Below are 115343 nucleotides of genomic sequence, written 5' to 3'. Positions count from 1 at the left end.
CGCTTGTTCAGCAGGCCGTTGTCTGCTTCATTTTTGATAGGCGGGTTGGGCTGTTTCTGCTGCATCTGCTCGTTAAAACCGCCACCCTGAATCATAAAGCCCGGGATCACGCGGTGGAACGTGGTGTTGTTATAAAAACCACTGTTCACGTAGTCGAGGAAGTTTTTCACCGAAACAGGGGCTTTCTGGCTATCCAGCTCCAGCTCAATATTCCCCGCAGAGGTAGTCAGCAGGACGTGGGGGTCTCCTTTAGCTGCCAGCGCAGCAGGGGAAACGGCAGAAAGAGCAAACACAGCTGCGACAGCCGCCAGTGTTGATTTGAGCATGAGAATTCCTTAACAAAGCGCAGTATAAAAAGCGAATGGCTTGATTCTAAAGAGCAGTATGAACCCAGACCAGTCTTTTACCTAATTTTACCAAATTGAAACAATTATTACCGCGCAAACGATTGTTCACCCCACAACGTAATGTGATCTGCATCACGTTAAAACCTGCAATTGTGCTCAAAATTTTCTGAAAAGATTTAATTAGATCACTTTCGCGACTAAAATCTGCCCGCTCAAACGCAGTCATTGCGTTTTTCTTTACTTTTAACAGGCCAGACATGACTAACAGCAATCGCATCAAGCTCACATGGATCAGCTTCTTCTCTTACGCCCTGACCGGCGCGTTGGTGATCGTCACCGGGATGGTGATGGGAAATATCGCAGACTACTTCCAGCTGCCCGTTTCCAGCATGAGTAACACCTTCACCTTCCTGAACGCGGGGATCCTGATCTCTATTTTCCTTAATGCCTGGCTGATGGAAATCGTGCCGCTGAAAACGCAGCTGCGTTTCGGCTTCGTGCTGATGGTTGCCGCCGTGGCGGGCCTGATGCTGAGCCACAGCATCGCCCTCTTCTCTGCCGCCATGTTCGTGCTGGGCCTGGTGAGCGGGATCACCATGTCGATCGGTACATTCCTGATTACGCACATGTATGAAGGCCGCCAGCGCGGCGCGCGTCTGCTGTTCACCGACTCCTTCTTCAGCATGGCCGGGATGATTTTCCCGATGGTCGCCGCGTATCTTCTGGCGCGCAGCATTGAGTGGTACTGGGTGTACGCCTGCATTGGTCTGGTTTATGTCGCGATCTTTGTTCTCACCTTCGGCTGCGAGTTCCCGGTGCTGGGCAAAAAAGCGCAGACTACGTCCGAGCCGGTTGCGAAAGAAAAATGGGGTATCGGCGTACTGTTCCTCTCCATCGCCGCGCTGTGTTACATCCTCGGTCAGCTGGGCTTTATCTCCTGGGTTCCTGAATACGCGAAAGGTCTGGGCATGAGCCTGAACGACGCGGGTAAACTGGTGAGCGATTTCTGGATGTCTTACATGTTCGGCATGTGGGCGTTTAGCTTTATCCTGCGCTTCTTCGACCTGCAACGGATCCTGACCGTTCTGGCGGGTCTGGCGACCGTGCTGATGTATCTGTTCATCAACGGTTCCCCGGAGCATATGCCGTGGTTCATCCTGACCCTGGGCTTCTTCTCCAGTGCGATTTACACCTCGATCATCACCCTTGGCTCTCTTCAGACCAAAGTGGCCTCGCCAAAGCTGGTGAACTCCGTGCTGACCTGCGGCACCATCGGCACCATGCTGACCTTCGTGGTCACGGGCCCGATTGTTGCGCACAGCGGCCCGCTGGCGGCGCTGCATACCGCTAACGGTCTGTACGCCGTGGTGTTCATCATGTGCTTCGTGCTGGGCTTTGTGACCCGTCACCGTCAACACAACCCGGCAACAGCTACCCACTAATCGCCATAACCCCTTTGCGTACTGCAAAGGGGGTTTTCCCCTGCTCACCCGCCCTGCCCGCCGATGGGTAAAAAACCCCACTATATTTGTGCAAAAAATAAGCAAGCACAAAAATCAAACAATATCCGTCACTTATAAAAATCCTGACAAATCATAGATATACCCACTAAGGGGTAGGTGAAGGCGTATTTGATTTGCATCAATAAGTGCCCCTGCTGAATCGTTAAGGTAGGCAGTAATAGAAAAGAAATCGAGGCAAAAATGAGCAAAGTCAGACTCGCTATCATCGGTAACGGCATGGTCGGCCACCGCTTTATTGAGGATCTTCTCGATAAAGCCGATGCTGAGCAGTTCGATATTACCGTGTTCTGTGAAGAACCCCGCAAGGCGTACGACCGTGTGCACTTGTCTTCCTACTTCTCTCACCATACCGCCGAAGAGCTCTCTCTGGTGCGTGAAGGGTTCTACGAGAAGCATGGCGTAAAAGTGCTGGTGGGCGAACGCGCTATCACCATCAACCGTCAGGAGAAAGTGATCCACTCCAGCGCCGGACGTACGGTTTTTTACGATAAGCTGATCATGGCGACGGGCTCGTATCCGTGGATCCCGCCTATTAAAGGGTCGGAAACCCAGGATTGCTTCGTTTACCGTACCATTGAAGACCTCAACGCCATTGAATCCTGCGCACGTCGAAGCAAACGCGGCGCGGTTGTCGGCGGTGGTCTGCTGGGTCTGGAAGCGGCAGGCGCACTGAAAAACCTCGGCGTTGAAACCCACGTCATCGAATTTGCCCCGATGCTGATGGCGGAACAGCTGGACCATATGGGTGGCGACCAGCTACGCCGTAAAATCGAAAGCATGGGCGTGAAGGTTCACACCAGCAAGAACACCAAAGAGATCGTGCAGGAAGGCACCGAAGCGCGTAAAACCATGCGCTTTGCCGACGGCAGCGAGCTGGAAGTGGATTTCATCGTCTTCTCCACCGGTATTCGCCCGCGCGACAAGCTGGCCACCCAGTGCGGTCTGGCCGTTGCGCAGCGCGGCGGGATCATGATCAACGATACCTGCCAGACCTCCGATCCGGATATCTACGCCATCGGCGAATGCGCCAGCTGGAATAACCGCGTATACGGTCTGGTTGCACCAGGGTACAAAATGGCGCAGGTCGCCGTTGACCATATCCTCGGCAGCGAAAACGCCTTCACCGGCGCAGACATGAGCGCCAAGCTGAAACTGCTGGGCGTGGACGTGGGCGGTATTGGTGATGCGCATGGCCGCACCCCGAACTCCCGCAGCTATGTTTATCTGGACGAAAGCAAAGAAGTCTACAAACGTCTCATCGTCAGCCCGGACAACAAAACCCTGCTCGGGGCGGTGCTGGTGGGTGATACCAGCGACTTCGGTAACCTGCTCCAGCTGGTGCTGAACGCCATTGAGCTGCCGGAGAACCCGGACGCGCTAATCCTCCCGGCGCACGCCTCCAGCGGTAAGCCGTCCATCGGCGTGGATAAACTGCCGGACAGCGCGCAGATTTGCTCCTGCTTCGACGTGACCAAAGGCATGCTGATCTCCGCCATTAACAAAGGCTGCCACACCGTTGCGGCGCTGAAGGCGGAAACCAAAGCCGGGACCGGCTGCGGCGGCTGTATTCCTCTGGTCACTCAGGTGCTGAACGCCGAGCTGGCAAAACAGGGCATTGAAGTGAACAACAACCTGTGCGAGCACTTCGCTTACTCTCGCCAGGAGCTGTATCACTTAATCCGCGTGGAAGGCATTAAGTCCTTCGACGAACTGCTGGAGAAACACGGCCAGGGCTATGGCTGTGAAGTATGTAAGCCTACCGTCGGTTCCCTGCTGGCGTCCTGCTGGAACGAATATGTGCTCAAACCAGAACACACTCCGCTTCAGGACACCAACGATAACTTCCTGGCCAATATTCAGAAAGACGGGACTTACTCGGTGATCCCGCGTTCTGCCGGAGGGGAGATTACCCCGGAAGGGCTGGTCGCCGTGGGCCGTATCGCCCGTGAGTTTAACCTGTACACCAAAATCACCGGCTCCCAGCGTATCGGCCTGTTCGGTGCGCAGAAAGATGACCTGCCGGAAATCTGGCGTCAGCTGATTGAAGCGGGCTTTGAAACCGGTCACGCGTACGCCAAGGCGCTGCGCATGGCGAAAACCTGCGTCGGCAGCACCTGGTGCCGCTACGGCGTGGGCGACAGCGTGGGCTTCGGCGTAGAGCTGGAAAATCGCTACAAAGGCATCCGTACGCCGCACAAAATGAAGTTCGGCGTGTCAGGATGTACCCGTGAATGTGCGGAAGCCCAGGGGAAAGACGTGGGTATCATCGCCACCGAGAAAGGCTGGAACCTGTACGTGTGCGGTAACGGCGGGATGAAACCTCGCCACGCGGATCTGCTGGCCGCCGATCTCGATCGCGATACGCTGATCAAATACCTCGACCGCTTCATGATGTTCTACATTCGTACCGCCGATAAGCTGACCCGTACCGCGTCCTGGCTGGATAATCTCGAAGGCGGCATCGACTACCTGAAGTCGGTCATTATCGACGACAAGCTGGGTCTGAATGAACAGCTGGAATCCGAGATGACTCGCCTGCGCGAGGCGGTGATCTGCGAGTGGACCGAAACCGTGAACACGCCAGCGGCGCAGACGCGCTTCAAACACTTTATCAACAGCACCCAGCGCGACCCGAACGTGCAGGTGGTGCCGGAGCGCGAACAGCACCGTCCAGCGACCCCGTATGAACGTATTCCGGTGATGCTGGTGGAGGAAAACGCATGAGCCAGTGGGTAAACATCTGCAACATTAACGACATTCTGCCAGCAACCGGCGTCTGTGCCCTGCTGGGCAACGAGCAGGTGGCGATTTTCCGCCCTCGCCACGATGAACAGGTCTATGCCATCAGCAATATCGACCCGTTCTTCGAGGCCAGCGTGCTCTCCCGCGGTCTGATTGCGGAGCACCAGGGCGAGCTGTGGGTTGCCAGCCCGCTGAAAAAGCAGCGCTTCCGCTTAACCGACGGACTCTGCATGGAAGATGAAAGCTTCTCGGTCAAACACTACGACGTCCGCGTGAAGGACGGCGAGGTGCAGCTGAAAGCGTAACCTCTCGCCTTTTCAATAGGAAAGGCTTATGACCCCTTATGGGTAACGGCAGGAAAAACCGTATGTTCTGTACGATTCCTGCTGTTATCCTGACGTCAATTCTTCCCCCGCCATGAATGCTGTGAGGTAACGTCGTGGATCACCTGCCGATTTTTTGTCAATTACGCAACCGCGACTGCCTGCTCGTGGGCGGCGGCGATGTGGCTGAACGCAAGGCACGCCTGCTGTTAGAGGCGGGTGCCCGGCTGACCGTCAACGCCCTCACTTTTGCCCCACAGTTTGACGTCTGGGCGCAAGAAGGGATGCTCACCCAGGTGCAGGGCGAATTTGATGAATCCCTGCTGGATACCTGCTGGCTGACCATCGCCGCAACGGATAACGATGACGTTAACCAGCGCGTCAGCGACGCCTGCGAAGCGCGCCGCATCTTCTGTAACGTGGTGGATGCGCCGAAAGAGGCGAGCTTTATCATGCCGTCGATTATTGACCGTTCACCGCTGATGATTGCGGTGTCGTCCGGCGGGCGCTCGCCCGTTCTTGCCCGTCTGCTGCGGGAAAAACTGGAAGCCGTGCTGCCGCAGCATCTTGGTCAGATAGCCCATTACGCCGGGCAGTTGCGTTCCCGCGTGAAGCAAACCTTCGCAACCGTGGGCGAACGCCGTCGCTTCTGGGAGAAGTTCTTTGTCAACGACAGGCTGGCGCAGTCGCTGGCCAATCAGGACACCAAAGCCGTTGAAGAGACGACCGAGCAACTCCTCTCTGAACCGCTGGATCATCGCGGTGAAGTGGTGCTGGTGGGCGCTGGCCCCGGCGATGCGGGCCTGCTGACGCTGAAGGGTCTCCAGCAGATCCAGCAGGCGGACATCGTGGTGTATGACCGTCTGGTCTCTGATGACATCATGAATCTGGTGCGCCGGGATGCTGACCGCGTGTTCGTCGGCAAACGGGCAGGTTATCACTGCGTACCGCAGGAGGAGATCAACCAGATCCTGCTGCGGGAAGCGCAAAAAGGTAAGCGCGTGGTGCGCCTGAAAGGGGGCGATCCGTTTATCTTTGGTCGCGGCGGCGAGGAGCTGGAAACCCTGTGCAACGCGGGTATTCCGTTCTCCGTGGTGCCGGGCATTACGGCGGCGTCCGGCTGTTCTGCCTATTCCGGCATTCCGTTAACCCATCGCGACTATGCCCAGAGCGTGCGCCTGGTGACGGGCCACCTGAAAACCGGCAGCGAACTGGACTGGCATAATCTGGCCGCTGAAAAGCAGACGCTGGTGTTCTATATGGGGCTAAATCAGGCAGCCACGATTCAGGCGAAACTGCTGGAGCACGGCATGGAAGCAGATATGCCGGTCGCACTGGTGGAAAACGGCACCGCCATTACGCAGCGCGTGGTCGATGGCGTGCTGACGCAGCTGGGCGAGCTGGCGCAGCAGGTTGAAAGCCCGGCGCTGATCGTGGTGGGTCGCGTGGTAGCCCTGCGCGAAAAACTGAACTGGTTCTCCAGCCACTAACGCATAATCTCTCCCGGGAGTAGTCTTTAAGCGGACTACTCCCTTCTTACCTCAGTCGATAACATACCGCCCGCATAATGGAACTTTTCCATTTATTCCCTCGTGTTACATCCAATTTTCGATTTTTTGACAAGGAATGCGTATGTTCAAACTGGCAAAAGCTGCCGTACTGGTCGGCCTGTTATCAACTCTGACGGCCTGCACCGGTCACGTTCAAAATACTAAAAATAATTGCAGCTACGATTACCTGCTTCACCCGGCGATCTCCATTTCGAAGATCATCGGCGGTTGCGGCCCGGCGGCACAGCAGTAAGCGTTTTTCAGGCGTAAAAAAACCGGGGATGTCCCGGTTTTTTTGTTTCGTCAGTTTTGTCGGGTGGTGGCTCCGCCTTACCCGACCTGCAAAGTCCCGTAGGCCGGGTAAGCGTTAGCGCCACCCGGCAAAGCGGCTTAAGGTTTCGCCACAAACCCAATCGCGTCGTACACCGCTTTCAGGGTTTCGGAGGCGCGCGCGCTGGCTTTTTCCGCGCCCTCTTTCATCACTTTTTGCAGGAAAGCTTCGTCGTTACGGTAACGGTGATAGCGCTCCTGCAACTCGGTCAGCATGCCGGAAACGGCGTCTGCCACTTCGCCTTTCAGGTGGCCGTACATCTTGCCTTCAAAGTGCTTTTCCAGCTCAGGAATGCTCTGTCCGGTCACACCGGAGAGAATGTCCAGCAGGTTTGACACGCCCGCTTTGTTCTGCACGTCGTAGCGCACCACTGGCGGCTCGTCGGAGTCGGTCACCGCACGCTTGAGCTTTTTCACCACCGATTTCGGATCTTCCAGCAGGCCGATAACGTTGTTGCGGTTATCGTCAGACTTGGACATCTTTTTGGTCGGCTCCAGCAGCGACATCACGCGCGCACCGGATTTCGGAATAAACGGCTCAGGCACTTTGAACACGTCACCGTAAAGCGCATTGAAGCGCTGGGCAATATCGCGGCTCAGCTCCAGGTGCTGCTTCTGGTCTTCACCCACCGGCACCTGGTTGGTCTGGTACAGCAGAATGTCGGCCGCCATCAGCACCGGATAGTCAAACAGACCGGCGTTGATGTTTTCAGAGTAGCGGGCAGACTTATCCTTGAACTGGGTCATGCGGCTCAGCTCGCCGAAATAGGTGTAGCAGTTCAGCGCCCAGCCCAGCTGCGCGTGCTCTGGCACGTGAGACTGAACGAAAATGGTGCTCTTCTCTGGATCGATACCGCACGCCAGGTACAGCGCCAGCGTATCAAGTGTTGCTTTGCGCAGCTTCTCGGGATCCTGACGCGCGGTGATAGCATGCAAATCCACGATGCAGTAAATGCAGTGGTAGTCATCCTGCATGCTCACCCACTGACGTAACGCACCCATGTAGTTACCAATGGTCAGTTCACCTGAAGGCTGTGCGCCACTAAAAACGATGGGCTTAGTCATTATTCAATTCCTGATGTTCACTGTGCGAGAGCCCGAGTGCGGGCAACAAATCTTTGAAGTGGTCGAACACAACGTCCGGCTCACTCAGCGTAATGGCTTCACCATAGTTGTAGCCGTAGGTCAACCCAACCGACGGGCAACCTGCCGCTCTGGCAGCCAGAATATCATTGCGGGAATCCCCGACAAAGAGCAGCTCCGCAGGCGCTAAGGATAATTTTCCTGCCACCAGCAATAGCGGTTCCGGATGCGGCTTTTTATTCTGCACGTCATCGCCGCCCACAATTACGGAGAAGTATTTCGCGATATCCAGCGCTTCCAGCAGAGGCGCAACGAACGGTGTCGGCTTGTTAGTCACCAGTCCCAGCGGGATGCCTTTGGCATGTAGCGCGCTCAGCGTTTCAGCGACATCCGGGAACAGGAAGCTACCCTCTTCGACGGTCTCTTCGTAGAAACGGTCGAACAGTTTGCGCAGAATACGCTGCTGCTCATCCTGGGGAATATCCGCGTGGTCAACACTCGGTTTACCTTGCGCGGAACGCTGAGAGGCACGCTCCTGACGAGCCCAGGTCAGCGCGCGCTCCATCAGCACGTCTGCACCGTTACCAATCCACGTCACCACGCGCTCTTCGCCTGCAACGGGGAGTTCAAGGGCATACAGCGCCTGATCGACGGCGCGGGTTAATCCTGGCGCGCTGTCGACCAGCGTGCCGTCGAGGTCAAATGCTACACCCCGAATAGCCTGCAATTTATCCATGACTTACCTTCGCCAGTTCACGGCGCATTTCATCAATGACTTTTTTGTAATCCGGTTGATCGAAGATGGCGGAGCCTGCGACGAACATATCCGCCCCTGCCGCCGCAATCTCACCGATGTTATTGACCTTCACGCCGCCGTCCACTTCCAGACGAATATCATAGCCAGACTCATCGATACGGCGGCGCACTTCACGCAGTTTGTCGAGGGTCTGAGGGATAAATGACTGACCACCAAAGCCCGGGTTGACGGACATCAGCAGGATCACGTCCAGCTTGTCCATCACGTAGTCGAGATAGCTCAGCGGGGTCGCCGGGTTAAAGACCAGTCCCGCCTTACAGCCGTTCTCTTTGATCAGCTGTAGCGTGCGGTCAACGTGTTCGGAGGCTTCCGGGTGGAAAGTGATGATACTGGCACCCGCCGCGGCGAAATCAGGCACGATGCGGTCAACCGGTTTCACCATCAGATGCACGTCAATGGGCGCGGTGATCCCGTAGTTACGCAGCGCTTTAAGCACCATCGGACCGATGGTCAGGTTGGGAACGTAGTGGTTATCCATAACGTCGAAATGGACGACATCCGCGCCAGCCGCGAGAGCTTTGGCAGTGTCTTCACCCAGGCGGGCAAAATCGGCCGACAGAATTGAGGGGGCAATCAAAAACTGTTTCATCCGCATCTCCTTGAAATGTGTTTACCGGCGGGCAAAGGCTCAGGGTCGATAAAGCGCCAGAAGTTCGTCCACCTTTTTACGTGTGCCGCCGTTGCTGCTAATGCTACGCCGCACTTTTACCTGAAAATGCTTCGCGGCTTTGTACCATTCGCGCGTATCAGGCGTGTCGTGATTCGAAATTAACACCGGAATTCTTTTGCTGACCAGCTTTTCCGCCATCTCAGCCAGACGAGCCTGCTCGGCCGGGCTGAAGCTATTGGTGTGGTAGGCGGTGAAATTTGCCGTGGCAGACAGTGGCGCGTAAGGCGGGTCGCAGTAGACCACCGAGTTTACGCCCGCCAGATCCATGCACTCTTCATAGGAGAGACAGTAGAACTCGGCATTCTGCGCTTTTTCAGCAAAGTGATACAGCTCGTCCTGTGGGAAGTAGGGACGCTTATAGCGGCCAAACGGCACGTTAAACTCGCCACGCAGATTATACCGGCACAGACCGTTGTAACCATGGCGGTTGAGATAAAGAAACAACAGCGCGCGACGGAACGGATCCTGGCTTTGATTAAACTCAGCGCGGAACTGATAGTAGACGTCCGGGTTGTTGTTCTCTGGCGTAAACAGCTTCCGCGCCTCTTCCACATACTCATCGGTACGCAGTTTGACGATGTTATAGAGGCTGATAAGGTCGCTGTTGATATCCGCCAGGATATAACGAGAAAAATCGGTATTCAGGAACACCGATCCAGCACCAACGAAGGGCTCGATAAGACACTCGCCTTTCGGCAGGTGCTTTTTAATATCGTCGAGCAGGGGGTATTTCCCCCCTGCCCATTTCAGAAAAGCGCGATTTTTTTTCATGCTGACTAACTGATTACACCTTCTCCGGCTGTGGAGAAAGCTCCGACAGCATCCTGCGCTTTAAACATTACTTCAGATCGGCCTGCACCTGATGAATCGGCTTCGCCCACGGGTTTTTCGCCTGCACGTCGGCTGGCAGCGTGGAAACGGCACGTTTTGCTTCATCTTTGGAAGCATAAATACCACTCACCAGCACATACCACGGTTGACCGTTACGGGTCGTCTGATAAACCACGTAGTTTTTCAGATTCGATTTCTTCGCCCAGGCGTTGAGGTTGTCATAGTTAGACGAACTGCTCAGCTGAAGGGTGTAGTTGCTGGAAGAGGCCGACTGCAAAGAACCCACGTTGCCCGTCGTTTTACCTGATGCAGCGCCCGTTTTGGCTGCGGGAGCCGCAGGTGTTGTTGCAGAAGGTGTTGTTGCAGCAGGCGCGGTTGTGGTCGCCGTTGCTTTCGGTGCAGTGGTTGCCGCAGGCGTTGGCGCTTTAACCGGCTGGCTCACAGCAGGTTTGGTCTGCGCTGGCGCTTTCGTTTCTGGCGCTTTTGCCACGGTTTGCGGTTTCGTCTCACGCTTCGGCTCAATCACAGCCTGCTTACGCTCCTGGCGTGGCGCAGTCTGCGTCTGGCGCGGTTTGGTTTCCGTTGTCGCCGTTTGCTGCTGGGCATTGCTGCCATGAACTGGCGCAACGGTGGCTGGTTCAGTTGGCAGCGTGGAGTTCACCACGGCAGCGTTAACCTGCTCCTGATTCTGCGGCTGCATCAGCGCATTGTTCAGATCGCCCTGAACTTCAACACGCTGCTGACCTTCAGGCGTCGCAGGCGCCTGGCCCTGAGTCGGGGTCGCAGAGACAGGCGGCAGAGAGATATCCTGGCCAGCGCTGGTGTTACCTGCGGTCTGCTCTGCGGAAGTGGTGCCCGGCGCAGGCTGAGCGCCATTCGCCTGGTTGCTCGCATCGTTACCAGACAGGTCAATGCTCTTCTCGGCAGACGCCGTCTGCTCGGTAGAATTGGTAGAAGGTGCTTTTAGCGCGGACCCAATGCCGACAATCAGCAAGACCAGCACCAGAACGCCAAGGCCCATCATAATGTACTGACGGGAGGCCGGTTTTGCCGCTACCGCTTTTTTACGTTTGCGCGGACGACGTTCAACAGGCTGTTCATCCATTAACTCTTCTTCGGATTCATACTCCTCGTCTTCTCGCTCATTTCGCGCGTTACGGCTACGCGAAGGGCGACGATCGTCTGCATCCAGTTCGACATCGTCAAAATTGATCTGCGGCTCGTTATCACGTTCTGAAGATTGACGAGAACGACCAGTACGACGATCGCTGGGATCGGGTTTCAGCTCGTCTTCTGGTTTGAATTCATCCATTTAACACCCCACTCAAAGGCTTCTGCCAACGACTCTGCATTTACCTGAAGCTAAAACGACCACCTGTTACAGCGGTCTGACCTTTCTAGTTGTTACGCCTGCTGACAATCAGCAATAGCGCCAAGTACGACTTCGTGCGGCACTCCGCCGCGCACTTCACTTTTCCCTATTGCAAGCGGGAGTACCAGACGCATCTCACCTGCCAATACTTTTTTATCGCGCATCATGTGGGGAAGGTACGCCTGCGCAGACATTTCCTGCGGACCACTCACCGGCAAGCCAGCACGTTTAAGCAACGCGATGATACGTGCTGTCTCTTCCGGCCTGAACTGCCCCAGACGTTCAGAGGCTCGCGCCGCCATAACCATTCCGGCAGCGACAGCTTCACCGTGAAGCCAGTTACCGTAGCCCATTTCGGCTTCGATCGCATGACCAAACGTATGCCCCAGATTCAGTAAAGCACGTAAGCCGGTTTCACGCTCATCTGCGGCAACGACTTCTGCTTTCAGCTCACAACAACGGCGAATACAGTAGGCCATTGCCTGCCCGTCGAGGCGCAGCAGCGCATCCATATTCTCTTCCAGCCAGGTGAAGAATTCCCCGTCAAGAATAATGCCGTATTTGATCACTTCTGCAAGGCCGGACGCCAGTTCGCGCGCTGGCAAGGTTTTCAGACAGTCGAGATCCACCACCACCGAGGCAGGCTGGTAGAACGCGCCAATCATGTTTTTGCCGAGCGGATGGTTAACCGCCGTTTTACCGCCCACAGAAGAATCGACCTGTGAGAGCAACGTGGTTGGAATTTGAATAAAGCGCACGCCGCGCTGATAGCTGGCGGCTGCAAAACCGGTCAGATCGCCCACAACGCCGCCGCCCAGGGCAAGCAGTGTTGTATCACGACCGTGCGGTTTTTGCAGAAGTGCGGTAAAGACGGTATCCAGTACCGTCAGGCTTTTGTACTGCTCGCCATCGGGCAGAATCACACTGTCGACCTTCACGCCCGCCTGCTCAAGCAGGTGACGTACACGGTCGAGATAAAGCGGAGCCAGCGTCTCGTTGGTGACCAGCATCGCCTGATCACCCGCTTTCAGTGGTAAGAAGGAAGCTGGGTCGTTAAACAAACCAGCCGCGATGGTGATAGGGTAACTACGTTCCCCGAGAGTAACTGTAATCCTCTCCATGACGCGACATCCACCTTAAATGCTTTTACCCGCAGGCGAGTGTATATAAAGCCAGAATCAGTTGCTTTCCAGCATATGAATAATCTGGTTTGCAACCACTTTAGCGCTTTGATCGTCAGTACGAATGGTCACATCAGCAATCTCTTCGTACAGAGGATTGCGTTCATCGGCCAAAGCTTCCAGAACTTCACGTGGCGGTGTTTCAACCTGCAACAACGGGCGCTTTTTATCACGCTGCGTGCGTGCCAGCTGTTTTTCGATGGTCGTCTCAAGATAGACCACTACGCCACGGGCGGAGAGACGGTTGCGGGTTTCGCGAGATTTTACAGAGCCGCCGCCAGTTGCCAGCACAATGCCCTGTTTTTCCGTGAGTTCGTTGATCACTTTTTCTTCTCGGTCACGGAAACCTTCTTCGCCTTCTACGTCGAAGACCCAGCCCACATCCGCTCCGGTTCGTTTCTCAATCTCTTGATCAGAATCGTAAAATTCCATATTGAGTTGTTGAGCTAACTGACGCCCAATAGTGCTTTTGCCGGCACCCATAGGCCCAACCAGAAAGATATTGCGTTTCTCTGCCATTTTTTCGGTACTACTAAGACTATTCGTTAATGGTAATCCCCGCTGCGCAGACACCCGGCGTAGCAGGACATGAACTGAAACCTCATTTGCAATAGAGCGAGAGTCAGACGAAAAATTATCTCAATACTCCGGCTTGTTTGGCAACTGATTAAATCACCGTTCCCGGCGCATAAGGAAATAAGACGTAAGTCCAACTCAAATCGGTACTCCTTGTATGCTAATTCATGCCCCACGTCAAACATCTGCAACAAACTGAATGCAAAATCATTGCGGGGATCGTTACCCATTAATGAATACTGACCAGACGTGGCGTGATAAACACCACTAACTCGCGCCGTTCGTTATCTTTTCCGTCATGGCGGAACAGCTGACCCAGCCACGGAATGTTGCCCAGCACGGGCACGCTGTCGCGTCCGGTTTTATTCTTTTGCGAAAAGATCCCGCCCAGCGCGAGCGTTTCCCCACTTTTTACCTCTACCTGCGTTTCGATCTCCTGCTTATCGATCGCCAGCGTTTCGCCGTCTGCCTGTTGCAGCACCTGGCCGGGCATATTTTCACTGATATGCAGTTTCAGGCGCACGCGACCGCCTGGCAGGACCACCGGCGTGACCTCCATGCCTAATACCGCCTCTTTAAATTCAACGGACGTCGCCCCGCTCTCGCCGCTGGAAACCTGATACGGAATTTCGCTGCCCTGCTTGATGCTGGCCGGCTGCATGTGCGATGCCAGCAGCCGCGGGCTGGCGATGATATCCACCTGCTGCTTTTGCTCAAGCGCCGACAACTCAAGATCCAGCATCCTGCCGTTGATGCGCCCGATGTTAAACCCTGCGTGGGTGGTTGCACTGGCCACCGACAGGTCCGCCCCCAGCGTCGTGACCTGACCCACCTTACCGGCCTCCGTTGCGTCAGCGAGGTTCCATTTCACCCCCAGTTCACGCAGGCTTTTTTCACTGATGGTCACAATCTGCGCCGCCAGTTCCACCTGCTCGACGGGCAGATCCATCTGCACAGCCCAGCGCTGGAGCATATCCACCACCGTCTGGTTATCCCTGACCAGGAAACGGTTGGTGCGCTTGTCGACGGAGAGACTGCCTTTCGGGCTTAAGAGCTTTTCTGCCGCTTTTTGCAATTCGGCAGCATCCGCATAAGCAAACGGAATGCTGTGAGAGTGCAGCGGGGCGTCAAGCAGACGCTGGGCCCGCTCCTGCTCTTTACGCGTCTGTTGCTCCCGTTGCCAGGCCGCCGTATGCACATAAAAAATGCCGCCCTCTTCCCGCAATACCAGCCCGGTGCTGTTCACTACCGTCTGAAGCGCCTGTCTCCAGGGCACCCGCGTTAAATTCAGCGAAAGCGAACCGCTGACATCCGGCGACACCACCAGATTGCGATCCTCCTGCGCCACCAGCGCCTGTAATATCTGCACCACCGGGACATCATCCACCAGCAGGGTGACCGGTTTTGGCGTCGCGGCCCACAGGGGCTGGCTGAGTGCCGCCAGTAACAGCCCTATCCTTATCTTCACTTTTTTTCGTTCCTTCTCGTTGCCATGTCCATCGCTTCGGCTCGCACATGTCGCCGACATCAACGGTCAGTTGTTGTTTATCTATCGCGCTCACCCGCCAGCCTGTCGGTAACCGCACCTGCGTTTTTACCCGGTACCAACGCTTCTGCCCGTCCTGCATAAGGCCGATATCCCTGCTGCCGCTGACTACCCCCTGATACCGCCACTGGCTGAGCTGCCCGGCTGCGCAACGCTCTTCCGGCACAGAGAAGGGATCCCGCATCCCGGTCAGGAAAAGCGGAGAAAGCAGGATCAGCAAACGGGCTTTACTGCGCATGACCGATCTCCAGTTGCAGGCTGAGGCGTAACTGTTTGCCCTGTGGGGTGATGGAAAACGCCCTCACCCGCGCGTTCTCAAGCGCCAGCCGGGAAAAGAGCGCCGGGACCGCGCCCCAGGAGGCATCCAGCGCCAGCTCTCCCCCACTCTGCTGCGGCTTCCAGTACACCAGCCTTGCGCCCTCACGCTGAAAAGCCAGGGGAGAAAAGGGCTGCGAGGGCGTCACTTGCGTAACCACTGCTCGCCGTCCGGCCTCTGGCCACAGCGAGGCGTTGATTCGCTTCGCACTGATGGCCTGCGCCTGAATATCGGTGTAGCGCAGAGCTGCGGGCCTGAGCAGCAGTCCCCAAATTGCCCACGCAACAAGCCCCGATGCGATCAACCAGCAAAGGACGCGCCGGGAAGGACGTGCATCAGTCCAGCGTTGATACCAGATACCCACGGGCTACCTCCGGCTATGCAGTTGAAAAGAGAACATCCATCGCCCCTGGCTATCCTGTTGCATTTCGCCTGCCGGTCCGGGGTTAAATCCCGTCACCCTTTTCAGTGCATCGGTCATGGCGGTGAGCGCTGGCAGTGAGGTGGTATAGCCGGTCAGGGTCAGCGAGGGTGGCTGATAACGCAGCGCCGTTAGCCACGCCTGCCGGGGCATTGCGCTGGCAAGGGACTCCAGCGCAGGTTGCCAGGCCGGATCAAACGGCAGCGAAGGGGTTTTCTGCCCCGCTGACTGCGGCTGACGGGCTCTCAATACTTTCTGTACCGCACGTGTCCCCGCCAGTTCGCTCTGCAACGCCTGCAATGCGAGAGTCTGCGTCGCCCGCAGGCTGATACTCCCCGCCAGCATCACCAGCCATGAGCCAGCAAACAGCAGCCCCCAGAAACGCAGGCGCTGATTACGTTGCTGCCGACGCCAGGGTAAAAGATTGGGCATGCTCATTACGGCGCCTCGCTCATGGCCAGCGCCAGGGCGACGGTGTAATCAGCACCGCATTCCGGCAGCGGCGGCTGGCACAGCGTCACCGCTTCCCAGGGATCGCGGGCAGCATCAAACACGGCGATATCAGAAGGAGAAAGCGCAAGCAGCGCCGCCAGTTCATTCACCGTCGCCGCTTCTGTGGTGTAGCGCCGCCCCCACTGGTGACGCATCGCCCATAGCCACTGGTGTTGATCTCTCCAGGCGACGCACCGGGCGGGGGCAACAGCAGAGAGAAGATTAGCCAGCGCGCCGGCATCCGGGGCGATTGCTGCCAGACGCAAACGCAGCGCGTTCGCCAGCGTCAACAGGGTATCGACCTCTCTGTTTTGCGCTGCGGTAACCTGAAAAGTGTTGCTGAACGTATCCTGCGCGTAGTCAAAGCAGAGCGTATCGGCGGGCATCTCCAGCTCACGCGCTAATGCGGCGCCTACCCAGGTGAGCTGTTCGCTGTCACGCAAGGTAACGGATGGACGGGGCAACGCGCGTTGCAGAACGCGCGTCGCCGGAAATGAGAGAAATACCCGGTGCGAGTGCGGCAATGTTTTCCGCCAGCCACGTAATGCGTTAACCAGCTGTTCTGGCTTAAGTATTTTGCCTTCCCCGATAACGCCGTCCGACAGCGGTACCGCCCACCAGCGCCGTAAACGCCAACCGGCCCGCTCTCTGGTCAGCGCTACCGCAACCACCTTATCCTGTTGAATATGAACGCCTGTTTGCCACGTTTTAAAAGCCATGCTTCACGATCTCCTTATCGCCCGTCGGAGTGACGGCTATATCAATGAATCAGGCTTGCCTTTATACTACCGCGCGATTGTTTAGAAACTGCCCAGGCTAAACCAAATGGGAAATCTCCGGTGAAGTTCGTAAAGTATTTATTGATCCTTGCAGTCTGTTGCATTCTGCTGGGAGCAGGCTCGATTATTGGTTTGTACAAATATGTCGAGCCGCAACTCCCTGATGTCGCCACGCTTCGTGATGTGCGGCTTCAGATCCCTATGCAGGTCTATAGCGCCGATGGTGAACTGATGGCGCAATACGGCGAGAAACGTCGTATCCCTCTGACCTTAAATCAAATTCCACCCGTGATGGTGAAGGCTTTTATCGCCACCGAGGACAGCCGATTTTACGAGCACCACGGTGTCGATCCGGTCGGTATTTTCCGTGCGGCAAGCGTGGCGCTGTTCTCCGGTCATGCCTCTCAGGGGGCAAGTACCATTACCCAGCAGCTGGCGCGTAACTTCTTCCTCAGCCCGGAAAAGACGCTGATGCGTAAGATCAAAGAGGTGTTCCTCGCGATCCGCATTGAGCAACTGCTGAGCAAAGACGAGATCCTTGAGCTTTACCTCAACAAGATCTATCTGGGCTACCGCGCCTATGGCGTAGGGGCTGCGGCTCAGGTCTATTTTGGTAAGCCGATCGATCAGCTCACGCTGAGCGAAATGGCGACTATTGCCGGCCTGCCAAAAGCGCCATCCACGTTTAACCCGCTCTACTCGCTGGACCGCGCCACCGCGCGCCGTAACGTGGTGCTGTCGCGTATGTTGAGCGAAGGCTATATCAGCCAGTCTGAGTACGATAAGGCGCGCAGCGACGTTATTGACGCCAATTACCATGCGCCGGAAATCGCCTTCTCTGCACCGTATCTTACTGAAATGGTTCGCCAGGAGATGGTGAGTCGCTACGGTGATAAAGCGTATGAAGATGGTTATCGCGTCTATACCACCGTGACCCGCAAGGTGCAGCAGGCTGCCCAGCAGGCGGTGCGTAATAACGTGATGGATTACGATATGCGTCACGGCTATCGCGGCCCGTCCAACGTGCTGTGGAAAGTGGGTGAAGGCGCATGGGACAGTAAAAAAATCACGGATTCCCTGAAAGCACTGCCGACCTATGGCCCGCTGCGTCCGGCGGTCGTCACCCAGGCCGATCCACAGGAAGCAGTGGCGATGATGGCCGATGGCACATCCGTTTCGCTGCGCATGGAGGGTGTCCGCTGGGCGCGTCCATACCGTTCTGACACCCTTCAGGGGCCTACGCCACGTAAAGTGACCGATGTCGTACAAACCGGACAACAAATCTGGGTGCGTCAGGTCGGTGATGCCTGGTGGCTGGCGCAGGTGCCGGACGTAAACTCTGCGCTGGTCTCCATCAATCCGCAGAACGGCGCCGTGATGGCGCTGGTTGGCGGGTTCGATTTCAACCAGAGCAAATTTAACCGCGCGACCCAGGCGCTGCGTCAGGTTGGTTCGAACATCAAACCGTTCCTGTATACCGCGGCGATGGATAAGGGGCTGACTCTCGCCAGCATTCTCAACGACGTGCCAATTTCCCGCTGGGACGCCGGTGCGGGCTCTGACTGGCAGCCGAAGAACTCTCCGGCGCAATACGCTGGCCCTATCCGTCTGCGCCAGGGCCTTGGCCAGTCGAAGAACGTGGTCATGGTTCGCGCGATGCGTGCGATGGGCGTGGATTATGCGGCAGAGTATCTGCAACGCTTTGGCTTCCCGGCGCAAAACATCGTTCATACTGAATCTCTGGCGCTCGGCTCCGCGTCCTTTACGCCGCTCCAGGTTGCGCGTGGCTACTCGGTGATGGCGAACGGCGGCTTCCTGGTCGATCCGTATTTCATCAGCAAAATCGAGAACGATCAGGGCGGCGTACTGTTTGAAGCGAAACCGAAAATTGCCTGCCCTGAATGCGATATTCCGGTGATTTACGGCGACACGCCAAAATCCAATGTCCTGGAAAACAAGGATATGGAAGATGTGGCGATCTCTCAGGAACGTCAGAATCTGGCGGTGCCGCAGCCTCAGCTGGAACAGGCCAATCAGGCGCTGGTCGCCCAGAGTGGCGCGCAGGAGTATGCCCCGCACGTGATCAGCACGCCGCTGTCGTTCCTGATTAAGAGCGCACTGAACACCAACATCTTTGGTGAACCGGGCTGGCAAGGCACCGGCTGGCGAGCGGGCCGCGATTTGCAGCGCCACGACATCGGCGGCAAAACCGGGACAACCAACAGTTCAAAAGATGCCTGGTTCTCAGGTTATGGCCCGGGGGTTGTCACCTCCGTCTGGATTGGTTTTGACGATCACCGCCGCGATCTGGGGCGCACGACCGCCTCTGGCGCGATTAAAGATCAGATTTCCGGTTACGAAGGCGGCGCGAAGAGTGCGCAACCTGCCTGGGATGCATACATGAAGGCCGTTCTCGAGGGCGTACCAGAGCAGCCGCTAACGCCTCCACCGGGCGTGGTGACGGTGAATATCGACCGCAGTACCGGACAGCTCGCGAATGGCGGTAACAGCCGTGCCGAGTATTTCATCGAGGGCACTCAGCCAACCACGCAGGCAGTGCATGAGGTGGGTACGGAATTGATTGATAACGGCGAAACGCACGAGCTGTTCTGACGCCAACAAAAAAGCCGGGTGGCGACTACGCCTGACCCGGCCTACAACGTCAATGCAAAACGGCAACCTTCGGTTGCCGTTTTTAATGGTGGCGCTACAAACGTCCCTGTCCCTTCAGCCACTCCCGCACCAGGAACAGTGCGCTCACGTTGCGCGCCTCGTTAAAGTCAGGATCTTCCAGCAAATCCATCAGATGAGCCAGCGGCCAGCGAACCTGCGGCAGCGGTTCCGGCTCGTCTCCTTCCAGCGATTCAGGATAGAGATCTTCCGCGACAACGATGTTCATTTTGCTGGAGAAATAGGACGGTGCCATGCTCAGCTTTTTCAGGAACGTCAGCTCTTTCGCGCCAAAACCGACCTCTTCTTTCAGCTCCCGGTTTGCCGCTTCAAACACCGTTTCACCCGGGTCGATCAGTCCTTTGGAGAAGCCCAGCTCGTAGGATTCTGTGCCCACGGCGTATTCACGAATGAGGATCAGGTGCTCGTCGACGATGGGCACAATCATCACCGCTTCACGCGAGGAGGGGCGCATACGCTCATAAACACGACGCACACCGTTGCTGAACTCCAGATCCACGCTTTCGACATTAAACAGACGCGATTTCGCGACGGTTTCAACATTCAGAATGGTGGGCTTTTGTAAGGGTTTGGTCATCTTGACGGGTCTTTGCTGGGTGAACTGGCTTTATTGTGCGATACGCCGCACGGTTTCGGCAATGTCAATTGCTCTTTATTTACATTTATGCAACGTAACTGTAGGCGATTCTCATTTCAAAACAAATGTCAAGAGGTTGAAATGTTTCCAGGAATTTGCTGATATCGCGCCGGAACAGGCTTTGTTATCATTACCGGTCAATGGGATGCGCGTCAACATGCTCAAGTTAGACTCCATACTTGCCGATAGCCGACCACAGAATCTCATTCATTGTACAAAAGGTGCGACTGACAACACCTGTAAGAAGATAAGTAAGATGGGGAAAGCATGAGCACCATTTTGATTTTTCTCGCTGCTGTGCTGGCCTGCGCGTCGATTGCGGTGTGGGTATTCAGGCGCCGCGTACATCGCCGTTATCGGCTGCCCTTTTTGAACGCGTTCGCCGGGGCAAACACGCGCAAGCTTTCGCCAGAGGAACGCAGCACCGTTGAGCAGTATCTCGACACGCTGAACCGATCCCGGCTTTCGCCTGGCCCTACCGGTGCCAGCGCCGCCCCCGTATCGCTCAACCTTAACGCCCAAAGCGACACCGTTCTGTGCGTAACGCGCTCCATTACCCGCTACGGTATTACAACCGACGATCCCAACAAGTGGCGTTACTATCTCGACTCTGTTGAAGTGCACCTGCCTCCCTTCTGGGAGCAGTATATTAACGACGAAAACAGCGTCGAGCTCATCCATACCGATACGCTGCCGCTGGTTATCTCCCTCAATGGTCATACACTGAGCGAATATGTTCAGGAAGCGCCACGCTTTGCGCTGGAACGCGCAAGCGGAACGCAGGCCTCTATTCGCGGTGAAGAGACTGAGCAGATCGAACTGCTGAACATCCGCCAGGAAACGCATGAAGAGTACGTCCTGAGCCGCCCGGATGGCATTCGCGAAGCGGTGCTGATTGTCGCCTCGTTCCTGCTCTTTTTCATCTGCCTGCTGACGCCGGACGTGTTTGTTCCGTGGCTCGCGGGTGGCGCAGTACTGCTTCTGGCCGCCGGGCTGTGGGGCATATTTGCTCCGCCGGCAAAAACGTCATTACGCGAAATTCACTGCCTGCGCGGAACCCCAAAACGCTGGGGACTGTTCGGTGAGAACGATCAGGAACATATCAACAATATCTCGCTCGGGATCATCGATCTTATCTATCCGCGCCACTGGCAGCCGTGGATTGCGCAGGACCTTGGCCACAAAACGGATATTGATATCTATCTCGACCGCCACGTTGTACGCCAGGGGCGCTACTTATCCCTGCACGACGAAGTGAAAAACTTCCCGCTTCAGCACTGGCTCCGCAGCGCGGTGATTGCCGGTGGCGCCGCGTTAATCTTCGTCATGCTGCTGCTCTTCGTGCCGCTGGATATGCCGATTAAATTTACCCTGTCGTGGATCAAAGGGGCGCAAACTGTGGAAGCCACCAGCGTACAGCAGCTCGAAGAAGCGGGTGTACGCGTGGGAGATACGTTGCGCCTCAAAGGCACCGGGATGTGTAATATCCACACGCCGGGCGCCTGGAACACGCGCCAGAACTCGCCGTTCGCGCCGTTCGACTGCTCTCAGATCATCTGGAATGACGCCTCTCCGCTGCCGCTGCCGGAATCGGATGTGGTCAACAAGGCCACTGCGCTCACCCAGACGATTAATCGCCAGCTCCATCCAAAACCGGATGATGATTCTCGCGTCAGCCCTGCCCTGCGTTCGGCTATTCAGAAGTCGGGCATGGTACTGCTGGATGACTTTGGCGAAATCGTCCTGAAAACAGAGGATCTCTGTTCCGCCCAGGATGACTGTATCCGGCTCAAGAACGCGCTGGTCAACCTCGGCAACAGCAAAGACTGGGACGCGCTGGTGAAACGCGCCGAAGCGGGACGCCTGGACGGTGTGAACGTGCTTCTGCGTCCGGTCAGCGCCGAGTCGCTGGATAACCTGGTGGCGACCTCTACCGCCCCCTTCGTGATGCGTGAAACCACCCGTGCTGCCCAGGCGCTTAACAGCCCGGCGCCCGGCGGTTTTGTGATTGCCAGCGATGAAGGCAGCGACCTGGTGGATCAACCTTATCCGCAGGTTTCGCTGTATGACTATCCTGCCCAGGAGCAGTGGAGCGAATTCCAGCGTCTGGCGCAGATGCTGATGCAGACGCCATTCAGCGCGGAAGGGATCGTCACCACCCTCTTTACCGACGCCAACGGCACGCGTCATATTGGCCTGCACCGTATGCCGGATAGCGCTGGCCTGTGGCGCTATATAGGGACATCCCTGCTGCTGATTGCAATGCTGGCGTGCATTGTCTGGAACGGTTATCAGGCCGTACGCCGCTATCAGCGTTCCCGCACGCGGCTGGCAGAAATCCAGGCCTACTACGAAAATTGCCTGAACCCGAAACTGATCTCCTCTTCCGAGAGCCTGATCGGATAACGTCCCTGCGCGACAAGTTGTGCTACCCTGTCGCGCACGTTTCTTCTGGCTGGAGTTCCCCCTTATGCATCTTAATATCGACTGGCAGGCGGTCGATACCGTCCTGCTTGATATGGACGGCACGCTGCTTGATCTCGCCTTTGATAACTATTTCTGGCAAAAGCTGGTCCCGGAAACATACGGTGAACAGCAGGGGATCTCCCCGGCGGAAGCGCAGGAATTCATTCGTTCGCAATATAGCGCGGTGCAGCATACGCTAAACTGGTACTGTCTTGACTACTGGAGCGAGCGACTCGGTTTGGATATTTGTGCCATGACCACCGCCCAGGGCGCACGCGCCGTACTGCGCGACGATACGGTCCCGTTCCTGGATGCGCTGAAAGCCTGCGGTAAGCGCCGCATTTTGCTGACGAATGCGCATCCCCATAACCTGGCCGTGAAGCTGGAACATACCGGTCTTGCTTCACACCTTGATTTATTGCTTTCCACCCACACATTTGGTTATCCGAAAGAGGATCAGCGGTTGTGGCATGCCGTGGTGGAAGAGACCGGTTTACAGCCGGAACGCACGCTGTTTATTGACGACAGCGAGCCGATTCTGGATTCTGCGGCCGCTTTTGGCATTCGCTATTGTCTGGGCGTGACTAATCCGGATTCCGGCCTGGCTGAAAAAAGCTATCTGCGACATCCGGGGCTGAACGACTATCGCCGGATGATCCCCTCACTCACCGTGAAGGAGACGCCATGAAAGAAAAACCCGCTGATGGGGTAAGACTGGATAAATGGCTGTGGGCCGCCCGTTTTTACAAAACGCGCGCCCTTGCCCGTGAAATGGTTGATGGCGGAAAGGTGCATTACAACGGTCAGCGCAGCAAACCGAGCAAGCTGGTTGAACTGAATGCCACGCTAACGCTTCGCCAGGGCAACGATGAGAAAACGGTGGTGGTGAAAGCCATTACCGAGCAGCGGCGGCCCGCAACCGAAGCCGTTTTGCTGTATGAAGAGACGGCCGAAAGCATAGAGAAGCGCGAGAAAACCGCGCTGGCGCGCAAGATGAATGCGCTGACCATGCCTCACCCGGACCGGCGACCGGATAAAAAAGAGCGCCGCGATCTGATGAAATTTAAACACGGTGAGAGCGAGTAACCCTCACCTGCACGAGAGATGAAAATGGCCCAACACGACCAATTACACCGCTATCTGTTTGAACAATTCGCCGTGCGCGGCGAGCTGGTCACCGTATCCGAAACCTGGAAACAGATTCTGGAAAACCACAACTACCCGCTGCCGGTGAAAACCCTGTTGGGCGAACTGCTGGTTGCCACCAGCCTGCTGACCGCCACGCTGAAGTTCGCTGGCGATATTACCGTTCAGTTGCAGGGTGATGGCCCGATGTCGCTGGCGGTGATCAACGGCAATAACCAGCAGCAGATGCGCGGCGTGGCGCGCGTTCAGGGCGATATCCCTGAAAATGCGGATCTGAAAACGCTGGTCGGAAATGGCTACCTGGTTATCACGATCTCGCCTGAAGAGGGTGAGCGCTATCAGGGCGTTGTCGGTCTGGAAGGCGACACGCTTGCCGCCTGCCTGGAAGATTACTTCATGCGTTCCGAACAGCTGCCAACCCGCCTGTTCATCCGCACCGGTGAAGTGGATGGTCAGCCTGCTGCCGGTGGTATGCTGCTTCAGGTTCTGCCTGCGCAGGATGCACAGACCAATGATTTCGAGCATCTGGCAACGCTGACGGAAACCATCAAAGCGGAAGAGTTGTTCACCCTGTCGGCGACCGACGTGCTGTGGCGTCTGTACCACGAAGAAGAAGTGACGGTTTACGATCCGCAGGATGTGGAATTTAAGTGCACCTGCTCTCGCGAGCGTTGTGCTGGCGCCCTGAAAACGCTGCCGGATGAAGAGATCGACAGCATCATGGCGGAAGACGGTGAGATCGATATGCACTGTGATTACTGCGGTACGCACTACGTGTTCAATTCCATGGATATCGCGGAGATCCGCAATAACGCCTCTCCGGCGGACCCGCAGGTTCACTAAGCTCTGAGCCTGTTGCCCGGCGGCGCTATGCTTGCACGGGCCTACAATGAATTGTGCAATTTTTTGATATGATTGCTAGTTGTAGGCCGGGTAAGCGTAGCGCCACCCGGCAAGAAAAAGCACTAACGCCACTGCGCATTATTGTAACTGTCGTAGCTCATATCGACACGCTCCCCAAAAATCTCAATATCCGCCCAGGGCTTCACGACAGATTTCACTTTCCTCTGCCTTAATGCGCGGTCAAGTTCTTCTCTGGTCAACGCCTCCGGCATTTTCCACGCGTCCCCGGCGATCCTCCAGCCCGTGTTGGTTTGTGTGTAAGCCACGATCCTGCGATCGGTAAATTGAAATAGCACGGCTTCCGGCTTGCCGTCGCTGTTAAGATCCAGCGGAATGAGTAAACAGTTTCTCTGGGCGCTATCGCAGCTCTCAAAGCGATACTGATTGCTGAGCATGGCTCGCCACAATGCCTTATCTGGACGGGCCATTCCCGGTGCGAGCTGGATCTGTTTTTCCAGCATCGCGGCGGTCATCTTACCTGCTCCGCCAGCGTTCCCGGAGAGAAGTCCATTTATTTCACGCTGGCGTTTTGGGTTTGAGATAAACTGTGGATCATTTTGCAGCATTTGCATCGCCTCTCGCCCCTTTCGTCCGGTATTGCTGAGCATATACAGGCTTACCTGGTCTGCGTTTATTCTGCCATCCTGATAACGCGCCATATGGCTTTCAACGCTGATACGCCAGGGATCAAGCACCGGTGTATAGACCAACACCAGGAAGATCAGCGCCAGTAATCCGGTAGCCGGAGTGATATGAGCCTGGAGCCTTTGTGGATCCCGACGGTAAAAAAGTACGCTAAGACAGAATCCTACCGTCCAGACCAGCGCCACTATCGTAATCAGCACACCGTACAGACGCTCCGGTGACCAGCCATACTGTGCGATGCGCAGCCAGAGCGCCCAGCCCGCCAGGACGGGATACGCAGGAGCGATAATCACGGCAAGATGAATCATTCCTCGCAGGGGAGAGAAGTAAGGCAGCTTTTGACGTTGTGGGTGCCATACGACAGTCACCAGCAATAACAGCAACAGCGCCAGCGTCGTCAGTAAGCCCGCAGCCGAGATCCGTGCTGAAACAGCCTCTAAGCCAACGAAGGGCAATATGCCTATAAAGAGCAGCGCCAGCGCAGCCATCAGTGGAAGCAAACCTGTCGCGATAAGCGTAAGGAGATTTTGCAATGCCAGAATCAGCCGAACCTGCATACGCGCAAGTACTGCCGCGCTGGCTGAAACCACGCCAATCGCCACTGAAATAAACCAGTCAGAATTAAAGAAAAGCCGATCAAAAAAAGAGATGCCAATGAGTTTAAAAAGCTCAGCCCAGAGGAAAAGCACCAGCCAGAACAGCCCATTCGAGACAAAAACAAGAAGAAATGTCAGCGCGTTATGCCAGTTTTTATCGTTGAAATCGCGGTAGAAAGCGTCCGTCGGTGCGGTCTCAAGGCGTCACTGAAGCCATGGCAACAGGAGAAGCGTCATCAGGAGCAGATGAAAACCGAAAAGGAGCACCGCATTTCTGGTATCCCAGTTGTCCAGCCCCGCAACGCTCCACTTAAGCCAGCCGCCCATCCCCGCGACTGCCGCGCCAATTATCCCGAGTGACAGCCACAAAAATGGCTTTCTGAATGACGTCATGGCAAGCGACAACGTGGTTGTCATTACCACGGTGGCAGGTACTACACACATCAGCCACAGCGTATCCGATGGCAATTTTGCGTACTCGATATACCACGTGATTACATAGCAAATTACGCCCTGTAAAGCCCCCGCCAGCACGACGGCTACGCGCGTTGAAGGGGATAACGCCTCACGGTTTTCCATTTCTCATCCCTTGTTCATGAAAAATCTATTGTCTCATCAAAGCAAAACTCTGGCCCCCACCTCAAACTCTGAAAATAGCTGACCCAAGAGACCTGAATCGTTTTCCCAATGTAACCCTTACGTAATTTTCTTACATGTATGCGATTACATTCACATTCTTCTGGATAAATTCACCAGAGATTAACCTTTTAAGAACATTTTCCCCATCCAAAAAGCGATTCCTGCGATAATCTGCCCGCCCTGTGACTGGAGTCGCAGCGTTTTCCGTTAGTAAGGGTTTTGACCAGATACGTAAATCTATGAGCCCCGTCGCGGTTAACATCCCCAGAAAAACCCTACAATTTCAGGCAGTACATATTGGCTAAGGAGCAGTGATATGCGTGTTAATGGTTTAACCCCGCAAGATCTCAAGGCTTATGGTATTCACGACGTCCAGGAAGTGGTCTACAACCCCGATTACGATACGCTGTATCAGGAAGAGCTCAATCCGGCACTGGAAGGATACGAGCGCGGTGTGTTGACGAACCTGGGTGCTATCGCCGTCGATACGGGTATTTTTACCGGTCGTTCGCCTAAAGATAAGTATATCGTCCGAGACGACACCACCCGCGATACGCTGTGGTGGGCTGATAAGGGCAAAGGGAAGAACGATAACAAACCGCTCTCCCCGGAAACCTGGCAGCATCTGAAAGGACTTGTCACCCATCAGCTTTCCGGCAAGCGTCTGTTTATTATTGATGCGTTCTGCGGCGCTAACGCCGACACCCGTCTCTCCGTACGGTTCATTACTGAAGTGGCCTGGCAGGCGCATTTCGTGAAGAACATGTTCATTCGTCCGACCGATGAAGAACTGCAAGACTTCACCCCTGACTTTATCGTGATGAACGGCGCGAAATGCACCAACCCGCAGTGGAAAGAGCAGGGTCTTAATTCCGAAAACTTTATCGCCTTCAACCTGACCGAGCGTATCCAGCTGATCGGCGGTACCTGGTACGGCGGCGAAATGAAGAAAGGGATGTTCTCGGTCATGAACTACCTGCTGCCGCTGCGCGGTATCGCCTCCATGCACTGCTCGGCGAACGTCGGGGAAAAAGGCGATGTAGCAGTGTTCTTCGGCCTTTCCGGCACCGGTAAAACAACGCTGTCCACCGATCCAAAACGTCGTCTGATTGGCGACGATGAACACGGCTGGGATGATGACGGCGTGTTTAACTTTGAAGGCGGCTGCTACGCGAAGACCATTCGCCTGTCGGAAGAGGCAGAGCCGGATATCTACCACGCGATTCGCCGCGATGCGCTGCTGGAAAACGTCACCGTGCGTGCCGATGGTTCTATCGACTTCGACGATGCCTCGAAAACGGAAAACACCCGCGTCTCTTACCCGATCTACCACATCGAGAACATCGTCAAGCCGGTATCGAAGGCGGGTCATGCCACGAAGGTGATTTTCCTGACCGCGGATGCGTTCGGCGTGCTGCCACCGGTTTCCCGCCTGACCGCCAGCCAGACGCAGTACCATTTCCTCTCCGGCTTTACCGCTAAACTGGCGGGTACCGAGCGCGGTGTGACCGAGCCAACCCCAACCTTCTCCGCCTGCTTCGGCGCGGCGTTCCTGTCGCTGCACCCAACGCAGTACGCGGAAGTGCTGGTGAAACGCATGCAGGCATCCGGCGCCCAGGCGTATCTGGTGAACACCGGCTGGAACGGGACGGGCAAACGTATCTCCATCAAAGATACACGCGCCATCATCGACGCGATTCTGGATGGTTCGCTGGATAACGCTGAGACCTTTACGCTGCCGATGTTCGATCTGGCGATCCCAACAGAGCTGCCGGGCGTGGATACGCGTATCCTGGATCCGCGTAACACCTACGGTTCACCGGAACAGTGGCGTGAGAAGGCTGAATCGCTGGCGAAACTGTTTATCGAAAACTTCGAGAAGTATACCGACACCCCGGCCGGTGCTGCGCTGGTGAGTGCGGGACCAAGGTAAAAGCAAAAAGGCAACGAAAGTTGCCTTTTTAATGTTTTCTCCCTCTCCCCGTGGGAGAGGGCCGGGGTGAGGGCATCAGGCCCCCCCTTTTTTAACTCTCTTTCACCTGCCCCCGTAAAACCGGCACCGGTAACCACGCACGAATGCTCAAACCGCCCCGCTCGCTGGTGCCAATTTCCAGCAGTCCGTTATGGTTATCAACAATACGCTGCACAATCGCCAGGCCTAAGCCGGTTCCGCTGGTGCTGCGCGCGCTGTCGCCGCGCACAAATGGCTGGAACAGGTGCTTACGCTGCTCAGGCTTGATGCCCGGGCCATCGTCTTCCACCTGGAACCAGGCGCGGTTGAGTTCCGTACCGCTGCTGACTTTGATCCAGCCGTTGCCGTACCGCGCCGCGTTGACCACCATATTCGCCACCGCGCGTTTAATGGAGAGCGGATGCATACGTACCTGAATCTCACCTGCCTGAAGGTCGGTCGCAATTTCACGTTCGTAGCCGCTTTCGGCGGCAACCACTTCGCCCAGAACCGCGTTCAGATCCGCCATCTCCATCGGCATCTCCTGCCCGGTGCGCAGGTAGTCGATAAACTGCTCGATGATGGCGTTACACTCTTCGATATCCTTGTTGATGGACTCTGCAAGATAACCATCCTGCTCGCCCATCATCTCTGTTGCCAGCCGGATACGCGTCAGCGGGGTGCGAAGGTCATGGCTGACCCCGGCCATCAGCAGCGTACGGTCGTCCGCCAGCTGTTTAACGCCTGCCGCCATGTGGTTAAACGCACGCGTTACCGAGCGCACTTCCGATGCGCCATACTCGCGCAGCGGCGGTGGGATAATACCTTTACCGACCTGCAATGCCGCATGCTCCAGGTCGACCAGCGGTCGGTTCTGGATACGAATAAACAGCCATGCGCCGCCGATGGCCAGCAGCATGATCGCCAGGGTGTATCGGAACAGCGGCGAGAAGTCGCCCTGATGAATCTCGGTGAGCGGAACACGCACCCAAATGTTGGGTGACAGCCAGGTTTTCAGCCAGACAACCGGCGAGCTTTTATTGACCTCAACGCGCACTTCCGTCGGGCCGCCAAGCTGCTGCGCCATCTGCTGACTGAGGAATTCATAGTGCTGCGCCCAGCGCAGGCCGGCATCTTCCGCCGCTTCGTTCGAGTAGAGAGAAATGCCCAGCTCACGGTAGATTTCCCGACGGAACGCCGGGGGAACAACCAACTGCGTGCCGTCCTCCAGTTGCAGTTTGTCGGTCATCAGCATACGCACTTCGTATGCCAGCACCTTATTAAACTGCTGAAGGCTCGGCAGGATTGCAAAGTTCAGCACCACCAGGTAGGTCGTCACCAGGCTGACAAACAGCAGGGTGACGATCAATAACAGCGTGCGGGCAAACGAACTTCGCGGCGAGAAGCGCATTCGCCTCATGCTTTAGAGCCGTCCGGGACAAACACGTAGCCCAGACCCCACACGGTCTGAATATAACGAGGATGCGCCGGATCTTCTTCCACCATACGGCGCAGACGAGAGATCTGCACGTCGATAGAACGCTCCATCGCGGAGTATTCACGACCACGCGCCAGGTTCATCAGCTTGTCACGGGAGAGCGGCTCACGCGGGTGACTGACCAGCGCTTTCAGCACCGCGAACTCGCCGCTGGTGAGCGGCATTGGCTCATCTTCACGGAACATTTCACGGGTGCCGAGGTTCAGCTTGAACTTACCGAATGCAATGACGGCCTCTTCCTGAGATGGCGCGCCCGGCAGCTCGTTCGCCTGACGACGCAGCACGGCGCGAATACGCGCCAGCAGTTCACGCGGGTTGAACGGCTTTGGAATGTAGTCATCAGCGCCGATCTCAAGGCCGACGATACGGTCAACTTCTTCACCCTTCGCCGTCACCATGATGATCGGCATCGGGTTGCTCTGGCTGCGCAGACGGCGGCAAATAGAGAGCCCGTCTTCGCCAGGCAGCATCAGGTCCAACACCATCAGGTGGAAGGATTCACGCGTCAGCAGACGATCCATCTGTTCCGCGTTCGCGACGCTACGAACCTGGAAGCCCTGCTCGGTCAGATAACGTTCCAGCAGCGCACGCAGGCGCATGTCGTCATCTACGACCAGAATTTTGTAGTTCTCTTGCATTGTGTGTACTCCCAAAGGTTCGGATAAGCCTGGAACAGCGTATTCTAAAAAAGTGCACGGGTTCGACCAGCAAATTCTGGTATAAATTCTAGACGAAATTGTTACAAAGCATATTTAACAGCAGCTTATCTGTTCATTTCATCACATAAATCATTATTAATCTTGTCTGTTACACTGTGCGCTACGTATTTTGCGCAAAGACAGTTAACCGGCATTAAAGGCTGCACCATGAAAACGCCTCTGATCACCCGTGAAGGGTACGAGAAACTCAAAAAAGAGATGGATTACCTGTGGCGCGAAGAGCGTCCGGAAGTGACCAAAAAAGTCACCTGGGCAGCAAGCCTGGGCGACCGCAGCGAGAATGCGGACTACCAGTACAATAAAAAGCGGCTGCGCGAAATCGATCGCCGGGTACGCTACCTGACGAAGTGCCTCGAGAATCTCAAAATTGTCGATTACTCCCCGCAGCAGGAAGGTAAAGTCTTCTTCGGCGCGTGGGTCGAAATTGAAAACGACAGCGGCGACACCCTGCGTTTTCGTATCGTCGGCTACGATGAAATTTTCGGTCGTAAGGATTACATTTCTATCGACTCACCCATGGCCCGCGCCCTGCTGAAAAAAGAGGTAGGCGATTTAGCCATTGTCCAGACGCCTGCGGGTGAAGCAAGCTGGTACGTCAACGAAATCGAGTATGTTAAATAGTCCGAGAGCGCCCTCCCCGGCTGGCATTTTTTGGTGTCAGCCCGTATAACTATCCCCCTGATTTTCGATCCACAAGATGAACTGACCATGATGAAAGAGTCGCTCTGCCGCATTATTGCGGGTGAACTTCAGGCCAGAGCCGAACAGGTAGAAGCTGCCGTTCGCCTGCTTGATGAAGGGAACACCGTGCCGTTTATTGCACGTTATCGTAAGGAAGTCACCGGCGGTCTGGATGACACGCAGCTGCGAAACCTGGAGACCCGTCTGGGCTATCTTCGCGAGCTGGAAGACCGACGTCAGGCGATCCTCAAATCTATCGGCGAGCAGGGCAAGCTGACCAGTGACCTGGAAAAAGCCATTAACGGTACCCTGAGTAAAACCGAGCTCGAAGACCTCTATCTGCCGTACAAACCGAAGCGCCGCACGCGCGGGCAAATTGCGATCGAAGCCGGCCTTGAGCCACTGGCCGATCTGCTGTGGAACGAACCGTCCCACGATCCGGAAACCGAAGCCGCCAAATTTATCGACGCCGATAAAGGCGTAGCAGACACCAAAGCCGCGCTGGACGGCGCTCGCTACATTCTGATGGAGCGCTTCGCCGAAGACGCGGCGCTGCTGGCCAAAGTGCGTGATTACCTGTGGAAGAACGCGCATATCGTCTCCACCGTGGTGTCCGGCAAAGAGGAAGAAGGCGCGAAATTCCGCGACTACTTCGATCACCACGAACCCATTTCTACCGCGCCGTCTCACCGCGCGCTGGCGATGTTCCGCGGCCGTAACGAAGGCGTGCTGCAACTCTCCCTGAATGCCGATCCACAGTTTGACGAGCCGCCAAAAGAGAGCCACTGCGAGCAGATCATTATCGACCATCTGGGCCTGCGCCTGAACAACGCCCCGGCGGACAGCTGGCGCAAAGGCGTGGTGAGCTGGACCTGGCGCATCAAGGTGCTGATGCACCTCGAAACCGAGCTGATGGGCACCGTGCGCGAGCGCGCCGAAGACGAAGCGATCAACGTCTTCGCCCGTAACCTGCACGACCTGCTGATGGCGGCGCCAGCTGGCCTGCGCGCCACCATGGGTCTCGATCCGGGTCTGCGTACCGGCGTGAAGGTGGCCGTGGTTGACGGCACCGGCAAGCTGGTTGCCACCGACACCATTTACCCGCACACCGGTCAGGCAGCGAAAGCGGCTGTCGTCGTCGCCGCGCTGTGCGAGAAGTACAACGTTGAGCTGGTTGCCATCGGTAACGGTACGGCGTCCCGAGAAACTGAACGTTTCTATCTCGACGTGCAGAAGCAGTTCCCGAAAGTGACGGCGCAGAAAGTGATCGTCAGTGAAGCGGGGGCATCTGTCTATTCCGCCTCGGAACTGGCAGCGCAGGAGTTCCCGGATCTGGACGTTTCCCTGCGCGGCGCGGTCTCTATCGCCCGTCGTTTGCAGGATCCGCTGGCGGAGCTGGTGAAGATTGACCCGAAATCCATCGGCGTGGGCCAGTATCAGCACGACGTGAGCCAGACGCAGCTGGCGCGTAAGCTGGATGCGGTAGTGGAAGACTGTGTTAACGCCGTCGGCGTGGACCTGAACACCGCTTCCGTGCCCCTGCTGACCCGCGTGGCGGGCCTGACCCGTATGATGGCGCAGAATATCGTCGCCTGGCGTGATGAAAACGGTCAGTTCCAGAACCGCCAGCAGTTGCTGAAGGTGAGCCGTCTGGGGCCAAAAGCATTTGAGCAGTGCGCGGGCTTCCTGCGCATCAACCACGGCGATAACCCGCTGGATGCCTCTACCGTTCACCCGGAAGCCTATCCGGTTGTCGAGCGTATCCTGGCCGCCACCCGGCAGGCGCTGAAAGACCTGATGGGCGATAGCAGCGCGCTGCGTAACCTGAAAGCGGTGGATTTCACCGACGAACAGTTCGGCGTGCCGACGGTCACCGACATCATCAAAGAGTTGGAAAAACCGGGCCGCGATCCGCGCCCTGAGTTTAAAACCGCGACCTTTGCTGAGGGCGTAGAAACCATGAACGACCTGCTGCCGGGCATGGTGCTGGAGGGGGCGGTAACCAACGTCACCAACTTTGGCGCGTTTGTGGATATCGGCGTGCATCAGGATGGTCTGGTGCATATCTCTTCCCTCGCCGACAAGTTCGTTGAAGATCCGCACACCGTGGTCAAAGCGGGCGACATCGTGAAGGTGAAAGTGCTGGAAGTGGATCTCCAGCGCAAGCGTATTGCCCTGACCATGCGTCTGGACGAGCAGCCGGGCGACACTAACGTGCGCCGTGGCGGTAATGGCGGTGGCCGTGAACAGCAGCGTCCGGCAGCGAAAGCCGCGAAGCCACGCGGACGTGACGCACAGCCGGCGGGCAACAGCGCGATGATGGATGCGCTGGCAGCGGCGATGGGTAAGAAACGCTAATGCTGTAAATGCCCGGTGGCGCGACGCTTACCGGGCCTACGGTTTTGTAGGCCGGGCAAACGCAGTGCCGCCCGGCAAGCAGGCCGCAGGGAATTAAAATAAATATGTTGTATCCATATTTAAACCACGAATTATCACCTCATTAACAAATAGCCCTCTTTTTATTTTCACCTCAATTTCGAAAATATTGAGCAAGGTCAAGCAGACCGCAAATTAATACGATTAACAACATCCCGTCACATTTTTATTATTGCTGATAAAAACTATTCTCATTATCATCGCAGTGTAGATTATTTAACCTATCGTGGAATCAGGCGCTATGCAATTCACTCCAGACAGTGCGTGGAAAATTATCGGTTTTACCCGTGAGATAAGCCCGGCCTATCGGCAGAAGCTCCTGTCACTGGGCATGCTACCCGGCTCATCATTCCAGGTTGTGCGCGTTGCGCCGTTGGGCGATCCAGTTCATATCGAAACCCGACGCGTTAATCTGGTTCTGCGTAAAAAAGATCTCGCATTAATTGAAATTGAATCTTTATCCCGTTAACAAGCCAGCGGTTTCAGTGAGTCTACTACAATGAAAAAATTAACTATTGGCTTAATTGGCAATCCTAATTCCGGCAAGACAACCTTATTTAATCAGTTAACTGGCGCACGCCAGCGTGTGGGAAATTGGGCAGGCGTGACGGTTGAACGCAAAGAAGGCCAGTTCACCACGACAGATAATCAGGTCACGCTGGTTGATTTACCGGGGACCTATTCCCTCACCACGATTTCATCCCAGACCTCTCTCGATGAGCAAATTGCCTGCCACTATATTCTGAGCGGCGACGCGGATCTGCTTATCAACGTGGTGGATGCCTCTAACCTCGAACGAAATCTGTATCTCACGTTACAGCTGCTGGAGCTGGGTATTCCCTGCATCGTGGCGCTTAACATGCTCGACATCGCGGAGAAGCAAAAGCTGCGCATCGACGTCGATGCCCTCTCCGCCCGTCTGGGCTGCCCGGTGGTTCCGCTGGTTTCTACCCGCGCGCGCGGCATTGACGCCCTGAAGCTGGCGATTGACCGCCACACGGGCAATGCCGACGTCGAACTGGTGCACTACGCCCAGCCGCTGCTGCGCGAAGCCGGGCAGCTGGCGCAGGAGATGGATAACAGCATGCCCGCCAGACAACGTCTGTGGCTTGGCCTGCAAATGCTGGAAGGCGATATCTACAGCCGCGCCTACGCAGGCGATGCGGCGGATAAGCTGGATGTCGCACAGGCTCGCCTTAGCGACGAGCTGGATGACCCGGCCCTGCACATTGCGGATGCGCGCTATCAGGCCATCGCCGCTATCTGTGACGTGGTCAGCAATGCATTAACCGCTGAACCCAGCCGCTTCACCGCCGCCGTGGATAAGATTGTGCTCAACCGCTTCCTCGGTTTACCGATCTTTTTACTTGTGATGTATGTGATGTTCCTGCTCGCCATTAACATCGGCGGTGCATTACAACCTATCTTTGATGGCGGCTCTGTCGCTATCTTCGTGCACGGTATTCAGTGGCTGGGCTACACCCTCCACTTCCCGGAATGGTTGACCATCTTCCTTGCGCAGGGGATCGGCGGCGGGATCAATACCGTCCTGCCGCTGGTGCCGCAGATCGGCATGATGTACCTGTTCCTCTCCTTCCTTGAGGATTCCGGTTACATGGCGCGCGCCGCCTTCGTGATGGACCGCCTGATGCAGGCGCTGGGGCTGCCGGGCAAATCCTTCGTGCCGCTGATTGTCGGCTTTGGCTGTAACGTGCCGTCAGTCATGGGCGCGCGTACGCTGGATGCCCCGCGCGAACGCCTGATGACCATCATGATGGCGCCGTTCATGTCCTGCGGCGCGCGGCTGGCGATCTTCGCGGTCTTTGCCGCGGCGTTCTTTGGTCAGGAAGGAGCGCTGGCCGTCTTCTCCCTGTATGTGCTGGGTATCGTGATGGCTATTCTCACCGGCCTGATGCTGAAGCACACCATCATGCGTGGCGAAGCGTCGCCGTTCGTGATGGAACTGCCGGTTTATCACGTTCCGCATCTGAAAAGCCTGATTATTCAGACATGGCAGCGCCTGAAGGGCTTCGTTCTGCGCGCCGGTAAGGTGATTGTGGTGGTCAGCATTTTCCTGAGCGCCCTGAACAGCTTCACCCTGAGCGGCCAGGCCGCGGACAACATTAATGACTCTGCCCTGGCCTCCGTCAGCCGGATCATTACGCCGGTCTTCAAACCGATTGGCGTTCAGGAAGACAACTGGCAGGCAACCGTGGGCCTGTTCACCGGCGCGATGGCGAAAGAGGTGGTGGTCGGCACCCTGAACACGCTTTACACCGCGGAAAACATCCAGGAAGAGGAGTTTAATCCGGCAGCGTTCAACCTCGGCGATGAACTGCTTGGCGCGGTGGAAGAAACCTGGCAGAGCCTGAAAGACACCTTCAGCCTGAGCGTACTGGCGAACCCGATTGAAGCCAGCAAAGGCGACGGCGAAATGGCGACCGGAGCAATGGGCGTGATGGGCCAGAAATTTGGCAGCGCGTCGGCGGCCTACAGCTACCTGATCTTCGTCCTGCTCTATATTCCGTGCATCTCGGTCATGGGCGCCATTGCCCGTGAGTCCAGCCGCGGCTGGATGGGCTTCTCCATCCTGTGGGGGCTGAACATTGCCTACTCGCTGGCGACCGTGTTTTATCAGGCCGTCAATTACAGCCAGCATCCGCGCTACAGCCTGGTCTGTATCCTCGCGGTGATCCTGTTTAACGTAATGGTGATTGGCCTGCTGCGCCGGGCGCGTAGCCGCGTTGACGTAAACCTGCTGGCGACGCGTAAAACCCCGACGACGTGCTGTAGTAGCCCTGCGGGCGACTGTCACTGAGGGGAAAAAAGATGGCATCGTTGATTCAGGTTCGTGACTTACTGGCGTTACAGGGACGAATGGAGGCGAAGCAGCTCAGCCTCAGCCTGCATACGCCGCAGCCGATGATCGATGCCATGCTGGAAAGGCTGGAGGCCATGGGGAAAGCCGTGCGCATTCAGGAAGAGCCGGACGGTTGTCTGTCCGGCAGTTGTAAGAGTTGTCCTGAAGGTAAAGCCTGTCTCAGGGAGTGGTGGACGCTTCGCTGATAAAACCGGACAGCGCCGAACAAAACTCAGCAGGATGAGAGATGAACGGCGCATGTGCCGCTTTGGCAACCACCATTGATTTACTCTCCGGCCACAGCGCATCCAGCAGCGGAACCACCTTGCGCGGAACCAGTCCATCCAGATAGCCATAAATACGCAGATGCGGCACCGTTAACGACGCCAGCGGCTCGCGCAGATCGGCCGTTTTCAGGATTTCCAGCCCTCCGTTCAGCACCTCAACCTCCGGCATCGGCAGAGAAAGCACCGTCTGCTTCAGCGTCCGCGCATCCTGACGGGCGGTTTCTGTTCCCATCGTCTGTAATGCCAGGAAACGCTCCACCGTCCGCTGGAAGTCTTCGCTCAGTTGATGCTGGAACCCGGCCAGCACCTCAGGTTTGATGCCCGGCCACGCCTCGCGGGCGCTGAAACAGGGTGATGAGGCAACGGTGATCAGCGCCTGGACCCGTTCAGGATGGCGCAGCGCAATCTGGCTTGCCACCAGCCCGCCCAGGCTCCAGCCGAGCCAGACGGCTTTTTGCGGCGCCGCTTCCAGAACCTGCTCCGCCATGTCGTCGAGCGTCATCGCGCCGTAGCCGTGGCTGCGGCCATAGCCCGGTAGATCCACCAGGTGTACCGTGAATTGCGAGGCCAGTTCCTCACTTATGCAACGCCACACTTCGGCGTTCAGTCCCCATCCGTGCAGCAGCACAAGATGACAATTTCCCGTCCCAACGGTCTGCCACCACAGCGTCTTCATCAGTTAACGTTCTCTTTTTTCACATGGAGGTTGCGTATGCTAACAGTGCCCGGCTTGTGCTGGCTATGCCGAATGCCACTTGCGATGAGCGCGTGGGGCGTCTGTTCCGTTTGCACGCGAGCGCTGGGTTACCTGAAGGGCTGTCCGCAATGCGGCTTGCCTGCCGTAAGCCAGACGCTCCCCTGCGGCCGTTGCCTGAAAAAAGCGCCGCCGTGGAGCGCGCTGGTGGCGGTGGATGATTACGTTTTGCCGCTGAGTCGTCTGGTTCAGACGTTTAAGTTTTCCAGCCAGACTGCACTGGCGCAGCCCCTGGCACGCCTGTTGTTACTGGCGGTATTACAGGCGCGAAGAACGCGCGGGCTGCCGCCGGTCGACACGCTTGTGAACGTGCCACTGTTTCAGCGTCGGCACTGGCGGCGGGGATACAATCAGAGCGACCTGCTGTGCCGTCCGCTCGCCCACTGGCTGGGTTGCCGGTACCCAGCCTCTGCGCTGAAACGTACTCATGCCACTGCCGTTCAGCACCGGCTCAACGCCCGGTCGCGCAAAAGGAACCTGAAAAACGCCTTTCGCCTTGAATTGCCGGTCAACGGCCTCCATATCGCGATTGTGGATGATGTCGTCACCACGGGCAGTACCGTGGCTGAACTTTCCCGACTGCTTTTGCAAAGCGGCGCCGCGTCAGTTCAGGTATGGTGTCTGTGCCGTACCTTGTAGCCCTTCTTCAATGGGCGTATGATTATACCCAGGTAATTTAGTCAACTATTAGGCCAAAGCTATGATCCGTATTTCCGATTCTGCACAAGCGCACTTTGCCAAACTGCTGGCAAATCAGGAAGAAGGGACGCAGATCCGCGTGTTTGTGATCAATCCAGGCACTCCGAATGCAGAATGTGGTGTCTCTTATTGTCCTCCGGATGCTGTGGAAGCAACTGACACTGCCCTTAAATTTGAACAGCTCACCGCGTACGTTGATGAGCTGAGCGCGCCGTATCTTGAAGATGCGGAGATTGATTTCGTCACTGACCAGCTGGGTTCTCAGCTGACGCTGAAGGCGCCAAACGCGAAGATGCGTAAAGTCTCTGACGATGCCCCGCTGATGGAGCGTGTGGAATATCTGCTGCAATCGCAGATCAACCCGCAGCTGGCCGGCCACGGGGGACGTGTTTCCCTGATGGAAATCACCGAAGATGGTCTGGCGATCCTGCAATTCGGCGGCGGCTGTAACGGCTGCTCCATGGTTGATGTAACCCTGAAAGAAGGGATCGAGAAGCAGCTGCTGAACGAATTCCCGGAACTGAAAGGCGTGCGCGATCTGACCGAGCACCAGCGCGGCGAGCACTCTTACTACTGATTCAGTACCCGTCTGTATTGCCCGGTGGCGCTGCGCTTACCGGGCCTACTTTTTCTTGCCTCCCCCTCTGTATGTTGACCTGCGTCTCATAATTTAAATTTTACCTGCCTGGGTGATTCTCAATCACATCATGTTACCCGTATCATTCTCGTGGGCACTCAACACCCTTATAACAGCCGACTAAACTTAACGTTTTCGCAGGCATCAGTATGAGTGCCGTTAACACTCTGTTCCCAGTTGGGACAACCGGAATTTGTCGTTGAAACAATGACGTTACCCATAACAATTCAAAGGCCAGGTCAATCATGCCATTAGTCATCGTCGCTATCGGTGTTGTGTTATTACTGCTCTTGATGATCCGCTTCAAAATGAACGGATTTATCGCTCTGGTTCTGGTGGCACTTGCAGTCGGTCTGATGCAGGGAATGCCGCTGGTTAAAGTTATCAGCTCCATTAAAGCCGGTGTCGGCGGTACGCTCGGCAGCCTGGCGCTGATCATGGGCTTCGGCGCCATGCTCGGTAAAATGCTCGCGGACTGCGGTGGCGCACAGCGTATTGCCACAACGCTGATCGACAAATTTGGTAAGAAGAACATTCAATGGGCGGTGGTGTTAACCGGTTTTACCGTCGGTTTCGCGCTGTTCTATGAAGTGGGCTTCGTGCTGATGCTGCCGCTGGTGTTCACCATCGCCGCTGCCGCCAACATCCCGCTGCTGTTCGTGGGTGTGCCGATGGCTGCGGCGCTGTCCGTCACCCACGGTTTCCTGCCGCCGCACCCGGGCCCAACGGCTATCGCCACCATCTTCCATGCCGATATGGGTAAAACCCTGCTGTTCGGTACGATTCTGGCGATCCCGACGGTGATTCTGGCAGGCCCGGTGTATGCGCGCTTCCTGAAAGGCATTGATAAGCCTATCCCGGAAGGGCTGTACAGCGCCAAAACCTTTACTGAAGAAGAGATGCCAGGCTTTGGCGTCAGCGTCTGGACCTCACTGGTACCGGTGATCCTGATGGCGATGCGTGCCATAGCAGAGATGGTTCTGCCGAAAGGTCACGCGTTCCTGTCCGTTGCGGAGTTCCTGGGCGACCCGGTGATGGCGACGCTGATTGCGGTCCTGATCGCCATGTTCACCTTCGGTCTTAACCGTGGCCGTTCCATGGATCAGATCAACGACACGCTGACTTCTTCCATCAAAATCATTGCCATGATGCTGCTGATCATCGGCGGTGGCGGCGCGTTCAAGCAGGTGCTGGTCGACAGCGGCGTGGATAAATACATCGCGGCCATGATGCATGAAACCAACGTCTCCCCGCTGCTGATGGCATGGTCTATTGCCGCGGTGTTGCGTATCGCGCTGGGCTCTGCGACCGTTGCGGCGATTACCGCGGGCGGTATCGTTGCGCCGCTGATTGCGACCACGGGCGTAAGCCCTGAGCTGATGGTTATTGCGGTCGGTTCCGGTAGCGTGATTTTCTCCCACGTGAACGATCCGGGCTTCTGGCTGTTCAAGGAGTACTTCAACCTGACCATCGGTGAAACCATCAAGTCCTGGTCCGCGCTGGAAACCATTATTTCGGTGTGCGGTCTGGTCGGGGTGCTGCTGTTGAATATGGTGGTTTGATGTATTAAGTCGGGTGGCGGCTATGCCTTACCCGACCTACTTAATGCACGTAGGCCCGGTAAGCGTTAGCGCCACCGGGCAATAAAAAACCCGCCACTGGCGGGTTTTTTATCACTTCTTCGCTGCTGCTTTTCGCCGTTTATCCAAATCCTTAATCAACCTGTTCACCCCGTCATCGGCAAACATCGCTTCAAGCGTTGTGGACAGCTTGCGACGCCAGTTTTTGTACTGATAGCTGGTGCCGGGGATGTTTACCGGCTCCGCCATATCAATCCAGTCTTCCGGTTGCAGACCGAGCAACGCGCTGTTGCTGTCGGCAATATAGCGCTGTAAGCCACGGTTAAGCGTTGGCGTCATCGACATCAGCGACGCCTTATGCCCGGCGCGCTTCGGCAGACAGCCATGCTTATGCAGCGCATCCAGCAACCCCTGCTTCGCCAGCTCGCGATCCTGATACAGCCCACGCAGAACCTCTTCATCCGGGTAGAGACCCAGCGTTTTGCCGAGCGTCAGGTCGCCGCTTTCCCAGTAGCCTCTGAGCGTAGGAAGATCATGCGTCGTCGCGACTGCCATTGACTGTTCAGGGTACGCTTTCGGCGCGCGGAAGGTTTTCTCATGGTCGTTTTCAAAATAGAGCACTTTGTAGGAGTAAACCCCGCTGTCGCGGAGCTTGCTGACAATTTCCATCGGCACGGTACCGAGATCTTCGCCAATCACCATGCACTGATGACGTTTACTCTCCAGCGCGAGGATTGAGAGCAGGTCGTCCACCGGATACTGCACGTACGCCCCGTGGTCAGCCGTTTCACCGTACGGGATCCACCACAGGCGCAGCACGGACATCACGTGGTCGATACGCAACGCACCGCAGTTCTTCATGTTAGCGCGCAGCAGGTCGATAAACGGCTCGTAGGCACGCGCCGCCATCACGTGCGGATCCATCGGCGGTAAGCCCCAGTTCTGACCAAGCGGGCCCAGAATATCCGGCGGCGCCCCCACAGAAGCTTTCAGGCAGTAAAGTTCACGGTCACACCAGGTTTCCGCCCCGCCTTCCGCCACGCCGACGGCCAGATCGCGATACAACCCGATCGGCATGTTATAGCCCTGGCTCACCTGCCAGCAGGCGGCAAACTGGCTGTACGCCAGCCACTGCAACCAGAGATAGAAATCCACCTCGTCGGCATGCGTCTCACAGAATGCCTTCACTTCCGGGGTATCAACGGACTGATAGGCTTCCGGCCACACCGGCCAGCCCCAGCGCATCTCGTCCTCCTGAACCTGATACGCATGCAGCGCATCAAACGCTGCCTGCCAGTAAAGGCTCTCGCCTTCCTGCATCACAAACTGGCGGAAGGCTGCCATCTGCTCGTCGTCACGCTTCGCAAAGCCCTTCCAGGCCAGACGCAGAGCCGCCATTTTCAGCGCGGTAACGGAGGCGTAATCAACCCAGTCCGCATCGCGGGCTTGTTTCAGCAGCTGTTGCGTGGTCTCAAGCTTCCACCACGCCTGCGCCTCTTTGCTGTTTTTGAAATCGTCTAACGCGTTAACGTCGATGTAAATCACGTTCAGCCAGCGACGGGAAGACGGGCTGTACGGGCTGGCGCTTTCCGGATTCGCCGGATAGAGGGCGTGGATCGGGTTGAGGCCGATGAACGCGCCGCCGCGCTCGCCCACGGATGCCAGCATCTTTTTCAGGTCGCCAAAATCGCCGATTCCCCAGTTGCTGTCGGAACGCAGGGTGTAGAGCTGCACGCAGGCACCCCACAGCTTTTTGCCTTCGAGCAGCGCCTGCGGCTCATAGCAGCGCTTTGGCGCCACGATCACCCGACAGTGAAAACGCTGGTCGTCCCGGGTGAGCGTAAGCGTGTGGTAGCCCTCCGGTAGCTTCGCCGGAAGGTTGAGGGTTTTGCCGCCGGTGGCATGGCCTTTGTGCTGATGCCCCTCTTCGGTGGTGAGCAGCCAGCTGAACTCGCCGCGCCCTTCCACCGCCAGCGGCATCTTTTTGCCCGCGGTAAAGACCTTCACGTTCGGCACCGGCGCACCCGACGCTTTCGCGTCGGTTTTGTGCATGGCATCCAGCAAACGTCTTTTGGTGTCCGCACCAATAGACTGCGGTTTGCCGTGCGCATTGATGTAACTGAGGCTAATTCCCGCCGCCTGCGCGGCACTGTCCAGACGTTTACTCTCCATCGCGCTTCCTTAGCGTTTTGCCTGCCAGATACGAGCCTGATAATCACGGATTGAGCGGTCAGAGCTGAACATACCGCAGCGCGCGGTGTTCAGGATACACGCGCGGGTCCAGGCATCCTGGTCGCGATACAGCACGTCGACCTGCTTCTGCGCTTCAACGTAAGCCGAGAAGTCAGCCATCACCAGGTACGGGTCGCCGCCCTGTTTGTCCATGCTGTGCAGCATCTGGTCAAACGCGTGCTTGTCGCCGTCGCTGTACTTCCCGCTTTCCAGCTCTTTGAGCACCGCATCCAGCACTTTATCTTTTTTACGCCATTTCACCGGGTCGTACCCTTTGGCTTTGATGGCTTTCACTTCTTCAACAGTATGGCCGAAGATAAAGATGTTCTCTTCGCCGACCTTCTCGGCGATTTCGACGTTCGCACCGTCCAGCGTGCCGACGGTCAGCGCGCCGTTCAGGGCCAGCTTCATGTTGCCGGTACCGGACGCTTCTTTACCGGCGGTAGAGATCTGCTCGGAAATATCCGCCGCCGGGATCAGCATTTCAGCCGCAGAAACGCAGTAGTCCGGCAGGAACACCACCTTCAGCTTGTCGCCCACTTTCGGATCGCTGTTGATCGCCGCCGCCACTTTATTAATGGCAAGGATAATGTTTTTCGCCAGGTAGTAGCCCGGCGCCGCTTTCGCACCGAACAGGAACACGCGCGGGACGCGGTCGGCCTGCGGGTTCTCGCGGATCTCTTTGTACAGCGCCAGAATGTGCAGCAGGTTCAGGTGCTGACGTTTGTACTCGTGCAGTCGTTTGATCTGGATATCGAAAATCGCATTCGGGTTGATCTCAATTCCGGTGCGCATTTTCACAAACTCGGCCAGACGAACCTTGTTCTCCAGCTTAATGGCGCGGTACTGCTCGCGGAACTTCGCGTTGTCGGCCTGTTTTTCCAGGTTGATGAGCTGGTCCAGGTCGTTGGCCCACTCTTTCTTCAGGGTCTTGTCCAGCAGGCCGGCCAGCAGCGGGTTGCACTGCTTAATCCAGCGACGCGGCGTGATGCCGTTGGTCACGTTATGGAATTTGGTCGGCCACAGCTGGTGGTATTCCGGGAAGAGATCTTTCACCACCAGATCCGAGTGCAGCGCGGCCACGCCGTTCACCGCAAAGCCGCTGACCACGCACATGTTCGCCATGCGCACCTGCTTGTCGTGCACCACTGCCAGCTTCGCCCAGACGGCCTTATCGCCCGGCCAGGTTTTCTCCACCAGCGTTTTGAACTGGTCGTTAATCTTGTTGATGATCTGCATATGGCGCGGCAGCAGCGTTTTCACCAGCTTCTCATCCCAGCACTCCAGCGCTTCCGGCATCAGGGTGTGGTTGGTGTAGGCGAAGGTGCGGCTGGTGATGGCCCAGGCGTCGTCCCAGCTCAGCTGATGCTCGTCGATCAGCACGCGCAGCAGTTCCGGGATGGCAATGGTCGGATGCGTGTCGTTAAGCTGAATAACTTCGAAGTCCGGCAGCTGCGCCAGCTTGCGGCCCGCCAGGTGGTGGCGACGCAGAATATCCGCCACGGAGCAGGCGCACTGGAAGTACTGCTGCATCAGACGCAGCTTTTTACCCGCCAGATGATTATCGTTCGGGTAGAGGACTTTGGTCAGCTTCTCGGCGTCGATCCCCTGCTGCTCGGCGCGCAGGAAATCACCGTCGTTGAATTTGGTCAGGTTAAACGGATGCGCGTGCTTCGCCTGCCACAGGCGCAGCGGCTGCGCCACGCCGTTACGGTAGCCGAGTACCGGCAGATCCCAGGCTTCACCGGTAATGGTGAACGCCGGTTCCCAGAGCCCCTGCTTCGTGACTTTCCCGCCAATCCCGACCTGCACATCCAGCTGCGCGTTGTGGCGGAACCACGGATAGGTATTGCGGTGCCAGTCGTCTGGCGCTTCCATCTGATGGCCGTCGGCAAATGACTGACGAAACAGGCCGTACTGATAGTTCAGGCCATAGCCAATCGCCGACTGGCCCACGGTTGCCATGGAATCCAGGAAGCAGGCTGCCAGACGTCCCAGACCGCCGTTACCCAGCGCCGGATCAATCTCTTCTTCCAGCAGATCGGTCAGGTTGATGTCGTGTTCTTTCAGCACGTCACCGACCTCCTGATACCAGCCAAGATTCAGCAGATTGTTACCCGTCAGACGGCCAATCAGGAACTCCATTGAAATGTAGTTGACGTGACGCTGGCCTTTCACGGGCTTCGTCACAGGCTGAGCGTCCAGCTGCTCTGCGAGCGCCCCGCTCACCGCCTGCCACCACTGGTGAGGCGTCATTTCGTTTGCAGCATGAAGGCCAAAACGCTGCCACTGACGTGTCAGGGCAGCCTGAAATTGAGCTTTGTTGAAAGTAGGCTGTGACATAGGGAATCGGCATCCTGTAGAGAGTAAAAACATTTAACGCTAGTGTGCCTGGCTCATTGTGCCTCTTCCTCCTCCTGTCGGGGATTAGACAGGGAGGAGTAGCGGGGATGAGCATAAAAGTGTGATCGAGGCCACTGTGTGAGTGTGCGCTTCGCGGAAAAAGCGATCCCGGAAGAGCGTCAAAGAAATGAAATGCAGTTTCGGAGGAAATTAATCATCGCTGAAATGATTACTTACGTAGAATAATATTTCCGCGCGTCGGGATTATTCAGCACCCCTATTAAGCCGATGCAACTTTCCCCGAAGTTAATTAACTTCAGCGTCATTATCTCTTTCTGAAACCAGTTTCAGCGCAACCGCGACTTATGCAGACAAGCCAGAAGCAGCGCGGCATCCAGCCATTTACGGAAAGTTCCATCGGTGATGAGAATGTTTTGTGACAGAGTGCAAATTCAGAGCCTCCAAACCCAGACATAACTTGCAATAGTTCCTCTATTGGCCGAACTTATAGATATTAATTACGAAGCGCAAAAAAAATAAATTCTCTCGTTCCCCACAGTGAAGTGAAAACTATGTTGATTCCGTCCAAATTAAGTCGCCCGGTTCGTCTTGACCATACTGTGGTCCGCGAGCGCCTGCTGGCTAAACTTTCCGGTGCGCATAATTTCCGACTGGCGCTGGTTACGAGTCCTGCGGGTTATGGAAAAACAACGCTCATTTCGCAATGGGCGGCAGGTAAAAGCGATCTTGGCTGGTACTCCCTGGATGAAGGGGATAACCAGCAGGAGCGTTTTGCCAGCTATTTAATTGCCGCGATTCAGCAGGCAACCAACGGACACTGCGTCACCAGCGAGGTGATGGTGCAAAAGCGCCAGTACGCCAGCCTGTCCTCTCTTTTCTCCCAGCTGTTTATCGAGCTGGCCGAATGGCATCGCCCGCTGTATGTGGTGATTGATGATTATCATCTGATCACCAACCCGGTTATTCACGAGTCCATGCGTTTCTTCCTGCGCCATCAGCCGGAAAACCTGACGCTGGTTGTCCTGTCGCGTAACCTTCCGCAGTTGGGCATTGCCAACCTGCGCGTGCGCGATCAGCTGCTGGAAATCGGCAGTCAGCAGCTGGCCTTTACCCATCAGGAAGCGAAGCAGTTCTTTGACTGCCGCCTGACGTCTCCGATTGAGGCGTCGGAAAGCAGCCGCCTGTGCGATGACGTTGCCGGCTGGGCCACGGCGCTTCAGCTGATTGCCCTCTCCGCGCGGCAAAACAACAGCCCGACGCATCAGTCCGCACGCCGCCTGGCGGGCATCAACGCCAGCCACCTGTCGGATTATCTGGTGGATGAGGTACTCGACAGGGTTGACCTCTCCACCCGCCATTTCCTGCTGAAAAGCTCCCTGCTGCGTTCCATGAACGATGCGCTGATCGTGCGCGTCACCGGCATTGAAAACGGGCAGCTTCAGCTCGAAGAGATTGAACGTCAGGGTCTGTTCCTGACGCGCATGGACGATCCCGGCGAATGGTTTAGCTACCATCCGCTGTTTGGCAGCTTCCTGCGCCAGCGTTGCCAGTGGGAACTGGCCGCAGAGCTGCCTGACATTCACCGCGCCGCCGCCGAAAGCTGGATGGCGCAAGGTTTTCCGAGCGAGGCTATCCACCATGCGCTGGCCGCCGGGGATGCCGGTATGCTGCGCGATATTCTGCTCAACCACGCGTGGGGACTGTTCAACCACAGTGAACTGACGCTGCTGGAAGAGTCGTTAAAAGCGCTGCCGTGGGAAAGCCTGCTGGAGAATCCGCGTCTGGTGCTGCTCCAGGCCTGGCTGATGCAGAGCCAGCATCGCTACAGCGAAGTGAACACCCTGCTGGCGCGCGCCGAGCAGGAGATGGAAAGCGAGATGGATACCACCCTGCATGGCGAATTTAACGCCCTGCGTGCGCAGGTGGCGATTAACGACGGTGACCCTGAGGAAGCCGAACGGCTGGCGATGGTCGCGCTGGATGAGCTGCCGCTGGCGAATTTTTACAGCCGTATTGTGGCCACCTCGGTACACGGCGAAGTGCTGCACTGTAAGGGCGATCTCACGCGTTCGCTTTCACTCATGCAGCAAACCGAACAGATGGCGCGCCGCCACGATGTCTGGCATTACGCCCTCTGGAGCCTGATCCAGCAAAGCGAGATTTTATTTGCTCAGGGATTCCTGCAAGCCGCCTGGGAAAACCAGGAGAAAGCGTTCCAGCTGATCCGTGAACAGCATCTGGAACAGCTGCCGATGCACGAGTTCCTGTTGCGTATTCGCGCTCAGCTGCTGTGGGCATGGTCGCGTCTGGATGAAGCAGAAAGCTGCGCCCGCCAGGGTCTGAATGTCCTTTCGAGCTTCCAGCCGCAGCAGCAGCTCCAGTGTCTGGCTCTGCTGGTGCAGTGCTCGCTGGCGCGCGGCGACCTGGATAATGCCCGCAACCATCTTAACCGCCTGGAAAACCTGCTCGGCAACGGGCAGTACCATAGCGACTGGGTATCCAACGCCGATAAGGTGCGGGTGATTTACTGGCAGATGACCGGCGATAAAAAGTCCGCCGCCAACTGGCTGCGTCATACGCCTAAACCGGAATTTGCCAATAACCACTTCCTGCAAAGCCAGTGGCGCAACATCGCTCGCGTGCAGATCCTGCTGGGTGACTTTGAGCCTGCCGAGATTGTGCTGGAAGAGTTAAACGAAAACGCCCGCAGCCTGCGCCTGATGAGCGATTTAAACCGCAACCTGCTGCTGTTAAACCAGCTTTACTGGCAGGCGGGCCGTAAAAACGATGCCCAGCGCGTACTGCTGGAAGCGTTACAGCTGGCGAACCGCACCGGGTTTATCAGCCACTTTGTGATTGAGGGTGAAGTGATGGCCCAGCAGCTGCGCCAGCTGATTCAGCTCAACACACTGCCAGAACTCGATCAGCATCGCGCCCAGCGCATTCTGCGCGAGATTAACCAGCACCACCGCCACAAGTTTGCGCACTTCGATGAGAACTTTGTTGAACGTCTGCTGAACCATCCGGAAGTGCCGGAGCTTATCCGCACCAGCCCGCTCACCCAGCGTGAATGGCAGGTGCTGGGGCTGATCTATTCCGGCTACAGCAACGAGCAGATTGCCGGTGAGCTGGCGGTGGCGGCGACCACCATCAAAACGCACATTCGCAATCTGTATCAGAAGCTGGGCGTAGCGCACCGACAGGATGCGGTGCAGCATGCGCAGCAGCTGTTGAAGATGATGGGATATGGAGTGTAATTTCTCTGCGGTCTGATGCCCTCACCCCGGCCCTCTCCCACAGGGAGAGGGAGAAAATTTTGTAGGTCGGGTAAGCGCAGCGCCACCCGACACAACCGCTAGCACAATTCCAGCTGCAAATTATTATCTTTAATCACCTGCATCACGCCCGCCGGCGGCATCACGTCGGTGTAAACCGCATCCACCATGCTGATGCTGCCCATGTTGACCATCGCGTTACGGCCAAATTTGGAGTGGTCCACCACCAGCATCACGTGACGTGAGTTTTCAATGATCGCGCGCTTGGTGCGCACCTCGTGGTAATCAAACTCCAGCAGCGAGCCGTCGCTGTCGATGCCGCTGATCCCCAGAATGCCGAAGTCGAGGCGGAACTGGGAGATGAAGTCGAGGGTCGCTTCGCCAATAATTCCGCCGTCGCGGCTGCGCAGTTCGCCGCCCGCGAGGATGATGCGGAAATCGTCTTTCTGCATCAACGTGTTGGCCACGTTCAGGTTGTTGGTCACCACGCGCAGGTTCTCGTGGTTCAGCAGCGCATGGGCGACCGCTTCCGGCGTGGTGCCGATATCAATAAACAGCGTCGCGCCGTTCGGGATCTGGCTCGCCACTTTACGGGCGATACGCTCTTTCTCTGCCGTTTGCGTCGCCTTACGGTCATGCCATGAGGTGTTCACCGAGCTGGACGGCAGTGCGGCGCCGCCGTGGTGACGCAAAATACGGTTCTGATCGGCCAGGTCGTTGAGGTCACGACGGATGGTTTGCGGGCTGACGGCAAACTGCTCCACCAGCTCTTCAGTACTGACGTATCCCTGTTTTTTTACCAGTTCGATAATGGCGTCATGACGTTGTGTTTGTTTCATGAAATATCCCTGGGAATTATGTTCGTTTTCGCGCATGGAGCGTATCGGCCAGCGCCATCGCCAGCCCGACCGCCAGGCCGGTAACGTGCGCACCATTGGCGATAGACATACCAAACAGATCAAACCATCCGGCAATAAGCCATATTAACGCAAAGGTTATTAATCCACGTTGTAAATAGATGCCACTATCCGGGTCGCGCTCGCCTCTGAGCCAGGCGTAACCCATCAGGGCGTACACCACGCCGGATAACCCGCCAAACCACGGACCGCTGAATTTGTGCTGCACGTAGCCGCTTAACAGGGCGCTGATAAGGGTGATCACAATCAGCTTGCCGCTGCCGAGCCGCTTCTCCACCGCCCCGCCGAGATACCACCACCACAGCAGGTTAAAGAGGATATGCATCACCGAGAAGTGCATCAGCGCATGCGTGAAGTAGCGCCAGACGTCAAATTGCAGGGAGGGATCGTACGGCCATGCGAGGGCAATCATCACGCTCTGGTCGCCCACCACGCTCATAATAATGAAGACGATGATGCAGGCTGCCATCAAAAGCAGCGTAAACGGTCCTGCGCGCTCGCGCAGGGTGGCGAGAAACGGAAAACGTTGATAGTGCAGGCCACTGCCGGTCTGGCCGGATTGCCAGCTTGCCGCCAGATAACGCGGGTCGCCCGGGTTTTCCAGAAAACGCGCAAGCTCGTCGTTCACGCGGCCGGCCTGGCTTTCGTCTGCCAGCCAGACATCCGTCTGTGTATGCTGCTGAATAGTCAGGATAATGCCCTGCGTCGCCATATAGTCGACAAACGCCTGGGCGACGCGCGGGTTGCTAAAAGAGGTGATCATCAACATGGGCAGCGGTCGCTTATTTCCACACAAAAGGGGACAGTATAGCGGGATCAGCGCTCAAACGCGTATTCAACTTCTGCCGGGAAATGACGATGCCAGGCATCGAAGCCGCCATCGACGCTGTACACCGCGTCGTAACCCTGCTGGAGCAGATACTGCGCCGCGCCTTTACTACTGTTGCCGTGATAGCACATCACCATCACCGGGGTATCGAAGTCGTTATCGCGCATAAACGCGCCCAGCGTGTCGTTGGTGAGATGGAACGCGCCCGGCGTGTGGCCCATCGCAAAGCTCTGCGGATCGCGGATATCCACCAGCACCGCTTGTCCCTGGTGCATCTTCTGATGGGCTTCTTCTACGTTAATACATTCAAACTGATCCATGGTGTTCTCATCTTATATTCAGGTGTGGTGCGGTTTTCCCCTCACCCTACCCTCTCCCGGAGGGAGAGGGAAACGGATCACCCTCTCCCCGTGGGAGAGGGCTGGGGTGAGGGCATCAGACCGCACCATTTTACCCCGTAGTGTACGTCCTGGCGGCGGGTAAACGCCATTATGTTATCCATATCACTCTAAATTGTTTTTTTGATGTTACCAAAAGCGCGTTCCTTTGCTATTATGAGCGATATCGAACATTTTTGAGCTTTAACGAAAGTGCATGAGGGTGTTATGGAAACCAAAGATCTGATTGTGATAGGCGGTGGCATCAACGGTGCCGGTATTGCGGTTGATGCCGCAGGACGCGGTTTATCCGTGCTGATGCTGGAAGCTAACGATCTCGCCTGCGCGACGTCGTCCGCCAGTTCCAAGCTGATCCACGGTGGCCTGCGCTACCTGGAACACTACGAATTTCGCCTGGTCAGCGAAGCGCTGGCTGAACGCGAAGTACTGCTGAAAATGGCTCCGCATCTGGCGATCCCGATGCGTTTCCGTCTGCCTCATCGCCCGCATCTGCGTCCGGCGTGGATGATCCGCATTGGTCTGTTTATGTACGATCATCTGGGTAAACGCACCAGCCTGCCGGGTTCGACAGGTTTGCGTTTTGGCTCAGAGTCGGTTCTTAAACCTGAAATCGTGCGCGGTTTCGAATATTCCGACTGCTGGGTGGACGATGCGCGTCTGGTGCTGGCTAACGCGCAGATGGTCGAGAAGAAAGGCGGCGAGGTGAAAACCCGTACCCGCGCGACCGCCGCACGCCGCGAAAACGGCCTGTGGATTGTGGAAGCGGAAGACGTGGATACCGGTGAGAAGTTTAGCTGGAAAGCGCGCGGCCTGGTGAACGCCACCGGCCCGTGGGTAAAACAGTTCTTCGATGACGGTATGCACCTGCCTTCTCCGTACGGCATCCGCCTGATCAAGGGCAGCCACATTGTGGTGCCGCGCGTGCATACCCAGAAACAGGCTTATATCCTGCAAAATGAAGACAAGCGCATTGTGTTTGTGATCCCGTGGATGGACGAGTTCTCCATCATCGGCACCACCGACGTGGAGTACAAGGGCGATCCGAAAAACGTTGAGATCGACGAGAGTGAAGTCAGCTACCTGTTGAAAGTGTACAACGCGCACTTTAAGAAACAGCTGGCGCGCGATGACGTGGTCTGGACCTACTCCGGCGTGCGTCCGCTGTGTGATGACGAGTCTGACTCACCGCAGGCCATCACCCGTGACTATACGCTTGATATTCATGACGTGGACGGTCAGGCGCCCCTGCTGTCGGTATTTGGCGGTAAGCTCACCACCTACCGTAAACTGGCGGAGCACGCGCTGGAGAAACTGGCGCCGTATTACAAAGGCATCGGCCCGGCGTGGACGAAAGGCGCCGTGCTGCCTGGCGGCGATATCGGCGATAACCGCGACGATTACGCCGCGAAGCTGCGTCGCCGCTTCCCGTTCATTACCGAAGGAATGGCGCGCCACTATGCCCGCACCTACGGCAGCAACACCGAACTGTTCCTCGGCGAGGCGAAAGAGATTGCCGATCTGGGCGAGCATTTTGGCCATGAGCTGTACGAAGCGGAACTGCGCTACCTGGTGGAACACGAGTGGGTGCGCCGTCTGGACGATGCTATCTGGCGTCGTACTAAAGAAGGGATGTGGCTGAATGCCGAGCAGCAGTCTCGCGTGGCGCAATGGTTGCAGCAGCATGCGGGAAAGCGTGAATTGTCGTTGGCGTCGTAATTGAAAAAAAGCCGGGTGGCGGCTCCGCCTTACCCGGCCTACTCGATCCCGTAGGCCCGGTAAGCGCAGCGCCACCGGGCTTTGTTTTTACAACCGCACCGGATCAATATGCCAGATATTCTCGGCATACTCTTTGATAGTCCTGTCCGACGAGAAGTATCCCATGTTGGCGATGTTATGCATCGCGGCGCTGGTCCACTTCTCCTGCTGACGGTACAGTTCGTCCACCTTATCCTGACAATCCACGTAGCTGCGGTAATCCGCCAGCACCTGATAGTGATCGCCAAAGTTAATCAGCAAGTCCACCAGATCGCGATAGCGTCCGGGCTCCTCAGGGTTAAACACGCCGGTGGCGATTTGCGTCAGCACCTGGCGTAACTCGTCATCCTCTTCATAATACTCACGCGGCGAGTAGCCCTGCTTGCGCAGCGCCTCCACCTCTTCCGCCGTATTCCCGAAAATAAAGATATTCTCCGCGCCCACATGCTCCAGCATTTCGACATTTGCGCCGTCCAGCGTGCCGATAGTCAGCGCGCCGTTCAGGGCAAACTTCATATTACTGGTGCCGGATGCTTCCGTCCCCGCCGTGGAAATCTGCTCAGAGAGATCCGCCGCCGGAATAATCAGCTGCGCCAGGCTTACGCTGTAGTTCGGGATAAACACGACCTTCAGCTTATCGCCAATGTCCGGATCGTGATTCACCACCTTCGCCACATCGTTGATGAGATGAATGATGTGCTTCGCCATGTAGTACGCGGACGCCGCCTTACCGGCAAAGATTTTCACGCGCGGCACCCACTCCGCCGTCGGGTCAGCCTTAATGCGGTTGTAGTGGGTAATAACGTGCAGGACATTCATCAGCTGACGCTTGTACTCGTGGATACGTTTGATCTGCACGTCGAACAGCGCTTTCGGGTTCGCCACCACGTTCAGATGCATCGCCAGCCAGACCGCCAGACGCTTCTTGTTCAGCAGCTTGGCTTCCCGTACCGCTTTATTCACCGTCGGGAAATCAATGTGCTGCTCCAGCTCGCTCAGCTGGCTCAAATCGGTGCGCCAGGTGCGGCCAATGTTCTCATCCAGAACGTCGGAGAGCGGCTGGTTCGCCAGCGCCAGCCAGCGGCGCGGGGTGACGCCGTTGGTCACGTTGCAGAAACGCGTCGGGAAGATCTTCGCAAAGTCCGCAAACAGGGACTGCACCATCAGGTTCGAGTGCAGCTCTGACACGCCGTTCACCTTGTGGCTGATCACCACCGCCAGCCAGGCCATGCGTACGCGACGCCCGTTGGATTCATCAATGATCGAGGCGCGGCTCAGCAGACCGGTATCGTTCGGGTACTGCTCCTGCAAGGTCTTGAGGAAGTAGTCGTTGATCTCGAAGATGATTTGCAGATGGCGCGGCAGAATTTTGCCGAGCATATCCACCGGCCACGTCTCCAGCGCTTCGCTCATCAGCGTATGGTTGGTGTACGAGAACACCTGGCAGGTTACTTCAAACGCGTCATCCCAGCTGAACTTATGCTCGTCAATCAGCAGGCGCATCAGCTCAGGGATCGACAGCACCGGATGGGTATCGTTGAGGTGAATGGCGGTTTTTTCCGCCAGATTCGCATAGGTTTTGTGCAGCTGATAGTGACGGCTAAGGATATCCTGAATCGTTGCCGAGACGAGGAAATACTCCTGACGCAGGCGCAGCTCGCGGCCTGAGTAGGTCGAGTCATCCGGATACAGGACGCGTGACACATTCTCGGAGTGGTTTTTATCTTCCACCGCCGCGAAGTAGTCACCCTGGTTGAATTTACCCAGGTTGATCTCGCTACTGGCCTGCGCGTTCCACAGGCGCAGCGTATTGGTCGCATCGGTGTCGTAGCCGGGGATGATCTGGTCATAGGCCACGGCGAGGATCTCCTCGGTTTCCACCCAGCGGGATTTTTTCCCTTCCTGCTGAATACGCCCGCCAAAACGCACCTTGTAGCGCGTGTTGTGGCGCTTGAACTCCCACGGGTTACCGTACTCCAGCCAGTAGTCTGGAGACTCTTTCTGACGACCATCCACGATATTCTGCTTGAACATACCGTAGTCGTAGCGAATACCGTAGCCGCGCCCCGGCAGCGCCAGCGTCGCCAGTGAATCGAGGAAACAGGCGGCAAGACGCCCGAGACCACCGTTACCCAGCCCCGGGTCGTTCTCTTCGTCAATCAGCTCTTCTAAATCCAGCCCCATCTCTTCCAGTGCGTTTTTGACGTCGTCATAAATCCCGAGCGATAACAGCGCATTGGAGAGGGTGCGACCAATCAGAAACTCCATCGACAGGTAATACACCTGTCGCGTCTCCTGCGAAAGCTGGGCGCGGTTGGAGCGCAGCCAGCGTTCGACCATACGGTCACGCACCGCAAACAGCGTGGCGTTCAGCCACTCATGTTTGTTGGCAATAACGGGATCTTTCCCAATGGTAAACATCAGCTTATAGGCGATGGAGTGTTTCAACGCCTCAACGCTGAGCGTGGGGGAAGAGTAGCTAAATGGAGCATTCATATCAGTAACTTCGCCTCGTTACATCAAGCGTTGATAAAGGTCGCGGTAGGACTGCGCCGCAACGTGCCAGCCAAAGTCCATGGACATCGCCTGACGTTGTACGTAACGCCACAGGGATGGACGGGACCACAAGACGAAAGCACGCCGGATCGCCCGAAGCAGCGACCAGGCATTACTGTCCTCGAAAACAAACCCGCTGGCGATACCGTCCGCCAGGTTTTCCAGGGAGCTGTCAGACACCGTATCCGCCAGCCCGCCCGTGCGGCGTACCAGCGGCAACGTGCCGTATTTCAGACCATAGAGCTGCGTCAGGCCGCAGGGCTCGAAGCGGCTCGGCACCAGAATCACGTCCGCGCCGCCCATGATGCGGTGCGAGAACGCTTCGTGATAGCCAATCTGCACGCCCACCTGCCCCGGATGTTCCGCCGCGGCCGCAAGGAAACCTTCCTGCAATACCGGGTCGCCCGCGCCGAGCAGCGCCAGCTGGCCGCCCTGCTCCAGTAATCCCGGCAGCGCTTCCAGCACCAGATCCAGCCCTTTCTGGCTGGTCAGGCGGCTGACCACCGCAAACAGCGGCACCTTGTCGTTGACCTTCAGCCCCATCGCAATCTGTAGCTGGCGCTTGTTCTCCGCTTTGTCCTCCACGGAGTCGCGACCATAGCGCGCCGCCAGCAGGAGGTCCGTTTCCGGATTCCAGATCTGTTCATCCACGCCGTTCAGAATGCCCGACAGGCGACCTTCACGGTGGCGCTGTTGCAGCAGCCCTTCCATACCGTAACCGAACTCCGGCTGGGTAATTTCCCGCGCGTAGGTTGGGCTGACCGCCGTGATGTGGTCGGCGTAGTACAGACCCGCCTTCAGGAACGAAATCTGTCCGTTAAACTCCAGTCCGTGCATGTTAAAGAACGACCATGGCAGATCGATGTCATTCATATGATGCGCGTAATACATGCCCTGATACGCCAGGTTGTGCACCGTAAACACCGATTTGGCCGGGTGCCCCTTCGCCGCCAGATACGCAGGAGCCAGCCCCGCATGCCAGTCATGCGCGTGCACCACGTTCGGACGCCAGAACGGATCCAGTCCGACGGCCATTTCCGCCCCCACCCAGCCGAGCAGGGCAAAGCGCATCACGTTATCGGTATAGGCGTACAGGTTGGTATCGTGATACGGGCTGCCGGGTCGATCGTATAAATGCGGGGCATCAATCAGGTAAATCCCTACGCCATTGTAATGTCCAAACAGCAGGGTGATACGTCCCGCGAAGGTCTCGCGACGGGTAACAACCTTTGCATCGGGAATACCGCGCCGGATATCCGGAAAAGCGGGCAACAACACGCGGGTATCCACCCCTCCGGCGATTTGCGCCGCTGGTAATGCACCAAGAACATCCGCCAGGCCGCCCGTTTTTAACAACGGGAACATCTCAGAACATACGTGTAAAACCTGCATCATCGCTCCTGTTTGATTTGCAGCTTCCGCAACATTTCCCGTGTTACTAACACGATCCCCTCTTCCGAACGGTAGAAACGACGCGCATCTTCTTCCGCGTTTTCCCCAATCACCATCCCTTCGGGAATGATGCAGGCACGATCGATAACGCAGCGACGCAGACGACATGAGCGCCCTACCCAGACATCCGGCAGCAGAACTGCCGAATCGATATTACAGAATGAGTTTATACGCACGCGCGGGAACAGCACGGACTGCACCACCACCGAACCGGAGATAATGCAACCGCCAGAAACCAGCGAGTTGAGCGTCATGCCGTGGCTGCCGGAGCGATCCTGAACGAACTTCGCCGGCGGCAACGATTCCATATGCGTGCGAATCGGCCAGTTCTGGTCGTACATATCCAGCTCAGGCGTGACGGACGCCAGGTCGAGGTTCGCTTTCCAGTAGGCTTCCAGCGTACCGACGTCGCGCCAGTAAGGTTCCGCATTCGGGTCTGACTGCACGCAGGACAGCGGGAAGGGATGTGCATACGCCATGCCAGCTTTGGTGATTTTCGGGATGATGTCTTTACCGAAGTCGTGGCTGGAGTTTTCGTCTTTGTCGTCCTCTTCCAGCAGTTCATAAAGATAATCGGCATCAAAGACATAGATCCCCATGCTGGCGAGCGATTTGGTGTCGTCGCCCGGCATGGTTGGCGGGTTCGCCGGTTTTTCGACAAAGTCGATAATCTTGTCATCGCCATCTACATGCATCACGCCAAACGCGGTTGCTTCCGCAACAGGCACCGGCAGACACGCCACGGTGCAGCGCGCCCCTTTTTCGACGTGGTCGATCAGCATGTGGGAGTAATCTTGCTTGTAGATGTGGTCCCCGGCGAGGATGACGATGTATTCCGCGCTGTAGCGACGAATGATGTCGAGGTTCTGGGTCACGGCATCCGCCGTGCCGCGGTACCAGTTCTCCCCGTGAACGCGCTGCTGCGCCGGGAGCAGATCGACAAATTCGTTCATCTCTTCGCTGAAGAATGACCAGCCGCGCTGAATGTGCTGCACCAGCGTGTGCGACTGATACTGGGTAATGACGCCAATACGGCGAATGCCTGAGTTCAGGCAGTTGGAAAGTGCAAAATCGATAATACGGAACTTACCACCAAAGTGAACGGCCGGTTTGGCGCGCTTGATGGTCAAATCTTTCAGACGGGTACCACGCCCGCCCGCGAGTATCAGGGCAACTGTTTTTAATGGTAGCTGGCGCGCCAACATTAACGGATCGTTCTTCTCTAATCTAACCATGACTAACTCCTTTTTTATCATCTTTGGAATACGCACACTCCGTGCGCAGGCCCGTGCCAGACAGCCATAACAACCGGATTATCCGCTCCGGCAAAGGGAGGAATGGCTCGCCATTCCCCGTCAGGTAAAACAATCTCTGCGACGTCATCCGTCGCGTTCAGCGTCACCAGCCATGCATCCGAAAGCAGGATTTGCAGACAGGGTATGGCGTGTTGCCACTCTTGCGCGCTTAACGGTTGCGCGTCTTTATTCAGCCAGCGAACGTTTCCGTCGCCCTCTTCCCACCAGCGGTCGGCGGTGAGCGCGGGGATGCGCTGGCGAAGATGGATCAGCGCCGCGGTGAAATGGGTCAGCCCGCTATTCGCTTCTCCCCAGTCGAGCCAGGTCAGGGTGTTGTCCTGGCAATAGGCGTTGTTGTTGCCGTGCTGGCTGTGGCCGTGCTCATCGCCCGCCAGCAGCATCGGCGTGCCCTGCGACAACAAAAGCGTCGTCAGCAGCGCATGAACGCTGGCGCGTCGCCGCTCGATCACATCCAGACTTCCGCCTAACCCTTCTATACCATGGTTGAAGCTATGGTTATTGTTAGTCCCATCGCGATTCTCCTCGCCGTTTGCCTCATTGTGTTTCTGATTGAAACAAACGCAGTCGCGCAGCGTAAAACCGTCGTGTGCCGTCAGCAGGTTAATGGTGGCCGACGGACGTTTGCCGTCACGCTTGAAGAGATCGCTGGAGCCGGCAAAGCGACCGGCAAACTCCCCCAGCGACAGATCGCGCGTCAGCCAGAAGCGGCGGATGGCATCGCGGAAGTGGTCGTTCCACTCGGCAAACAGCGGCGGGAAATTCCCCACCTGATAACCGCCCTCTCCGATGTCCCAGGGCTCCGCGATCAGCTTAACCTTTGAGAGCACCGGGCAGTTTTTGATGGCCTCAAACAGCGGCGCCTGCTGGCTGAACGCCGGGGTGCGCCCCATCACCGGCGCCAGGTCGAAGCGAAAACCGTCCACGTGGAACGTCTCAACCCAGTATTTCAGGCACTCGTACGCGTAATGCGTAACGGCCGGATGACTGAGGTTGAGGGTGTTACCGCACCCGGTCCAGTTCTCGTAATCGCCGTCGTCCCTGATCCAATAATAGCTACGGTTATCGATTCCGCGCTGTGAGAGCGTCGGGCCGTCAAGATCGCTTTCCGCACTGTGGTTCAGCACCACGTCCAGAATGACCTCGATACCCGCCGCGTGAAGCGCCTTCACCGCATCGCGAAACTCATCCCGTGCCTTCTCCGGCTGCACCGCGTAGCGCGGGTCGAGGGCGAACATCGCCAGCGGGTTGTAGCCCCAGTAGTTGCTTAACCCAAGACGCTGTAGCCGCGGCTCGCTGGCGAAATGCGCCACGGGCAACAGCTCCAGCGCGGTGATCCCTAAGTGCTTCAGGTACGCGACCATCGTCGGATGCCCAAGCGCTTTGTAGGTGCCGCGCATCTCTTTAGGGATTGACGGGTGCAGATATGTCAGCCCTTTAACGTGGGCTTCATAAATAACGGTGTTGCCCCACGGCGTGCGCGGCGGGGCATCGTCTTCCCAGTCGTAGAGATCGTGCACCACCACGCTTTTGGGCGCGACGGGCGCGCTGTCGCGGTGGTCAGGTTCGCCGTAGCCAACGTGGAACAGCGAGTCATCTTTAAACTCACCGTCCACGCGGTGCGCGCACGGGTCAATCAGCAGCTTCGCCGGGTTAAACCAGTGCCCCTGAGAGGGCTCCCAGGGGCCGTGTACGCGAAAACCGTAGTGCATCCCCGGCCGTCCTCCGGCCAGGTAGCCATGCCAGGTATCCCCTGTGCGCGCCGGTAAATCGTAACGGTGCTCGTTACCTTCCCCGTCAAACACACAGAGTTCCACCCGCTCCGCATGGGCGGAAAAGAGCGTGAAGTTCACCCCCTTTCCGTCAAAACTCGCCCCGAGCGGTTCGGGTTTACCTGCCGTAAGCTGCGTCATTCACCCTCCCGCACCAGCCAGATTGTGCCAAGCGGCGGCAGCGTCAGGCTCAGGGAGTTCGGACGGCCGTGGCTTTCAATGGCATCGCTCTGCACCAGGCCACCGTTACCCGCGTTGCTGCCGTGGTAGTGCATGGAGTCGGTATTGAGAATTTCGCGCCATTTGCCCGGCTGGTTAATGCCGAAGCGGTAGTGTTCGCGCGGCACCGGCGTGAAGTTGCTGGCGACAATGATCTCGTTACCCGCCTTGTCGCGGCGCACAAAGACAAACACCGAGCGCTCGTGGTCGTCCACCACCAGCCACTCAAAGCCGTACGGATCGAAGTCCAGCTCGTGCAGCGCTTTGTGGTGGCGATAGGTCAGGTTCAGGTCACGGACCAGACGCTGTACGCCGTGGTGCCAGTTGTCCGCACCTTCCAGCAGATGCCAGTCAAGGCTGCTATCGTGGTTCCATTCGCGGCCCTGAGCGAACTCGTTGCCCATAAACAGCAGCTTTTTACCCGGGAAAGCAAACAGCCAGCCGTAGTAAGCGCGCAGGTTGGCAAACTTCTGCCATGGGTCGCCCGGCATGCGGTCGAGAATGGATTTCTTGCCGTGCACCACTTCATCGTGCGACAGCGGCAGCATGAAGTTTTCGGTGTAGTTATAGAGCAACCCGAAGGTGAGCTTATCGTGGTGATACTGACGATAAACCGGGTCGAGCTTCATGTAGTCGAGCGTGTCGTGCATCCAGCCGAGGTTCCATTTGTACCAGAAGCCCAGACCACCCATTGCCGGTGGACGGGAAACGCCCGGGAAGTCGGTGGACTCTTCCGCCATGGTCACGGCGCCTTCCACCTGCTCGCCGATAATGCGGTTGGTGTTGCGCAGAAACTCAATCGCTTCGAGGTTTTCACGGCCACCATACTCGTTCGGGATCCACTCCCCCTCTTTGCGGCTGTAGTCGCGGTAGATCATCGACGCCACCGCATCCACGCGCAGGGCATCAATGCCGAAGCGCTCGATCCAGTACAGCGCGTTCCCGACCAGGTAGTTCGATACTTCACGGCGACCGTAGTTGTAGATCAGCGTGTTCCAGTCCTGGTGATAGCCTTCGCGCGGGTCGCTGTGCTCGTACAGCTTTGTGCCGTCGAACTCTGCCAGCGCAAAATCATCCGACGGGAAGTGGCCCGGCACCCAGTCGAGGATCACGTTCAGCCCGGCGGCGTGCGCGGCATCGATGAAATAGCGGAAGTCATCGCGCGTGCCGAAGCGGCGCGTGGGCGCATACAGCCCGGTTGGCTGATAGCCCCAGCTGCCGTCAAATGGGTGTTCGTTGATCGGCAGCAGCTCCAGATGGGTAAAGCCCATCCATTTGGCGTACGGCACCAGCTGGTCCGCCAGCTCGCGATAGCTCAGCCAGAAGTTGTTATCGGTGTGGCGACGCCACGAGCCGAGATGCACTTCATAGACGGAGATTGGCGCATCAAAGCGGTTGGCCTGCTTGCGCTCCTCACTCTGGACAACCTTCTCCGGCAGGCCGCAAATCAGCGAGGCGGTATTCGGGCGTAGCTCTGCCTCAAAGGCGTACGGGTCAGATTTAATGCGCAGCTTGCCGTTGGCATCGATCATCTCGAATTTGTAGAGCTGACCGTTGTGCGCGCCGGGGATAAACAGCTCCCAGATGCCGGTTTCCCGGCGCAGACGCATGGGGTGACGACGACCGTCCCAGTAGTTGAACTGCCCGACGACGGAGACGCGCTGGGCGTTTGGCGCCCATACGGCAAAACGCGTGCCGGTGATACCGTCCATGGTATCTGCATGGGCACCCAGCGTTTCGTAGGGGCGTAAATGGGTCCCTTCGGACAGCAGCCAGGCGTCCATCTCTTTTAAGAGCGGGCCAAAGCTATAGGGATCGTCAATCAGGTTTTGCTGACCGTGCCAGATAACGGCAAGCTGATAACGAAAAGGATTTTTACGGCGGGGCATGACGCCCGAGAAGAAGCCACGCGAGTCGAGGCATTCCAGATTACCCACCTTGCGGCCGGTTTTGGGTTCGATAACCCACACTTCTGTTGCATCCGGTAACAGCGCCCGAACTTCCAGTCCGGCCTCTGTACGGTGCATCCCTAGCACAGAAAAGGGGTCGGCAAAGTGACCCGCAATAAGCGCATTAATCACGTCTCTCGAAATACGATCGGACATGGTGTTCATCCTGTTTTTTTATGTCGCCCTTTTTACGCGCTCCGGGACGACTTTTAATGTGACCTAAACGGTGCAGTTAATCCTCTCTGCTCCGCCCTACCCTCAGGTGAGAAATAAATCTTCCTTAAAGCATAGCCAACGTCGTGGGTCCTCCTGATAAAAAATAAGACATCTGCGTTTTACTCCATGTAGTACGCAAAAAAAGGGGGTGACAATCACCCCCCGTGTTTAACAAATTATTACGCCAGCTGGCGCAGCATACGGCGCAGCGGCTCGGCTGCACCCCACAGCAGCTGATCGCCAACGGTGAACGCGGAGAGGTACTCCGGCCCCATGTTCAGCTTGCGCAGACGACCAACCGGGGTGGTCAGCGTGCCGGTAACGGCTGCCGGGGTCAGTTCGCGCATGGTGATATCGCGATCGTTTGGCACCACTTTCGCCCACGGGTTGTGTGCGGCCAGCAGCTCTTCCACGGTCGGAATAGACACATCTTTTTTCAGTTTAATGGTAAAGGCCTGGCTGTGGCAGCGCAGCGCGCCGATACGCACGCACAGACCGTCAACCGGAATGGTGTTCGCGGTGCCGAGGATTTTGTTGGTCTCAGCCTGGCCCTTCCACTCTTCGCGGGTCTGGCCGTTATCCAGCTGTTTGTCGATCCACGGGATCAGGCCACCGGCCAGCGGTACGCCAAAGTTATCCACCGGCAGCTCGCCGCTGCGGGTGAGCTGAGTGACTTTACGCTCGATGTCGAGGATGGCGGACGCCGGGTCTGCCAGCTCGGCAGCGACGCTCTGGTGCAGCTGGCCCATCTGGGTCAGCAGCTCACGCATATGACGCGCGCCGCCGCCGGACGCCGCCTGGTAGGTCGCCACGGAGACCCACTCCACCAGATCCTGTGCGAACAGGCCGCCGAGGGACATCAGCATCAGGCTGACGGTGCAGTTACCGCCAACAAAGGTTTTCACGCCGTTGTTCAGGCCGTCGGTGATGACGCCCTGGTTAACCGGGTCAAGAATAATGATGGCATCGTCTTTCATGCGAAGCGAAGAGGCCGCATCAATCCAGTAGCCCTGCCAGCCGCTTTCACGCAGCTTCGGATAGATTTCGTTGGTATAATCGCCGCCCTGGCAGGTCACAATAATGTCGAGTGCCTTCAGCGCTTCCAGATCGTAAGCATCCTGCAACGTGCCTGTGGTACCCCCAAAGGACGGTGCAGCCTGGCCGAGCTGGGAAGTGGAGAAGAAGACCGGGCGGATGGCGTCGAAATCGCGCTCTTCAACCATGCGTTGCATGAGTACAGAGCCGACCATACCGCGCCAGCCGATAAAACCAACGTTTTTCATAGCATTTTTTTCCTGCAAGGGGTGTGTGCTGATTGTGCAAGCCAGTATTGAACTGGGATATGCTTCACATTACAAAATGCTGCCAAAGTCGCAAGCGAAATTAATCGATGATTGCCCGGCAATCAGAAAAAGTGCTAATCATCGCAATGACCACAATAAGTATCAGGGATAATTTAAGATGAGTGAAATCATTTCCGCAGCGGTTTTATTGATCCTGATTATGGATCCGCTCGGTAATCTGCCGATCTTCATGTCGGTGCTGAAGCATACCGAGCCGAAGCGCCGCCGGGCGATCATGATCCGCGAGCTGCTCATCGCCCTGCTGGTGATGTTTATCTTCCTGTTCGCCGGTGAAAAAATCCTCGCTTTCCTGAACTTACGCGCCGAAACGGTCTCCATTTCCGGCGGGATCATTTTGTTCCTGATTGCTATTAAGATGATTTTCCCGAGCGCGGAGGGCAGCAGCAGCGGCCTGCCTGCGGGTGAAGAGCCGTTTATCGTGCCGCTGGCAATTCCGCTGGTCGCCGGGCCAACGATTCTGGCGACGCTGATGCTGCTGTCGCATCAGTATCCGAATCAGATGAGCCATCTGGTGATTGCCCTGCTGATCGCCTGGGGCGGGACGTTTATTATCCTGTTGCAGTCGTCGCTGTTCCTGCGCCTGCTGGGTGAGAAAGGGGTAAACGCCCTGGAGCGCCTGATGGGGCTGATTCTGGTGATGATGGCAACGCAGATGTTCCTGGACGGGATCCGGGCGTGGATGAAAGGGTGAAGATGTAAAAAAGCCGGGTGGCGCTTACGCTTACCCGGCCTACGGGACCTGAGGTTTTTGTAGGTCGGGTAAGGCGAAGCCGCCACCCGACAAAATACGCCCTCTGCGGCCTGATGCCCTCACCCCAGCCCTCTCCCACGGGGAGAGGGAGAAAACCGGGATTAGCTCAGCAGCGTAAACGCAATCATCCCGACAACCGCACCCGTCGTGCCGAGGATGGTTTCCATCAGCGTCCAGGTTTTCAGGGTTTGCGCTTCGGTTGCGCCGGTAAATTTACCGAACAGCCAGAAGCCCGCGTCGTTCACGTGAGAAACCACAATCGAGCCACCCGCGATACAGATAGAGAGCGCCGCCATCTGCGCACCGGAGTAGTTCAGCTGTTCAATCACCGGCATCACCAGACCCACGGCGGTTAAGCACGCTACGGTCGCGGAGCCCTGAATGATACGTACCGCCGCGGCCAGCACGAAACAGGTGACTGCAATCGGCAGCCCCATCCCGGTCAGCGCTTCGCCCAGCGCCGGACCAACGCCGGAATCCACCAGCACCTGCTTAAACACGCCGCCCGCCCCGATCACCAGCAGGATAATCCCCGCCGGTTGCAGCGCGGCACCACAGATCTCCATCACGCGGTCTTTCGGCATGCCCTGACGCATCGCCAGGCCGTAAATTGCTACCAGACACGCCACCAGGATCGCGGTGAACGGATGACCAATAAATTCGAACCATTCGTAAGCGGTTGACCCCACCGGCACAAAGCGCGCAGCGATGGTTTTCAGGCCCACCAGCACCAGCGGCAGCAGGATCAGCGACAGGCTGAAGCCGAAGGACGGCATTTTGCCCTCGCCCAGGTGCGGCTCGGAGATGTCATCCGGAATGTGCAGCTCAACGTAACGGCTGATGAAGTTGCCCCACAGCGGACCGGCGATAATCATCCCCGGAATTGCCGCGCACAGGCCAATCAGGATCATCCAGCCAAAGTCAGCATGCATCTGGGAGGCCAGCAGCATCGGCGCAGGCCCCGGCAGCAGGAACGCCGCCGCCGCCGCCACGCCCGCAAACAGCGGAATGACCAGCTTCACGAGGTTGGTACCAGTATGCCGCGCCATGGAGAACGCCACGCTAATCAGCAGCACAACGGCCACTTCAAAGAACAGCGGCAGCGCGCAAATCAGACCGGCCAGACCAATCGCGTAGTGCGCACGGCTGTGCCCGAAGGATTTCAGCATCTTGACCGCAATCTGATCGACCGCGCCCGTCTCGTGCAAAATCTTGCCAAACATCGCGCCCAGCGCCACCACAATGGCCAGGAAGCCGAGCGTGCCGCCCATCCCTTTTTCCATCGTCGCCGCGATTTTGTCGAGCGGCATACCGGAAAAGAGACCGGCACCAATAGAAACCACCATCAAAGCCACAAAGGCGTGCATACGCGCCTTCATCACTAAAAACAGCAGCAGCAATACGGAACCCACTGCTGTCAAAACTAGCGTTAATGTACTCAAAACTTACTGCCTTTTATTAATAACCTCGATGGTGCTGGCAACAACACCTTCCAGCGGCTGATCGATATCAACCACTAAGACATCCTGTTCGTCAGCTCCCGGCTCCTGCAACGCTTCGAACTGCGTTACCAGCATCTGGGTTTTGAAGAAGTGGCCTTTACGCGCCTTCAGGCGGCTTTCAATCACCCCGAAATCACCTTTCAGGTAGATGAAAGAGAGGTTCGGGTTGCCGTCGCGCAGCAGGTCGCGATAGGTTTTTTTCAGTGCGGAACAGACGATCAGGGAGACTTTATTGGTGCGCTGCATCGCGAACGCGGCGTCATTCAGCGCCTGCAACCATGGTTTGCGGTCGTCGTCGTTCAGCGGCTCGCCGGAAGCCATTTTCATGATGTTGCTGCGCGGATGGAGGAAGTCACCATCAAGAAACGCAGCCTGGAGTTGATGCGCCACTTCGCTCGCCACGGCAGATTTACCGCTACCGGACACGCCCATCAGGACGTAAACGTGGTGATCGTGATTAGTCGTGCTCAAAGGGTGTCCCTCAGTCAATTGTTACGGGTAACAGTTATCGGTAACATTGTCCTGCCGGGGCATATGAGAAGCAATATCCAAACGTGCGCGAAGTGAATAAGTGTGAGCTACTTCAAATTTGTCGGATTAAATAGATCCACCCGGTGACAAGGTGAAACCTAAATCTAACATTTTCGGGGTAACTGCCTCACCACGAATGCGCGCCAGCAGGCGTTCTGCGCCAATGCGGCCCATGCGTTCACGCGGGGTCAGGACGCTCGCCAGACGCGGCTCCATCACCTGGCCAATGTCGTGGCCGTGGAAGCCGGCAATCGCCATATCATCCGGGATTTTTAAACCCAGACGCTGGCACTCAAACGCGGCGCCGACCGCAAGGTCATCGTTGGTGCAGAAAATACCGTCCAGTTGCGGATACTCGCGTCGCGCCTGACGCATCAGCTCAATACCCGACGTGTAAGAAGAAGATTGCTCCACCATCACGCTGTACGGGGTCAAACCGGCGTCGAGCATCGCCTGCTCGTATCCCTTCTGTTTGATGATAGTACGTTCATCCAGACGCGCACCCAGATAGGCCACATGGCGATGACCGCGGGCGATGATCGCCGCCGTCATCTGACGCGCCGCTTCAAAGTTATCGAACCCCACGGCGATGTCGAGGCACGGCGACTGGCTGTCCATCAGTTCCACCACCGGAATGCCTGCCACTTCAATCATTTTCAGCGTGCGCGGGGTGTGAGTACGTTCCGTTAAAATCAAGCCGTCGATGTTCCAGGAAAGCATCGATTCAAGACGTTCCTCTTCCAGTTCCGGCTTGTACCCGTAGTGGGCGAGCATGGTCTGATAGCCAAACGCATCGGTGACGCTTTCAATGCCACGCAGCACTTCGGCGAATACCTGGTTGGTTAAGGAAGGAAGCAGGACGCCCACCGCACGGCTGGTCGCATTGGAGAGAATATCGGGCGCGCGGTTGGGGATATAACCCAGTTCATCAAGGGCGGCGGCAATCTTGCCACGCAACGCCACGGAAACCTGTTCCGGGTTACGTAAAAAACGGCTGACCGTCATTTTGGTCACACCGACGCGATCGGCGACATCCTGAAGTACGGGGCGTTTCTTTTTCATCGTCCTGAGAAATCTTGAAGTGAGAGATTTGCTCAGTTTATCACGGACAAAGCTCAACCTTCCCCGTTTAAAGGGAAGGTTGAGAAATTATTTAGACCGGCGGCAGGTCAAACAGCAGAATTTCACTTTCGCTGTCGGCATGCACGGAGAGCGCCTGCTCATCCCAGACTGCCAGGCCATCGGCGGTTGTCGCTTTGGTGCCGTTGATGGACACTTCACCTTTCACCACCTGGATCCACACGCGGCGGTTAGCGGCAATCTGGTGTACAGACTGTTCATCTTTCGCCAGCGCCCAGCGGTACAGCTCCATATCCTGATGCACTTTCAGGGAACCTTCACGCGCATCCGGGGACAGCACCAGCTGTTTGCCCTGTTTCGCGTCGAAGCGGCGCTGCTCGTAGCGTGGCGTGATGCCGGTCTCTTCTGGAATGATCCAGATTTGATACAGGTGCAGTTTTTCCGTTTTGCTCGGGTTGTACTCAGAGTGACGCACCCCGGTACCCGCGCTCATAATCTGGAACTCGCCCGCCGGAACCTGCTCTTTGTTGCCCATGCTGTCCTGGTGCTCAACCGCCCCTTCCAGCACATAGGTCAGGATTTCCATGTCTTTGTGCGGGTGGGTACCGAAGCCCTGGCCTGCATCAATCACGTCGTCGTTAATGACGCGCAGTGCGGAGAAGCCCATAAAGTTCGGGTCGTAGTAGTCGGCAAACGAGAATGAATGCCATGAGTCCAGCCAGCCATGATTCGCGTGACCACGTTCGTTTGCTTTGCGTAAGTAGATCATTGTTTTCACCCTCAGTTCGTTTCGATGGAGTAAGTGTGGACGCAAAGGCCCTGGGATCATAGAGGGTGAAAATTGACTCCTCTGTTCAAAAATTTAGAACAAGCGCAGAGGAGCCGTTTTTGCTTATCTGGCGAGGGTTACCGTGGCAGGCGAGGCCTGCTCGAAGGCCCGTTCAAGGATTTCCAGATTGGTCAGAACGTCAGATTCCTTGACATAATTCGGCGCGCCGGTGGTGAGGGTGTCATACAGCGCATCGTAGACGCGTCCATAGTCGCCCGTTTCCGGCTTCAGCTCTTCCCTGACCACCAGGCCCTCGTCGTTCACGTACTCCAGCACGCCCACGGAATCATCTGCCGCAAAGCCCGGTTCACCCGGCATGATATTGGCCTTCAGGCTGGTCTCCTGTTGGTCAATACCGTACTTGATAAAGGAGCCTTTCTTACCGTGAACGATAAATTTCGGGTAGTCGATTTTCACCAGATGGCTGGTTTTTACGATGGCTTTGAGATCGCCGTAGAACAGCTGCGCTTCAAAGGTATCGTCCGGGTTGGCCTTATTGCGCAGGCTGCGGATGTCATACGCCACGTGGTCCGGGCGGCCAAACAGGGAGATGAGCTGGTCCATGGTGTGCACGCCCAGACCATAGAAGGAGCCATCCTGCGGCAGGCCGGGCTGGGTTTCCGCCACCGGTCGGTAGTAATCGAAGTGGCTTTCGATTTCCACGATCTCGCCGAGTTTGCCGCTTTCAATTGCCTTTTTTGCCGTCAGGAAGCAGCTGTCAAAGCGACGGTTCTGGTACGGCGTGACGGTCAGCCCTTTGCTTTTCGCCAGCGCGAACAGCTCCTTCGCTTCGGCGATGGTCGGGGTGAACGGTTTTTCCACCAGCACGTTTTTACCCGCTTCCAGCGCGCGTTTCGCGTAGTCAAAGTGGCTGTCGGCGTGGGTACAGACCACCACCAGCTTCACCTGCGGGTCGTTAAGCACCTCATCAAGATCGCTGGTGAAATGAATATGGGAATACTGCGGAGACTGCTCTTCTGGCTTCGCGCGGCGGCGATAGATATGGGCCACGTGCCAGGTCTCTTTTCGGTTAAGAACATACGGAAGGTGGTAACGCGTGGTGCTTTTGCCAAATCCAATAAATGCACAATGTAGTGTCATGGCTCAGTCCTTTTGGAAGGTTACTGAGTTTTACCATAGCGCATGTTTTGCCCTCACCCCAGCCCTCTCCCACAGGGAGAGGGAGAAAAAGGGCAAAAAAAAAGCCAGCGAGAAGCTGGCTAAAGTAATACTGGAAGCAATGTGAGCAATGTCGTGCTTTCAGGTTCCCGTAGGAGGTCTTCCTGAATGCAGAGCAATAATAATCATTCTCATTCGCACTTGTCCAACACTTTTTGCAAAAAATAGCGATTGACTCAACTTTTAAAGTCACTGATGTTGGAGGGGACTTTTAACTGACTGAGGAACAAGGAATGAGTGAGATAGTGATACGCCACGCTGAACCGAAAGATTACGACGCCATTCGTCAGATCCACGCCCAGCCGGAGGTGTACCACAACACGCTACAGGTTCCTCATCCTTCAATGGAAATGTGGCAAATGCGGCTAGGCGAACAGCCGGGCATTAAACAGCTGGTTGCCTGCATTGATGATATCGTGGTCGGCCACCTCACCATTGATGTCGCCCAGCGACCACGCCGCAGCCACGTTGCAGATTTCGGTATCTGCGTTGGCGCGCAGTGGCATAACCGCGGCGTGGCCAGCGCACTGATTCGCACCATGATCGATATGTGCGACAACTGGCTGCGCGTCGACCGCATCGAGTTAACGGTGTTTGTGGATAACGAACCGGCAATCGCGGTGTACAAAAAGCACGGGTTTGAGATTGAAGGCACCGGCAGGCGCTACGCCCTGCGCAACGGCGAGTATGTGGATGCGTATTATATGGCGCGTATGAAGTAGTTTGTTGCCGGGTGGCGGCTTCGCCTTACCCGGCCTACGTTCGTGCCGTTCCAGGCCCGGTAAGCGCAGCGCCACCGGGCAAAAAAATCAATACCCCGCCGTTAAATCATCCACCGAACGCGGGTCCGATGCGCCAAACAGCGCCCCGTCCGGCCCGACCATAATGCTCTGGGTGCTGCCCATCGCCTCCTTCACCGCCACCTTCTGCCCGCGCTGCTCAAGCAGCTTGAGGGTGTCCGGGCTAAAGCCCTTCTCCACGCGCAGCTCGTCCGGCAGCCACTGGTGGTGGAAACGCGGCGCATTGGTCGCTTCAGCGACGTTCATCCCAAAGTCGATACTGTTCACCACCATTTGCAGCACGGTTGTGATAATCCGGCTCCCGCCAGGGCTGCCGGTCACCAGCCAGGTTTTGCCGTCTTTCACCACGATGGTGGGCGACATGGACGACAGCGGGCGCTTCTTCGGCCCGACCGCATTCGCATCGCCGCCGACCAGGCCGTAGACGTTCGGCACGCCCGGTTTGGCAGAGAAGTCATCCATCTCGTTGTTCAGCAAAATACCGCTGTTGCCCGCCACAATCCCGGTGCCGAAAGTGGTGTTAAGCGTGTAGGTCACCGCCACCGCGTTACCGTCTTTATCCACCACCGAGAAATGGGTGGTCTGGTTACTTTCATACGGCGCCAGCTTGCCGGGGCGGATCTCGCTCGACGGCTTCGCCTTGTTGATGTCGATCTCGTCGGCAATCGATTTGGCATAGGCTTTGTTGGTCAGCGCCTGCCACGGCACCTTCACGAAGTCCGGATCGCCAAGGTATTCCGAGCGGTCAGCGTAGGCGCGCTTCTCTGCCTCCGCCATCACCTGCATGGCATCGGCGCTACCGAAGCCGAACTTGTGCATATCGAAGTTTTCCAGAATATTGAGGATCTGCACGATGTGAATGCCCCCGGAGGACGGCGGCGGCATGGAGAAGACCTCGTAGCCGCGATAGGTGCCGCTGATCGGCTCGCGCTCCACCGCCTTATATTCCGCCAGATCCGCTTTGGTGATCAGCCCGCCGTTCTTCTGCATCTCATCGGCAATCTGATCGGCAATCGGCCCCTTATAGAAGGCGTCCGGACCGTTTTCAGCAATCAGTTCGAGACTTTTTGCGAGATTCTTCTGCACCAGCTTATCGCCCTTCTTCAGCGGCTCGCCGTCTTTCCAGAAGATAGCCTTGCTGTTCTCATGATTGGGAATAACTTCGCTGCCGTAGGTTTTGAGGTCGTCCGCCAGCGCGTCGTTGACGACGAAGCCGTCGCGCGCCAGCTTGATGGCAGGCTGCACCACTTTATTCAGAGGCAGCGTGCCGTATTTTTCCAGCGCCAGCGAGAACCCCGCAACGGTGCCCGGCGTGCCGGAGGCAAGGTGCGAGGTCAGAGATTTTTTACTGTCCGGATTGCCCTGATCGTCGAGGAACATATCGCGGGAGGCCTGATTCGGCGCCATCTCACGGAAGTCGATGGCCGTGGTTTTACCGTCTTTGGTGCGCAGCATCATAAACCCGCCGCCGCCCAGGTTCCCCGCCTGTGGATGCGTCACCGCCAGCGCATATCCCACCGCGACCGCCGCATCCACCGCGTTACCGCCCTGCTTAAGAATATCGACGCCCACCTGCGTTGCCAGCGCGTCAACCGAGGCCACCATGCCGTGCGTCGCCCGCACGGGGTGAAAAACATCCTCCTCCACGCCGTAAGAGACCGGAGGAGCGGCGGGCGGGTTGGCCGCCACGGTAAATGTGCCGCCTGCCATCAGCGCAGCGATGGCGACCCAGCGCAAAAAGGTTGGTTTCATCATTATTGTTCTCCAGGTGAAGGGGCCCATATTCCCCGCTTAAGCCTGGTTCACAACTCTTAAAAAATCATCGTTATGCCGGAATCAGGGTAAACTTAAGAGAAGCCTCAAAGGAGGAGATAACCATGAAACGATTACTGATCCTGACCGCGCTGCTTCCGTTCGCCGCGCTCGCACAGCCAATCAACACCCTGAACAACCCGAACCAGCCGGGCTACGTCATTCCGAGCCAGCAGCGTATGCAGACGGAGATGATGAGCCAGCAACAGCAGCAGAAAGGGATGCTCAATCAGCAGTTAAAAACGCAGACCCAGGTGCAGCAGCAGCACCTGCAAAACCAGATGAATACCAACACCCAGCGCGTGCAGCAGGGCCAGATGCGGGAGCAGCCGCTGCCAAACTCAAACGGTGGGATGTTAGGGGGCGGGGTGTCGCAAAGCAGCGGTCAGCAGCACATGCTGCCGACCCAGCAGAACGGCAGTATGCTTAATAAATAAAGTTCGGCCCGATCTGGTCAATCGCATCGGTACAGATGCTGTCCACGCCCCAGCGCAGCAGCTCGGCTGCACGCTGGGGTTTGTTGACGGTATACACCAGGATATGCAGACCGGCCTCCTTCAACAGCGTCACGCGCGCTTCATCCAGCAGCTTATGGTTGAGGTGGATCGACACGCAGCCTAAGCGGGTCGCCAGCGCGCGCCAGTCTTCTCGCCACTCATCCAGCAGCAGCCCGCGCGGCAACTCCGGAACGGCGGCCTGTGCGGCTTCCAGCGCGTCGATGTCAAACGACGATAACAGCGGCGGGGTCATCCCTTCCCACAGCTCGCGCGCGGCAAGGGCAATCACTTTACCCGTCAGCGGCCCGGTGCCGGTGGTCGGTTTGATTTCGATGTTGGCCATCATGCCGTGTTGACGACAGCGGTCCGCCACTTCCGCCAGCAGCGGCAGCGGTTCGCCTTTAAATTCGCCGCTGTACCAGCTACCGGCATCCACCTTCAGCAGGTCACGCCACGGCAGTTCGCCCGCCACGCCCCAGCCGTTGCTGGTGCGTTCGAGATTGTCGTCGTGCAGCAGGAAAATTTCGCCGTCCTTCGACAGCTTCGCGTCGAACTCGATCATCGTGTGGCCGTAGCGCGCGCCAACGTCAATTGCCGCCAGGGTGTTTTCCGGCGCCAGTTTACCGCCGCCACGGTGGGCGACGATGTGGGGGTAAGGCCAGTTGCTCATACTCGTTGTCCTGTTTCACCGTCAAATAAGTGCAGGTGATTTTCCGGCATATGCAGCCACAGCGTGCTGCCTGCCTTCGGGCGCTCCTGGTGCGGCAGACGCACCACCAGCTTTTGCTCGCCCCAGCGCCCGTGCGCCAGGTTGTCTGCGCCCAGCATCTCCAGCGTATCCATCACCAGCGGCACGCCGCCGTCCGCCTGAGACGTCAAACCAATATGCTCCGGGCGGATACCGAGCGTCATCTTACGCCCGGCGTAGCCACGATAGTACCAGTTGATCGGCAACGCCATCCCGCTTTCCAGCTCGAAGTGGGTTCCCGCCGCATTGATCCGCCCGTCCAGCAGGTTCATCGCCGGGCTGCCGATAAAGCTCGCCACAAAACGGCTGGCCGGTTTTTCGTAGACCTCCACCGGGGTGCCAATCTGCTCGGCGATGCCTTTGTTCATCACCATCACGCGCTGGGCGAGGGTCATGGCTTCAACCTGATCGTGAGTCACATAGAGGGACGTGGTTTTCAGGCGGCGATGCAGCTGCTGTAGCTCAAGGCGCATCTGCACGCGCAGTTTGGCGTCGAGGTTTGACAGCGGTTCGTCGAACAGGAATACCGCCGGGTCGCGCACGATGGCGCGCCCCATCGCCACGCGCTGACGCTGGCCGCCGGAGAGCTCGCGCGGGCGGCGCTTAAGCAGGCCGTCAAGTTCCAGAATGCGCGCGGCTTCTTTTACGCGCTCGTCGATATGACCTTTGCCCATACCGCGAATTTTCAGCCCCCAGGCCATGTTCTCTTCCACGCTCATGTGCGGATAGAGGGCATAGTTCTGGAACACCATCGCGATGCCGCGATCTTTGGGCTCCATCTCGGTGACGCGCTGGCGGTCAATCCAGATATCCCCGGACGTTACGCGCTCCAGCCCGGCCACCATACGCAGCAGGGTGGATTTTCCGCAGCCGGACGGGCCGACCATCACGATAAATTCCCCGTCCGCCACGTCGAGCGTCAGCGGCTGAATGACCTGGGTTTTACCGTCCCAGCTTTTGGTAACTGCCTGTAATTTTAAACCTGCCATCTTATTTCTCGCTATCGACCAGGCCGCGGACAAACGCGCGCTGCATGGCTAAAACAATGACTACGGGTGGGATAAGGGTGAGCAGCATCGCCGCCATCACCTGGTTCCAGAGGGTGGTGCCTTCGCCGGTGGCGATCATGCCTTTAATGCCTGCCACGGCGGTGCCGAGGTTGACGTCCTGAACGATCAGCAGCGGCCACAGGTACTGGTTCCAGCCGTAGATAAAGGTGATCACAAACAGCGCCGCGAGGTTGGTTTTCGACAGCGGCAGCACGATGTCGCGGAAGAAGCGCATCGGCGAGGCCCCGTCGATGCGCGCGGCTTCAATCAACTCATACGGCAGGGTCATAAAGAACTGGCGGAACAGGAAGGTGGCGGTCGCCGAGGCCATCAGCGGCAGGGTTAAGCCCGCGTAGCTGTCGAGCATCTTCAGGTTGGCGATCACCTCCACCGTCGGGAAGATACGCACCTCTACCGGCAGCATCAGGGTGATGAAAATCATCCAGAAAAACAGGTTACGCAGCGGAAAGCGGAACCAGACGATGGCGAACGCTGAGAGCATCGACACCGTAATTTTGCCGACGGTGATGCCAAACGCCATGATGAAGCTGTTGAGCATCATCAGCCAGAACGGCGCGCTGTTGGCGCCCACGCCCTGGGTCCAGATAGTTTTCATGTTCTCGAAAAGGTGTCCGCCCGGGATCAGCGTCATCGGCGTGTCGAACACCGCTTTAGTGTCCAGCGTGGCGGCGACGAAGGCCACGTACAGTGGGAACAGGATGACGATAATCCCTAAAATCAGCATGGTATGGCTGAAAATCGTCAGCCCGCGACGGTTCTCAATCATTGGTAGCGCACCTTACTTTCGACATAGCGGAACTGCACCACCGTGAGGATGATGACGAGGAACATCAGCACCACCGACTGCGCGGCAGAAGCGGAGAGATCCAACCCCGCAAAGCCTTCGCGGTAGATCTTGTAGATCAGCGTCGTTGTCGCCTGCACCGGACCGCCTGCGGTCGCCGCGTCGATCACGGGGAAGGTATCGAAGAAGGCGTACACGAGGTTAACCACCAGCAGGAAGAAACTCACCGGGGCGATCAGCGGCAGCGACAGGCGGAAGAAGCGGCGCACCGGCCCTGCGCCGTCGATGGCGGCGGCCTCCACCAGCGAACGCGGGATAGACTGTAGCGCGGCAAAGAAAAACAGGAAGTTATAGCTGATCTGCTTCCACACCGAGGCGAACACCACCAGGAACATCGCCTGACCGCTGTTCTGAGCGTGGTTCCAGTCGTAGCCGAACTCGCCCAGGAAGTGGGTAATCAGCCCGCGCCCTGGGTTAAACAGGAAGATCCACAGCACGGCGGCCACGGCAGGAGCCACGGCGTAGGGCAGCAGCATCAGGGTCTGATACAGACGGCTGCCGCGCACCACGTAATCCACCAGCGCGGCGAAAAACAGCGAGGCTAAAAGGCCGCTGACGGTCACCAGGGCGCTGAATTTGATCGTCGTCCAGAAGGAGTCCAGGTAGTAGCTGTCGTGGAACAGCGCGGTAAAGTTGTCCAGCCCGACAAACTGGCTGGAAAGCCCGAACGGATCGACGCTTTGTACCGAGTACCACAGCGCTTCGCCCGCAGGCCAGATAAAAAAGATAACGGTGATGACCAGCTGCGGCGCAACCAGCAGGTACGGCAGCCAGCGGGAACGGAACACCGGACGGGATGATGACATTGAGATTTGGTTCCTGAACAATGCCGGGTGGCGGCTACGCCTTACCCGGCCTACAAATATTTCTCCCTCTCCCCGTGGGAGAGGGTTGGGGTGAGGGCATCAGCCCGCACGATCCCCGTAGGCCCGGATCGCTACGCGTCACCGGGCGAATCACGGATTACGATTTCGTCGACTGCTCAAAGCGGCGCAGCAGCTGATTCCCGCGCTCTACCGCAGCGTCCAGCGCCTGCTGTGGCGTTTTCTTACCGGTCCAGACGCTTTCCAGCTCTTCATCGACGATGGTGCGGATCTGCGGCATGTTGCCCAGACGCAGGCCTTTGGTGAACGGCAACGGCGGCTTGTTCAGCATCTGGCGCGTCGCGATGTCTGCGCCCGGGTTCTTGCTGTAGAAGCCCTGCTCGCGGGTCAGGTCGTACGCGGCTTTGGTGATCGGCAGATAGCCGGTCTTCTGGTGCCATTCGGCGGCGTTTTCCGGCTTCGCCAGGAAGTCGAGGAACTCGGCCACGCCTTTGTAGGTGCCGTTGTCTTTACCCTGCATCACCCACAGGCTCGCCCCGCCGATGATGGCGTTTTGCGGCGCGCCCTTCACGTCGGCGTCGTACGGCATCATGCCCACGCCGTAGTTGAATTTGGCATAGTGACGTATATCCGCCAGCGAGCCGGACGAGGCGGTAGTAATGGCACAGTCGCCGTTGTAGAACTTCTCGGTGGATTCGTCTTTACGCCCGAAGTAGCTGAAGTCGCCCTTCTTGTTGAGTGCTTCCAGCAGCGCGATGTGCTTCACCTGCTCCGGCTTATTGAACTCCAGCACCGCGTCGGTACCGTCGAAGCCGTTGTTTTGGGTGGCAACCGGCAGGCCGTGCCAGGCGCTGAAGTTTTCAATCTGGATCCAGCCCTGCCAGCCGCTGGCGTAGCCGCACTTCATCCCCGCCGCTTTCAGCTTCGCGGTGTACTCGGCCAGGTCCTGCCAGGTTTTTGGCGGCTGCTCCGGATCTAAACCGGCTTTTTTGAAGGCGTCTTTGTTGTAGTACAGCACCGGCGTGGAGCTGTTAAACGGCTGGGACAGCAGGTGGCCGGTTTTGGAATCGGTGTAGTAACCCGCTACGGTCGGTACGAACTGGGATTCGTCAAAGTTAATGCCCGCCTCTTTGAACACCTCGTACACCGGCTTGATGGCTTTGGAGGCCATCATGGTGGCGGTGCCCACTTCATAAACCTGTAACAGCGCAGGCGCGTTACCGGTACGGAAGGCGGCGATGCCCGCGCTCAGGCTCTGCTCGTAGTTGCCTTTGTACACCGGCACAATTTTGTAATCCGGGTGGGTGTCGTTGAAACGCTGCGCCAGGGAGTCAACCTCTTTACCCAACTCCCCTTCCATGGAATGCCAGAACGGAATGGTGGTCACAGCCATTGCGTTCGTCGCAAAAGCCAGACCCAGTGCCAGACCCAAAGCTGTGTGTCGTAACGATGTCATTGTCATCTCTCTTATTGTGCCGGATGCGCGATATCACGCGTTTTATGCTCGCGAGGTAACATGACATGCTCGAATGACAGAAAAATAACTGTTTGTTTACAGATAAGTGACAGCCAGGCGTCACGGGGATGATGGTTGTGTGAAGGGGTGTAGTGGTTAAAAAAGCCGGGTGGCGGCTACGCCTTACCCGGCCTGGTCGATCCCTGTAGGCCCGGTAAGCGCAGCGCCACCGGGCAACACAGACGGCTTAGCCTCCGAGGTACGCACTCCGCACCGCCTCGTTCGCCAGCAGCGCGTCACCGGTATCGGAGAGCACCACGCGCCCATTCTCCAGCACGTAGCCACGGTCGGCGAGCTTCAGCGCCTGGTTGGCGTTCTGCTCGACGAGGAAGATGGTCATCCCCTCTTTACGCAACTGCTCGATGGTGTCGAAGATCTGCTGGATAATGATCGGCGCAAGACCAAGCGACGGCTCGTCCAGCAGCAGCAGGCGCGGCTGGCTCATCAGCGCGCGGCCAATCGCCAGCATCTGCTGCTCGCCGCCGGACATGGTGCCCGCTCGCTGAATACGACGCTCCCACAGGCGCGGGAAGAGTTCGTACACCCACTTGATGCGGGTCTGGAATTCATCCCGATGGGCGAAGAAACCGCCCATCGCCAGGTTCTCTTCCACCGTCATGCGGGAGAATACGCGGCGCCCTTCCGGGACAATCGCCACCGCTTCACGCATGATCTTAGCCGTCTGCCAGTCGGTAATATCTTTGCCGTCAAACACAATCCGCCCGCTGGTGGCGCGCGGGTCGCCGCACAGGGTGCCGAGCAGCGTGGTTTTACCCGCGCCGTTGGCGCCAATCAGGGTGACGATTTCGCCCTGATTGATGTGCAGGCTGACGTCGTGCAGCGCCTGGATCTTGCCGTAGTGCGCGTTGACCTTGTCGAACGTTAACATCGCTTTTTCCATCTTATGCCTCACCAAGGTATGCGCGGATCACGTCCGGGTTGTTGCGGATCTCTTCCGGCGTGCCGTTTGCCAGCGGCGTGCCCTGGTTTACCACGTAGATACGGTCCGAAATGCCCATCACCAGCTTCATGTCATGCTCAATCAGCAGGATGGTGGTGTCGTGATGGTCGCGCAGCTCGGCAATCAGCTCGTCCAGCTCTTTGGTCTCTTTCGGATTGAGACCTGCCGCTGGTTCGTCGAGCATCAGGATCTCCGGCTGGGTCACCATACAGCGCACGATCTCAAGGCGACGCTGATCCCCGTAAGCGAGGTTGCTCGCCTGACGGTTAGCGTGCTGGAGCAGGCCGATACGGTCGAGCCAGGTCGCGGCGCGGTCGAGCGCCTCCTCCTGCGTGCGGCGAAAGGCCGGGGTTTTCAGCAGGCCAGAGAACAGCCCGGTTTTCAGCTGCTGATGCTGTGCCACCAGCAGGTTCTCAATCACCGTCATCTCGCGGAACAGACGCACGTGCTGGAAGGTACGCACCACGCCCATGCGGGCAATCTGCTGGCCCGGCAGCCCTTCAAGGTGCTGGTCGCGCAGCATGATGGTGCCGCCCGTCGGCTTGTAGAAGCCGGTCAAACAGTTAAAGACCGTGGTTTTTCCCGCGCCGTTCGGGCCAATCAGGGAGACAATCTCTTTCTTGTGCAGATCCAGATTCACATTGTTGACCGCCAGCAGGCCGCCAAAACGCATCATCAGGCCGTTAACGGATAATAAAGGCTTCATGCCTGCTCTCCTTTCGCCTGTGTGCGTTTCAGCTTCAGCTGTGGACGGGTCATCGGCAGCAGACCCTGCGGACGCCAGATCATCATCAGCACCATCAAACCACCCAGCATTAACATGCTGTATTCGTTAAAGTCGCGCATCAGCTCGCGGGAGACCACCAGCAGGATAGCCGCGAGGATCACGGCGAACTGCGAGCCCATTCCACCGAGCACCACAATCGCCAGCACAAAGGCGGATTCGGCAAAGGTGAACGATTCAGGGCTGACGAAGCCCTGACGTGCGGCAAACAGCGTCCCGGCGAAACCGGCAAACGCGGCGCTGATGGTAAATGCGGTCAGCTTGATGCGGGTCGGATTCAGCCCCAGGGAGCGGCAGGCGATCTCATCTTCGCGCAGCGCTTCCCACGCGCGGCCCAGCGGCATGCGCAGCAGACGGTTGATCACGAACAGGGTAATCACCACCAGCAGCAGCGCCACCAGATAGAGCCAGATCACGCGGTCGGACGGATCGTACTTGATGCCAAAGAAATTGCTGAAGGTATCCCAGCCGCCTTCACGGGCGGTACGGCTGAACTCCAGGCCGAAGAAGGTCGGTTTCGGGATCTGGCTGATGCCGTTCGGACCGCCGGTCACTTCGGTATTGTTGAGCAGCAGAATACGGACGATTTCGCCGAAGCCTAAGGTCACAATCGCCAGATAGTCACCGCGCAGGCGCAGCACCGGGAAGCCGAGCAGGAAGCCCGCCGCGGCAGAGACCAGCCCCGCCAGCGGCAGACAGGTCCAGAAGCCGAGGCCGTAATAGTGGTTCAGCAGCGCGAAGGTGTACGCGCCGATGGCGTAGAACCCGCCGTAGCCCAGCACCAGCAGGCCAGACAGCCCCACCACCACGTTCAGACCGAGACCCAGAATCACGTAGATCATGGTCAGGGTGGCAATATCCACCGTCCCGCGCGAGACCATAAACGGCCACGCCACGGCAGCCACCAGCAGCGCCACCAGGAACAGCTTCTGTTTCACCGTTGTACCGTCGATCGCCGGCAGGACGAATTTCGGCCCGGAGACGTTTTTCAGCGTCTTCTGGAACAGCGGACGCAACAGCTGGAACAAGAACACCACCGCGGTGCCGATAAACACCCACTGCCAGCGGATGTCGGGAGCGGTATCCACCACCAGCTTCGTGCCGTCCAGTCCTAACTGGACGCCCATAAAGACGCCCGCCAGGACGAAGAACATGGCGGCAGAGAGCAGCGCCATCGCAAAATGCATCGGTTTCATACTTTCTCTACCTCCGGACGGCCCAGAATACCGGTAGGCATTACCAGCAGAACCAGAATCAGCAGGGCAAACGACACCACATCTTTATATTCGGTGCTCAGGTACGCCGAGGAGAGCGCTTCGGCCACGCCCAGGATCAGGCCGCCGATCATCGCGCCCGGAATGCTGCCGATGCCGCCCAGTACCGCCGCGGTGAAGGCTTTCATCCCGGCCATAAAGCCGATGTACGGGTTGATTACGCCGTAGAACTGGCCGAGCAACACGCCAGCCACCGCCGCCATCGCTGCGCCGATCACGAAGGTCAGGGCAATCACGCGGTCGGTGTTAATCCCGAGCAGGCTCGCCATCTTCAGATCTTCCGCGCAGGCGCGGCAGGCGCGTCCCATGCGGGAGTAGCGGATGAACAGGGTCAGGGCCAGCATGGCAATAAAGGTCACAACCCAGATAACCAGCTGCATGGTGGTGATAGTGGCAGAGAAGTTTTCGCTGGCCCCTACAATCCACTGGCCGTTAAACAGGCTTGGCAGCGCCACGTCGCGTGAACCTTCGGTCAGGCTGACGTAGTTTTGCAGGAAAATGGACATACCGATGGCGGAGATCAGCGCGATCAGGCGTTTGGAGCTGCGCACCGGCCGGTAGGCCACCCGTTCAATACTCCAGCCGTAGGCGCTGGCGATCACAATCGCGCCGACAAACCCGGCGGCCACCAGCAGCCAGCTGCTGTCGATGCCCATCATCATCAGCGCGGCGATAATCATAAAGGAGACGTAGCTACCGATCATGTACACCTCGCCGTGGGCGAAGTTGATCATGCCGATAATGCCGTAAACCATCGTGTAGCCGATGGCGATCAGCGCGTAGGTGCTTCCCAGCGTGACGCCGTTAAACATCTGCTGCAAGAAGTAGAGAAACTGCTCGGACATAAGAAAACCTTTTTATACCCGCCCGGTGAGCCGGGCGGTGGGATGATTATTTGGCGACCGAGGAAGACCCGTCGGCGTGCCACTTAAAGACACCAAACTCAAATCCCTTCAGATCGCCTTTCTCATCCCAGTTCAGCGGCCCAATCACGGTGTTCGCCCCGTGTGCTTTTAAATCTTTCACCAGATCCAGCGGCTCTTTACTGCCGGTACGGTCCAGCGCGGTGGCCAGAGACTGCACGGCCGCGTAGGTGATCCAGACGTACGGACCGCTCGGATCTTTCTTCTGCGCCTTGAGCGCATCCACGATAGCCTTATTCGCCGGATCCTGGTCATAGCGTTTTGGCATCGTCACCAGCATGCCTTCGGCAGAATCGCCCGCGATGTTGGACAGGGAGGCATTACCGACGCCCTCTGGCCCCATAAACTGGGTTTTCAGGCCGGTGGCGCGCGCCTGGCGCAGCATCTGCCCCATTTCCGGGTAGTAGCCGCCGTAGTAAACGAAGTCGATATTCTCTTTTTGCAGACGGGCGATCAGCGCGGAGAAGTCTTTCTCACCGGCGGTAATGCCGTCGAAGAAGACGATATTCGCCCCGCCTTTTTTCAGGCCGTCCTGTACGGAACGCGCCAGGCCTTCGCCGTACTGCTGCTTATCATGGATGATGGCGATACGCTGCGGCTTAACGGTTTCAAGGATGTATTTGGCGGCGGTTGGCCCCTGAGAGGAGTCCAGACCGGCGGTACGCATGATGTGCTGGTAGCCGCGCTGGGTCAGTTCCGGGTTGGTGGCACCCGGGGTGATCATCAGAATGCCTTCGTCTTCGTAGATATCAGACGCTGGCTGCGTGGAGGAGGAACACAGGTGCCCGATGACGTACTGGATACCGTCGTTAACGATTTTGTTGGCGACCGCGACGGCCTGTTTTGGATCGCAGGCGTCGTCATACTCCACGCCTACCAGCTTGTCGCCTTTGATGCCGCCTTTGGCGTTGATATCTTTGATGGCCTGACGCGCGCCGTTGAACTCCATGTCACCCCACTGGGCAACAGGGCCGGACATCGCCCCCACTACCGCAACTTTAATGTCGTCTGCCATAGCGGCATGCGAGATCGACAGTGCGACCATCCCCGCGATTAACGTCTTCGCGTTCCTTTTCATCTCTGAATCCCCATTCGTGATGTCATGTTTATATTTTGTTTTATTATGGTTAAAAAGCATTCTGTACTTTTTATGAACAACGCTATTTTTACCAGTGCCTTTAATGGTTTAGCGCAGTTTTTTGTCAAAAACCAGACTAAAATCTCTATTTTTCAGGCGATTAAGCAAAGATAATATTCTGAAATCAGGCGGAGATAAACAAATAAAAGCGCGGTTTGCAGCATAAAATAACGGTACAAAGCGCCGAATAAATCACTGCCCTTCAGGTTAAAATTCTGCTTATTTTTCGATCCATGTGTTTTCAAACTGCCCATCGCGCTGCCAAAAAACTAATCACCTGGTAAATGGGAAGAAAAAGAGAAAGCGCCTGAGCAAATAAATTGAGTACACTGGCCCTACTCTTTTTGATTTGGACAAGCAGCTAATGAAACTGACTATCGTGCGTCTGGTGACCTTTAGCGACCAGGATCGTATCGACCTGGGCAAGATCTGGCCGGAATATTCCCCTTCATCGCTGGCCGTCGATGAAAACCACCGCATCTATGCCGCGCGTTTTAATGAACGTCTGCTGGCCGCCGTCCGCGTAACGCTGAGCGGCACGGAAGGGGCGCTGGACTCCCTGCGCGTGCGCGACGTGACCCGTCGTCGCGGGGTCGGGCAGTATTTGATTGAAGAGGTGATCCGCGAAAACCCGAGCGTAACCTCCTGGTGGATGGCCGACGTGGGCGTAGAGGATCGCGGCGTGATGGCGGCGTTTATGCAGGCGTTAGGGTTTACGGCGCAGGCGAACGGGTGGGAGAAGCGCTAAAAGAAAGCCGGGTGGCGGCTGCGAGGTGCTCATAGTAGGCCCGGTAAGCGAAGCGCCACCGGGCAAAAGAGGGCTGAGCGGGCTGATGCCCTCACCCCGGCCCTCTCCCACGGGGAGAGGGAGAAAACATTAAAAAAGGCAACTTGCGTTGCCTTTTTGCGTTTATTTTGCGTCAGTCGCCGTGCCGTTGGCATGCCAGTCAAACACGCCGAACTCGAAGCCCTTCAAATCGCCCTTCTCATCCCAGGACAGCGGCCCCATCACGGTTTCCACCGAGTTCGCTTTCAGCCAGGTGGCAATCTCCGCCGGATCGGCTGACTGGTTCAGGCCCGCTTGCAGAGACTGCAACGCTGCGTAGGTGGTCCAGACGAACGCACCACTTGGATCCTGTTTCTTCGCCTTGATGGCATCGACAACAGGTTTGTTCGCAGGCACCTGGTCGTAGTTCTTCGGTTTGGTCACCAGCAGCCCTTCAGCGGATTCACCCGCGATATTAGACAGGGAAACGTTCGCGACACCTTCTGGCCCCATGAACTGCGTCTTCAGACCCGCCGCACGCGCCTGGCGCAGGATCTGCCCCATTTCCGGGTGGTAGCCGCCGTAGTAAACGAAATCGATATTTTCTTTCTTCAGACGCGCGACCAGGGTCGAGAAGTCTTTCTCACCGGCGGTGATACCGTCAAAGAACACCACGTTGGCGTTCGCTTTTTTCAGGTTATCCTGCACCGCACGGGCCAGGCCTTCGCCGTACTGCTGTTTGTCATGAACAATCGCGATGCGCTGCGGCTTCACTTTTTCCACGATATATTTCGCGGCGGTTGGCCCCTGATCGGAGTCCAGACCGGTGGTACGCAGGATCAGCTTATAGCCGCGCGCGGTCAGCTCTGGCGCCGTCGCGGCCGGCGTGATCATCAGAATGCCTTCGTCTTCGTAGATGTCAGACGCGGGCTGGGTGGAAGAGGAGCACAGGTGACCGATAACGTATTTGATCCCGTCGTTTACCACTTTGTTCGCCACCGCGACCGCCTGTTTCGGGTCACAGGCATCGTCATATTTTACGATTTGCAGCTTTTCGCCCTTGATGCCGCCCTTGGCATTAATGTCTGCAACCGCCTGTTCCGCGCCGGTAAATTCCTGGTCGCCGTACTGTGCTACCGGACCGGACATCGCGCCCACCACGGCCACTTTAATATCGGCCTGGGCCATAGTGCTGAATGCCAACGCGATACATCCTACCAGTAACGCTTTACCCTTCATGTTCATCCTGAGATTCCCCATTATTATGGTTATAACGATTGTTGTGATGTTGTTGTTTAGCGCTTTATTTCAGTTATAGGCGTGCTGTTCGCGCTTTTTCAGCATACTCTGCTAAAACATACCCCATTTTTATGATTTTGGAATAGCTAATTTGAAATGAAAATATGATAAGCCCAACTGTCATTTAAGCCGGGCTTTTGGCTTTATCGTGTCAGCGAGGCGGAAATAATATCCAGCGCTTTACGGAACTGCACTTCGGGGATGGTGAGCGGGTAGAGGAAGCGAATAACGTTGCCGTAAACGCCGCAGCTCAAAAGCAGCAGCCCTTCGTTCAACGCGCGCTCCTGAACCTGACGGGTAAATTCGGGCGACGGCTGTCCGGTTTGCGGATCGGTAAATTCTACCGCCACCATCGAGCCCTGCCCACGGATATCGGCGATATACGGACAACCATCCTTCGCTTTATTCAGCACCTCGACCAGATGATGCCCGAGATGCGCCGCGCGGGTGCAGAGATCGTCCTCGTCAATCACATCCAGCACCGCATGGGCCGCCGCAATCGCCAGCGGGTTACCCGCGTAGGTGCCGCCCAACCCACCCGGCGCGGGCGCATCCATCACCTCCGCCCGGCCAGAGACGGCAGAGAGCGGCATCCCGCCCGCCAGGCTTTTCGCCATGGTGATCAGATCGGGCTTCACGCAGTGGTTTTCCATGGAGAACAGCTTGCCGGTACGCGCGAAGCCGGTTTGCACTTCGTCGGCAATCAGTAAAATCCCGTGGGTATCGCACAGGGCACGCAGCGCCTGCATAAAATCAGCGGGCGCGACGTTGAACCCGCCCTCGCCCTGAACCGGTTCAATAATGATTGCCGCCACCTGTTCGGGCGCGATATCGGCTTTGAAGATGCGCTCCAGGCTTTTTAACGCTTCGGCGGTACTGATGCCGTGCAGGCTGTTGGGGAATTGCGCGTGGTACACCGAGCCGGGGAACGGGCCGAAGCCGAGCTTATAGGGCGCCACTTTGCCGGTCAGCGCCATGGTCATAAAGGTACGGCCGTGGAACGCGCCGCCGAAGGTGATAAGGCCGGGACGTCTGGTGTACGCGCGGGCGATTTTCACCGCGTTTTCGACCGCTTCCGCCCCCGTTGAGAAGAAGGCGGTTTTGGCTGGCCCCTCTATGGGTACGCGCTGGTTGATGCGCTCGGCAAGCGCCACATAACCTTCATAGGGGACGATTTGATAAGCGGTATGGGTAAAGGCGTGAAGCTGTTTTTCGATGGCGGCGATAACTTTAGGATGGCGATGCCCGGTATTCAGCACGGCGATCCCGGCGGCAAAATCAATATACTCATTACCTTCCACGTCCCACACCGTGGCGTTTTCGGCTTTATCGGCATAGAAGTTACACATGACGCCGATACCGCGCGGCGTCGCCTGTAAACGCCGGTCGTTCAGTTCGTTATTTTTCACCCTGTCACCCTCTGAAAGTCGCCTGCTTAGCGCATCAGTAAGTGTTTGCCAGGGGCAGGGAATTCGCCAGAGAGGGCGCTAAAAAAACAAAACCCCCGAATTTGCATTCGAGGGTTCTCGGTGTACTTCGCGGAAATTACGCTTCGATAGCGGCGCGAAGTTTTTTCATGGCGTTTTTCTCAAGCTGACGCACACGTTCAGCGGAGACGCCGTAGCGGTCGGCCAGTTCCTGCAACGTGGACTTGTTATCTTCGTCCAGCCAGCGGGCACGGATGATATCCTGGCTACGCTCGTCGAGGCCTTCCATCGCGAAGGTCAGCTTGTTCGCCGCCTGGTCTTCCCAGTTATCCTCTTCAATGCCGTCAGCAAAGTTAGAGGTTTTATCCTGTAGATACAGAACCGGGGCCATCGGCTGGCTGTCGGACGCGTCATCGTCGGCAGACATATCAAACGTCATGTCCTGAGCGGCCATACGGGATTCCATCTCGCGGACGTCTTTGCTGGAAACGCCCAGCTCGCGCGCCACCATTTCCACTTCATCCTGATTGAACCAGCCCAGACGCTGCTTGGTTTTACGCAGGTTGAAGAACAGTTTGCGCTGCGCTTTCGTCGTGGCGACTTTCACTATACGCCAGTTACGCAGGACGTATTCGTGAATTTCCGCTTTGATCCAGTGCACGGCGAAGGAGACGAGTCGCACACCCACTTCCGGGTTAAAGCGACGTACCGCCTTCATCAGGCCAATGTTACCTTCCTGAATCAGGTCCGCCTGCGGCAGGCCGTAGCCCGCATAATTACGAGCAACGTGAACAACAAAGCGCAGGTGAGACAGGATCAGCGTTTTAGCTGCTTCCAGATCGCCCTGGTAATGCAGCTTTTCAGCAAGCTCCTTTTCTTCCTCAGCCGTTAACATCGGCCAGGTGTTCGCAGCCCGGATGTAAGATTCCAGGTTACCAACAGGGGCTAAAGCTAAAGTTTGCATTTCTTTGGTCATTCATTCCTCTCAATGTTTCTTCTGGTCCAGGTTGTCCCCGTCAGGCAACAACCATGCCAAAGCGTTTGAGCAACGAGATTAGCATTCACTCTTTTATCAGACAGTGATTTTATCCACAAGTTCCAGGTGCAACAGTGAATAAATTACGCACAAAATGTGACATGAAGATGATTACAGGGGAAGAGACAACAGGGACGCTTTCCCTGCAAGCGAACATCTCGGTGCAGGGAAAGATTATATCACGCTTTTATTAGTCGGGAGTAAAGTGGCGTAAATGTTGAACCGTTGCCAGCCATGCCGCCACCCAGCCGATCATGGAGCACACCAGCAGCAACAGCAGGCACTCATCGAACCCTAAGCCACTGATATCAAACTTAGTTCCGAAAACCTGCGCCACTTCAGTCACGGCAGACGACAGCCGCATCACCAAAATTTCTGACAATATCAATGAAAGAAATGCACCAGAAAAACCTAATAACGCGCCGCCGTAAAGGAACGGGCGGAGGATGAAACCATCCGTTGCGCCAATCAGTTTCTGCACGTTGATGGTATCGCGACGGGCGAAGATGCTCAGGCGCACGCTATTACCGATGACGAGGAACACCGCCGCCACCATCAGCACGCCGATCATCGCCGACACGCGTCCTACCAGCCCGGTCAGGGCGGCAAGACGGGCAAACCAGCTGTCGTCCATGCGCACTTCATCAATCCCGTTAATGCGGGTAATGCGGTCGCGCAGGGTGTTGAGCGAATCCGTGCCCTGGAAATCGAGTTTCGGGATCACCACCGCCACCGCGGGCAGCGGGTTCTCTTCAAGCATATCCAGCGCGCCGCCGAATCCGGACCAGTTGCGGAACTCACCCAGCGCTTCATCGCGGGAAAGATAGTTCACCTTCTCCACGCCCTGCTCGGCCTGAATCTGCCCCACCACCTGAGCCGCCGCGTTATCGTCGAGGGCTTTATCCAGATAAACGGTGATCTGCGGCGACGGATAGTACTGGGACGCCGCCTGGTTTACGTTTTTGTAAACCATGTAGCAGACGCTGGGCAGCGTCAGGGAGATGGCAATCACCATCACCGTCAGGAACGTCGCCAGCGGTTTGCTTTTCAGATCCTGCAACGCGCCCTGGAAGGCGTACCGCACCTGCTCGTTAAAGACGTTGGTTTTGCGGGAGTTCGGTTTCGGTGCCGCTTTGGCACGCTTAGGCGCATTGCGATTGCCGTCCCCGCCGCCCTGAGGCTTGCGGAAACGGTCAAACCGGTTGCTGAACTGCCGAATCTGGTTCATTGCATCACGCTTATTCACCGTGGCCTCCGTGCAAATGCCCGTCGCTCAGGGTCAGCATGCGGTACGAACGGCGGGAGATCAGCCCCATGTCGTGCGTCGCCATCAGTACCGTGACCCCCACGCGGTTAAATTCCTCAAACAGACGCAGGATCCCTTCAGAGAGGGCATCGTCCAGGTTACCGGTCGGTTCATCCGCCAGCAAAACGGCAGGCTTGTTCACTACCGCGCGGGCGATACCCACGCGCTGCTGCTCACCGCCGGAGAGCTGGATCGGGAAGTTCTTCGCTTTGTCCAGCAGCCCGACCTTATCCAGCGCCGCCGAAACGCGACGGCGGATATCATCGTAACTGGCGCCAGCAATAATCAGCGGGATCGCGACGTTATCGAAAACCGTGCGATCCATCAGCAGGTGGTGATCCTGGAAAATCATGCCAATCTGACGACGCAGGAACGGCACTTCACGGTTCTTAAGACGGCTAATTTCATGGCCGCTGAACCAGATTTTCCCGGCGCTTGGCCGCTCGATCCCACAGATCAGCTTGAGCAGGGTACTTTTCCCTGCGCCGGAATGGCCGGTCAGGAATGCCATCTCGCCTGGCTGGAGGTGGAATGTCACCCCCTGTAGCGCTTGTCTCCCGCCGAGATAGGCCTTGCTGACGTGTTCAAAGCGAATCATTGTTAGTCCTCTCGGGCAAATAGTGCCTCAATAAAGTCGTCCGCTTTAAACGGACGTAAATCCTCAATACGCTCGCCCACACCGATGTAACGGATAGGAATGCCGAACTGGTCGGCCACGGAGAAGATCACCCCGCCTTTCGCGGTACCGTCCAGCTTGGTCAGCGCGATCCCGGTCAGTCCTACCGCTTCATGGAACAGTTTCGCCTGGCTGATGGCGTTCTGTCCGGTGCTGGCGTCGATAGTCAGCATAATTTCATGCGGTGCATCTTCGTCCAGCTTCTTCATGACGCGAACGATTTTCTTCAGCTCTTCCATCAGGTGCGATTTGTTCTGCAAACGCCCTGCGGTATCCGCAATCAGCACGTCCACGTTACGCGACTTCGCCGCCTGGATGGCATCGAAAATCACGGACGCGGAATCCGCGCCGGTGTGCTGAGCAATAACCGGAATATTGTTGCGCTGGCCCCACACCTGAAGTTGTTCCACCGCTGCCGCACGGAAGGTATCGCCCGCCGCCAGCATCACCGATTTGCCCTGCTGCTCAAACTGGCGCGCCAGCTTGCCGATGGTGGTGGTTTTGCCCACGCCGTTGACGCCAACCATCAGGATAACAAACGGCATTTTGCCTTCAATATTAAGCGGTTCGTCAACTTTTGCGAGAATTTCACCCATCTCGTCTTTCAGCAGGCCGTACAGCGCCTCGGCGTCACGCAGCTGTTTGCGGCTCGCCCCTTCGGTCAGGTTGGCGATGATCTTCCGGGTGGTTTCCACGCCCACGTCCGCAATCAGCAGTTGCTCTTCCAGCTCCTCAAACAGATCGTCGTCGATCTTTTTGCCGCGGAACAGACTGATAAATCCGGAACCTAAGTTTTCTTTGGTTTTGAGCAGGCTGCGCTTCAGGCGCGCGAAGAAACCTTCTTTGGTCGGTTTTTCTTGCTCCTGAACGATCTCTTCTTCGGCCTGCGCTTCCACCGGCACGACGATGACCGCTTCTTCAGCCGCTTCCGCCGCCAGCGCCTGGGCTTCCAGCTCTTCGTCGGTCAGCTCTGGCTCAAGGGCCGCTTCTTCTTCCACCGCCTCAACAATTTCAACGGTTTCCGCTTCGGCCTGCCACTCTTCGGCAGAAACCTCTTCAGCTTTCACCTCTTCCGGCAGCGGCAGCTCTTCGTGTTCGATAGTGGCCTGCGGCGCTTCGTTAAGGGTTTCAACGATAACCGGCTCTGGTTTTTCGCTCTCCTGAACCTGTTCAGTAACCTCAACCACCTCTTCGGCAAAGGATTCAATCTCTTCTTTGCTGTGGGCTGGCTCTTCCGCTTCGACAACCGCAGCGGTTTCGACAGGCGTTTCAGGCTGTGACGGCTCTTCTACAACCTGCTGTTCTTCGGTTTTCTGTTCTGTTTCTTGCTCTTTTTCACCGAAACCCAACCAGGAAAAGAAGCCACGTTTTTTTTGTTTTGCCATCTGCGACTACACTCCTCGCGGCGCTATATACAGGGAAGCTAAAAAAATGATGAAATAGTCTAACACTTTACTTAATTGACATCACCGCCCGCAATCGCAGGGCAATGGTTAACAGAGCTTTCCTGAGATGAAGAAACCCACCCGCGCCCCGGCCGGTCAAATTCGCATTATCGGCGGTCAGTGGCGAGGCCGGAAATTACCGGTGCCGGACAGCCCCGGTTTACGCCCCACCACGGACCGCGTTCGCGAGACGCTGTTTAACTGGCTCGCCCCGTCTATGGTAGACGCCAACTGCCTGGACTGCTTCGCCGGAAGCGGTGCATTGGGGCTGGAAGCGCTGTCGCGTTATGCCGCCAGCGCCACGCTGCTGGAGATGGAGCGCGGCGTCGCGCAGACGTTGCAGCAAAATCTGGCTACGCTGAAGGCAACCAACGCGAAAGTGGTGAATACCAACACGCTGAGCTTCCTCGCCCAACAGGGGATGCCGTTCAACGTGGTATTTGTTGACCCGCCGTTCCGTAAAGGGCTGCTGGAAGAGACATTATCGTTGCTGGAAAAAAATGGCTGGCTGGCAGACGAAGCGCTGATTTACGTTGAAAGCGAAGTGGAAAATGGCCTGCCGCCCGTTCCCGTTCACTGGGATCTGCACCGCGAGAAGGTCGCCGGCCAGGTGGCTTATCGTCTGTATCACCGTCAGGCACAAGGAGGATCCGATGCCAGTACTGATTAACGTAGGGCGCGTACTGATGCTGGGCGTCTGGGCATTTTTGATTTTGAATCTGGTGCACCCGTTCCCGCGTCCGCTGAATATCTTTATTAACGTGGCGCTGATTTTTACCGCGTTCATGCATGCCTTGCAGATGGTGATGCTGAAAAACGGTCTGCCGAAAGATGGCCCACCGATGACCGGCTGGCAGCAGCTGCGGGTGTTTATTTTCGGCGTGTTTGAGCTGCTGGTGTGGATGAAGAAGTTTAAGGCGCAGGTGAAGAAGTAAGGTGCGCTATTGCCCGGTGGCGCGCAGCGATCCGGGCCTACGTAACCCCGTAGGCCGGGCAAACGCAGTGCCGCCCGGCATTACTGCTCAGGTGTAAAACCTTCAAACCGCGACCCTTTGTAACTCAGCGTGCCTTTCTCCCCCACCGTCAGCTGGTGGTACTGCTGCGCCTCCAGGCGGAAGGTCATCTCCAGCCCGCCGGTTTCCGGCTTAAAGCTCGCTTCATAGCGCATCGTTGTGCCCGCTGGCGTCACCTGCTGCTGGCGGGAGCGGCGGTCGTTAAGCGGCTTCTCACGCTTGTTCGTCACCACCACGCGCTTTTGCATCAGCGGCGCGGCGTCATTGTCGGCCTTCTCACGGCGCTGCTGCACGAAGCGAAACGAGGCGGCAATGACGATAATCGCCACCACGATAATGAAAAACAGCGGCATCTTGCTCATTGAAAAATCCCATCAGATTATGCGGAATTCAGGATACCTCGCCTGCCCCGGCATTGCCAAACGCCCGCTCGCGTCACTACACTGGATCAGGAACTGATCATTCAGCCTCAACAGTTACAGGGAGTTAATATGCTTTGGTCATTTATCGCTGTCTGTTTTTCCGCATGGCTTTTCGTCGATGCGTCTTACCGTGGCCCAGCCTGGCAGCGCTGGTTGTTTAAACCCGTCACGCTATTACTCCTGCTGTTGCTTGCCTGGCAGGCCCCGATGTTTAACGCCGTTAGCTATCTTGTCCTCGCGGGGCTGTGTGCTTCCCTGATTGGCGATGCCTTAACCCTGCTGCCGCGCCAGCGCCTGCTGTACGCCGTGGGGGCGTTCTTCCTGTCGCATCTGCTCTATACCATCTACTTTGCCAGCCAGATGACGCTCTCCTTCTTCTGGCCGCTGCCGCTGGTGCTGCTGGTGATTGGCGCCCTGCTGATCGCGGTGATCTGGTCGCGTCTGGAAGAGATGCGTCTCCCGGTCTGTACGTTTATCGCCATGACGCTGGTGATGGTGTGGCTGGCGGGCGAGCTGTGGTTCTTCCGTCCGACCGCTCCGGCAATGTCTGCGTTCTTCGGTGCCGCACTGTTGCTGTTGGGTAATATCGTCTGGCTGGGCAGCCACTATCGCCGCCGCTTCCGTGCGGATAATGCGATTTCCGCCGCCTGTTACTTTGCCGGACACTTCCTGATTGTGCGTTCGCTGTATATCTAAATAACGCTTGACTCTGGAGTCGACTCCAGAGTGTATGCTGCGGTTAATGAGAAAATTATCATTACCGGAGACTGCCATGTCGACTCCAGAAACACCTAAAAAAGTTCCCCAATTCTCGGCACTTAAGCTCAGCCCGGTTCCGCCAAAAGAGGACTGCTGCTGCGAGGGCGCGTGCGAAACCCGGACCGAAGCGCTGCCTGAAAACGGCAATCACTACAGCTGGGTGGTCAACGGCATGGACTGCGCGGCCTGCGCCCGCAAAGTGGAAAATGCAGTGAAGCAGGTGCCGGGTGTGAACCACGTTCAGGTGCTGTTCGCTACCGAAAAGCTGCTGGTCAGCGCCGAAAACGACGTCAGCAGACAGGTTGAAGCCGCCGTCAGCAAAGCGGGTTATACCCTGCGCAGCGAAACGGCGCCCGCAGAAAAAACGTCCCCGCTAAAAGAAAATCTGCCGCTCATTACCCTCATCATCATGATGGCCCTGAGCTGGGGGCTGGAGCAAATCAACCACCCGTTCGGCAACCTGGCGTTTATCGCCACCACGCTGGTTGGCCTGTTCCCGATTGCGCGTCAGGCGCTGCGTCTGATGAGAAGCGGCAGCTGGTTTGCCATCGAAACGCTGATGAGCGTGGCGGCTATCGGGGCGCTGTTTATTGGCGCGACGGCGGAAGCGGCGATGGTGCTGCTGCTGTTCTTAATTGGCGAACGCCTTGAGGGCTGGGCGGCGAGCCGGGCGCGTAAAGGGGTGAGCGCGCTGATGGCGCTGAAGCCGGAAACCGCCACGCGGGTTATTCATGGTCAGCGTGAAACGGTCGCCATCAATACCCTGCGCCCGGGCGACGTGATTGAAGTGCCCGCAGGCGGACGTCTGCCAGCCGATGGGACCCTCATTACCGCCACCGCGAGCTTTGACGAAAGCGCCCTGACCGGGGAATCCATCCCGGTAGCGCGCGCGGCAGGTGAAAAGGTGCCTGCGGGCGCCACCAGCGTCGACCGACTGGTGCTGCTGACGGTCCTTTCCGAACCGGGCGACAGCGCCATCGACCGCATCCTCAGGCTGATAGAAGAAGCCGAGGAGCGCCGCGCGCCGGTAGAACGCTTTATCGATCGCTTCAGCCGGATTTACACCCCCGCCATCATGCTGGTGGCGCTGCTGGTCACCGTCGTCCCGCCGCTGTTCTTCGGCGCGCCGTGGGAGGGCTGGATTTACAAAGGGCTGACGCTGCTGCTGATCGGCTGTCCGTGTGCGCTGGTGATCTCCACCCCGGCGGCGATTACCTCAGGGCTGGCGGCGGCGGCACGTCGCGGGGCGCTGATTAAGGGCGGCGCGGCGCTGGAACAGCTGAGCCAGGTTCAGCACATCGCCTTCGATAAAACCGGCACGCTGACCGTCGGCAAGCCGCAGGTGACCGGCGTGTATCCGCAGGACATCAGTGAAGACGAGTTGCTTATACTGGCCGCCGCCGTTGAACAGGGCTCCACCCACCCTCTGGCGCAGGCGATTGTGCGTGAAGCGAAGGGGCGCGGGCTGACCATCCCTCCGGCAACCGCCCAGCGAGCGCTGGTCGGGTCAGGGATTGAGGCTGTGGTCGAAGGCAAAAAAGTGCTGATCGCCGCGGCAGGCGCGTTCCCTAATCCACAGGTTGAAGCATTAGAGCAGGCCGGGCAGACGGTCGTTGCCGTGATGCAGGACGGTGTACCGATGGGCATGCTGGCGCTGCGCGACACCCTGCGTGACGATGCGAAAGACGCCGTCGACGCGCTGCACAGGCTGGGGGTACAGGGCGTGATCCTGACCGGTGATAACCCGCGCGCGGCGGCGGCGATTGCCGGCGAGCTGGGGCTGGAGTTTAAGGCCGGATTGTTGCCTGCGGATAAAGTCAGCGCGGTAACCGAGCTGAACGGTCATGCCCCGCTGGCGATGGTCGGGGACGGGATAAACGACGCCCCGGCAATGAAGGCTTCCACCATCGGCATTGCGATGGGCAGCGGCACCGACGTGGCGCTGGAGACCGCCGACGCGGCGCTGACGCACAACCGCCTGACCGGGCTGGCGCAGATGATAGATCTTGCGCGGGCGACGCGGGCCAATATTCGGCAGAACATCGGCATTGCGCTGGGTCTGAAGGGGATTTTCCTGGTCACCACGCTGCTCGGTATGACCGGACTGTGGCTGGCGGTACTGGCGGATACGGGGGCGACGGTGCTGGTGACGGCGAACGCGTTGCGGCTGTTGCGCCGTCGGTAAAAATGCCCGGTGGCGGCTACGCCTTACCGGGCCTACAACATCTCCGAACCGTAACCGTAGGCCGGGTAAGGCGTAGCCGCCACCCGGCATAAAACGGCGTCACTGCATCCCTAGCACCCCCGGCAACCACAATGATATCGCCGGGATGTATGTCACCATCCCCAGCACTACCAGCAACATACCGTAAAACGGCAGCATCGCCCGCACCACGTGCTCGATCTTCTGCTTACTTACCGCGCTCGCCACGAACAGCACCGACCCGACCGGCGGCGTGATCAGCCCAATCCCCAGGTTCACCATCATGATCATTCCGAAATGCACCGGATCGATCCCCAGCGAGTTGGTCACCGGCAGCAGTACCGGGGTCAGGATCAGGATGATCGGCGCCATGTCCATTAGCGTGCCAATCAACAGCAGCATGATATTGAGGTACATGAGGATCACGTATTTGTTATCGGAGAGCGACGTGAAGAATTCGGTGATGCGCATCGGCAGCTGCATGTAGGTCATTACCGCGCCAAACGCCGCGGCAAAGCCAATCAAAATCATCACGATGGTGACGGTTTTCACCGTGCGACACATCAGCTTCGGCAGTTCATTCCACTTGTAATCGCGGTAAATGAACATGGTGACGAAGAACGCCCACAGGCAGGCCACGGCGGCAGATTCGGTCGCCGTGAAGATCCCGGACAAGATCCCGCCGAGGATAATCACCACCGTCATCAGCCCCCACAGGGCATCGAGCATGATTTTCAGCGCCTGCCTGAACGGGATTTTGTCCCCCTTCGGATAGCCGCGCTTGCGGGCGAAGCACAGGCAGAGCACCATCAGGCTCACGCCCAGCAGCAGGCCCGGCAGCACGCCCGCGATAAACAGCGTGGCGATGGAAACCGTTCCCCCTGCCGCCAGGGAATAAATCACCGAGTTGTGGCTGGGCGGGATCAGGATCGCCTGCACCGACCCGCTGGCCGTCACCGCCGCCGCGTATTCGCGCGGATAGCCCTTCTTCTCCATCTCCGGGATCATCACGCTGCCGATAGACGCCGTATCCGCCACCGACGAGCCGGAAATCGCGCCGAAGAACGTTGATGCCACGATGTTCACCAGCGACAGCCCGCCGCGAATAAAGCCGACAAAAACGTACGCGAAGTTGACCAGCCGTCGGGCAATGCCCCCTTCCGCCATGATCGCCCCAGCAAGAATGAAGAACGGGATCGCCAGCAGGGTAAATTTATTCACCCCGCTGGTGATCTGGATCATCAGCGCCTCCAGCGGCAGGTCAATCCACAGCGCGCCCGCCACGGCGCTTAAGCCGACGGCGAAGGCCACCGGCATCCCCAGCGCCAGCAAAATGGCGAGGGTGAATAACAAAACAAACGCATCCATTGTTCACCCCTTAACTGTGATTGCCGATCAGCACGACCGGACGGTTTTCCTGCGAGCCAAACAGCAGGCGTTCAAGCACAAACAGGATCAAAATGGCCGATCCGACAGGTAGCGGCAGATAGCTTTCGCCGGAGGTCAGAAGCGGAAACTCCGCCACCGGCTGCTCCCACAGCTCGACGCACAGCCAGTAGCTGTACCAGCACATCAGGCCTGAAATCATCAGCATCAGCAGATCCACCACCCGCGCGCACACTCTTTGCAGCGACGCGGGCAGGCGGTCGGTGAGCATGTTGACCGCAATATGCGACCCGGCGCGGTAGCTCACCGCCGCGCCGATAAAGGTAAACGTCACCATGCAGATAATGGCGATCGGCTCCGGCCAGGATTCGCCGCGATTGAGCACATAGCGAGAGAAGATGCCAATGGGGATCACAATCGTCATCACCAACAGCGAAATACCCGCCACCGCCATGGCGAACAGATACAGACGGTCCATCCACTTCAGGTAGAGTTCGGACATACGTACTCCGGTTTACTGGACGTCAGCGATGGCTTTCATCAGATCCTGATGCTTATCGCCATACTGCGCGCGCACCGGCTCTGTCGCCTTGATAAACACCGTTTTATCGATGTCGTGGAACTGCACCCCGCCGGCCTTCATTTTCGCCAGCGCCTGGTCGTTATACGCATTCCACAGCTTGCGCTGCTCGAACTGCGCTTCGCGGGCCAGCGCCAGGATCTTTTGCTGTTCGTCAGCGCTGAGCTTGTCCCATTTCACTTTGGAATAGAGCAGCATTTCCGGGGTGATGAAGTGGCCGCTCAGCGTATAGTTTTTGGCGACCGGCATATAGTTGTGGGCGATAAAGGTTGGCGGGTTGTTCTCCGCGCCGTCGATCACCCCGGTCTGCATGCCGCTGTAAACCTCGCTGACGCCCATCGCCACCGAGTTCGCCCCCATCGCTTTCAGCGTGGCCAGCGCCACCGGGCTGCCCTGCACGCGGATTTTCTTCCCTTTCAGATCGTCCGGTTTGACGATCGGCTCTTTGGTGATCAGGTTACGGGTGCCGGAATCCATCCAGCCAAGAAAGACCAGACGCGATTTCGGGTTGGCGGTGAGTTTGTCGCCAATCTGCTTGCCGATATCCCCGTCGATCACCTTGTGCATGTGGTCTTCATCGCGGAATACGTAGGGCAGCGTAAACACTTCGATATCCGGCAGAATGGCAGCCACCGGCGCCATGGAGACGCGGATCATGTCGATCGCCCCCATCTGCGCCTGCTCAATCATCTGCTTTTCATCCCCCAGCACGCCGCCGGGGAAGACCTTAATCTCCAGCTTGCCATCGGTTTGTTGTTTGAGTTTTTCACCCATGTGCTGAACCGCCACCACGTTCGGGTAGCCTTCGGGATGCACATCGGCGGCTTTGATGGTCTGGGCAGAAACGGTGCAGGCAAAAGCAGACAGGCACAGCGCGGCCAGTAACGGCTTGAGGGTCGTTTTCATTAAGTCAACTCCAGGGTAGTGAGATAAGCGTTAAAACGGTGTTTTAGTTTTTGACGCTTAAAAATTAGACTACGGCTGGAAAAGGGAGGGTGAAGCGCCTCACAAAAGCGCGAAATTTTGAAACGATGGTTCGAAATTGTGATGGTTACTTGTCGGGTGGCGGCTGCGCCTTACCCGACCTACTACACCCGTAGGCCCGTGCAAGCGAAGCGCCGCCGGGCATCAGGCCGCACTTACCCCTTACGAATCAAATACCGGTACGGCAAGGTCTCGGTTTGCTGCGCCACCAGTTCATGTTCCATAAAGGTACAAAAGCCGGGGATATCACGGGTGGTAGCCGGGTCATCGGCGACGATCAGCAGCGTTTCGCCACTCTGCATGTTACGGACGGTTTTACGCACCATCATTACCGGCTCCGGGCAACGGAGGCCCTGAGCATCAAGCGTGTGGTCTGGGCTGGAAAACAGGTCGGTCATTTTCTTCTCGTTCAGGTAAAAACGGCTGTAGTTTACGCCCCGCTATCGCCAATGCAAACCAGGTTAACGATTGCGTGAAAATTAGCCATTGCAAAGTGTCGTCAAAGCAGTATCATGCGGCGGCTTTATTGGGTTCCCTCACCCCAAATATTAATCAAAAAGGTACAATATGAACTCCTTTACACAATCGCAGCGCGTCAAGGCGTTGTTCTGGCTTTCGCTATTTCATCTGCTGGTGATCATCTCCAGTAACTATCTGGTACAGCTCCCCATCTCCATTTTTGGTTTCCATACCACCTGGGGCGCGTTCAGTTTCCCGTTTATTTTCCTTGCGACGGATTTAACCGTGCGTATTTTTGGCGCACCGCTGGCGCGGCGGATTATTTTTGCGGTGATGATCCCGGCACTGTTTGTCTCCTACGCCATCTCCTCACTGTTTTACATGGGCAGCTGGCAGGGCTTCGAAGCGCTGACGCACTTCAACCTGTTCGTCGCGCGTATTGCCACCGCCAGCTTTATGGCTTATGCCCTGGGGCAGATCCTCGATGTCCACGTGTTTAACCGCCTGCGTCAAAACCATCGCTGGTGGATGGCACCAACGGCCTCCACGCTGTTCGGTAACGTGAGCGATACGCTGGCCTTCTTCTTCATCGCCTTCTGGCGCAGCCCGGACGCCTTCATGGCAGAACACTGGATGGAAATCGCTCTGGTGGACTACGCCTTTAAGGTGCTTATCAGCCTGGTCTTCTTCCTGCCGATGTACGGCGTGCTGTTGAATATGCTGCTGAAAAGGCTGGCAGATAAATCTGAAATCTCCGCATTGCAGGCAGGTTAAGGGTTCGCTTTATCAGTTGTGATAAGATGAACGAATGAGCCGTTATGGCCGTTTATCGAAAGGAAGAAGTCAATGCGCAATCTGGTTAAATATGTCGGGATTGGCCTGCTGGTTGTTGGCCTTGCAGCCTGTGATAACAGCGACACCAAAACGCCTGCTCAGGGCGCGTCAGCAGAAAGCAACGCCACTGGTCAGCCGGTGAGCCTGATGGATGGCAAACTCAGTTTCTCTCTGCCCGCGGACATGACCGACCAGAGCGGTAAGCTGGGCACCCAGGCGAACAATATGCACGTCTATTCCGATGCCACCGGCCAAAAAGCGGTGATTGTGATCGTCGGTGACGATACCAGCGAAGATCTTGGCGTGCTGGCTAAACGCCTGGAAGATCAGCAGCGCAGCCGCGACCCGCAGCTTCAGGTGGTCACCAACAAGTCTGTTGAACTGAAAGGCCACACGCTGCAACAGCTGGACAGCATCATCTCTGCCAAAGGCCAGACCGCCTACTCCTCCGTGGTGCTAGGCAAGGTGGACAATAAACTGCTGACCATGCAGATCACCCTGCCGGCAGACAATCAGCAGAAAGCGCAGACCGCCGCTGAAAACATCATTAACACCCTCGTGATCCAGTAATCGTTCACCAGGATGCCGTGGCCTCCGTCGCTTGCGCCGGGGGCCATTTTTTTGCCACGACTTTCAGACTAACACGCCAGACGAAGCCCATCCGGCGCACTACAATTAACACGCCCCCCGGAAAAAGGAATTCTTATGACTGCCAGCCCGCCCGACAAAGCCGGACTTCATATTTTATTAAAACTTGCCTGCCTGGTGGTTATCCTTGCGGGTATCCACGCGGCGGCGGATATCATTGTTCAGCTTCTGCTGGCGCTGTTTTTCGCCATTGTGCTCAACCCGCTGGTGACATGGTTTTTACGCCGGGGCATCAGCCGCCCGGTCGCGATTACCATTGTGGTGATGGTGATGCTGGTTGTCCTGACGGCGCTGTTCGGCGTGCTCGCCGCCTCGCTGAGCGAATTTTCCACCATGCTGCCGCAGTACAATAAAGAGCTGACGCGCAAGCTGGTCGATCTTCAGCGCATGTTGCCGTTCGTGAATCTGCATATCTCACCGGAACGGATGCTGCGTCGGATGGATTCCGAGAAGGTGATGACCTACGCCACCACGTTGATGACCGGGCTTTCCGGGGCAATGGCCAGCATTCTGCTGCTGGTGATGACGGTGGTGTTTATGCTGTTCGAAGTGCGCCACGTGCCGTATAAACTGCGTTTTGCCCTGAACAATCCGCAGATCCACATTGCCGGCTTGCACCGCGCGCTGAAGGGCGTATCCAAATATCTGGCGCTGAAAACGCTGTTAAGCCTGTGGACCGGCGTGATCGTCTGGCTGGGGCTGGTACTGCTGGACGTGCAGTTCGCGCTGATGTGGGGCGTGCTGGCGTTTTTACTGAACTACGTACCCAATATCGGCGCGGTGCTTTCCGCCGTTCCGCCGATGATCCAGGCGTTCCTGTTTAACGGTTTTTATGAGTGCATGCTGGTAGGGGCGCTGTTCCTTGTCGTGCATATGGTGCTGGGTAACATTCTCGAGCCGCGCATGATGGGCCACCGTCTGGGCATGTCGACGATGGTGGTGTTTTTATCGTTACTGATCTGGGGATGGCTGCTGGGTCCGGTGGGCATGCTGCTCTCCGTGCCGCTCACCAGCGTCTGTAAAATCTGGATGGAAACCACGAAAGGAGGCAGTAAACTCGCCATTCTTCTGGGTCCGGGTCGGCCAAAAAGCCGTTTGCCGGGATAACCGGGTGGAAAGGGTCAAAAGTGACGTTTATTCGCCAGCGCGACGACAACATTGTACGATGTGCGCAGCAAATCGCGCTGGCGAAGAAAAAGTCACAGAAACAGGTTTATCGCGGACGCGCGTAGATGAAATTTACACTTACCCTTATCGACTGGCAGGCAAGAGCGCCAGGACTCAGCGATGCCGACGAATGGCAGGCATGGTCACGCCGGTCTGACGCCATCGATCCCGCTGCACCGCTGGCGAAACTGACCGATCTGCCGATGATGACCGCCCGCCGCCTGAATTCAGGCAGCAGGCTGGCCGTCGATCTTGGCCTGATGATGCTGCGCAAACACCGCATCGATGCCGTCGTCTACAGCAGCCGTCATGGGGAGCTGGAGCGCAATTTCCGTATTCTCCAGGCCCTGGCGGCAGAACAGCCCGTTTCCCCCACCGATTTTGCCATGTCGGTACACAACTCGGCGGTCGGCAATCTCACTATCGCCGCGCGTCAGCCTGTTGTCTCTTCGTCGGTTTCCGCCGGTATGGATACCTTCCAGCAGAGCTTGTGCGACGTGCTGAGCCTGCTGCATGCGGGCTACTCCCGCGTGTTGCTGGTGGATTTCGACGGTCTGCTGCCTGATTTTTATCACGCCGGGCTGCCGCCGCAGATGCCCGTCTGGCCCTACGCGCTGGCGCTGGTGATTGAGGCGGGAAATACGCTCAGCTGTGAAACGCACATCAACCGCACGCCTGAAGAGCCCGCGCTGCCGCAAAGCCTCCAGTTCCTGCGCCATTACCTGCGGGACGAGCGCCAGTTTACCCTGCCGGGCGAGCGCCTGCTGTGGCAATGGACGCGCCAATGAGAGGGTTGCGTTCCCGCCTCGATCGGATATGGCGGATGCTGATGACCGGATTGTGCTTCGTCCTGTTCGGCCTCGGCGGGCTGACGCTGTCGCTGGTGTGGTTTAACCTGCTGCTGATTTTCCAGCGCGACCGCACTCAACGTCGCCGCCTGGCACGCCGCACTATTTCTGCCAGTTTTCGCCTGTTCCTCGCGGTGGTACGCGGTGCAGGGGTACTGGATTACCGTTTCAACAACCTGGACGTTCTGCGCGCCGAGCGGGGCTGTCTGGTGATTGCGAATCATCCCTCGCTGCTGGACTACGTTCTGCTGGCGTCGGTGATGAACGAAACCGACTGTCTGGTGAAAAGCGCGTTGCTTCGTAACCCGTTCGTCAGCGGCGTGATCCGCGCGGCTGACTATCTGATTAACAGCGAAGCCGACACGCTGCTTGCCGCAAGCCAGCAGCGTCTGGCCCAGGGCGATACCCTGCTTATCTTCCCTGAAGGCACCCGCACCCGGGTGGGGGAAGCCATGACCCTGCAACGTGGGGCGGCGAATATCGCCGTTCGCTGCAACAGCGCCGTGCGCGTGGTGGTGATCCACTGTAGCGAACGGATGCTGGATAAACAGAGCAGCTGGTATAACGTGCCCCCCAACAAACCTGTTTTCACCGTGGATGTTCGCGAACGCATCAACATTCATGATTTTTATGATGCGAGTCAGCACGAACCCGCGCTGGCAGCAAGGCATTTAAACCGGCATATGCAGCATCAGTTAACAACCGGTCTTCAATCTTTGTCAGGAACGAAAGATGCAAGCGCTCTATCTTGAAATTAAGAATCTCATTATCTCTACGCTGAATCTGGAAGAACTTACCCCAGAGGATATTGATACAGACGCCGCGCTCTTTGGCGACGGCCTCGGTCTGGACTCAATCGACGCCCTTGAGCTGGGGCTGGCGGTAAAAAATCAGTACGGCGTAGTGCTTTCTGCCGAAAGTGACGAGATGCGTCAGCACTTCTATTCCGTTGCCACGCTCGCGGCTTTTATCCATCAACAACGCGCCTGAGAATGACCGCTATGACAGAACAACAAACGATTTATCAGGAAGTCTCTGCGCTTCTTATTACGCTGTTTGAAATCGCCCCGGAGGATATTACCCCTGAGGCTCGTCTTTACGAGGATCTGGATCTCGACAGCATTGATGCCGTCGATATGGTGGTGCACCTGCAAAAGAAAACGGGCCATAAAATCAAGCCCGAAACCTTCAAAGCGGTGCGCACGGTGCAGGACGTCGTGGACGTTGTGGAACAGCTTCAGCGCGACGCGTAACGTGCGTTCGATTCCAGTTCTTCCCGCCCTGACGGGGCTGATGCTGCTGGCATGGCCGTTTTTGATCGGCTTCGGGCTGGCGAATAATAGCCTGCACGGGATACTGCCCGTGATGGCGCTGGTGCTGCTGTTGCGCGTCTGCCAGGCCCGTCGGCAGGGCGGCCCCCTGCGTTATCTGTTCGTGAGCGTGGCGCTGGCCGGCATAGCACTTTGCGCGGCGAGCTACGTCCTGCACGCGCACCAGTGGGTGCTGTTATATCCGGTGGTGGTGAATCTGGTGATGCTGGTGGTGTTTGGCGGTTCGCTGTGGACGGCAATGACTGTTGTTGAACGGCTGGCGCGCCTGCGTGAACCGGATCTCTCCCCCGTCGGGGTACGTTACACGCGCCGGGTTACCCAGGTCTGGTGCGGCTTTTTTATTATCAACGGGGCGATCGCGCTGTTTACCGTATTACACGCCGATATCCGTCTGTGGACGCTGTGGAATGGGATGATTGCCTATCTCCTGATGGGCACGCTGATGGCTGGCGAGTGGGTGGTGCGACAACGGGTGATGAAAAACGATGCTTAACCCTCTTCCGCTTAGCCAGTGGCTCAGTGCGCCCCGCCCTGACGACACCCCTGTCGCCTGGCAGGACGACCATCTCTGGACGCTTGGCGATCTGCGCCACGACGTCACTCAGTTGGTCGACACGCTGCGTCGTGAAGATGGCGAACGCTGGGCGTTGTGCATCGAAAACGGTTATCTGTTTATTGTCGCGCTGCTGGCGACGCTGCATGCGGGTAAAACGCCGGTCCTCCCCGGGCACAGCCGGGCGGCGCAGCTTAACGAACAGCGGGCGCTGTTCAGCGGCGTCCTGAGCGACACCACGCTCGATTTTCAGGGGCGACAGCTGCGGGTGGCTTCCGCGCAGTGGGCAGGCCATCCTTTTTCACCGCTGCCTGCCATCGGTGAGACGCGCACGATCGAGCTTTACACCTCCGGCTCGACCGGCACGCCGCAGCGGGTAAGTAAGCCGGTGGTCAGCCTTGATCGTGAGGCTCGTCTGCTGGCGGCGCATTTTGGCGAGCGTCTGGCGGGCTGTCACGTCGTGGCTTCCGTGGTGCTGCACCACCTGTATGGCCTGACGTTTCGTGTTGTCTTACCCATGGCGCTCGGCCTGCCGCTGCATGCCAGCCTGCTCAACTATGCCGAGCAGCTCTCTGCCCTTCCCGACGATAAACGCTATCTTTTCATCAGCAGTCCGGCGTTTCTCAAGCGGCTGGACGCGTCGCTGACGCCGCCCCCCGTCAACCTGCTCGTCTCCGCCGGCGGCGCACTGCCCTGGCTGGAGGTCGCCGCGGTTCAGGCCTGGCTCAACGTCTGGCCGGATGAAATATACGGCAGCACGGAAACGGGCGTAATGGCCTGGCGCTACCGTCAGGAGGAAAGCACGCGCTGGCAGCCTTTTCCCGGCGTGGCGTTTCACGGCGATCGCGTGACGTCGCCGCTGATCCCCGAGGCGGAGGGAATCGTGCTGGATGATATCCTGCACTTCACGGCTGACGGGCAGTTCAGCCTCGTCGGGCGTCGTGGTCGGGTGGTCAAAATTGAAGATAAGCGCATTTCACTCGATGACATTGAGCACCGCCTGCTGGCGCTGGACGGCATCCGCGAGGCCGCCGCGCTGACGGTGACGCGCGGCGGGCGTCAGGGCATTGGCGTATTGCTGGTGCTGAATGAAGCGGTGCGTCAGCAACACGAACAGAGCAAAACAGCGCAGGAGCTCGCCTGGCGACGCGCCCTTCGCCCCTGGCTTGAACCGGTTGCCGTACCGCGCTACTGGCGGATCGTTGATGAAATCCCGGTCAACAGCATGAACAAGCGCGTGACTGCGCAGCTACAGGAGTTGTTTCATGAAGATCCCTGAAATCGGGCGCCTCCAGCCCGATCCACAGCATCTGGAGATAACCTTTTATCTTGATCCTGACCTGCTCTGGTTTAAGGGACATTTCGCCGTACAGCCGCTGCTGCCGGGCGTGGCGCAGCTCGACTGGGTGATGCATTACGCCGCCGCGCTGGCGTCGGGCTACCGTTTTCACAGTATTCAGAACGTGAAGTTCGCCGCCCCGCTGTTGCCGGAGAACACGGTCACGCTGCTCCTTGCCTGGCAGCCTGAACGCCAGTTGCTGACCTTTAGCTACCAGCGCCATGCGGGTAACGAGCGCCACACCGCCAGCAGCGGGAAGATTCGCTTATGTCAGTAACCTTCCGTCCCTGCGTGCTGATCCCCTGCTACAACCACGGGGCGATGATGGCTTCGGTGCTGGCGCGCCTGGCACCTTTCGATCTGCCCTGTCTGGTGGTGGACGACGGCAGCGATGAAACCACGCGCCGCACGCTTGAAGCGCTGGCGGCGGATCGTCCGCAGATCACACTGCTGCGGCTGGCCGAAAACAGCGGCAAAGGCGCGGCGGTGATGCAGGGGCTGAAAGGCTGCGCCGATCGCGGCTTCACCCACGCCGTTCAGGTGGACGCTGACGGCCAGCACGCTATCGAGGACATTCCCAAACTGCTGGCGCTGGCCGGGCGTCATCCCGATGCGCTCATTTCCGGGCAGCCCGTTTACGATGACTCAATCCCCCGATCGCGCCTGTACGGGCGCTGGATAACGCACGTCTGGGTCTGGATTGAAACCCTCTCCCTGCAACTGAAAGACAGTATGTGCGGGTTTCGCGTTTACCCGATAGCCCCGGTTCTGCGCCTTGCAGCAACCACGCCGCTCGGCAGGCGAATGGATTTTGATACCGAAGTGATGGTGCGCCTCTACTGGCAGGGCAACACCAGCTATTTTCTGCCCACCCGCGTGACCTATCCGCCGGACGGGGTATCCCATTTTGATGCCCTGAAAGACAACGTGCGCATCTCGTTGATGCATACCCGTCTGTTTCTCGGCATGCTGCCGCGCATTCCTTCCCTGCTGATGCGTCGCCGCTCACAGCACTGGGCGCAGCAGCAGGAGGTAAAAGGATTATGGGGCATGCGCCTGATGCTGCGCGTCTGGCAGCTGCTGGGGCGAAAGGCGTTTACCGCCCTGCTGTGGCCGGTTACCGCCGTCTACTGGCTGACCGCCCGCTCTGCGCGTCAGGCGTCGCAGCAGTGGCTGGCGCGGGTTAAAACGGTGATGGCACAGCGGCAAATGCCGCAACCCGCGCGGCTTAACAGTTTTTCCCACTTCCTGCGCTTCGGTCATGCCATGCTGAATAAAGTGGCCAGCTGGCGCGGCGAAATGAAACTCCATCGCGATCTGGTCTTTGCGCCAGGCGCGCAGGAGGCGCTGGGGCTCGACGATCCTCAGGGCAAACTGCTGCTCGCGTCGCATCTTGGCGATGTGGAGGCCTGCCGGGCGCTGGCCCAGCGCGAAGGGGCGAAAACCATCAACGCGCTGGTCTTCAGCGACAACGCCAGACGCTTTAAGCAGGTGATGGAGGAGATGGCACCGCAGGCGGGCATTCACCTGATGCCGGTCACCGACATTGGCCCGGAGACTGCGATCCTCATTAAAGAGAAGCTGGATCGCGGCGAATGGGTGGCGATCGTGGGCGATCGCATCGCCGTCACCCCGCAGCGCGGCGGTAGCTGGCGGGTGATATGGAGCGAATTTATGGGCCAGCCCGCGCCGTTCCCGCAGGGGCCGTTTATCCTGGCGTCCATTTTGCGCTGCCCGGTGGTGCTGATTTTTGCCCTCTGCCAGCAGGGAAAGCTGACCCTGCACTGCGAGCCGTTTGCCGACCCGCTGCTGCTGCCGCGCGGCGAACGCCAGCAGGCGCTACAGCAGACCGTCGACCGCTATGCGCAGCGGCTGGAGCATTACGCGCTCTTGTCGCCGCTCGACTGGTTTAATTTTTTCGATTTCTGGCAGCTGCCAGAGATCAACGAGAAGGAGTAAAGGGTGCTGACCGATCCCCGCTTTACGGCTGAAGTTGAAATCACCGTTCCGTTCCACGACGTCGATATGATGGGGGTGGTGTGGCACGGCAACTACTTCCGCTACTTTGAGATTGCCCGCGAAGCGCTGCTCAACCAGTTTGATTACGGCTATCGCCAGATGAAAGCGTCCGGCTACGTCTGGCCGGTGGTGGATACCCGGGTGAAATACCGCGACGCGGTGACCTTCGAGCAGCGCATTCGCGTCCGCGCCCACATTGAAGAGGTTGAAAACCGTCTGCGCATCGCCTATCAAATCTTCGACGCGCAAACCGGGAAACGCACCACCACCGGCTACACCATTCAGGTGGCGGTGGAAGAAGCAAGCCGGGAGATGTGCTTTGTCAGCCCGGCCATTCTGTTCGAACGCATGGGGATCGCGCCATGAAATGGATAACGCTACTCGCGCTGCTGGTAAGCCCGCTGGTGAACGCGATCACGCTGGATGAACTGCAACAGCGGTTTGCGGAGCAACCGGTAGTGCGCGCACACTTCGAACAGATCCGCACGATCAAGGATATGCCTCAGCCCCTGCGCTCGCAGGGGGAGATGCTGATCGCCCGTGACAATGGCCTGCTGTGGGATCAAAAAGCGCCGTTCCCGATGACGCTGCTGCTGGATGACAAACGGATGGTGCAGATCGTCAACGGTCAGTCGCCGCAGACCATTACCGCCGACACTAACCCGCAGATGTTCCAGTTCAACCATCTGCTGCGGGCGCTGTTCCAGGCCGACCGCAAGGTGCTGGAAGAGAACTTCCGCGTCGATTTCAAAGACCTGGGCGAAGGCCGCTGGTCACTGGTGCTGACGCCCGTCACCACACCGCTGGACAAGATTTTCTCCACCCTTGATTTGAAGGGCGCGATCTATCTGGAATCCATTCGCCTGAACGATAAGCAGGGCGACACGACGGATATCGCCCTCTCCCGCCACCAACTGACGCCCGCCCGCCTGACCGATGCAGAACGCCAGCGCTTTGCCGCACCGTAACGCCCTGCGCCCGGCGCTGCTGTGGGCCGCGGTATGCCTGATCCTGCTGGGCGTGCTGCTGTCGCTGCTGCCCGGCGCGCGGCTGAACAGCAGCGTGCTCGCCATGCTGCCGAAACAGACGCTCGGCGCGATCCCTCCCGCTCTCAACGACGGATTTATGCAGCGCCTCGACCGCCAGCTCATCTGGCTGGTCAGCCCCGGCAAACAGCAGGACCCGCGCGTGGCGCAGCAGTGGTTAACCCTGCTGCAACGCAGCCAGGCGCTGAGTGTCGTAAAAGGTCCGCTGGATGCCGCCGGGCAACAGGCCTGGGGAGATTTCTTCTGGCAACACCGCAATGGCCTGGTCGATCCGGCCACCCGCGCCCGCCTGCAAAACGGCGGTGAAGCGCAGGCCCAGTGGGTCCTGTCCCAGCTCTACTCCGCCTTTTCCGGTGTGAGCGGCAAGGAGCTGCAAAACGATCCGCTGATGCTGATGCGCGGCGCGCAGCTCGCGCTGGCGAAAAACAGCCAGAAGATGCAGCTGATGGACGGCTGGCTGGTGACAAAAGATGCGGCCGGGAACTACTGGTATCTGCTGCACGGCGAGCTGGCGGGCTCATCGTTTGATATGCAGCAAACCCACCAGCTGGTGACCACCCTTAACGCGTTGCAGCAGACGCTGAAAAGCCAGTATCCACAGGCGCAGCTGCTCTCGCGCGGGACGGTGTTCTACAGCGATTACGCCAGCCAACAGGCTAAAAACGATATTTCCACGCTTGGCGTCGCCACGGTGCTCGGGGTGATCCTGCTGATTGTGTCGGTGTTTCGCTCCGTGCGTCCGCTGCTGCTGAGCCTGCTCTCCATTGCCATCGGCGCGCTGGCGGGGACGGTCGTGACGCTGCTGCTGTTCGGTGAACTGCACCTGATGACGCTGGTGATGAGCATGAGCATCATCGGCATCTCGGCGGACTATACGATTTACTACCTCACGGAGCGGATGGTGCACGGCGCGGAACACTCGCCCTGGCAAAGCCTGGCGAAAGTACGTAACGCGCTGCTGCTGGCGCTGCTGACCACCGTCGTGGCGTATCTCTTCATGATGCTGGCCCCCTTCCCCGGCATTCGTCAGATGGCGGTGTTCGCCGCCGCAGGGCTGAGCGCCTCGTGCCTGACGGTAATGTTCTGGCATCCGTGGCTGTGCCGGGGCATGCCGGTCCGCCCGGTCCCCCTGAGAGGGATTATGCAGCGCTGGCTGAACGCCTGGCGCGACGGTAAAGCCCTCTCTGTCGGGCTGCCGGTAGCGCTGGCGCTGCTCTCCGCCATCGGGATCGCCAGCCTGCGGGTGGATGACGATATCGCCCGGCTTCAGGCGCTGCCGCAGGACATTCTGGCGCAGGAAAAAACCATCACCGCCCTGACCGGGCAAAATGTCGATCAGAAGTGGTTCGTGGTGTACGGCGCGTCGGCTCAGGAAACGCTGGAGCGGCTGGAGGCGTTTACCCCGGCGCTGGCGCAGGCGCAAAAAGCCGGTGAATTAACCCGCTGGCGCACCCTGCCGCTGAACTCGCTGGCGCGGCAGAACAGCGATCTGCATCTTCTGCGTAACGCCGCACCGACGGTGATGAAAATGCTGCAAAGCACGGGGCTGAAGACCAGTGAACCGAACCTGAACGCCATGCCTGTCAGCGTGGAAGCGTGGCTCGCCAGCCCGGCCAGCGAGGGCTGGCGTTTGCTGTGGCTGACGCTGCCGGACGGCAAAAGCGGTGTGCTGGTCCCGGTCGATGGCGTCAGAAACAGCGCCGCGCTCGGTGAGCTGGCCGCCCGCCATCCCGGGGTCGTCTGGGTTGACCGTAAGGCCAGCTTCGACAGCCTGTTTGCGCTCTACCGCTCGCTGCTGACGGGGCTGCTGGGCGTGGCGCTGGCGGTGATTGCCTGCGGCGCGATGCTACGCCTCGGCTGGCGAAAAGGGCTGGTGGCGCTGGTGCCGTCCGTGCTGTCGCTGGGCGGCGGGCTGGCGGCGCTGGCCATGACGGGCCATCCGGTGAACCTGTTTTCCCTGCTGGCGCTGGTGCTGGTCCTCGGCATTGGCATTAACTACACGCTGTTTTTCAGCAACCCGCGCGGCACGCCGCTGACCTCCATGCTGGCGATTACCCTCGCCATGATGACTACCCTGCTGACGCTGGGGATGCTGGTGTTCAGCACCACTCAGGCCATCAGCAGCTTTGGCATTGTGCTGGTGAGCGGTATCTTCACCGCGTTCCTGCTCGCCCCGCTGGCGATGCCGTCTAACAAAGAGAACTTACCATGACCCGTTTCATTCGCCTGGCGGCAGTGATGATGGCCCTGTTGCTGGCGGGGTGTAGCCATACAACGAACCGCGATGACGCGAGCCCTCAGGCCTGGCTCCAGCCCGGCACCCGCGTCACGCTGCCCCCGCCGGGCATCACGCCTGCCATCCGCGCGCAGCAGTTGCTTACCGGCAGTTTTAAAGGCCAGTCCCAGTCGCTGCTGGTGATGCTGAACGCCGATGGAAATAAAGTGACGCTTGCCGGCCTCTCTTCCGTCGGGATCCGCCTGTTCCTCGCCACCTACGACAACACCGGGATCCACACCGAGCAGTCGGTTGTGATGCCGCAGCTGCCGCCCGCCAGCCAGGTGCTGGCCGACGTGATGCTGAGCCACTGGCCGCTCAGCGCCTGGCAGCCGCAGTTGCCGAAAGGCTGGACGCTGAACGATACTGACACCAGACGCGAACTGCGCAACCCCGAGGGCAAGCTGGTCACGGAAATTGTCTACCTGAACCGTAACGGCAGGCGCGAACCGATTAGCATTGTGCAGCACGCTTTTCACTACCACATCACCATTCAATATCTGGGTGACTGAGATGATTTACCTTTCTGCCGTTGGCATGGTCAACGCGCTCGGCAACTCGGCTGATGAAATAGCGGCGAACCTGATCGCTGGTGTGGCCCCCGGGATGCGCCAGCGTGCGGGCTGGCTACAGGGTTTACCCGAGGCCGTGCTGGGGGGCGTGGAGGGTGAACTTCCCCCTGTCCCCGAGTCTTTTTCTGCGCATCGCAGCCGCAACAACCAGCTGCTGCTGGCGGCGCTGGCGCAAATCCGGCCCGCCGTCGATGCGGCCATTGCGCGCGTGGGGCGCGACCGCGTGGCGGTTGTTCTGGGCACCAGCACCTCCGGGCTGGACGAGGGTGATGAGTACGTGCGCCGCGCGCAGAACGGCGAGAGCAGCCCGCAGTGGCAATATCCGCAGCAGGAGCTGGGCGATCCGTCGCGCTTTCTCGCCCGCTGGCTTGCGCTGGACGGCCCGGCGTATACCATCTCAACCGCCTGCTCCTCCAGCGCGCGGGCGATCATCAGCGGTCGGCGCCTGATTGACGCCGGGCTGGTGGACGTCGCCATCGTCGGCGGGGCCGACAGCCTGAGCCGCATGCCGGTCAACGGCTTCAACAGCCTGGAGTCCTTCTCCCCGACCCTGTGCGAACCGTTTGGCCGCCACCGTCGGGGGATCACCATTGGCGAAGCGGCGGCACTGATGGTGCTGACCCGCGAGCCGGGCGAGGTTGCGCTCCTGGGCGCGGGGGAATCCAGCGATGCGTACCATATTTCCGCCCCGCATCCGCAGGGCGAAGGGGCGATCCGCGCCATCAACCAGGCGCTGAACGAGGCGGGCATGACGGCGGCGGACGTCGGTTATATCAACCTGCACGGCACCGCCACGCCGCTGAACGATCGCATTGAGGCGCAGGTGATCCACGGTCTCTTTGGCGACCGCGTGCCGTGCAGCTCCACGAAACATCTTACCGGCCACACGCTGGGCGCAGCGGGGATCACCGAGGCCGCCCTGAGCTGGCTGATCCTGACCCGAGACCTGCCGCTGCCGCCGCAGGATTTTTCCCGCTACGCACCAGACGACACCCTGCCCGCCTTCGGCCTGCTGCACCAGAGCGCACCGCTGAATAAACCGGCGATCCTGTCAAACTCCTTCGCGTTTGGCGGCAACAACGCCAGCCTTCTGCTGGGGAGGGTATGATGCGCTACTTACCTCCCGGGGATTATCTTCCTCACGACACGCCGATGCTGCTGCTTGAGAGCGTGGAAAACGTCACCGATGACCGCGCCGTTTGCAGCGTGACGGTGAACGATCGGGGCGTTCTGGCTCCGTTCCTGGACGCGGACGGCAACCTGCCTGGCTGGTTTGCGCTGGAGCTGATGGCCCAGACCGTGGGCGTCTGGTCTGAATGGCACCGGATGCAAAAAGGGCTGCCGCACTGTGCGCTGGGCATGGTGCTGGGCGCGCGCGAGCTGGTGTGCGACGCAGGGCATTTTGCCGCAGGCAGCACGCTGATCATCACCATCGAACGTCTGATGCAGGATGAACGCTTTGGCAGCTTCGAGTGCACCATTCATGCGGATAGTGTCTCCCTCGCCACGGGCCGCGTGAACACCTTCCAGCCGAGCGAGGAAGAATTAACCACACTTTTCAACCAGGGAACACCATCATGAGATCCGTACTGGTCACCGGCGCCAGCAAAGGCATTGGCCGCGCTATCGCCCTTCAGCTTGCGGCGGACGGTTTCACCGTCGGCGTGCATTACCATCGTGATGAAGCGGGCGCGCAGGAGACGCTGGAAGCGATTGTCCAGGCAGGCGGCGCGGGCCGTTTACTCACCTTCGACGTGAGCAACCGCGAGCAGTGCCGCACGGTGCTGGAACAGGAGATCGCTGACCACGGCGCGTGGTATGGCGTGGTCAGTAACGCCGGTATTACCCGCGACGGTGCTTTTCCGGCGCTCAGCGACGATGACTGGGACAGCGTGATCCACACCAATCTCGACAGTTTTTATAACGTCATTCATCCCTGCATTATGCCGATGATCGGCACCCGCAAGGGCGGGCGGATCATCACCCTGTCGTCGGTGTCAGGCATTATGGGCAACCGTGGGCAGGTGAACTACAGCGCGGCGAAAGCCGGGATCATCGGCGCCACCAAAGCGCTCGCCACCGAGCTGGCAAAACGCAAAATCACCGTCAACTGCATCGCGCCGGGGCTGATCGATACCGGCATGATCGAGATGGACGAAGCCGCGCTGCACGCGGCGATGTCGATGATTCCGATGCAGCGTATGGGCCAGGCCGAGGAGGTCGCCGGACTGGCGAGTTACCTGATGTCGGATAAAGCAGGCTATGTGACGCGTCAGGTGATTTCGATTAACGGAGGCATGCTATGACCCGTCGGGTAGTGATTACGGGCATGGGCGGCGTCACCGCGTTCGGCGAGGACTGGCCGACCATCTCGCGCCGTCTGCGCGAGTATGAAAATGCGGTGCGAACCATGACGGAGTGGCAGGCGTATGACGGCCTGCAAACCCTGCTCGCCGCGCCGATTGAAGATTTCACTCTCCCCGCTCACTATACCCGTAAGCGCATTCGCGCCATGGGCCGCGTGTCGCTGCTCTCTACCCGCGCCACCGAGCTGGCGCTGGAGCAGGCGGGGCTGATCGACGACGCGGTGCTGACCAACGGTCAGACCGGCATCGCCTACGGCTCGTCGACCGGCAGCACCGGGCCGGTCAGCGAGTTTGCCTCCATGCTCACCGAAAAGCACACCCACAACATCACCGGCACCACCTACGTGCAGATGATGCCGCACACCACAGCGGTGAATACCGGGCTGTTCTTTGGCCTGCGCGGACGGGTGATCCCCACCTCGAGCGCCTGTACCTCTGGCAGCCAGGCGATTGGCTACGCCTGGGAAGCGATTCGTCACGGCTACCAGACGGTGATGGTGGCAGGCGGCGCGGAGGAGCTGTGCCCGTCGGAAGCGGCGGTTTTCGATACCCTGTTTGCCACCAGCCAGCGTAACGACGCGCCAAAAACCACGCCGTCGCCGTTTGACGTTCAGCGCGATGGCCTGGTGATTGGCGAAGGGGCGGGCACGCTGGTGCTGGAAGCGCTGGATCACGCCAGAGCGCGCGGGGCGACAATCTATGGTGAGATCGTGGGCTTTGCCACCAACTGCGATGCGGCGCACATCACCCAGCCCCAGCGGGAAACCATGCAGGTGTGTATGGCGCAGTCGCTGGCGATGGCAGGCCTTGGCCCTCAGGACATTGGTTATATTTCTGCCCACGGCACGGCAACCGATCGCGGGGATATCGCCGAGAGTCAGGCGACCGCCGCCATTTTCAGCGACAGCGTGCCCATCTCATCCTTAAAGAGTTATTTCGGCCATACCCTGGGCGCCTGCGGCGCGCTGGAAGCCTTGCTGAGTCTGCACATGATGCGGGAGGGCTGGTTCACGCCGACGCTCAATTTAAGACAACCGGATGAGCAATGCGGCGCTTTAGATTATATTATGGGGGAAACCCGCCCGATTGATTGCGAATTTATTCAGAGCAATAACTTTGCCTTTGGCGGCATCAATACCTCGATAATCATTAAACGCTGGGCGTAACTATGTACCAGTTTGTACTGGGAAAGATCTCCACCCTTAGCGCGGACCCGCTGGCGTCAACGCTCGCAGACATGGCACCTCAGGGTGCACGACACGCTTCCTGGCTTGCAGGCCGGACGCTGCTCGCCAGAACGTTATCCCCCTCACCGCTTCCCGAGATAATTTACGGCGAGCAGGGAAAACCGGCCTTCGCTAACGGCCATCCGCTGTGGTTTAACCTGAGCCACAGCGGGGACGACATTGCCCTGCTGATGAGCGATGAAGGTGAAGTGGGCTGCGATATCGAAGTGATCCGCCCGCGGGAGAACTGGCAGGCGCTGGCGAATGCCGTTTTCAGCCTCACCGAACATGACGAGCTGGAACGTGAAGCGCCGGAAGAGCAGCTTTCCGCATTCTGGCGCATCTGGACGCGCAAAGAGGCGATCGTCAAACAGCGTGGCGGCAGCGCGTGGCAGATTGTCAGTATTGACAGCACCGCCCAGACCCTCCCGGTCAGTCAGCTACGCTTCGGCTCGCTGAGCCTGGCGGTCTGTACCCCTACGCCTTTCACCTTAACGGCGGAAGCGGTTACTTACTCCGGTATTTCTGCGGCATAAAAATGACCAGCACGCCGAGTATAATCAAGCCGACGCCCGCCAGCCCGCGCCAGGAAAAGTGTTCTCCCCAGCCGGGCAGTAAAATTGCAGCACTCCACACCAGGATGTAACTGAGGCTCAGCAAGGCATACGCTTTGCTGAGCGCCATACGATGCAATGCCAGATACCAGCAGCCCATTGAGGCGCAATAGCCTGTCAGCCCCAGCATCAGCGCGCCCGTACCGGGGACTATATGCCAGAGGGCTGCCCAGAAAGCGTCGCTCATCGGGGGCAGCGTCATCATCGCATGACGCAGCAGCAGCTGCGCCACGCTGACTAACACTACGCTGCATAACGCCCAACACGCACCGTTCACAGGCTTCCTCCCAGCAAAATAACCCCGACGATAATTAACCCGACGCCCAGCCAGTGACGTAGCGGGACA

At 57.8% G+C, this 115343-nt stretch carries 108 protein-coding genes (2 of these 108 running past the window's edge); 49 read left to right on the top strand and 59 right to left on the bottom strand.

Features of this window, described 5'->3' with window-relative positions:
• Positions 1-326 carry the 5' portion of a peptidylprolyl isomerase A gene (ppiA, locus tag SK54_RS03770; protein ID WP_000920483.1) on the bottom strand. The gene continues 247 nt to the left of window position 1, outside the view, so the window shows 326 of its 573 coding nt (coding positions 1-326); it begins with the start codon at positions 324-326; its stop codon lies beyond the left edge, outside the window.
• A gap of 278 nt (positions 327-604) precedes the next feature.
• On the opposite strand from ppiA, the gene tsgA reads away from it, so the two are divergent.
• The 5 genes from tsgA (at position 605) to SK54_RS03745 (ending at position 6738) form a co-directional block, all read left to right on the top strand.
• Positions 605-1789: an MFS transporter TsgA gene (gene tsgA / locus SK54_RS03765; RefSeq protein ID WP_032104006.1), complete on the top strand. Its 1185-nt coding sequence runs from the start codon at positions 605-607 to the stop codon at positions 1787-1789.
• 261 nt (positions 1790-2050) lie between these two features.
• Positions 2051-4594, top strand: coding sequence for a nitrite reductase large subunit NirB (nirB, locus tag SK54_RS03760; protein WP_032104008.1), 2544 nt, complete (start codon positions 2051-2053; stop codon positions 4592-4594).
• Positions 4591-4917 carry a nitrite reductase small subunit NirD gene (gene nirD, locus SK54_RS03755; protein ID WP_015571429.1) on the top strand — a complete coding sequence of 109 codons (327 nt, stop codon included), beginning with the start codon at positions 4591-4593 and terminating at the stop codon, positions 4915-4917. Before nirB ends, nirD begins: the two co-directional genes overlap by 4 nt.
• 134 nt (positions 4918-5051) lie before the next feature.
• On the top strand, positions 5052-6425 hold the full coding sequence (gene cysG / locus SK54_RS03750; RefSeq protein ID WP_023298772.1) for a siroheme synthase CysG: 1374 nt from the start codon (positions 5052-5054) through the stop codon (positions 6423-6425).
• A 142-nt stretch (positions 6426-6567) separates the two neighbouring features.
• Entirely contained in the window at positions 6568-6738 is a 171-nt protein-coding gene (locus tag SK54_RS03745) for a YhfL family protein (protein WP_008503029.1), read from the top strand.
• Between the two features lie 137 nt (positions 6739-6875).
• On the opposite strand, the gene trpS is transcribed toward SK54_RS03745, so the two are convergent.
• The 12 genes from trpS to pilM form a co-directional block, all read right to left on the bottom strand.
• Positions 6876-7880, bottom strand: coding sequence for a tryptophan--tRNA ligase (trpS, locus tag SK54_RS03740; RefSeq protein ID WP_015571430.1), 1005 nt, complete (start codon positions 7878-7880; stop codon positions 6876-6878).
• Positions 7873-8634: a phosphoglycolate phosphatase gene (gph, locus tag SK54_RS03735; RefSeq protein ID WP_017384158.1), complete on the bottom strand. Its 762-nt coding sequence runs from the start codon at positions 8632-8634 to the stop codon at positions 7873-7875. Before gph ends, trpS begins: the two co-directional genes overlap by 8 nt.
• Positions 8627-9304, bottom strand: a complete 678-nt coding sequence (gene rpe / locus SK54_RS03730; RefSeq protein WP_003861634.1) for a ribulose-phosphate 3-epimerase — start codon at positions 9302-9304, stop codon at positions 8627-8629. Before rpe ends, gph begins: the two co-directional genes overlap by 8 nt.
• 39 nt (positions 9305-9343) lie before the next feature.
• Positions 9344-10156 carry an adenine-specific DNA-methyltransferase gene (dam, locus tag SK54_RS03725; protein WP_015571432.1) on the bottom strand — a complete coding sequence of 271 codons (813 nt, stop codon included), beginning with the start codon at positions 10154-10156 and terminating at the stop codon, positions 9344-9346.
• A 67-nt stretch (positions 10157-10223) separates the two neighbouring features.
• On the bottom strand, positions 10224-11528 hold the full coding sequence (damX, locus tag SK54_RS03720; protein ID WP_017693869.1) for a cell division protein DamX: 1305 nt from the start codon (positions 11526-11528) through the stop codon (positions 10224-10226).
• A gap of 92 nt (positions 11529-11620) precedes the next feature.
• A complete protein-coding gene (gene aroB / locus SK54_RS03715; protein WP_003861631.1) occupies positions 11621-12709 on the bottom strand; it encodes a 3-dehydroquinate synthase in 1089 nt (362 codons plus the stop codon).
• Positions 12710-12766: 57 nt separating this feature from the next.
• A complete protein-coding gene (gene aroK, locus SK54_RS03710; RefSeq protein ID WP_003861630.1) occupies positions 12767-13288 on the bottom strand; it encodes a shikimate kinase AroK in 522 nt (173 codons plus the stop codon).
• Positions 13289-13574: 286 nt separating this feature from the next.
• Positions 13575-14813 (bottom strand): DNA uptake porin HofQ, encoded by a 1239-nt coding sequence (hofQ, locus tag SK54_RS03700; protein ID WP_017384156.1) that lies wholly within the window; start codon positions 14811-14813, stop codon positions 13575-13577.
• Positions 14725-15129 carry a HofP DNA utilization family protein gene (locus SK54_RS03695; RefSeq protein ID WP_048246771.1) on the bottom strand — a complete coding sequence of 135 codons (405 nt, stop codon included), beginning with the start codon at positions 15127-15129 and terminating at the stop codon, positions 14725-14727. The genes hofQ and SK54_RS03695 overlap by 89 nt, the downstream gene beginning before the upstream one ends.
• Positions 15119-15511, bottom strand: a complete 393-nt coding sequence (locus SK54_RS03690; RefSeq protein WP_176601646.1) for a HofO family protein — start codon at positions 15509-15511, stop codon at positions 15119-15121. The genes SK54_RS03695 and SK54_RS03690 overlap by 11 nt, the downstream gene beginning before the upstream one ends.
• A gap of 63 nt (positions 15512-15574) precedes the next feature.
• On the bottom strand, positions 15575-16066 hold the full coding sequence (locus SK54_RS03685; RefSeq protein WP_017384154.1) for a PilN domain-containing protein: 492 nt from the start codon (positions 16064-16066) through the stop codon (positions 15575-15577).
• Entirely contained in the window at positions 16066-16839 is a 774-nt protein-coding gene (gene pilM, locus SK54_RS03680; protein WP_017384153.1) for a pilus assembly protein PilM, read from the bottom strand. Before pilM ends, SK54_RS03685 begins: the two co-directional genes overlap by 1 nt.
• 120 nt (positions 16840-16959) lie before the next feature.
• Here pilM and mrcA point away from each other — a divergent pair, with 120 nt between their 5' ends.
• Positions 16960-19512 (top strand): peptidoglycan glycosyltransferase/peptidoglycan DD-transpeptidase MrcA, encoded by a 2553-nt coding sequence (gene mrcA / locus SK54_RS03675; RefSeq protein ID WP_017693864.1) that lies wholly within the window; start codon positions 16960-16962, stop codon positions 19510-19512.
• 94 nt (positions 19513-19606) lie between these two features.
• Here mrcA and nudE read toward each other — a convergent pair whose 3' ends face one another.
• Positions 19607-20167, bottom strand: a complete 561-nt coding sequence (gene nudE / locus SK54_RS03670) for an ADP compounds hydrolase NudE (RefSeq protein ID WP_003861622.1) — start codon at positions 20165-20167, stop codon at positions 19607-19609.
• A gap of 327 nt (positions 20168-20494) precedes the next feature.
• On the opposite strand from nudE, the gene SK54_RS03660 reads away from it, so the two are divergent.
• The 4 genes from SK54_RS03660 (at position 20495) to hslO (ending at position 24682) form a co-directional block, all read left to right on the top strand.
• Positions 20495-22633, top strand: a complete 2139-nt coding sequence (locus SK54_RS03660; protein WP_017384151.1) for an intracellular growth attenuator family protein — start codon at positions 20495-20497, stop codon at positions 22631-22633.
• A gap of 64 nt (positions 22634-22697) precedes the next feature.
• Positions 22698-23381, top strand: a complete 684-nt coding sequence (gene yrfG / locus SK54_RS03655) for a GMP/IMP nucleotidase (RefSeq protein WP_000550486.1) — start codon at positions 22698-22700, stop codon at positions 23379-23381.
• A complete protein-coding gene (gene hslR / locus SK54_RS03650; RefSeq protein WP_017693863.1) occupies positions 23378-23779 on the top strand; it encodes a ribosome-associated heat shock protein Hsp15 in 402 nt (133 codons plus the stop codon). The genes yrfG and hslR overlap by 4 nt, the downstream gene beginning before the upstream one ends.
• Positions 23780-23803: 24 nt before the next feature.
• Entirely contained in the window at positions 23804-24682 is an 879-nt protein-coding gene (hslO, locus tag SK54_RS03645; protein ID WP_023304550.1) for an Hsp33 family molecular chaperone HslO, read from the top strand.
• 122 nt (positions 24683-24804) lie between these two features.
• On the opposite strand, the gene SK54_RS03640 is transcribed toward hslO, so the two are convergent.
• Together SK54_RS03640 and SK54_RS22720 are read right to left on the bottom strand one after the other, a co-directional pair.
• Positions 24805-26121: a DUF4153 domain-containing protein gene (locus SK54_RS03640; protein ID WP_337995415.1), complete on the bottom strand. Its 1317-nt coding sequence runs from the start codon at positions 26119-26121 to the stop codon at positions 24805-24807.
• A 66-nt stretch (positions 26122-26187) separates the two neighbouring features.
• Positions 26188-26562, bottom strand: coding sequence for a hypothetical protein (locus SK54_RS22720; protein ID WP_232933962.1), 375 nt, complete (start codon positions 26560-26562; stop codon positions 26188-26190).
• A gap of 376 nt (positions 26563-26938) precedes the next feature.
• Between SK54_RS22720 and pckA the strand changes: the two genes are divergently transcribed.
• Positions 26939-28555, top strand: coding sequence for a phosphoenolpyruvate carboxykinase (ATP) (gene pckA, locus SK54_RS03635; protein WP_017693860.1), 1617 nt, complete (start codon positions 26939-26941; stop codon positions 28553-28555).
• Between the two features lie 91 nt (positions 28556-28646).
• On the opposite strand, the gene envZ is transcribed toward pckA, so the two are convergent.
• Positions 28647-29993 carry a two-component system sensor histidine kinase EnvZ gene (gene envZ, locus SK54_RS03630; RefSeq protein WP_003861615.1) on the bottom strand — a complete coding sequence of 449 codons (1347 nt, stop codon included), beginning with the start codon at positions 29991-29993 and terminating at the stop codon, positions 28647-28649.
• Complete coding sequence (gene ompR, locus SK54_RS03625; RefSeq protein ID WP_001157751.1) at positions 29990-30709, bottom strand: osmolarity response regulator transcription factor OmpR; 720 nt, start codon at positions 30707-30709, stop codon at positions 29990-29992. Before ompR ends, envZ begins: the two co-directional genes overlap by 4 nt.
• 228 nt (positions 30710-30937) lie before the next feature.
• Between ompR and greB the strand changes: the two genes are divergently transcribed.
• From greB to feoC, 5 genes are all read left to right on the top strand, one after another.
• A complete protein-coding gene (gene greB / locus SK54_RS03620; RefSeq protein ID WP_048246767.1) occupies positions 30938-31411 on the top strand; it encodes a transcription elongation factor GreB in 474 nt (157 codons plus the stop codon).
• A gap of 87 nt (positions 31412-31498) precedes the next feature.
• A complete protein-coding gene (locus tag SK54_RS03615) occupies positions 31499-33829 on the top strand; it encodes a Tex family protein (RefSeq protein ID WP_048247927.1) in 2331 nt (776 codons plus the stop codon).
• Between the two features lie 319 nt (positions 33830-34148).
• Complete coding sequence (gene feoA, locus SK54_RS03610) at positions 34149-34376, top strand: ferrous iron transporter A (RefSeq protein WP_015571441.1); 228 nt, start codon at positions 34149-34151, stop codon at positions 34374-34376.
• A 30-nt stretch (positions 34377-34406) separates the two neighbouring features.
• A complete protein-coding gene (gene feoB, locus SK54_RS03605; protein ID WP_015571442.1) occupies positions 34407-36725 on the top strand; it encodes a Fe(2+) transporter permease subunit FeoB in 2319 nt (772 codons plus the stop codon).
• Positions 36726-36736: 11 nt separating this feature from the next.
• Positions 36737-36973 carry a [Fe-S]-dependent transcriptional repressor FeoC gene (gene feoC, locus SK54_RS03600; protein ID WP_017384148.1) on the top strand — a complete coding sequence of 79 codons (237 nt, stop codon included), beginning with the start codon at positions 36737-36739 and terminating at the stop codon, positions 36971-36973.
• Here feoC and bioH read toward each other — a convergent pair.
• The gene (gene bioH / locus SK54_RS03595; protein WP_015571444.1) at positions 36948-37730 is read right to left on the bottom strand and encodes a pimeloyl-ACP methyl ester esterase BioH; all 783 of its coding nucleotides are present in this window, start codon (positions 37728-37730) and stop codon (positions 36948-36950) included. The two genes, feoC and bioH, sit on opposite strands and share 26 nt — an antisense overlap.
• Positions 37731-37766: 36 nt before the next feature.
• Between bioH and gntX the strand changes: the two genes are divergently transcribed.
• From gntX to gntT, 3 genes are all read left to right on the top strand, one after another.
• The gene (gntX, locus tag SK54_RS03590) at positions 37767-38447 is read left to right on the top strand and encodes a DNA utilization protein GntX (RefSeq protein ID WP_045348073.1); all 681 of its coding nucleotides are present in this window, start codon (positions 37767-37769) and stop codon (positions 38445-38447) included.
• A 61-nt stretch (positions 38448-38508) separates the two neighbouring features.
• Positions 38509-39084 carry a Fe-S biogenesis protein NfuA gene (nfuA, locus tag SK54_RS03585; protein ID WP_003861601.1) on the top strand — a complete coding sequence of 192 codons (576 nt, stop codon included), beginning with the start codon at positions 38509-38511 and terminating at the stop codon, positions 39082-39084.
• 305 nt (positions 39085-39389) lie between these two features.
• A complete protein-coding gene (gene gntT, locus SK54_RS03580; RefSeq protein ID WP_017384145.1) occupies positions 39390-40706 on the top strand; it encodes a gluconate transporter in 1317 nt (438 codons plus the stop codon).
• Positions 40707-40817: 111 nt separating this feature from the next.
• Here the strand turns inward: gntT and malQ are convergent, their stop codons facing one another.
• Together malQ and malP are read right to left on the bottom strand one after the other, a co-directional pair.
• The gene (gene malQ, locus SK54_RS03575; protein ID WP_048246765.1) at positions 40818-42896 is read right to left on the bottom strand and encodes a 4-alpha-glucanotransferase; all 2079 of its coding nucleotides are present in this window, start codon (positions 42894-42896) and stop codon (positions 40818-40820) included.
• 9 nt (positions 42897-42905) lie between these two features.
• Positions 42906-45299, bottom strand: coding sequence for a maltodextrin phosphorylase (gene malP / locus SK54_RS03570; protein WP_015571448.1), 2394 nt, complete (start codon positions 45297-45299; stop codon positions 42906-42908).
• 572 nt (positions 45300-45871) lie between these two features.
• On the opposite strand from malP, the gene malT reads away from it, so the two are divergent.
• Positions 45872-48577: an HTH-type transcriptional regulator MalT gene (gene malT, locus SK54_RS03565; protein ID WP_048246763.1), complete on the top strand. Its 2706-nt coding sequence runs from the start codon at positions 45872-45874 to the stop codon at positions 48575-48577.
• A gap of 98 nt (positions 48578-48675) precedes the next feature.
• Here malT and SK54_RS03560 read toward each other — a convergent pair whose 3' ends face one another.
• The 3 genes from SK54_RS03560 to glpE are packed head-to-tail and all read right to left on the bottom strand — an operon-like array spanning position 48676 to position 50661.
• A complete protein-coding gene (locus SK54_RS03560; protein WP_017384141.1) occupies positions 48676-49434 on the bottom strand; it encodes a DeoR/GlpR family transcriptional regulator in 759 nt (252 codons plus the stop codon).
• A gap of 16 nt (positions 49435-49450) precedes the next feature.
• Positions 49451-50281, bottom strand: coding sequence for a rhomboid family intramembrane serine protease GlpG (gene glpG, locus SK54_RS03555; protein WP_015571451.1), 831 nt, complete (start codon positions 50279-50281; stop codon positions 49451-49453).
• Positions 50282-50328: 47 nt separating this feature from the next.
• Positions 50329-50661, bottom strand: a complete 333-nt coding sequence (glpE, locus tag SK54_RS03550) for a thiosulfate sulfurtransferase GlpE (RefSeq protein WP_015571452.1) — start codon at positions 50659-50661, stop codon at positions 50329-50331.
• Between the two features lie 285 nt (positions 50662-50946).
• On the opposite strand from glpE, the gene glpD reads away from it, so the two are divergent.
• Entirely contained in the window at positions 50947-52455 is a 1509-nt protein-coding gene (glpD, locus tag SK54_RS03540; RefSeq protein WP_015571453.1) for a glycerol-3-phosphate dehydrogenase, read from the top strand.
• Positions 52456-52542: 87 nt separating this feature from the next.
• Here the strand turns inward: glpD and glgP are convergent, their stop codons facing one another.
• From glgP to asd, 6 genes are all read right to left on the bottom strand, one after another.
• Entirely contained in the window at positions 52543-54990 is a 2448-nt protein-coding gene (gene glgP, locus SK54_RS03535) for a glycogen phosphorylase (protein ID WP_048246761.1), read from the bottom strand.
• Between the two features lie 18 nt (positions 54991-55008).
• Positions 55009-56442, bottom strand: a complete 1434-nt coding sequence (gene glgA, locus SK54_RS03530; protein ID WP_017384140.1) for a glycogen synthase GlgA — start codon at positions 56440-56442, stop codon at positions 55009-55011.
• On the bottom strand, positions 56442-57737 hold the full coding sequence (glgC, locus tag SK54_RS03525) for a glucose-1-phosphate adenylyltransferase (protein ID WP_017384139.1): 1296 nt from the start codon (positions 57735-57737) through the stop codon (positions 56442-56444). Before glgC ends, glgA begins: the two co-directional genes overlap by 1 nt.
• Before the next feature lie 17 nt (positions 57738-57754).
• Complete coding sequence (gene glgX / locus SK54_RS03520) at positions 57755-59728, bottom strand: glycogen debranching protein GlgX (protein WP_048246759.1); 1974 nt, start codon at positions 59726-59728, stop codon at positions 57755-57757.
• The gene (gene glgB, locus SK54_RS03515; protein ID WP_023304556.1) at positions 59725-61911 is read right to left on the bottom strand and encodes a 1,4-alpha-glucan branching enzyme; all 2187 of its coding nucleotides are present in this window, start codon (positions 61909-61911) and stop codon (positions 59725-59727) included. Before glgB ends, glgX begins: the two co-directional genes overlap by 4 nt.
• 239 nt (positions 61912-62150) lie before the next feature.
• Complete coding sequence (gene asd / locus SK54_RS03510; protein ID WP_003861575.1) at positions 62151-63254, bottom strand: aspartate-semialdehyde dehydrogenase; 1104 nt, start codon at positions 63252-63254, stop codon at positions 62151-62153.
• A gap of 178 nt (positions 63255-63432) precedes the next feature.
• Between asd and yhgN the strand changes: the two genes are divergently transcribed.
• Positions 63433-64026, top strand: coding sequence for an NAAT family transporter YhgN (gene yhgN, locus SK54_RS03500; protein WP_003861574.1), 594 nt, complete (start codon positions 63433-63435; stop codon positions 64024-64026).
• Positions 64027-64187: 161 nt separating this feature from the next.
• Here the strand turns inward: yhgN and gntU are convergent, their stop codons facing one another.
• The 5 genes from gntU to SK54_RS03475 all read right to left on the bottom strand — a co-directional run bounded on the left by gntU (position 64188) and on the right by SK54_RS03475 (position 69129).
• The gene (gene gntU / locus SK54_RS03495; protein ID WP_017693851.1) at positions 64188-65528 is read right to left on the bottom strand and encodes a gluconate transporter; all 1341 of its coding nucleotides are present in this window, start codon (positions 65526-65528) and stop codon (positions 64188-64190) included.
• Positions 65529-65531: 3 nt separating this feature from the next.
• Entirely contained in the window at positions 65532-66059 is a 528-nt protein-coding gene (gntK, locus tag SK54_RS03490) for a gluconokinase (RefSeq protein ID WP_003861569.1), read from the bottom strand.
• A 126-nt stretch (positions 66060-66185) separates the two neighbouring features.
• Positions 66186-67181 (bottom strand): gluconate operon transcriptional repressor GntR, encoded by a 996-nt coding sequence (gene gntR, locus SK54_RS03485; RefSeq protein WP_003861567.1) that lies wholly within the window; start codon positions 67179-67181, stop codon positions 66186-66188.
• Between the two features lie 91 nt (positions 67182-67272).
• Positions 67273-67968 (bottom strand): pirin family protein, encoded by a 696-nt coding sequence (locus tag SK54_RS03480; protein WP_003861565.1) that lies wholly within the window; start codon positions 67966-67968, stop codon positions 67273-67275.
• A 123-nt stretch (positions 67969-68091) separates the two neighbouring features.
• Complete coding sequence (locus SK54_RS03475; RefSeq protein ID WP_015571462.1) at positions 68092-69129, bottom strand: oxidoreductase; 1038 nt, start codon at positions 69127-69129, stop codon at positions 68092-68094.
• Between the two features lie 311 nt (positions 69130-69440).
• Here SK54_RS03475 and yhhY point away from each other — a divergent pair, with 311 nt between their 5' ends.
• Positions 69441-69929, top strand: coding sequence for an N-acetyltransferase (gene yhhY / locus SK54_RS03470; RefSeq protein ID WP_015571463.1), 489 nt, complete (start codon positions 69441-69443; stop codon positions 69927-69929).
• 87 nt (positions 69930-70016) lie between these two features.
• On the opposite strand, the gene ggt is transcribed toward yhhY, so the two are convergent.
• Positions 70017-71762 (bottom strand): gamma-glutamyltransferase, encoded by a 1746-nt coding sequence (gene ggt / locus SK54_RS03465; RefSeq protein WP_072134592.1) that lies wholly within the window; start codon positions 71760-71762, stop codon positions 70017-70019.
• 122 nt (positions 71763-71884) lie between these two features.
• Here ggt and SK54_RS03460 point away from each other — a divergent pair, with 122 nt between their 5' ends.
• Positions 71885-72256, top strand: coding sequence for a DUF2756 family protein (locus tag SK54_RS03460; RefSeq protein ID WP_017384131.1), 372 nt, complete (start codon positions 71885-71887; stop codon positions 72254-72256).
• Here SK54_RS03460 and ugpQ read toward each other — a convergent pair.
• The 10 genes from ugpQ to livK all read right to left on the bottom strand — a co-directional run bounded on the left by ugpQ (position 72246) and on the right by livK (position 82338).
• Positions 72246-72986 (bottom strand): glycerophosphodiester phosphodiesterase, encoded by a 741-nt coding sequence (gene ugpQ / locus SK54_RS03455; protein ID WP_032669038.1) that lies wholly within the window; start codon positions 72984-72986, stop codon positions 72246-72248. The genes SK54_RS03460 and ugpQ overlap by 11 nt on opposite strands.
• Entirely contained in the window at positions 72983-74053 is a 1071-nt protein-coding gene (locus SK54_RS03450; RefSeq protein WP_017384129.1) for a sn-glycerol-3-phosphate import ATP-binding protein UgpC, read from the bottom strand. The genes ugpQ and SK54_RS03450 overlap by 4 nt, the downstream gene beginning before the upstream one ends.
• 1 nt (position 74054) lies before the next feature.
• A complete protein-coding gene (gene ugpE, locus SK54_RS03445) occupies positions 74055-74900 on the bottom strand; it encodes a sn-glycerol-3-phosphate ABC transporter permease UgpE (protein WP_048246757.1) in 846 nt (281 codons plus the stop codon).
• Positions 74897-75784, bottom strand: a complete 888-nt coding sequence (gene ugpA, locus SK54_RS03440) for a sn-glycerol-3-phosphate ABC transporter permease UgpA (protein ID WP_048246755.1) — start codon at positions 75782-75784, stop codon at positions 74897-74899. Before ugpA ends, ugpE begins: the two co-directional genes overlap by 4 nt.
• Before the next feature lie 157 nt (positions 75785-75941).
• Positions 75942-77258, bottom strand: a complete 1317-nt coding sequence (ugpB, locus tag SK54_RS03435; protein WP_039269585.1) for a sn-glycerol-3-phosphate ABC transporter substrate-binding protein UgpB — start codon at positions 77256-77258, stop codon at positions 75942-75944.
• Positions 77259-77505: 247 nt separating this feature from the next.
• Complete coding sequence (livF, locus tag SK54_RS03430) at positions 77506-78219, bottom strand: high-affinity branched-chain amino acid ABC transporter ATP-binding protein LivF (RefSeq protein ID WP_015571469.1); 714 nt, start codon at positions 78217-78219, stop codon at positions 77506-77508.
• Position 78220: 1 nt separating this feature from the next.
• On the bottom strand, positions 78221-78985 hold the full coding sequence (gene livG, locus SK54_RS03425) for a high-affinity branched-chain amino acid ABC transporter ATP-binding protein LivG (RefSeq protein WP_003861544.1): 765 nt from the start codon (positions 78983-78985) through the stop codon (positions 78221-78223).
• Entirely contained in the window at positions 78982-80259 is a 1278-nt protein-coding gene (locus SK54_RS03420; RefSeq protein ID WP_003861542.1) for a high-affinity branched-chain amino acid ABC transporter permease LivM, read from the bottom strand. Before SK54_RS03420 ends, livG begins: the two co-directional genes overlap by 4 nt.
• Complete coding sequence (livH, locus tag SK54_RS03415) at positions 80256-81182, bottom strand: high-affinity branched-chain amino acid ABC transporter permease LivH (RefSeq protein ID WP_015571470.1); 927 nt, start codon at positions 81180-81182, stop codon at positions 80256-80258. The genes SK54_RS03420 and livH overlap by 4 nt, the downstream gene beginning before the upstream one ends.
• A 46-nt stretch (positions 81183-81228) precedes the next feature.
• Entirely contained in the window at positions 81229-82338 is a 1110-nt protein-coding gene (livK, locus tag SK54_RS03410; RefSeq protein WP_023295547.1) for a high-affinity branched-chain amino acid ABC transporter substrate-binding protein LivK, read from the bottom strand.
• 424 nt (positions 82339-82762) lie between these two features.
• On the opposite strand from livK, the gene panM reads away from it, so the two are divergent.
• Entirely contained in the window at positions 82763-83146 is a 384-nt protein-coding gene (panM, locus tag SK54_RS03395; protein ID WP_015571473.1) for an aspartate 1-decarboxylase autocleavage activator PanM, read from the top strand.
• Positions 83147-83308: 162 nt separating this feature from the next.
• On the opposite strand, the gene livJ is transcribed toward panM, so the two are convergent.
• The 6 genes from livJ to ftsY all read right to left on the bottom strand — a co-directional run bounded on the left by livJ (position 83309) and on the right by ftsY (position 90293).
• The gene (livJ, locus tag SK54_RS03390; RefSeq protein WP_156172757.1) at positions 83309-84409 is read right to left on the bottom strand and encodes a branched chain amino acid ABC transporter substrate-binding protein LivJ; all 1101 of its coding nucleotides are present in this window, start codon (positions 84407-84409) and stop codon (positions 83309-83311) included.
• A gap of 197 nt (positions 84410-84606) precedes the next feature.
• A complete protein-coding gene (locus SK54_RS03385; protein ID WP_048246752.1) occupies positions 84607-85872 on the bottom strand; it encodes a 4-aminobutyrate--2-oxoglutarate transaminase in 1266 nt (421 codons plus the stop codon).
• A 136-nt stretch (positions 85873-86008) separates the two neighbouring features.
• Complete coding sequence (rpoH, locus tag SK54_RS03380) at positions 86009-86866, bottom strand: RNA polymerase sigma factor RpoH (RefSeq protein ID WP_000159624.1); 858 nt, start codon at positions 86864-86866, stop codon at positions 86009-86011.
• Between the two features lie 250 nt (positions 86867-87116).
• Positions 87117-88172, bottom strand: a complete 1056-nt coding sequence (gene ftsX / locus SK54_RS03375; protein ID WP_017384126.1) for a permease-like cell division protein FtsX — start codon at positions 88170-88172, stop codon at positions 87117-87119.
• Positions 88165-88830, bottom strand: coding sequence for a cell division ATP-binding protein FtsE (ftsE, locus tag SK54_RS03370; RefSeq protein ID WP_006812284.1), 666 nt, complete (start codon positions 88828-88830; stop codon positions 88165-88167). The genes ftsX and ftsE overlap by 8 nt, the downstream gene beginning before the upstream one ends.
• Before the next feature lie 2 nt (positions 88831-88832).
• Positions 88833-90293: a signal recognition particle-docking protein FtsY gene (ftsY, locus tag SK54_RS03365; protein ID WP_015571476.1), complete on the bottom strand. Its 1461-nt coding sequence runs from the start codon at positions 90291-90293 to the stop codon at positions 88833-88835.
• A 127-nt stretch (positions 90294-90420) separates the two neighbouring features.
• On the opposite strand from ftsY, the gene rsmD reads away from it, so the two are divergent.
• Both rsmD and SK54_RS03355 read left to right on the top strand, forming a co-directional pair.
• Positions 90421-91023, top strand: coding sequence for a 16S rRNA (guanine(966)-N(2))-methyltransferase (gene rsmD, locus SK54_RS03360; RefSeq protein ID WP_048246750.1), 603 nt, complete (start codon positions 90421-90423; stop codon positions 91021-91023).
• On the top strand, positions 91007-91288 hold the full coding sequence (locus SK54_RS03355; RefSeq protein ID WP_015571478.1) for a DUF1145 family protein: 282 nt from the start codon (positions 91007-91009) through the stop codon (positions 91286-91288). Before rsmD ends, SK54_RS03355 begins: the two co-directional genes overlap by 17 nt.
• 80 nt (positions 91289-91368) lie before the next feature.
• Here the strand turns inward: SK54_RS03355 and SK54_RS03350 are convergent, their stop codons facing one another.
• Positions 91369-91728, bottom strand: a complete 360-nt coding sequence (locus SK54_RS03350) for a DUF2500 domain-containing protein (protein WP_032620984.1) — start codon at positions 91726-91728, stop codon at positions 91369-91371.
• A 129-nt stretch (positions 91729-91857) separates the two neighbouring features.
• Here SK54_RS03350 and SK54_RS03345 point away from each other — a divergent pair, with 129 nt between their 5' ends.
• A complete protein-coding gene (locus SK54_RS03345; RefSeq protein WP_048246748.1) occupies positions 91858-92484 on the top strand; it encodes a lysoplasmalogenase in 627 nt (208 codons plus the stop codon).
• Positions 92485-92560: 76 nt separating this feature from the next.
• On the top strand, positions 92561-94732 hold the full coding sequence (gene zntA / locus SK54_RS03340) for a Zn(II)/Cd(II)/Pb(II) translocating P-type ATPase ZntA (RefSeq protein ID WP_048246746.1): 2172 nt from the start codon (positions 92561-92563) through the stop codon (positions 94730-94732).
• Positions 94733-94831: 99 nt separating this feature from the next.
• On the opposite strand, the gene SK54_RS03335 is transcribed toward zntA, so the two are convergent.
• From SK54_RS03335 to tusA, 4 genes are all read right to left on the bottom strand, one after another.
• Positions 94832-96118, bottom strand: coding sequence for a TRAP transporter large permease (locus SK54_RS03335; RefSeq protein WP_015571481.1), 1287 nt, complete (start codon positions 96116-96118; stop codon positions 94832-94834).
• Between the two features lie 10 nt (positions 96119-96128).
• Positions 96129-96638 (bottom strand): TRAP transporter small permease, encoded by a 510-nt coding sequence (locus SK54_RS03330; protein WP_048246744.1) that lies wholly within the window; start codon positions 96636-96638, stop codon positions 96129-96131.
• 12 nt (positions 96639-96650) lie between these two features.
• A complete protein-coding gene (locus SK54_RS03325; protein WP_032620982.1) occupies positions 96651-97622 on the bottom strand; it encodes a TRAP transporter substrate-binding protein in 972 nt (323 codons plus the stop codon).
• A gap of 233 nt (positions 97623-97855) precedes the next feature.
• Positions 97856-98098, bottom strand: coding sequence for a sulfurtransferase TusA (gene tusA, locus SK54_RS03320; RefSeq protein WP_000130627.1), 243 nt, complete (start codon positions 98096-98098; stop codon positions 97856-97858).
• Positions 98099-98267: 169 nt separating this feature from the next.
• On the opposite strand from tusA, the gene SK54_RS03315 reads away from it, so the two are divergent.
• The 20 genes from SK54_RS03315 to acpT all read left to right on the top strand — a co-directional run bounded on the left by SK54_RS03315 (position 98268) and on the right by acpT (position 114919).
• Entirely contained in the window at positions 98268-98933 is a 666-nt protein-coding gene (locus SK54_RS03315; protein WP_003861274.1) for a 7-cyano-7-deazaguanine/7-aminomethyl-7-deazaguanine transporter, read from the top strand.
• A 72-nt stretch (positions 98934-99005) separates the two neighbouring features.
• Positions 99006-99563, top strand: coding sequence for a DcrB family lipoprotein (locus SK54_RS03310; protein ID WP_003861272.1), 558 nt, complete (start codon positions 99006-99008; stop codon positions 99561-99563).
• A gap of 135 nt (positions 99564-99698) precedes the next feature.
• The gene (locus tag SK54_RS03305) at positions 99699-100748 is read left to right on the top strand and encodes an AI-2E family transporter (RefSeq protein ID WP_003861270.1); all 1050 of its coding nucleotides are present in this window, start codon (positions 99699-99701) and stop codon (positions 100746-100748) included.
• Positions 100749-100873: 125 nt separating this feature from the next.
• Positions 100874-101596, top strand: a complete 723-nt coding sequence (locus SK54_RS03300) for a beta-ketoacyl synthase chain length factor (RefSeq protein WP_032655402.1) — start codon at positions 100874-100876, stop codon at positions 101594-101596.
• On the top strand, positions 101593-102408 hold the full coding sequence (locus tag SK54_RS03295) for a lysophospholipid acyltransferase family protein (protein WP_032655404.1): 816 nt from the start codon (positions 101593-101595) through the stop codon (positions 102406-102408). Before SK54_RS03300 ends, SK54_RS03295 begins: the two co-directional genes overlap by 4 nt.
• Positions 102389-102646 (top strand): phosphopantetheine-binding protein, encoded by a 258-nt coding sequence (locus SK54_RS03290; RefSeq protein ID WP_003861263.1) that lies wholly within the window; start codon positions 102389-102391, stop codon positions 102644-102646. Before SK54_RS03295 ends, SK54_RS03290 begins: the two co-directional genes overlap by 20 nt.
• A gap of 11 nt (positions 102647-102657) precedes the next feature.
• A complete protein-coding gene (locus tag SK54_RS03285; protein ID WP_003861262.1) occupies positions 102658-102909 on the top strand; it encodes an acyl carrier protein in 252 nt (83 codons plus the stop codon).
• A complete protein-coding gene (locus tag SK54_RS03280) occupies positions 102881-103480 on the top strand; it encodes a COG4648 family protein (RefSeq protein WP_048246742.1) in 600 nt (199 codons plus the stop codon). Before SK54_RS03285 ends, SK54_RS03280 begins: the two co-directional genes overlap by 29 nt.
• The gene (locus SK54_RS03275; RefSeq protein WP_048246739.1) at positions 103473-104819 is read left to right on the top strand and encodes a class I adenylate-forming enzyme family protein; all 1347 of its coding nucleotides are present in this window, start codon (positions 103473-103475) and stop codon (positions 104817-104819) included. Before SK54_RS03280 ends, SK54_RS03275 begins: the two co-directional genes overlap by 8 nt.
• A complete protein-coding gene (locus SK54_RS03270) occupies positions 104806-105156 on the top strand; it encodes an ApeI family dehydratase (protein ID WP_017693835.1) in 351 nt (116 codons plus the stop codon). Before SK54_RS03275 ends, SK54_RS03270 begins: the two co-directional genes overlap by 14 nt.
• Entirely contained in the window at positions 105147-106838 is a 1692-nt protein-coding gene (locus SK54_RS03265; RefSeq protein WP_045333896.1) for a glycosyltransferase family 2 protein, read from the top strand. Before SK54_RS03270 ends, SK54_RS03265 begins: the two co-directional genes overlap by 10 nt.
• A 3-nt stretch (positions 106839-106841) precedes the next feature.
• Positions 106842-107264, top strand: a complete 423-nt coding sequence (locus SK54_RS03260; RefSeq protein WP_006812302.1) for an acyl-CoA thioesterase — start codon at positions 106842-106844, stop codon at positions 107262-107264.
• Positions 107261-107866 carry an outer membrane lipoprotein carrier protein LolA gene (locus SK54_RS03255; RefSeq protein WP_023295558.1) on the top strand — a complete coding sequence of 202 codons (606 nt, stop codon included), beginning with the start codon at positions 107261-107263 and terminating at the stop codon, positions 107864-107866. The genes SK54_RS03260 and SK54_RS03255 overlap by 4 nt, the downstream gene beginning before the upstream one ends.
• A complete protein-coding gene (locus SK54_RS03250; RefSeq protein ID WP_048246737.1) occupies positions 107835-110156 on the top strand; it encodes an MMPL family transporter in 2322 nt (773 codons plus the stop codon). Before SK54_RS03255 ends, SK54_RS03250 begins: the two co-directional genes overlap by 32 nt.
• Positions 110153-110731 carry a DUF3261 domain-containing protein gene (locus SK54_RS03245; RefSeq protein WP_048246735.1) on the top strand — a complete coding sequence of 193 codons (579 nt, stop codon included), beginning with the start codon at positions 110153-110155 and terminating at the stop codon, positions 110729-110731. Before SK54_RS03250 ends, SK54_RS03245 begins: the two co-directional genes overlap by 4 nt.
• Position 110732: 1 nt before the next feature.
• Positions 110733-111899 (top strand): beta-ketoacyl-[acyl-carrier-protein] synthase family protein, encoded by a 1167-nt coding sequence (locus SK54_RS03240; RefSeq protein WP_048246733.1) that lies wholly within the window; start codon positions 110733-110735, stop codon positions 111897-111899.
• Positions 111896-112372, top strand: a complete 477-nt coding sequence (locus SK54_RS03235; RefSeq protein ID WP_100160639.1) for a hotdog family protein — start codon at positions 111896-111898, stop codon at positions 112370-112372. The genes SK54_RS03240 and SK54_RS03235 overlap by 4 nt, the downstream gene beginning before the upstream one ends.
• Positions 112366-113097: a 3-ketoacyl-ACP reductase FabG2 gene (locus SK54_RS03230; RefSeq protein ID WP_026080665.1), complete on the top strand. Its 732-nt coding sequence runs from the start codon at positions 112366-112368 to the stop codon at positions 113095-113097. The genes SK54_RS03235 and SK54_RS03230 overlap by 7 nt, the downstream gene beginning before the upstream one ends.
• The gene (locus tag SK54_RS03225) at positions 113094-114323 is read left to right on the top strand and encodes a beta-ketoacyl-ACP synthase (protein WP_048246731.1); all 1230 of its coding nucleotides are present in this window, start codon (positions 113094-113096) and stop codon (positions 114321-114323) included. Before SK54_RS03230 ends, SK54_RS03225 begins: the two co-directional genes overlap by 4 nt.
• A gap of 2 nt (positions 114324-114325) precedes the next feature.
• Positions 114326-114919 carry a 4'-phosphopantetheinyl transferase AcpT gene (acpT, locus tag SK54_RS03220; protein WP_015571496.1) on the top strand — a complete coding sequence of 198 codons (594 nt, stop codon included), beginning with the start codon at positions 114326-114328 and terminating at the stop codon, positions 114917-114919.
• On the opposite strand, the gene arnF is transcribed toward acpT, so the two are convergent.
• Both arnF and arnE read right to left on the bottom strand, forming a co-directional pair.
• Positions 114891-115274 carry a 4-amino-4-deoxy-L-arabinose-phosphoundecaprenol flippase subunit ArnF gene (arnF, locus tag SK54_RS03215; RefSeq protein ID WP_048246729.1) on the bottom strand — a complete coding sequence of 128 codons (384 nt, stop codon included), beginning with the start codon at positions 115272-115274 and terminating at the stop codon, positions 114891-114893. The genes acpT and arnF overlap by 29 nt on opposite strands.
• Positions 115271-115343, bottom strand: the end of a protein-coding gene (gene arnE / locus SK54_RS03210; protein WP_015571497.1) for a 4-amino-4-deoxy-L-arabinose-phosphoundecaprenol flippase subunit ArnE. Its footprint extends 251 nt past the window's final position; the window shows 73 of its 324 coding nt (coding positions 252-324); the start codon falls outside the window, past its right edge; its stop codon occupies positions 115271-115273. The genes arnF and arnE overlap by 4 nt, the downstream gene beginning before the upstream one ends.

The sequence above is a fragment of the Enterobacter sp. MGH120 genome, assembly GCF_001037725.1.
GTDB classification, from domain to species: domain Bacteria; phylum Pseudomonadota; class Gammaproteobacteria; order Enterobacterales; family Enterobacteriaceae; genus Enterobacter; species Enterobacter hormaechei_C.
This window is presented reverse-complemented; position numbering and strand designations above follow the sequence as displayed.

Excerpts from the sequence above, each read along its gene's own strand:
- tsgA (WP_032104006.1), top strand. The coding sequence starts at position 605 with ATGACTAACAGCAATCGCATCAAGCTCACATGGATCAGCTTCTTCTCT.
- nirB (WP_032104008.1), top strand. The coding sequence starts at position 2,051 with ATGAGCAAAGTCAGACTCGCTATCATCGGTAACGGCATGGTCGGCCAC.
- nirD (WP_015571429.1), top strand. The coding sequence starts at position 4,591 with ATGAGCCAGTGGGTAAACATCTGCAACATTAACGACATTCTGCCAGCA.
- SK54_RS03745 (WP_008503029.1), top strand. The coding sequence starts at position 6,568 with ATGTTCAAACTGGCAAAAGCTGCCGTACTGGTCGGCCTGTTATCAACT.
- trpS (WP_015571430.1), bottom strand. The coding sequence starts at position 7,880 with ATGACTAAGCCCATCGTTTTTAGTGGCGCACAGCCTTCAGGTGAACTG.
- gph (WP_017384158.1), bottom strand. The coding sequence starts at position 8,634 with ATGGATAAATTGCAGGCTATTCGGGGTGTAGCATTTGACCTCGACGGC.
- rpe (WP_003861634.1), bottom strand. The coding sequence starts at position 9,304 with ATGAAACAGTTTTTGATTGCCCCCTCAATTCTGTCGGCCGATTTTGCC.
- dam (WP_015571432.1), bottom strand. The coding sequence starts at position 10,156 with ATGAAAAAAAATCGCGCTTTTCTGAAATGGGCAGGGGGGAAATACCCC.
- damX (WP_017693869.1), bottom strand. The coding sequence starts at position 11,528 with ATGGATGAATTCAAACCAGAAGACGAGCTGAAACCCGATCCCAGCGAT.
- aroB (WP_003861631.1), bottom strand. The coding sequence starts at position 12,709 with ATGGAGAGGATTACAGTTACTCTCGGGGAACGTAGTTACCCTATCACC.
- aroK (WP_003861630.1), bottom strand. The coding sequence starts at position 13,288 with ATGGCAGAGAAACGCAATATCTTTCTGGTTGGGCCTATGGGTGCCGGC.
- SK54_RS03695 (WP_048246771.1), bottom strand. The coding sequence starts at position 15,129 with ATGCGCAGTAAAGCCCGTTTGCTGATCCTGCTTTCTCCGCTTTTCCTG.
- SK54_RS03685 (WP_017384154.1), bottom strand. The coding sequence starts at position 16,066 with ATGAGCATGCCCAATCTTTTACCCTGGCGTCGGCAGCAACGTAATCAG.
- pilM (WP_017384153.1), bottom strand. The coding sequence starts at position 16,839 with ATGGCTTTTAAAACGTGGCAAACAGGCGTTCATATTCAACAGGATAAG.
- nudE (WP_003861622.1), bottom strand. The coding sequence starts at position 20,167 with ATGACCAAACCCTTACAAAAGCCCACCATTCTGAATGTTGAAACCGTC.
- SK54_RS03660 (WP_017384151.1), top strand. The coding sequence starts at position 20,495 with ATGAGCACCATTTTGATTTTTCTCGCTGCTGTGCTGGCCTGCGCGTCG.
- yrfG (WP_000550486.1), top strand. The coding sequence starts at position 22,698 with ATGCATCTTAATATCGACTGGCAGGCGGTCGATACCGTCCTGCTTGAT.
- hslR (WP_017693863.1), top strand. The coding sequence starts at position 23,378 with ATGAAAGAAAAACCCGCTGATGGGGTAAGACTGGATAAATGGCTGTGG.
- hslO (WP_023304550.1), top strand. The coding sequence starts at position 23,804 with ATGGCCCAACACGACCAATTACACCGCTATCTGTTTGAACAATTCGCC.
- SK54_RS22720 (WP_232933962.1), bottom strand. The coding sequence starts at position 26,562 with ATGGAAAACCGTGAGGCGTTATCCCCTTCAACGCGCGTAGCCGTCGTG.
- pckA (WP_017693860.1), top strand. The coding sequence starts at position 26,939 with ATGCGTGTTAATGGTTTAACCCCGCAAGATCTCAAGGCTTATGGTATT.
- envZ (WP_003861615.1), bottom strand. The coding sequence starts at position 29,993 with ATGAGGCGAATGCGCTTCTCGCCGCGAAGTTCGTTTGCCCGCACGCTG.
- ompR (WP_001157751.1), bottom strand. The coding sequence starts at position 30,709 with ATGCAAGAGAACTACAAAATTCTGGTCGTAGATGACGACATGCGCCTG.
- greB (WP_048246767.1), top strand. The coding sequence starts at position 30,938 with ATGAAAACGCCTCTGATCACCCGTGAAGGGTACGAGAAACTCAAAAAA.
- SK54_RS03615 (WP_048247927.1), top strand. The coding sequence starts at position 31,499 with ATGATGAAAGAGTCGCTCTGCCGCATTATTGCGGGTGAACTTCAGGCC.
- feoA (WP_015571441.1), top strand. The coding sequence starts at position 34,149 with ATGCAATTCACTCCAGACAGTGCGTGGAAAATTATCGGTTTTACCCGT.
- feoB (WP_015571442.1), top strand. The coding sequence starts at position 34,407 with ATGAAAAAATTAACTATTGGCTTAATTGGCAATCCTAATTCCGGCAAG.
- feoC (WP_017384148.1), top strand. The coding sequence starts at position 36,737 with ATGGCATCGTTGATTCAGGTTCGTGACTTACTGGCGTTACAGGGACGA.
- bioH (WP_015571444.1), bottom strand. The coding sequence starts at position 37,730 with ATGAAGACGCTGTGGTGGCAGACCGTTGGGACGGGAAATTGTCATCTT.
- gntX (WP_045348073.1), top strand. The coding sequence starts at position 37,767 with ATGCTAACAGTGCCCGGCTTGTGCTGGCTATGCCGAATGCCACTTGCG.
- nfuA (WP_003861601.1), top strand. The coding sequence starts at position 38,509 with ATGATCCGTATTTCCGATTCTGCACAAGCGCACTTTGCCAAACTGCTG.
- gntT (WP_017384145.1), top strand. The coding sequence starts at position 39,390 with ATGCCATTAGTCATCGTCGCTATCGGTGTTGTGTTATTACTGCTCTTG.
- malQ (WP_048246765.1), bottom strand. The coding sequence starts at position 42,896 with ATGGAGAGTAAACGTCTGGACAGTGCCGCGCAGGCGGCGGGAATTAGC.
- malP (WP_015571448.1), bottom strand. The coding sequence starts at position 45,299 with ATGTCACAGCCTACTTTCAACAAAGCTCAATTTCAGGCTGCCCTGACA.
- malT (WP_048246763.1), top strand. The coding sequence starts at position 45,872 with ATGTTGATTCCGTCCAAATTAAGTCGCCCGGTTCGTCTTGACCATACT.
- SK54_RS03560 (WP_017384141.1), bottom strand. The coding sequence starts at position 49,434 with ATGAAACAAACACAACGTCATGACGCCATTATCGAACTGGTAAAAAAA.
- glpG (WP_015571451.1), bottom strand. The coding sequence starts at position 50,281 with ATGTTGATGATCACCTCTTTTAGCAACCCGCGCGTCGCCCAGGCGTTT.
- glpE (WP_015571452.1), bottom strand. The coding sequence starts at position 50,661 with ATGGATCAGTTTGAATGTATTAACGTAGAAGAAGCCCATCAGAAGATG.
- glpD (WP_015571453.1), top strand. The coding sequence starts at position 50,947 with ATGGAAACCAAAGATCTGATTGTGATAGGCGGTGGCATCAACGGTGCC.
- glgP (WP_048246761.1), bottom strand. The coding sequence starts at position 54,990 with ATGAATGCTCCATTTAGCTACTCTTCCCCCACGCTCAGCGTTGAGGCG.
- glgA (WP_017384140.1), bottom strand. The coding sequence starts at position 56,442 with ATGCAGGTTTTACACGTATGTTCTGAGATGTTCCCGTTGTTAAAAACG.
- glgC (WP_017384139.1), bottom strand. The coding sequence starts at position 57,737 with ATGGTTAGATTAGAGAAGAACGATCCGTTAATGTTGGCGCGCCAGCTA.
- glgX (WP_048246759.1), bottom strand. The coding sequence starts at position 59,728 with ATGACGCAGCTTACGGCAGGTAAACCCGAACCGCTCGGGGCGAGTTTT.
- glgB (WP_023304556.1), bottom strand. The coding sequence starts at position 61,911 with ATGTCCGATCGTATTTCGAGAGACGTGATTAATGCGCTTATTGCGGGT.
- asd (WP_003861575.1), bottom strand. The coding sequence starts at position 63,254 with ATGAAAAACGTTGGTTTTATCGGCTGGCGCGGTATGGTCGGCTCTGTA.
- yhgN (WP_003861574.1), top strand. The coding sequence starts at position 63,433 with ATGAGTGAAATCATTTCCGCAGCGGTTTTATTGATCCTGATTATGGAT.
- gntR (WP_003861567.1), bottom strand. The coding sequence starts at position 67,181 with ATGAAAAAGAAACGCCCCGTACTTCAGGATGTCGCCGATCGCGTCGGT.
- SK54_RS03480 (WP_003861565.1), bottom strand. The coding sequence starts at position 67,968 with ATGATCTACTTACGCAAAGCAAACGAACGTGGTCACGCGAATCATGGC.
- SK54_RS03475 (WP_015571462.1), bottom strand. The coding sequence starts at position 69,129 with ATGACACTACATTGTGCATTTATTGGATTTGGCAAAAGCACCACGCGT.
- yhhY (WP_015571463.1), top strand. The coding sequence starts at position 69,441 with ATGAGTGAGATAGTGATACGCCACGCTGAACCGAAAGATTACGACGCC.
- ggt (WP_072134592.1), bottom strand. The coding sequence starts at position 71,762 with ATGATGAAACCAACCTTTTTGCGCTGGGTCGCCATCGCTGCGCTGATG.
- SK54_RS03460 (WP_017384131.1), top strand. The coding sequence starts at position 71,885 with ATGAAACGATTACTGATCCTGACCGCGCTGCTTCCGTTCGCCGCGCTC.
- ugpQ (WP_032669038.1), bottom strand. The coding sequence starts at position 72,986 with ATGAGCAACTGGCCTTACCCCCACATCGTCGCCCACCGTGGCGGCGGT.
- SK54_RS03450 (WP_017384129.1), bottom strand. The coding sequence starts at position 74,053 with ATGGCAGGTTTAAAATTACAGGCAGTTACCAAAAGCTGGGACGGTAAA.
- ugpE (WP_048246757.1), bottom strand. The coding sequence starts at position 74,900 with ATGATTGAGAACCGTCGCGGGCTGACGATTTTCAGCCATACCATGCTG.
- ugpA (WP_048246755.1), bottom strand. The coding sequence starts at position 75,784 with ATGTCATCATCCCGTCCGGTGTTCCGTTCCCGCTGGCTGCCGTACCTG.
- ugpB (WP_039269585.1), bottom strand. The coding sequence starts at position 77,258 with ATGACATCGTTACGACACACAGCTTTGGGTCTGGCACTGGGTCTGGCT.
- livF (WP_015571469.1), bottom strand. The coding sequence starts at position 78,219 with ATGGAAAAAGCGATGTTAACGTTCGACAAGGTCAACGCGCACTACGGC.
- livG (WP_003861544.1), bottom strand. The coding sequence starts at position 78,985 with ATGAAGCCTTTATTATCCGTTAACGGCCTGATGATGCGTTTTGGCGGC.
- SK54_RS03420 (WP_003861542.1), bottom strand. The coding sequence starts at position 80,259 with ATGAAACCGATGCATTTTGCGATGGCGCTGCTCTCTGCCGCCATGTTC.
- livH (WP_015571470.1), bottom strand. The coding sequence starts at position 81,182 with ATGTCCGAGCAGTTTCTCTACTTCTTGCAGCAGATGTTTAACGGCGTC.
- livK (WP_023295547.1), bottom strand. The coding sequence starts at position 82,338 with ATGAAAAGGAACGCGAAGACGTTAATCGCGGGGATGGTCGCACTGTCG.
- panM (WP_015571473.1), top strand. The coding sequence starts at position 82,763 with ATGAAACTGACTATCGTGCGTCTGGTGACCTTTAGCGACCAGGATCGT.
- livJ (WP_156172757.1), bottom strand. The coding sequence starts at position 84,409 with ATGAACATGAAGGGTAAAGCGTTACTGGTAGGATGTATCGCGTTGGCA.
- rpoH (WP_000159624.1), bottom strand. The coding sequence starts at position 86,866 with ATGACCAAAGAAATGCAAACTTTAGCTTTAGCCCCTGTTGGTAACCTG.
- ftsE (WP_006812284.1), bottom strand. The coding sequence starts at position 88,830 with ATGATTCGCTTTGAACACGTCAGCAAGGCCTATCTCGGCGGGAGACAA.
- ftsY (WP_015571476.1), bottom strand. The coding sequence starts at position 90,293 with ATGGCAAAACAAAAAAAACGTGGCTTCTTTTCCTGGTTGGGTTTCGGT.
- rsmD (WP_048246750.1), top strand. The coding sequence starts at position 90,421 with ATGAAGAAACCCACCCGCGCCCCGGCCGGTCAAATTCGCATTATCGGC.
- SK54_RS03355 (WP_015571478.1), top strand. The coding sequence starts at position 91,007 with ATGCCAGTACTGATTAACGTAGGGCGCGTACTGATGCTGGGCGTCTGG.
- SK54_RS03350 (WP_032620984.1), bottom strand. The coding sequence starts at position 91,728 with ATGAGCAAGATGCCGCTGTTTTTCATTATCGTGGTGGCGATTATCGTC.
- SK54_RS03345 (WP_048246748.1), top strand. The coding sequence starts at position 91,858 with ATGCTTTGGTCATTTATCGCTGTCTGTTTTTCCGCATGGCTTTTCGTC.
- zntA (WP_048246746.1), top strand. The coding sequence starts at position 92,561 with ATGTCGACTCCAGAAACACCTAAAAAAGTTCCCCAATTCTCGGCACTT.
- SK54_RS03335 (WP_015571481.1), bottom strand. The coding sequence starts at position 96,118 with ATGGATGCGTTTGTTTTGTTATTCACCCTCGCCATTTTGCTGGCGCTG.
- SK54_RS03330 (WP_048246744.1), bottom strand. The coding sequence starts at position 96,638 with ATGTCCGAACTCTACCTGAAGTGGATGGACCGTCTGTATCTGTTCGCC.
- SK54_RS03325 (WP_032620982.1), bottom strand. The coding sequence starts at position 97,622 with ATGAAAACGACCCTCAAGCCGTTACTGGCCGCGCTGTGCCTGTCTGCT.
- tusA (WP_000130627.1), bottom strand. The coding sequence starts at position 98,098 with ATGACCGACCTGTTTTCCAGCCCAGACCACACGCTTGATGCTCAGGGC.
- SK54_RS03315 (WP_003861274.1), top strand. The coding sequence starts at position 98,268 with ATGAACTCCTTTACACAATCGCAGCGCGTCAAGGCGTTGTTCTGGCTT.
- SK54_RS03310 (WP_003861272.1), top strand. The coding sequence starts at position 99,006 with ATGCGCAATCTGGTTAAATATGTCGGGATTGGCCTGCTGGTTGTTGGC.
- SK54_RS03305 (WP_003861270.1), top strand. The coding sequence starts at position 99,699 with ATGACTGCCAGCCCGCCCGACAAAGCCGGACTTCATATTTTATTAAAA.
- SK54_RS03300 (WP_032655402.1), top strand. The coding sequence starts at position 100,874 with ATGAAATTTACACTTACCCTTATCGACTGGCAGGCAAGAGCGCCAGGA.
- SK54_RS03295 (WP_032655404.1), top strand. The coding sequence starts at position 101,593 with ATGAGAGGGTTGCGTTCCCGCCTCGATCGGATATGGCGGATGCTGATG.
- SK54_RS03290 (WP_003861263.1), top strand. The coding sequence starts at position 102,389 with ATGCAAGCGCTCTATCTTGAAATTAAGAATCTCATTATCTCTACGCTG.
- SK54_RS03285 (WP_003861262.1), top strand. The coding sequence starts at position 102,658 with ATGACAGAACAACAAACGATTTATCAGGAAGTCTCTGCGCTTCTTATT.
- SK54_RS03275 (WP_048246739.1), top strand. The coding sequence starts at position 103,473 with ATGCTTAACCCTCTTCCGCTTAGCCAGTGGCTCAGTGCGCCCCGCCCT.
- SK54_RS03270 (WP_017693835.1), top strand. The coding sequence starts at position 104,806 with ATGAAGATCCCTGAAATCGGGCGCCTCCAGCCCGATCCACAGCATCTG.
- SK54_RS03265 (WP_045333896.1), top strand. The coding sequence starts at position 105,147 with ATGTCAGTAACCTTCCGTCCCTGCGTGCTGATCCCCTGCTACAACCAC.
- SK54_RS03255 (WP_023295558.1), top strand. The coding sequence starts at position 107,261 with ATGAAATGGATAACGCTACTCGCGCTGCTGGTAAGCCCGCTGGTGAAC.
- SK54_RS03250 (WP_048246737.1), top strand. The coding sequence starts at position 107,835 with ATGCAGAACGCCAGCGCTTTGCCGCACCGTAACGCCCTGCGCCCGGCG.
- SK54_RS03245 (WP_048246735.1), top strand. The coding sequence starts at position 110,153 with ATGACCCGTTTCATTCGCCTGGCGGCAGTGATGATGGCCCTGTTGCTG.
- SK54_RS03240 (WP_048246733.1), top strand. The coding sequence starts at position 110,733 with ATGATTTACCTTTCTGCCGTTGGCATGGTCAACGCGCTCGGCAACTCG.
- SK54_RS03235 (WP_100160639.1), top strand. The coding sequence starts at position 111,896 with ATGATGCGCTACTTACCTCCCGGGGATTATCTTCCTCACGACACGCCG.
- SK54_RS03225 (WP_048246731.1), top strand. The coding sequence starts at position 113,094 with ATGACCCGTCGGGTAGTGATTACGGGCATGGGCGGCGTCACCGCGTTC.
- acpT (WP_015571496.1), top strand. The coding sequence starts at position 114,326 with ATGTACCAGTTTGTACTGGGAAAGATCTCCACCCTTAGCGCGGACCCG.